Annotated in this window: 110 protein-coding genes, 18 tRNA genes, 2 rRNA genes, 1 other RNA gene and 1 pseudogene; 83 read left to right on the top strand and 49 right to left on the bottom strand. The window is 48.2% G+C overall.

Going from position 1 to position 113,680, the window contains the following annotated elements; all coding sequences use genetic code 11:
- The 3 genes from rrf to nhaD form a co-directional block, all read left to right on the top strand.
- Positions 1-102 (top strand): 5S ribosomal RNA (gene rrf, locus JQX58_RS14210); the annotation flags it as partial.
- Between the two features lie 578 nt (positions 103-680).
- The gene (locus tag JQX58_RS14205; protein ID WP_204147510.1) at positions 681-947 is read left to right on the top strand and encodes a YrhK family protein; all 267 of its coding nucleotides are present in this window, start codon (positions 681-683) and stop codon (positions 945-947) included.
- A gap of 245 nt (positions 948-1,192) precedes the next feature.
- Positions 1,193-2,464: a sodium:proton antiporter NhaD gene (nhaD, locus tag JQX58_RS14200; protein ID WP_204147509.1), complete on the top strand. Its 1,272-nt coding sequence runs from the start codon at positions 1,193-1,195 to the stop codon at positions 2,462-2,464.
- Between the two features lie 63 nt (positions 2,465-2,527).
- Here nhaD and JQX58_RS14195 read toward each other — a convergent pair whose 3' ends face one another.
- The 18 genes and pseudogenes from JQX58_RS14195 to smpB all read right to left on the bottom strand — a co-directional run bounded on the left by JQX58_RS14195 (position 2,528) and on the right by smpB (position 17,353).
- Entirely contained in the window at positions 2,528-2,905 is a 378-nt protein-coding gene (locus tag JQX58_RS14195) for a Na+/H+ antiporter subunit G (protein WP_204147508.1), read from the bottom strand.
- 11 nt (positions 2,906-2,916) lie between these two features.
- Positions 2,917-3,186 carry a K+/H+ antiporter subunit F gene (locus JQX58_RS14190; protein WP_204147507.1) on the bottom strand — a complete coding sequence of 90 codons (270 nt, stop codon included), beginning with the start codon at positions 3,184-3,186 and terminating at the stop codon, positions 2,917-2,919.
- Positions 3,180-3,665 (bottom strand): Na+/H+ antiporter subunit E, encoded by a 486-nt coding sequence (locus JQX58_RS14185; protein ID WP_204147506.1) that lies wholly within the window; start codon positions 3,663-3,665, stop codon positions 3,180-3,182. Before JQX58_RS14185 ends, JQX58_RS14190 begins: the two co-directional genes overlap by 7 nt.
- Positions 3,665-5,191, bottom strand: a complete 1,527-nt coding sequence (locus tag JQX58_RS14180) for a monovalent cation/H+ antiporter subunit D (protein ID WP_204147505.1) — start codon at positions 5,189-5,191, stop codon at positions 3,665-3,667. Before JQX58_RS14180 ends, JQX58_RS14185 begins: the two co-directional genes overlap by 1 nt.
- Positions 5,192-5,557, bottom strand: coding sequence for a Na+/H+ antiporter subunit C (locus JQX58_RS14175; protein WP_204147504.1), 366 nt, complete (start codon positions 5,555-5,557; stop codon positions 5,192-5,194).
- Positions 5,557-8,355: a monovalent cation/H+ antiporter subunit A gene (locus tag JQX58_RS14170; RefSeq protein ID WP_204147503.1), complete on the bottom strand. Its 2,799-nt coding sequence runs from the start codon at positions 8,353-8,355 to the stop codon at positions 5,557-5,559. Before JQX58_RS14170 ends, JQX58_RS14175 begins: the two co-directional genes overlap by 1 nt.
- Before the next feature lie 268 nt (positions 8,356-8,623).
- The gene (locus tag JQX58_RS14165; protein ID WP_239090366.1) at positions 8,624-9,730 is read right to left on the bottom strand and encodes a methyl-accepting chemotaxis protein; all 1,107 of its coding nucleotides are present in this window, start codon (positions 9,728-9,730) and stop codon (positions 8,624-8,626) included.
- 170 nt (positions 9,731-9,900) lie between these two features.
- The gene (locus JQX58_RS14160) at positions 9,901-10,512 is read right to left on the bottom strand and encodes a Yip1 family protein (protein ID WP_204147502.1); all 612 of its coding nucleotides are present in this window, start codon (positions 10,510-10,512) and stop codon (positions 9,901-9,903) included.
- A 413-nt stretch (positions 10,513-10,925) separates the two neighbouring features.
- Positions 10,926-11,213 (bottom strand): hypothetical protein, encoded by a 288-nt coding sequence (locus JQX58_RS14155; protein ID WP_204147501.1) that lies wholly within the window; start codon positions 11,211-11,213, stop codon positions 10,926-10,928.
- Positions 11,214-11,305: 92 nt separating this feature from the next.
- Complete coding sequence (locus tag JQX58_RS14150; RefSeq protein WP_204147500.1) at positions 11,306-13,372, bottom strand: FUSC family protein; 2,067 nt, start codon at positions 13,370-13,372, stop codon at positions 11,306-11,308.
- Positions 13,373-13,379: 7 nt separating this feature from the next.
- Positions 13,380-14,243, bottom strand: a complete 864-nt coding sequence (locus JQX58_RS14145; protein ID WP_204147499.1) for an efflux RND transporter periplasmic adaptor subunit — start codon at positions 14,241-14,243, stop codon at positions 13,380-13,382.
- 7 nt (positions 14,244-14,250) lie between these two features.
- Complete coding sequence (locus tag JQX58_RS14140; RefSeq protein ID WP_204147498.1) at positions 14,251-14,451, bottom strand: DUF1656 domain-containing protein; 201 nt, start codon at positions 14,449-14,451, stop codon at positions 14,251-14,253.
- A 336-nt stretch (positions 14,452-14,787) separates the two neighbouring features.
- The gene (locus JQX58_RS14135) at positions 14,788-15,573 is read right to left on the bottom strand and encodes a DUF2971 domain-containing protein (RefSeq protein ID WP_204147497.1); all 786 of its coding nucleotides are present in this window, start codon (positions 15,571-15,573) and stop codon (positions 14,788-14,790) included.
- A pseudogene (locus JQX58_RS14130) lies at positions 15,570-15,740 on the bottom strand (tyrosine-type recombinase/integrase); the annotation flags it as partial. The pseudogene JQX58_RS14130 and the gene JQX58_RS14135, both read right to left, overlap by 4 nt.
- Positions 15,741-15,751: 11 nt before the next feature.
- Entirely contained in the window at positions 15,752-16,060 is a 309-nt protein-coding gene (locus tag JQX58_RS14125; RefSeq protein WP_204147495.1) for a type II toxin-antitoxin system PemK/MazF family toxin, read from the bottom strand.
- Positions 16,054-16,293, bottom strand: coding sequence for an AbrB/MazE/SpoVT family DNA-binding domain-containing protein (locus JQX58_RS14120; RefSeq protein ID WP_204147494.1), 240 nt, complete (start codon positions 16,291-16,293; stop codon positions 16,054-16,056). The genes JQX58_RS14125 and JQX58_RS14120 overlap by 7 nt, the downstream gene beginning before the upstream one ends.
- A 146-nt stretch (positions 16,294-16,439) precedes the next feature.
- Positions 16,440-16,802: a transfer-messenger RNA gene (gene ssrA, locus JQX58_RS14115) on the bottom strand.
- Between the two features lie 71 nt (positions 16,803-16,873).
- Positions 16,874-17,353, bottom strand: a complete 480-nt coding sequence (gene smpB, locus JQX58_RS14110; RefSeq protein ID WP_204147493.1) for an SsrA-binding protein SmpB — start codon at positions 17,351-17,353, stop codon at positions 16,874-16,876.
- A gap of 164 nt (positions 17,354-17,517) precedes the next feature.
- Between smpB and JQX58_RS14105 the strand changes: the two genes are divergently transcribed.
- The 3 genes from JQX58_RS14105 to JQX58_RS14095 are packed head-to-tail and all read left to right on the top strand — an operon-like array spanning position 17,518 to position 19,589.
- A complete protein-coding gene (locus JQX58_RS14105; protein ID WP_204147492.1) occupies positions 17,518-18,876 on the top strand; it encodes a sodium-dependent transporter in 1,359 nt (452 codons plus the stop codon).
- 1 nt (position 18,877) lies between these two features.
- Positions 18,878-19,306 (top strand): type II toxin-antitoxin system RatA family toxin, encoded by a 429-nt coding sequence (locus tag JQX58_RS14100; protein WP_204147491.1) that lies wholly within the window; start codon positions 18,878-18,880, stop codon positions 19,304-19,306.
- A complete protein-coding gene (locus JQX58_RS14095) occupies positions 19,299-19,589 on the top strand; it encodes an RnfH family protein (RefSeq protein ID WP_204147490.1) in 291 nt (96 codons plus the stop codon). Before JQX58_RS14100 ends, JQX58_RS14095 begins: the two co-directional genes overlap by 8 nt.
- An 8-nt stretch (positions 19,590-19,597) precedes the next feature.
- On the opposite strand, the gene JQX58_RS14090 is transcribed toward JQX58_RS14095, so the two are convergent.
- Positions 19,598-19,915 carry an outer membrane protein assembly factor BamE gene (locus JQX58_RS14090; protein WP_204147489.1) on the bottom strand — a complete coding sequence of 106 codons (318 nt, stop codon included), beginning with the start codon at positions 19,913-19,915 and terminating at the stop codon, positions 19,598-19,600.
- Between the two features lie 70 nt (positions 19,916-19,985).
- Between JQX58_RS14090 and fur the strand changes: the two genes are divergently transcribed.
- Positions 19,986-20,396 (top strand): ferric iron uptake transcriptional regulator, encoded by a 411-nt coding sequence (gene fur, locus JQX58_RS14085; protein ID WP_204147488.1) that lies wholly within the window; start codon positions 19,986-19,988, stop codon positions 20,394-20,396.
- An 18-nt stretch (positions 20,397-20,414) separates the two neighbouring features.
- Here fur and recN read toward each other — a convergent pair whose 3' ends face one another.
- Complete coding sequence (gene recN / locus JQX58_RS14080) at positions 20,415-22,085, bottom strand: DNA repair protein RecN (RefSeq protein ID WP_204147487.1); 1,671 nt, start codon at positions 22,083-22,085, stop codon at positions 20,415-20,417.
- A 205-nt stretch (positions 22,086-22,290) separates the two neighbouring features.
- On the opposite strand from recN, the gene grpE reads away from it, so the two are divergent.
- The 3 genes from grpE to dnaJ all read left to right on the top strand — a co-directional run bounded on the left by grpE (position 22,291) and on the right by dnaJ (position 26,136).
- Positions 22,291-22,857, top strand: coding sequence for a nucleotide exchange factor GrpE (gene grpE, locus JQX58_RS14075; protein ID WP_204147486.1), 567 nt, complete (start codon positions 22,291-22,293; stop codon positions 22,855-22,857).
- A gap of 102 nt (positions 22,858-22,959) precedes the next feature.
- Positions 22,960-24,879, top strand: coding sequence for a molecular chaperone DnaK (gene dnaK, locus JQX58_RS14070; protein WP_204147485.1), 1,920 nt, complete (start codon positions 22,960-22,962; stop codon positions 24,877-24,879).
- 114 nt (positions 24,880-24,993) lie between these two features.
- Complete coding sequence (gene dnaJ, locus JQX58_RS14065) at positions 24,994-26,136, top strand: molecular chaperone DnaJ (RefSeq protein WP_204147484.1); 1,143 nt, start codon at positions 24,994-24,996, stop codon at positions 26,134-26,136.
- Between the two features lie 34 nt (positions 26,137-26,170).
- Here the strand turns inward: dnaJ and JQX58_RS14060 are convergent, their stop codons facing one another.
- The gene (locus tag JQX58_RS14060) at positions 26,171-26,779 is read right to left on the bottom strand and encodes a uridine kinase family protein (protein WP_204147483.1); all 609 of its coding nucleotides are present in this window, start codon (positions 26,777-26,779) and stop codon (positions 26,171-26,173) included.
- Between the two features lie 124 nt (positions 26,780-26,903).
- On the opposite strand from JQX58_RS14060, the gene JQX58_RS14055 reads away from it, so the two are divergent.
- From JQX58_RS14055 to JQX58_RS14035, 5 genes are all read left to right on the top strand, one after another.
- The gene (locus tag JQX58_RS14055; RefSeq protein WP_239090365.1) at positions 26,904-27,476 is read left to right on the top strand and encodes a uridine kinase; all 573 of its coding nucleotides are present in this window, start codon (positions 26,904-26,906) and stop codon (positions 27,474-27,476) included.
- A 6-nt stretch (positions 27,477-27,482) separates the two neighbouring features.
- A complete protein-coding gene (locus tag JQX58_RS14050) occupies positions 27,483-27,815 on the top strand; it encodes a DUF3392 domain-containing protein (RefSeq protein WP_204147482.1) in 333 nt (110 codons plus the stop codon).
- A 264-nt stretch (positions 27,816-28,079) separates the two neighbouring features.
- Positions 28,080-29,450, top strand: coding sequence for a glyceraldehyde-3-phosphate dehydrogenase (locus JQX58_RS14045; RefSeq protein ID WP_204147481.1), 1,371 nt, complete (start codon positions 28,080-28,082; stop codon positions 29,448-29,450).
- Positions 29,451-29,792: 342 nt separating this feature from the next.
- Positions 29,793-30,713: a LysR substrate-binding domain-containing protein gene (locus JQX58_RS14040; protein WP_204147480.1), complete on the top strand. Its 921-nt coding sequence runs from the start codon at positions 29,793-29,795 to the stop codon at positions 30,711-30,713.
- 222 nt (positions 30,714-30,935) lie between these two features.
- The gene (locus tag JQX58_RS14035; RefSeq protein ID WP_204147479.1) at positions 30,936-31,226 is read left to right on the top strand and encodes a hypothetical protein; all 291 of its coding nucleotides are present in this window, start codon (positions 30,936-30,938) and stop codon (positions 31,224-31,226) included.
- Positions 31,227-31,303: 77 nt separating this feature from the next.
- Here JQX58_RS14035 and JQX58_RS14030 read toward each other — a convergent pair whose 3' ends face one another.
- From JQX58_RS14030 to JQX58_RS14020, 3 genes are all read right to left on the bottom strand, one after another.
- Positions 31,304-31,825, bottom strand: coding sequence for a DUF501 domain-containing protein (locus tag JQX58_RS14030; protein ID WP_204147478.1), 522 nt, complete (start codon positions 31,823-31,825; stop codon positions 31,304-31,306).
- Between the two features lie 6 nt (positions 31,826-31,831).
- Positions 31,832-32,242, bottom strand: coding sequence for a PilZ domain-containing protein (locus tag JQX58_RS14025; RefSeq protein WP_204147477.1), 411 nt, complete (start codon positions 32,240-32,242; stop codon positions 31,832-31,834).
- Positions 32,243-32,450: 208 nt separating this feature from the next.
- Positions 32,451-33,863, bottom strand: a complete 1,413-nt coding sequence (locus JQX58_RS14020) for an aminotransferase-like domain-containing protein (RefSeq protein ID WP_204147476.1) — start codon at positions 33,861-33,863, stop codon at positions 32,451-32,453.
- Positions 33,864-34,036: 173 nt separating this feature from the next.
- On the opposite strand from JQX58_RS14020, the gene JQX58_RS14015 reads away from it, so the two are divergent.
- From JQX58_RS14015 to ppnN, 3 genes are all read left to right on the top strand, one after another.
- Positions 34,037-36,013, top strand: coding sequence for a methyl-accepting chemotaxis protein (locus JQX58_RS14015; RefSeq protein ID WP_204147475.1), 1,977 nt, complete (start codon positions 34,037-34,039; stop codon positions 36,011-36,013).
- 62 nt (positions 36,014-36,075) lie between these two features.
- Positions 36,076-36,555, top strand: coding sequence for a peroxiredoxin (locus JQX58_RS14010; protein WP_204147474.1), 480 nt, complete (start codon positions 36,076-36,078; stop codon positions 36,553-36,555).
- Positions 36,556-36,685: 130 nt separating this feature from the next.
- A complete protein-coding gene (gene ppnN / locus JQX58_RS14005; protein ID WP_204147473.1) occupies positions 36,686-38,059 on the top strand; it encodes a nucleotide 5'-monophosphate nucleosidase PpnN in 1,374 nt (457 codons plus the stop codon).
- Positions 38,060-38,122: 63 nt separating this feature from the next.
- Here ppnN and nudC read toward each other — a convergent pair whose 3' ends face one another.
- A complete protein-coding gene (gene nudC, locus JQX58_RS14000; protein ID WP_204147472.1) occupies positions 38,123-38,923 on the bottom strand; it encodes an NAD(+) diphosphatase in 801 nt (266 codons plus the stop codon).
- Between the two features lie 138 nt (positions 38,924-39,061).
- Between nudC and JQX58_RS13995 the strand changes: the two genes are divergently transcribed.
- The 12 genes from JQX58_RS13995 to JQX58_RS13940 all read left to right on the top strand — a co-directional run bounded on the left by JQX58_RS13995 (position 39,062) and on the right by JQX58_RS13940 (position 41,270).
- On the top strand, positions 39,062-40,135 hold the full coding sequence (locus JQX58_RS13995; RefSeq protein ID WP_204147471.1) for a polysaccharide deacetylase family protein: 1,074 nt from the start codon (positions 39,062-39,064) through the stop codon (positions 40,133-40,135).
- Positions 40,136-40,187: 52 nt separating this feature from the next.
- Positions 40,188-40,278, top strand: a tRNA-Ser gene (locus tag JQX58_RS13990).
- 44 nt (positions 40,279-40,322) lie between these two features.
- Positions 40,323-40,398: transfer RNA gene (locus tag JQX58_RS13985), tRNA-Asn, on the top strand.
- 2 nt (positions 40,399-40,400) lie between these two features.
- Positions 40,401-40,477, top strand: a tRNA-Pro gene (locus tag JQX58_RS13980).
- Positions 40,478-40,502: 25 nt separating this feature from the next.
- Positions 40,503-40,578, top strand: a tRNA-His gene (locus JQX58_RS13975).
- Between the two features lie 14 nt (positions 40,579-40,592).
- Positions 40,593-40,668, top strand: a tRNA-Lys gene (locus JQX58_RS13970).
- 39 nt (positions 40,669-40,707) lie between these two features.
- Positions 40,708-40,783, top strand: a tRNA-Asn gene (locus tag JQX58_RS13965).
- 3 nt (positions 40,784-40,786) lie between these two features.
- A tRNA-Pro gene (locus tag JQX58_RS13960) sits at positions 40,787-40,863 on the top strand.
- Positions 40,864-40,892: 29 nt separating this feature from the next.
- Positions 40,893-40,968: transfer RNA gene (locus tag JQX58_RS13955), tRNA-Lys, on the top strand.
- 11 nt (positions 40,969-40,979) lie between these two features.
- Positions 40,980-41,070: transfer RNA gene (locus tag JQX58_RS13950), tRNA-Ser, on the top strand.
- A gap of 29 nt (positions 41,071-41,099) precedes the next feature.
- Positions 41,100-41,175, top strand: a tRNA-Asn gene (locus JQX58_RS13945).
- A 19-nt stretch (positions 41,176-41,194) separates the two neighbouring features.
- Positions 41,195-41,270, top strand: a tRNA-His gene (locus tag JQX58_RS13940).
- A gap of 582 nt (positions 41,271-41,852) precedes the next feature.
- Here JQX58_RS13940 and JQX58_RS13935 read toward each other — a convergent pair.
- From JQX58_RS13935 to JQX58_RS13900, 8 genes are all read right to left on the bottom strand, one after another.
- Positions 41,853-41,936 (bottom strand) — tRNA-Tyr (locus tag JQX58_RS13935).
- A 53-nt stretch (positions 41,937-41,989) separates the two neighbouring features.
- On the bottom strand, positions 41,990-42,943 hold the full coding sequence (locus tag JQX58_RS13930) for a ProQ/FINO family protein (protein ID WP_204147470.1): 954 nt from the start codon (positions 42,941-42,943) through the stop codon (positions 41,990-41,992).
- 3 nt (positions 42,944-42,946) lie between these two features.
- Complete coding sequence (locus JQX58_RS13925) at positions 42,947-43,135, bottom strand: hypothetical protein (protein ID WP_204147469.1); 189 nt, start codon at positions 43,133-43,135, stop codon at positions 42,947-42,949.
- Between the two features lie 11 nt (positions 43,136-43,146).
- Positions 43,147-43,611 (bottom strand): hypothetical protein, encoded by a 465-nt coding sequence (locus JQX58_RS13920; RefSeq protein WP_204147468.1) that lies wholly within the window; start codon positions 43,609-43,611, stop codon positions 43,147-43,149.
- A gap of 7 nt (positions 43,612-43,618) precedes the next feature.
- Positions 43,619-43,843, bottom strand: a complete 225-nt coding sequence (locus tag JQX58_RS13915) for a cell division protein ZapB (protein ID WP_204147467.1) — start codon at positions 43,841-43,843, stop codon at positions 43,619-43,621.
- 47 nt (positions 43,844-43,890) lie between these two features.
- On the bottom strand, positions 43,891-45,087 hold the full coding sequence (locus JQX58_RS13910) for a flagellar assembly protein FlgT (protein ID WP_204147466.1): 1,197 nt from the start codon (positions 45,085-45,087) through the stop codon (positions 43,891-43,893).
- Positions 45,087-45,740 carry an LPP20 family lipoprotein gene (locus JQX58_RS13905; protein ID WP_239090364.1) on the bottom strand — a complete coding sequence of 218 codons (654 nt, stop codon included), beginning with the start codon at positions 45,738-45,740 and terminating at the stop codon, positions 45,087-45,089. The genes JQX58_RS13910 and JQX58_RS13905 overlap by 1 nt, the downstream gene beginning before the upstream one ends.
- Positions 45,741-45,777: 37 nt before the next feature.
- Complete coding sequence (locus JQX58_RS13900; RefSeq protein WP_204147465.1) at positions 45,778-45,975, bottom strand: hypothetical protein; 198 nt, start codon at positions 45,973-45,975, stop codon at positions 45,778-45,780.
- 208 nt (positions 45,976-46,183) lie between these two features.
- Here JQX58_RS13900 and JQX58_RS13895 point away from each other — a divergent pair, with 208 nt between their 5' ends.
- From JQX58_RS13895 to JQX58_RS13855, 9 genes are all read left to right on the top strand, one after another.
- Positions 46,184-47,167: a hypothetical protein gene (locus tag JQX58_RS13895; RefSeq protein WP_204147464.1), complete on the top strand. Its 984-nt coding sequence runs from the start codon at positions 46,184-46,186 to the stop codon at positions 47,165-47,167.
- 68 nt (positions 47,168-47,235) lie between these two features.
- Positions 47,236-47,904, top strand: coding sequence for a dienelactone hydrolase family protein (locus JQX58_RS13890; protein ID WP_204147463.1), 669 nt, complete (start codon positions 47,236-47,238; stop codon positions 47,902-47,904).
- A gap of 10 nt (positions 47,905-47,914) precedes the next feature.
- Positions 47,915-48,730 carry an inositol monophosphatase family protein gene (locus JQX58_RS13885; protein ID WP_204147462.1) on the top strand — a complete coding sequence of 272 codons (816 nt, stop codon included), beginning with the start codon at positions 47,915-47,917 and terminating at the stop codon, positions 48,728-48,730.
- Between the two features lie 300 nt (positions 48,731-49,030).
- A complete protein-coding gene (locus JQX58_RS13880) occupies positions 49,031-49,495 on the top strand; it encodes a DUF2489 domain-containing protein (RefSeq protein WP_204147461.1) in 465 nt (154 codons plus the stop codon).
- Entirely contained in the window at positions 49,492-49,863 is a 372-nt protein-coding gene (locus tag JQX58_RS13875) for a hypothetical protein (RefSeq protein ID WP_204147460.1), read from the top strand. Before JQX58_RS13880 ends, JQX58_RS13875 begins: the two co-directional genes overlap by 4 nt.
- A gap of 19 nt (positions 49,864-49,882) precedes the next feature.
- Complete coding sequence (locus JQX58_RS13870) at positions 49,883-50,710, top strand: mechanosensitive ion channel family protein (protein WP_204147459.1); 828 nt, start codon at positions 49,883-49,885, stop codon at positions 50,708-50,710.
- Between the two features lie 80 nt (positions 50,711-50,790).
- Complete coding sequence (greB, locus tag JQX58_RS13865; RefSeq protein ID WP_204147458.1) at positions 50,791-51,294, top strand: transcription elongation factor GreB; 504 nt, start codon at positions 50,791-50,793, stop codon at positions 51,292-51,294.
- Entirely contained in the window at positions 51,294-52,160 is an 867-nt protein-coding gene (locus JQX58_RS13860; RefSeq protein ID WP_204147457.1) for a DUF72 domain-containing protein, read from the top strand. The genes greB and JQX58_RS13860 overlap by 1 nt, the downstream gene beginning before the upstream one ends.
- Before the next feature lie 17 nt (positions 52,161-52,177).
- Positions 52,178-52,486, top strand: coding sequence for a YqfO family protein (locus tag JQX58_RS13855; protein ID WP_204147456.1), 309 nt, complete (start codon positions 52,178-52,180; stop codon positions 52,484-52,486).
- On the opposite strand, the gene JQX58_RS13850 is transcribed toward JQX58_RS13855, so the two are convergent.
- From JQX58_RS13850 to JQX58_RS13840, 3 genes are all read right to left on the bottom strand, one after another.
- Entirely contained in the window at positions 52,467-53,012 is a 546-nt protein-coding gene (locus JQX58_RS13850; RefSeq protein ID WP_204147455.1) for an NUDIX hydrolase, read from the bottom strand. The two genes, JQX58_RS13855 and JQX58_RS13850, sit on opposite strands and share 20 nt — an antisense overlap.
- Before the next feature lie 12 nt (positions 53,013-53,024).
- Positions 53,025-54,281, bottom strand: a complete 1,257-nt coding sequence (locus JQX58_RS13845) for an HlyC/CorC family transporter (protein ID WP_204147454.1) — start codon at positions 54,279-54,281, stop codon at positions 53,025-53,027.
- Between the two features lie 71 nt (positions 54,282-54,352).
- The gene (locus tag JQX58_RS13840; protein WP_204147453.1) at positions 54,353-55,120 is read right to left on the bottom strand and encodes a cytochrome C assembly family protein; all 768 of its coding nucleotides are present in this window, start codon (positions 55,118-55,120) and stop codon (positions 54,353-54,355) included.
- Positions 55,121-55,247: 127 nt separating this feature from the next.
- Between JQX58_RS13840 and ffh the strand changes: the two genes are divergently transcribed.
- The 10 genes from ffh to JQX58_RS13790 all read left to right on the top strand — a co-directional run bounded on the left by ffh (position 55,248) and on the right by JQX58_RS13790 (position 64,418).
- On the top strand, positions 55,248-56,633 hold the full coding sequence (gene ffh / locus JQX58_RS13835; RefSeq protein ID WP_204147452.1) for a signal recognition particle protein: 1,386 nt from the start codon (positions 55,248-55,250) through the stop codon (positions 56,631-56,633).
- A 151-nt stretch (positions 56,634-56,784) separates the two neighbouring features.
- Entirely contained in the window at positions 56,785-57,033 is a 249-nt protein-coding gene (gene rpsP, locus JQX58_RS13830) for a 30S ribosomal protein S16 (protein WP_204147451.1), read from the top strand.
- 15 nt (positions 57,034-57,048) lie between these two features.
- A complete protein-coding gene (gene rimM, locus JQX58_RS13825) occupies positions 57,049-57,594 on the top strand; it encodes a ribosome maturation factor RimM (RefSeq protein WP_204147450.1) in 546 nt (181 codons plus the stop codon).
- Positions 57,595-57,615: 21 nt separating this feature from the next.
- Positions 57,616-58,368, top strand: coding sequence for a tRNA (guanosine(37)-N1)-methyltransferase TrmD (gene trmD, locus JQX58_RS13820; protein WP_204147449.1), 753 nt, complete (start codon positions 57,616-57,618; stop codon positions 58,366-58,368).
- A 70-nt stretch (positions 58,369-58,438) separates the two neighbouring features.
- Positions 58,439-58,801, top strand: a complete 363-nt coding sequence (rplS, locus tag JQX58_RS13815; protein WP_204147448.1) for a 50S ribosomal protein L19 — start codon at positions 58,439-58,441, stop codon at positions 58,799-58,801.
- A gap of 104 nt (positions 58,802-58,905) precedes the next feature.
- Entirely contained in the window at positions 58,906-59,613 is a 708-nt protein-coding gene (locus JQX58_RS13810; RefSeq protein ID WP_204147447.1) for a thioredoxin fold domain-containing protein, read from the top strand.
- Between the two features lie 150 nt (positions 59,614-59,763).
- A complete protein-coding gene (locus JQX58_RS13805; protein ID WP_204147446.1) occupies positions 59,764-61,059 on the top strand; it encodes a homoserine dehydrogenase in 1,296 nt (431 codons plus the stop codon).
- A gap of 12 nt (positions 61,060-61,071) precedes the next feature.
- Positions 61,072-62,457: a threonine synthase gene (thrC, locus tag JQX58_RS13800; protein ID WP_204147445.1), complete on the top strand. Its 1,386-nt coding sequence runs from the start codon at positions 61,072-61,074 to the stop codon at positions 62,455-62,457.
- A gap of 69 nt (positions 62,458-62,526) precedes the next feature.
- Complete coding sequence (locus JQX58_RS13795) at positions 62,527-63,237, top strand: 16S rRNA (uracil(1498)-N(3))-methyltransferase (RefSeq protein ID WP_204147444.1); 711 nt, start codon at positions 62,527-62,529, stop codon at positions 63,235-63,237.
- Positions 63,238-63,314: 77 nt separating this feature from the next.
- On the top strand, positions 63,315-64,418 hold the full coding sequence (locus JQX58_RS13790; RefSeq protein WP_204147443.1) for a GGDEF domain-containing protein: 1,104 nt from the start codon (positions 63,315-63,317) through the stop codon (positions 64,416-64,418).
- A 78-nt stretch (positions 64,419-64,496) separates the two neighbouring features.
- On the opposite strand, the gene JQX58_RS13785 is transcribed toward JQX58_RS13790, so the two are convergent.
- The gene (locus JQX58_RS13785) at positions 64,497-65,732 is read right to left on the bottom strand and encodes a sugar MFS transporter (RefSeq protein ID WP_204147442.1); all 1,236 of its coding nucleotides are present in this window, start codon (positions 65,730-65,732) and stop codon (positions 64,497-64,499) included.
- 270 nt (positions 65,733-66,002) lie between these two features.
- Here JQX58_RS13785 and recJ point away from each other — a divergent pair, with 270 nt between their 5' ends.
- The 8 genes from recJ (at position 66,003) to JQX58_RS13745 (ending at position 76,011) form a co-directional block, all read left to right on the top strand.
- Positions 66,003-67,733 carry a single-stranded-DNA-specific exonuclease RecJ gene (gene recJ, locus JQX58_RS13780; protein ID WP_204147441.1) on the top strand — a complete coding sequence of 577 codons (1,731 nt, stop codon included), beginning with the start codon at positions 66,003-66,005 and terminating at the stop codon, positions 67,731-67,733.
- A gap of 108 nt (positions 67,734-67,841) precedes the next feature.
- Complete coding sequence (gene folD, locus JQX58_RS13775; RefSeq protein WP_204147440.1) at positions 67,842-68,684, top strand: bifunctional methylenetetrahydrofolate dehydrogenase/methenyltetrahydrofolate cyclohydrolase FolD; 843 nt, start codon at positions 67,842-67,844, stop codon at positions 68,682-68,684.
- A 101-nt stretch (positions 68,685-68,785) separates the two neighbouring features.
- Positions 68,786-69,379 carry a UPF0149 family protein gene (locus tag JQX58_RS13770; RefSeq protein ID WP_204147439.1) on the top strand — a complete coding sequence of 198 codons (594 nt, stop codon included), beginning with the start codon at positions 68,786-68,788 and terminating at the stop codon, positions 69,377-69,379.
- Between the two features lie 41 nt (positions 69,380-69,420).
- Positions 69,421-70,728, top strand: coding sequence for an aminopeptidase P N-terminal domain-containing protein (locus JQX58_RS13765; RefSeq protein ID WP_204147438.1), 1,308 nt, complete (start codon positions 69,421-69,423; stop codon positions 70,726-70,728).
- A 14-nt stretch (positions 70,729-70,742) separates the two neighbouring features.
- On the top strand, positions 70,743-71,939 hold the full coding sequence (locus tag JQX58_RS13760) for a UbiH/UbiF/VisC/COQ6 family ubiquinone biosynthesis hydroxylase (RefSeq protein WP_204147437.1): 1,197 nt from the start codon (positions 70,743-70,745) through the stop codon (positions 71,937-71,939).
- Between the two features lie 258 nt (positions 71,940-72,197).
- The gene (locus tag JQX58_RS13755) at positions 72,198-73,220 is read left to right on the top strand and encodes a Fe(3+) ABC transporter substrate-binding protein (RefSeq protein ID WP_204147513.1); all 1,023 of its coding nucleotides are present in this window, start codon (positions 72,198-72,200) and stop codon (positions 73,218-73,220) included.
- A gap of 28 nt (positions 73,221-73,248) precedes the next feature.
- Positions 73,249-74,910 carry an ABC transporter permease gene (locus JQX58_RS13750; RefSeq protein WP_204147436.1) on the top strand — a complete coding sequence of 554 codons (1,662 nt, stop codon included), beginning with the start codon at positions 73,249-73,251 and terminating at the stop codon, positions 74,908-74,910.
- A gap of 18 nt (positions 74,911-74,928) precedes the next feature.
- Positions 74,929-76,011 carry an ABC transporter ATP-binding protein gene (locus tag JQX58_RS13745; RefSeq protein ID WP_204147435.1) on the top strand — a complete coding sequence of 361 codons (1,083 nt, stop codon included), beginning with the start codon at positions 74,929-74,931 and terminating at the stop codon, positions 76,009-76,011.
- Positions 76,012-76,049: 38 nt separating this feature from the next.
- On the opposite strand, the gene JQX58_RS13740 is transcribed toward JQX58_RS13745, so the two are convergent.
- Positions 76,050-76,916 (bottom strand): HDOD domain-containing protein, encoded by an 867-nt coding sequence (locus JQX58_RS13740; RefSeq protein WP_204147434.1) that lies wholly within the window; start codon positions 76,914-76,916, stop codon positions 76,050-76,052.
- 116 nt (positions 76,917-77,032) lie between these two features.
- Here JQX58_RS13740 and JQX58_RS13735 point away from each other — a divergent pair, with 116 nt between their 5' ends.
- The gene (locus JQX58_RS13735) at positions 77,033-78,229 is read left to right on the top strand and encodes a class I SAM-dependent rRNA methyltransferase (protein WP_204147433.1); all 1,197 of its coding nucleotides are present in this window, start codon (positions 77,033-77,035) and stop codon (positions 78,227-78,229) included.
- A gap of 40 nt (positions 78,230-78,269) precedes the next feature.
- Here the strand turns inward: JQX58_RS13735 and JQX58_RS13730 are convergent, their stop codons facing one another.
- Complete coding sequence (locus JQX58_RS13730) at positions 78,270-78,863, bottom strand: Crp/Fnr family transcriptional regulator (RefSeq protein ID WP_204147432.1); 594 nt, start codon at positions 78,861-78,863, stop codon at positions 78,270-78,272.
- Positions 78,856-79,797, bottom strand: a complete 942-nt coding sequence (locus tag JQX58_RS13725; RefSeq protein WP_204147431.1) for a DMT family transporter — start codon at positions 79,795-79,797, stop codon at positions 78,856-78,858. Before JQX58_RS13725 ends, JQX58_RS13730 begins: the two co-directional genes overlap by 8 nt.
- A gap of 150 nt (positions 79,798-79,947) precedes the next feature.
- Here JQX58_RS13725 and JQX58_RS13720 point away from each other — a divergent pair, with 150 nt between their 5' ends.
- Positions 79,948-80,448 carry a hypothetical protein gene (locus JQX58_RS13720; protein ID WP_204147430.1) on the top strand — a complete coding sequence of 167 codons (501 nt, stop codon included), beginning with the start codon at positions 79,948-79,950 and terminating at the stop codon, positions 80,446-80,448.
- Between the two features lie 60 nt (positions 80,449-80,508).
- Here the strand turns inward: JQX58_RS13720 and JQX58_RS13715 are convergent, their stop codons facing one another.
- On the bottom strand, positions 80,509-81,174 hold the full coding sequence (locus JQX58_RS13715; protein ID WP_204147429.1) for a histidinol-phosphatase: 666 nt from the start codon (positions 81,172-81,174) through the stop codon (positions 80,509-80,511).
- A gap of 135 nt (positions 81,175-81,309) precedes the next feature.
- On the opposite strand from JQX58_RS13715, the gene JQX58_RS13710 reads away from it, so the two are divergent.
- Genes JQX58_RS13710 through lgt form a run of 3 tightly spaced genes read left to right on the top strand, consistent with a single transcriptional unit; the run spans position 81,310 to position 84,949 of the window.
- The gene (locus JQX58_RS13710; protein ID WP_204147428.1) at positions 81,310-81,810 is read left to right on the top strand and encodes an RNA pyrophosphohydrolase; all 501 of its coding nucleotides are present in this window, start codon (positions 81,310-81,312) and stop codon (positions 81,808-81,810) included.
- Positions 81,811-81,839: 29 nt separating this feature from the next.
- Positions 81,840-84,125, top strand: coding sequence for a phosphoenolpyruvate--protein phosphotransferase (ptsP, locus tag JQX58_RS13705; protein WP_204147427.1), 2,286 nt, complete (start codon positions 81,840-81,842; stop codon positions 84,123-84,125).
- A 26-nt stretch (positions 84,126-84,151) separates the two neighbouring features.
- Positions 84,152-84,949 carry a prolipoprotein diacylglyceryl transferase gene (lgt, locus tag JQX58_RS13700; protein ID WP_204147426.1) on the top strand — a complete coding sequence of 266 codons (798 nt, stop codon included), beginning with the start codon at positions 84,152-84,154 and terminating at the stop codon, positions 84,947-84,949.
- 75 nt (positions 84,950-85,024) lie between these two features.
- Here the strand turns inward: lgt and JQX58_RS13695 are convergent, their stop codons facing one another.
- Complete coding sequence (locus JQX58_RS13695) at positions 85,025-85,876, bottom strand: thymidylate synthase (RefSeq protein ID WP_204147425.1); 852 nt, start codon at positions 85,874-85,876, stop codon at positions 85,025-85,027.
- 128 nt (positions 85,877-86,004) lie between these two features.
- Here JQX58_RS13695 and folA point away from each other — a divergent pair, with 128 nt between their 5' ends.
- Positions 86,005-86,505, top strand: coding sequence for a type 3 dihydrofolate reductase (folA, locus tag JQX58_RS13690; protein WP_204147424.1), 501 nt, complete (start codon positions 86,005-86,007; stop codon positions 86,503-86,505).
- 6 nt (positions 86,506-86,511) lie between these two features.
- Positions 86,512-86,931 (top strand): secondary thiamine-phosphate synthase enzyme YjbQ, encoded by a 420-nt coding sequence (locus JQX58_RS13685; protein ID WP_204147423.1) that lies wholly within the window; start codon positions 86,512-86,514, stop codon positions 86,929-86,931.
- Between the two features lie 53 nt (positions 86,932-86,984).
- Here JQX58_RS13685 and JQX58_RS13680 read toward each other — a convergent pair whose 3' ends face one another.
- From JQX58_RS13680 to ilvD, 3 genes are all read right to left on the bottom strand, one after another.
- Positions 86,985-88,208 (bottom strand): sensor domain-containing diguanylate cyclase, encoded by a 1,224-nt coding sequence (locus JQX58_RS13680; protein ID WP_204147422.1) that lies wholly within the window; start codon positions 88,206-88,208, stop codon positions 86,985-86,987.
- A gap of 40 nt (positions 88,209-88,248) precedes the next feature.
- Positions 88,249-89,091: a 23S rRNA (adenine(2030)-N(6))-methyltransferase RlmJ gene (locus JQX58_RS13675; protein WP_204147421.1), complete on the bottom strand. Its 843-nt coding sequence runs from the start codon at positions 89,089-89,091 to the stop codon at positions 88,249-88,251.
- 64 nt (positions 89,092-89,155) lie between these two features.
- Complete coding sequence (ilvD, locus tag JQX58_RS13670; protein ID WP_204147420.1) at positions 89,156-91,000, bottom strand: dihydroxy-acid dehydratase; 1,845 nt, start codon at positions 90,998-91,000, stop codon at positions 89,156-89,158.
- A gap of 157 nt (positions 91,001-91,157) precedes the next feature.
- Between ilvD and JQX58_RS13665 the strand changes: the two genes are divergently transcribed.
- Positions 91,158-92,360, top strand: coding sequence for an EAL and HDOD domain-containing protein (locus JQX58_RS13665; protein ID WP_204147419.1), 1,203 nt, complete (start codon positions 91,158-91,160; stop codon positions 92,358-92,360).
- A 1,528-nt stretch (positions 92,361-93,888) separates the two neighbouring features.
- Here JQX58_RS13665 and fdxA read toward each other — a convergent pair.
- Both fdxA and mutS read right to left on the bottom strand, forming a co-directional pair.
- Positions 93,889-94,212, bottom strand: coding sequence for a ferredoxin FdxA (gene fdxA / locus JQX58_RS13660; RefSeq protein WP_133564916.1), 324 nt, complete (start codon positions 94,210-94,212; stop codon positions 93,889-93,891).
- A 116-nt stretch (positions 94,213-94,328) separates the two neighbouring features.
- On the bottom strand, positions 94,329-96,965 hold the full coding sequence (gene mutS, locus JQX58_RS13655) for a DNA mismatch repair protein MutS (RefSeq protein ID WP_204147418.1): 2,637 nt from the start codon (positions 96,963-96,965) through the stop codon (positions 94,329-94,331).
- Between the two features lie 78 nt (positions 96,966-97,043).
- Between mutS and JQX58_RS13650 the strand changes: the two genes are divergently transcribed.
- The 3 genes from JQX58_RS13650 to JQX58_RS13640 all read left to right on the top strand — a co-directional run bounded on the left by JQX58_RS13650 (position 97,044) and on the right by JQX58_RS13640 (position 100,366).
- The gene (locus JQX58_RS13650) at positions 97,044-97,529 is read left to right on the top strand and encodes a CinA family protein (RefSeq protein ID WP_338040742.1); all 486 of its coding nucleotides are present in this window, start codon (positions 97,044-97,046) and stop codon (positions 97,527-97,529) included.
- A 100-nt stretch (positions 97,530-97,629) separates the two neighbouring features.
- The gene (gene recA / locus JQX58_RS13645) at positions 97,630-98,697 is read left to right on the top strand and encodes a recombinase RecA (RefSeq protein WP_204147417.1); all 1,068 of its coding nucleotides are present in this window, start codon (positions 97,630-97,632) and stop codon (positions 98,695-98,697) included.
- Positions 98,698-98,848: 151 nt separating this feature from the next.
- Positions 98,849-100,366, top strand: coding sequence for a coiled-coil domain-containing protein (locus tag JQX58_RS13640; protein WP_204147416.1), 1,518 nt, complete (start codon positions 98,849-98,851; stop codon positions 100,364-100,366).
- Here JQX58_RS13640 and JQX58_RS13635 read toward each other — a convergent pair.
- Complete coding sequence (locus JQX58_RS13635) at positions 100,363-100,815, bottom strand: regulatory protein RecX (RefSeq protein WP_204147415.1); 453 nt, start codon at positions 100,813-100,815, stop codon at positions 100,363-100,365. The two genes, JQX58_RS13640 and JQX58_RS13635, sit on opposite strands and share 4 nt — an antisense overlap.
- A gap of 174 nt (positions 100,816-100,989) precedes the next feature.
- On the opposite strand from JQX58_RS13635, the gene JQX58_RS13630 reads away from it, so the two are divergent.
- The 11 genes from JQX58_RS13630 (at position 100,990) to JQX58_RS13580 (ending at position 108,644) form a co-directional block, all read left to right on the top strand.
- Positions 100,990-102,249: a D-amino acid dehydrogenase gene (locus tag JQX58_RS13630; RefSeq protein ID WP_204147414.1), complete on the top strand. Its 1,260-nt coding sequence runs from the start codon at positions 100,990-100,992 to the stop codon at positions 102,247-102,249.
- Between the two features lie 9 nt (positions 102,250-102,258).
- Positions 102,259-103,347 carry an alanine racemase gene (gene alr / locus JQX58_RS13625; protein ID WP_204147413.1) on the top strand — a complete coding sequence of 363 codons (1,089 nt, stop codon included), beginning with the start codon at positions 102,259-102,261 and terminating at the stop codon, positions 103,345-103,347.
- A gap of 219 nt (positions 103,348-103,566) precedes the next feature.
- A complete protein-coding gene (alaS, locus tag JQX58_RS13620; protein WP_204147412.1) occupies positions 103,567-106,185 on the top strand; it encodes an alanine--tRNA ligase in 2,619 nt (872 codons plus the stop codon).
- A gap of 51 nt (positions 106,186-106,236) precedes the next feature.
- Positions 106,237-107,478 (top strand): aspartate kinase, encoded by a 1,242-nt coding sequence (locus JQX58_RS13615; RefSeq protein ID WP_204147411.1) that lies wholly within the window; start codon positions 106,237-106,239, stop codon positions 107,476-107,478.
- A gap of 133 nt (positions 107,479-107,611) precedes the next feature.
- Entirely contained in the window at positions 107,612-107,800 is a 189-nt protein-coding gene (gene csrA / locus JQX58_RS13610) for a carbon storage regulator CsrA (protein ID WP_204147410.1), read from the top strand.
- A gap of 62 nt (positions 107,801-107,862) precedes the next feature.
- A tRNA-Ser gene (locus JQX58_RS13605) sits at positions 107,863-107,952 on the top strand.
- A 10-nt stretch (positions 107,953-107,962) separates the two neighbouring features.
- Positions 107,963-108,039: transfer RNA gene (locus JQX58_RS13600), tRNA-Arg, on the top strand.
- A gap of 68 nt (positions 108,040-108,107) precedes the next feature.
- Positions 108,108-108,184: transfer RNA gene (locus JQX58_RS13595), tRNA-Arg, on the top strand.
- 22 nt (positions 108,185-108,206) lie between these two features.
- A tRNA-Arg gene (locus tag JQX58_RS13590) sits at positions 108,207-108,283 on the top strand.
- 185 nt (positions 108,284-108,468) lie between these two features.
- Positions 108,469-108,558, top strand: a tRNA-Ser gene (locus JQX58_RS13585).
- Between the two features lie 9 nt (positions 108,559-108,567).
- A tRNA-Arg gene (locus JQX58_RS13580) sits at positions 108,568-108,644 on the top strand.
- Positions 108,645-108,676: 32 nt separating this feature from the next.
- On the opposite strand, the gene JQX58_RS13575 is transcribed toward JQX58_RS13580, so the two are convergent.
- Positions 108,677-109,585 carry a tRNA dihydrouridine synthase gene (locus tag JQX58_RS13575; protein WP_204147511.1) on the bottom strand — a complete coding sequence of 303 codons (909 nt, stop codon included), beginning with the start codon at positions 109,583-109,585 and terminating at the stop codon, positions 108,677-108,679.
- Between the two features lie 214 nt (positions 109,586-109,799).
- Here JQX58_RS13575 and JQX58_RS13570 point away from each other — a divergent pair, with 214 nt between their 5' ends.
- The 4 genes from JQX58_RS13570 to JQX58_RS13555 form a co-directional block, all read left to right on the top strand.
- A complete protein-coding gene (locus JQX58_RS13570) occupies positions 109,800-110,045 on the top strand; it encodes an OadG family protein (protein ID WP_204147409.1) in 246 nt (81 codons plus the stop codon).
- Between the two features lie 30 nt (positions 110,046-110,075).
- Positions 110,076-111,872, top strand: a complete 1,797-nt coding sequence (gene oadA / locus JQX58_RS13565) for a sodium-extruding oxaloacetate decarboxylase subunit alpha (protein ID WP_204147408.1) — start codon at positions 110,076-110,078, stop codon at positions 111,870-111,872.
- A gap of 17 nt (positions 111,873-111,889) precedes the next feature.
- The gene (locus JQX58_RS13560; RefSeq protein ID WP_204147407.1) at positions 111,890-113,062 is read left to right on the top strand and encodes a sodium ion-translocating decarboxylase subunit beta; all 1,173 of its coding nucleotides are present in this window, start codon (positions 111,890-111,892) and stop codon (positions 113,060-113,062) included.
- 544 nt (positions 113,063-113,606) lie between these two features.
- Positions 113,607-113,680: ribosomal RNA gene (locus JQX58_RS13555) — 16S ribosomal RNA — on the top strand; the annotation flags it as partial.

The raw sequence follows: 113,680 nt of genomic DNA, 5'->3' as shown, positions 1-113,680 counted from the left end.
GAGGCGTTGAACCACCTGATCCCATCCCGAACTCAGAAGTGAAAGGCGCCATCGCCGATGGTAGTGTGGGAGATCCCATGTGAGAGTAGGTCGTCGTCAAGCTTTTAATTAAGAAGCCCTGATCGCTGATGCGGTCAGGGCTTTTTTACGTCTGGCGAAAATAGGCCGCGATACCGTCTATCAGTAAAAGTCGGCGTCATAACGCCTTTTGCGCGCCACATATCGGCACCACGCGCCAATATGAAATGGGCGCTGCAAAAGGGTTATGACGCCTCGATGAAAGTTTCTTTTCTTGTACGAGGGCGTTTCACGCGCGATCGCAAGCAACGCTTGCTGGGCTTAAACAAGGCGGCTAGCGCCGCCAGTCACGGGCAATAGCCCCTTCGTACAGAGTTCTTCCTAAACGAAAGTTTCCTTCTAGCCTTCGGGTCCTGTACGAGGGCGTTCCACGCGCGATCGCAAGCAACGCTTGCTTGGCTTAAACAAGGCGGCTAGCGCCGCCTGTCACGGACAAGACTCCCTTCGTATAAAGCTTCCTGCTCATAATCCCTGCGTTGTTAGGCCTTTGTTGTAGCAATCATGTAATCAGTTTGATTGTTACAACTGGGCGCTGGTGATTTGCCTTAAGTTCGTTAGCCTTAATAGCTGTTTGAAGTAACCGCAATGCGAAGGAGGGCGTGATGGGTTTTAAGGCAACATTAAAGTTAATCGTGAACAAGTATGGGTGGATTCATTTATCGCTGGGACTGATCGGTAACATCATGTTTCTGTGTGGCTCACTGTTGTTTTTACCTATGCTGGAGGAATACAAGGCGGCCCGTATCGCGTTGTTTATTGGAGGCTCGTTTCTCATGTTGATCGGCTCTACAGGACGTTTGCTGGTGGACCTTTGGTCAGTGAAAGTGCCACGCCAACAGCAAAACAATGAGGGCGGTTATCAGCAGTAGTACTGGTACTTACCAAATTGATAAGCTTATGTAGCTTAAGTAAGTGAAATATCTCTCATTTGTAATTAAGCGACTTGAGTTTTAGCATTTGCGCCACTGTGGTGATCATTATTAAACCAGTGAATAGTGTTTATGTAATTAAATTTCAAAAACACTGACTCGGTTGGTATGCCCTCTGTGTAAAGAGGTATAAAATTCTGCTATCAGATTTTTAGCTTTTACATTTACCAATCGAGGGGCTGGTTATGCCAGAAATACTGCAAGTTGTGCTCATAAGTTTAGCGGTGATCGCTTTGCTTGGGGTTGTTTTAGAGGACGTGATTCACGTTAATAAAGCCAAGGTGACGTTGTTCCTGGGAACTTTTTCATGGTTTTTATTGTACGTGTTTCATAGTGGTTCGTCTGAGGAGTCGGAGGCGATTGCGCGCGGCTTTGAAGAAAATGTGGGGGAGATTGCCAGTCTTTGGTTATTCCTCGTGGCTGCGATGACGTTCGTGGCTTACCTCAATAAAAAGGGCATGATAGAAAATGTGATTCATTTGTTTATGCCTAAACATATCACTGAGCGCTCGCTGTTATTTTTGACGGCTATCTTTTGCTTTGTGTTCTCTTCCTTGGCGGACAATATCACTGCCACACTTGTGTCTGTCACGCTGATCTTATCGCTTAACTTATCGACCAAGAAAACCATCCGCTTTGCCACGCTGGTGGTCTTTGCTGTCAACTCTGGCGGTGTTTCTTTAATCACGGGTGATGTCACTACGCTGATGATTTTCTTGGACGGTAAGGTCGATATTTTAGATTTATTGATGTTGTCGCTGCCGTCGTTTATCGCGGTAATGATGTTGGCGGTTCTATTGAGCCGTGGTATGTCTGATACGGTAGACATCAACATCAAGAAAAGTGAAGTACGCACCGTCGATATTCTAATTGCGGTGGCTTTTTTAAGTACCATTATTAGTACTATCGTTGCGAATGTGCTGTTCGGTATTCCGCCGGTGTTAATGTTTTTGATGGGTATGGCGACAATGTTTTTAATCGCGCGCTTCTTCAATGATGATGAAGAGGAAGAGCAGTCCATCATGGAATACATTCGGGTCATCGAGTTTGAAACCTTGCTGTTTTTCTTAGGCATCTTATTACTCGTTGGCATGCTGAAAGAAATTGAGGTGTTGGATTCGATCGTACGTATGTACGAAGTCTTACCACCTTCGATGGCTAACTTCCTAATGGGCGTTTTATCTTCGGTAATCGATAACGTACCGCTGACTGCCGCGCTGTTAAAAGCGGGGATTGTGATGACAGAAGCCGAGTGGCTTGGACTCACTTATGCCGTTGGTGTGGGCGGCTCGTTATTAGTAATTGGCTCGGCGGCCGGTATCGTTGCCATGAGCAAGGTAGAGGGGCTCACATTTGGCTCTTACGCACGTTACAGTGCTGTTTTACTAATTGTCTATGCCATCGGTTATGTCGCATCTGTGGCTCTAGCACAGCTTGTGTTAGGTAGCTCTGTATAGACTGCAGAGATGACCAATAAAAAGGGCGCCGATAAGGCGCCCTTTTTTGTGCAGAACTAATGATTACGCGTCTTCTTCTACCGCATCCGCTGGCTTGCGTTCGCGAGCTTTAGGGATAAGGTCCTGACCTGTCGTGCGAGGCAGGGGAGGATTTTCACGGTGAAGGGCAGACTTGGCTACCATATTAGCCGCTACAGGCGCTGTGATGAGCAAGAACAGTGTGATCAAAAGCTCAGCCACCGATAAAGTGCCTTGGTTGAAAGATTGGTACAGCATCGAAGACAGCAAAATACCAGTAATCCCTAAAGTGGTTGCCTTTGTTGGACCATGCAAACGGGTAAAGATATCCGGTAAGCGCGCCAAGCCAATAGAGCCAATCAGTAGAAATACACCGCCAATGAGCAGGAAGACGCTAATTAATACTTCAATATAAATAGACATACTCGCCACTCCTATTCGATGATGTCGCCACGTAGTAAGTACTTACATAAAGCGGACGTACTGACAAAACCAAGCATGGCGATCAGTAAGGCAGCCTCAAAGTACAAACTTGTGCCCATGTACATGCCATACAGCATGATCAATGCGATCGCATTGATGTACATGGTGTCTAGCGCGAGAATTCGATCGGAGATATGTGGTCCGACCAAGAGTCGCCAAAGGTTCAAAAACAAGGCGATACAAATACAGATGGTGACGAAAAATAACGCCCAGCTTAGCATCCTAAAATCTCCTTAATAGGGCGCTCGTAGCGCTGTTTGATTTCATCGATAAGTTCCTGCTCGCTTTCTAGGTGCAGCGCGTGCACGTAGAGCCATTGCTTATCTTCAGACACCTCAGTGCTCACGGTACCGGGTGTTAGAGACACCGTACTGGCAAGCAGAGTGATGCCAACATCGGTTGATAGGTCAATCGGAATGGCCACAAAGCCAGGACGTAGTTTCTTAGTTGAGCCAAGCACGAGTGCTGCGACCTGGATGTTCGCCACCAAAATATCGTAAATCACCAACAGCAGATAGCGAAACGCTAGCCAAGGTTTTTTCAGCTTAGGTTGCTCGCCGCGCATGCCATTGACCAGCAATGGGATCGAAATCGCGAAAAACGTCGCCAGCACAATCTGTCCAGGGCTTGCCGAGTTATTCAATAACAGCCAAACAACAAACAGTAAGAGGCTATGAAATGGCATAGGGAAAAATGACATTAAAGACCTCCATCAGCCAGTGGGCTGGTTAGTAACGCTTCCACAGACAGCGCTGGATCATGTAAGAAACGAGCCGCCTCGACCGTCATTTCTGAGAATGGGCCAGCAAACATTGCCAGTAATGGTGAGGCTGATAACAGCAAGACAATACCGAGCCATTCACCAAAGTGTATTTTGGGGCTGTCTTCTGTTTGTTTAGTTGATGAATGACGCCAAAACAAAGTCGTACCAGCACGAGATAGAGCAATCAAGGCACCTAGACTGCTCAGCAGAATAACGGGCCACACCCACATTTGCTCAGTTGCTGTTTCGACCGCTTGTAGCACCATCACTTTACCGATAAAGCCTGAGAACGGTGGCATACCGATCACTGCCACAGCCGATACGGCGAAGAATATCCCCAAAAAGATGGGCGTATCCATGCGTTTGGCTACCACAAAGCGATCTTCTGCTTTGCCACGTTGACGACCGATGGCATCCGCTAACAAGAACATGCCACCTGCAACTAACGTACTGTGTACCATGTAGTACAGCGCTGCACTGGTGGCGGCTTCGTTTTGTAACGCCGCACACACCATCAGCGTACCCGCCGATAAGATGACTAAGTTTGCGGTCAGCAGTTTTAAGCTTGGGCTGGCGAGGGCGCCGATCGTACCAATCGTAATCGTCATTAAGGCTAGCGGCCAAAGCCACGCTTGTGCCACATTGGCGAGCTCACCCGCGTCGTCACCAAACACTACCCCGTGAATACGCAGGATGCTGTAAATACCGACCTTAGTCATGACTGCAAAGATGGCAGCCACAGGCGCACTGGCACTGGAGTAAGTCTTTGGTAGCCAGAAGTGCAGTGGCAGCATGGCTGACTTTAGACCAAACACCACTAACAGCATCAAGGCACCGATCTTCGTAATGATGGCAACCGTTTCGTCTAGCTGACCGACTTTTTGCGCCATATCGGCAATATTTAGCGTACCAAGGGTACCGTAAAGGATACCCAAGCCAAACAAGAAGATACTTGAGCCAGCAAGGTTTAAGACTACATAGTGTACCGTTGCTTGCGTCTTTTGCTTACCGCCGCCATGTACCAACAAAGCGTAAGATGCGATCAACAGTACCTCGAAGAATACGAATAGGTTGAATGCATCGCCAGTTAGAAAGGCACCGTTGATACCCATGACTTGGAACATAAACAGTGGGTAAAAGTAACTGCCGGCACGATCATGAGAGCCCGTGGCGTAGCTGAGTGCACCAAAGCCTAGGAAGGTCGTCAGAGCTACCATTACAGTCGACAATGGATCGGCTACCAGCACAATACCAAATGGCGGACGCCAATCGCCCAAAATATATTGGTTGACCCCTTCGTTGTAGACTTGCGCCAACAACATAAATGCCGCGACCACCTGAGCCAACATCGACAACAGAGTGAACACACGCTGGCGTTTTAAAGTGCCAGAAAGAGGTGGTAACAGCAGCAGTGCGCCGGTAAACAACGGTAATAAAATCGGCAGAATCGATAAGTGTTGCATTTAGCGCTGACCTCCAGACTTCTGACGAGCGGACTCTTTGGTTTGTGGAATACGCCCGTCCACATGGTCATTACCCAAATCAGCGCGAGCACGCATCGCCAAAATAACGGCAAATGCTGTCATCGCAAAACCGATTACGATCGCGGTCAAAACCAATGCCTGAGGCAATGGGTCACCGTAGTTTTCTGACTCGCCCAATACCGCCGCTGCATCCAAGCGCAAACGGCCACTGGCAAATAGAAACAAGTTTACTGCATAAGACAGTAGTGTCAGACCAACCACTACTGAGAACGTGCGCCCCCGCAGTGTTAAGAAAATACCGCACGCGGTCATTAGCCCTACACAAAAAGCATAAATACCTTCCATTATGCATCCTCCTCAAATGTCGCGCGCTCACTGGTCGTTAGCTGTCCTAGGTTAGCTAGGATCAACATGGTCGCACCCACAACGGTTAGGTACACGCCCAAGTCAAAGATCATGGCACTGGCCAGCTCAAACTTACCGATTACTGGTAAGGAGAAATAATCAAACCATGAGGTTAAGAATGGATGGCCGAAAGCCCAGCTACCTAAGCCGGTAAGAGCTGCGATGCCAATCCCCGAGCCAATCATGATTTGGTAATCAAGCTTCAAGCGCTCTTTAATCCAATCAACACCGTGTGCCACGTACTGCTGGATAATCGCTACTGAAGTGATCAGGCCAGCGATGAAGCCACCACCTGGCATATTGTGGCCACGCAAGAAGATGTAAGCCGACACCAGCAGTGCCAATGGCAGCAAACTCTGTGACACGACAGACAGCATTAATGGATGTCGATCCTCTGACCAAGCACGACCTTGTTCGTTGCCCGATGGCATGTACAAACGCATACGTGAAATCAGCTTAAAGATACCCAAGGCCGCGATACCGAGTACGGTAATTTCTCCCAAGGTATCAAAACCACGGAAGTCGACCAGAATTACGTTGACCACGTTGGTACCACCGCCACCGGTTTTACTGTTTTCAAGGAAGAAATCCGAAATCGTATCCAGCGGTCGTGTCATCATGGCGTAGATCACCGTACCAACAATACCGCCGATCATGGCCGAGATACCTAAGTCACGAACCACGCGGCGCGGGCTCGATTCTTTAGGGGTTTTTTGTGGCAAGAAGAACAACGCCAACATCAACAAAATGACCGTTACCACTTCTACTGACAATTGCGTCAGAGCCAAGTCAGGTGCTGAGAAGCGTGCAAAAGCTAACGTTACAATCAAACCGACGACCGATAAGGTCAGCAGCGCCACCATTCGACGGCGGTGCCAAATCACTGTACCTAGCGAGCCTAAAGTCAGCAGTACCGCACCGGTAATCGATAGCGCATCCACCGGAATCTCAGGGCGACGACCAGCCGTCGCATCCAAATCCAGCAATGGGTAAGCACTGACCACAATCGTCAGCGACATAACAAAGTAGACGTAGCGCTGCAGCGAGCCGTTTTCAAAGAAATTGATAAAGCTTGCCGATTTAGCAACCAGTTGCTGAATGCCGCGCTCAAAAATGACCTTTGGATCTTTAGCTGGGAACTGCGCTTGGAACTTAAATAAATGACGACGGTTGTAGTACACCATCAAACCACCGACCAACGCGATCGCACTCATCAGTAGTGGTAAGTTAAAGCCATGCCAGATTGCCAGACTGTACTCCGGTACCGGACCGTTTAATGCTGAGAAAGAAGCACTTTGCAACAGATCGCCGACGATGAAGCTTGGGAAGATACCTACGATCAAACATAAGGCCACCAAAATCTCTACTGGTACGCGCATGTAACGCGGCGGCTCATGAGGCGTTTTGGGTAAGTTGATCGGCTCACCGTTGAAAAACACATCGTGAATAAAGCGTAGCGAGTAAGCCACTGACAGCACACCACCAAGCGTAGCCATCACGGGCACCATCCAAGACAAAGAGCCAAGGGAATCTTGATGCAGGGTTTCATTGAAGAACATTTCTTTGGATAAGAAACCGTTCAGTAATGGCACACCGGCCATCGCCATCGACGCCACCATGGCAAGCGTGGCGGTGTAAGGCATGTACTTCCATAAACCGTTTAACTGGCGCATATCGCGTGAGCCGGACTCGTGATCGATAATCCCCGCCGCCATAAACAGTGACGCTTTGAAGGTTGCATGGTTAATAATGTGGAATACCGCTGCGACCAGAGCAAGGTCTGAGCCCATACCGAGCAGCAAGGTGATCAAGCCTAAGTGACTGATGGTTGAGTTTGCCAACAAGCCTTTTAAGTCGTGTTGGAACAGTGCCAAGTAGCCACCCAACAAGAAAGTCGCCAGGCCCGTCATGCTGACGATTAAGAACCACAGATCGGTACCCGCTAACGCAGGGTAAAAGCGCGCCATCAAAAAGATACCGGCTTTTACCATGGTTGCAGAGTGTAAGTACGCACTTACTGGCGTCGGTGCGGCCATAGCATTAGGGAGCCAGAAGTGGAATGGGAACTGTGCTGACTTGGTAAAGGCACCCACTAGCACTAGCACCACGATGATAGGGTAGCTACTGTGCGCTCGGATTAAATCGCCGCTGTCTAAGACCGTCTGCAAGCTGTAGCTGCCAACGACATCGCCCAGCATTAATAAGCCGGCCAACAAGAATAAACCACCGGCACCTGTGATCGTAAGCGCCATACGAGCGCCTTTACGCGCCTCGCTCTTATGACCCCAAAAACTGATCAGCAAGAACGAACTAATACTGGTCAGCTCCCAAAATACCCACAGCTGAATCAAGTTATCTGACATCACCACGCCAAGCATGGCAAACATAAACAGGATCAGATAGGAGTAGAATTTGCCAATGTTGTCTTCTTTTGAGAGATAATAGCGGGCATAGAGAATGACCAGTAAGCCAATGCCTAAGATCAAAAAGCTAAACAATAAGGCCAAGCCGTCTAAGCGAAACGCCAATGACAGGTCGATAGCGGGCACCCAGTCAACGGCTACATTAAACCGTTCTCCGGCGATGACCGCTGGGGCCAAGTCCAGAATTAAGAATAAGGCTAGCGCCGGTAGGGCGGCAGTCAGAAACGCACAGGCCGTGCGGCTATAACGCATACTGCAGAGCGGAACGATGGTTCCAAGCAGCACCAACAGAGGTATGCACAATAGAGTATTCAACGGATGCGCTCCTTCGTAGCATGAACAATCGTCTTGTTAGGGGCGAAAGCACTCAATCCCATAGATCACCTTCCATTCAATATTGTCACCACATCACTCTGTGTGGCAGAAATAAAGTGTATTTAGTTTGTAAGGATAACGTGATAACTCAATATTTTCTTTAAAAATCGCGCTATAAAAAGTAACAAAATTAATGTCTTGAACGACAGACAGCAAAGCGCCGGAGAGAATCCGGCGCATACAGTAGACTTTACAGTCGTTACGAAGTTCAGCGATGTTTAATTTCTTCCATCAAAGCTTCAATCGAAACAACCACTTGTAAGCTGGCGCTTTCCATTTTGTCTAGCTGGCTAAGCATTTGTTGCATCTGTCCTTGTTCTGCCGCTGCTACAGCGGCACGTCCCGCATCATGTACGGCTTTGTGGGGCGCTTCAATCGCACGGAAATTATGCAATGATTGATAGTGTTTATGACCTTGGCCTTCGTAATACCATTTGCCTAAACGGCACTCAGTATGGGCATTCACGACTTCTCGAAAGTCCTGCTGTTCAATCTTGGTATAGACTTGGTTTTTCCACACCGCGTGATCAAGCTTCACTGTATCCAGAAATGATTGGGTAGCCGCCAGCTCGATGACATTTTGCATGCTCTCAGAAGTATTGATAACAGTGCCCACAATACTGTCGATCTGACTTGAAGAAGAAGCCACATCTAAGGCGCTGGTTTGGTTCTTATCGACCATAGATTTGATTTGATGGGTTTGGTCGAGCACCTTACGCACTAGGTCTTCGACCTGTTCACTGGCAGAATGGGTTTTGCTAGCCAAGTTACGTACTTCATCGGCTACCACTGCAAACCCTCGGCCTGCCTCTCCGGCACGCGCCGCTTCGATGGCAGCGTTGAGTGCTAATAAATTGGTTTGATCTGATATTTCTTGGATGCTCGACACCAACTGACTGATCCCGCTTGCCGTTTTATCCAATACGTTGGCGGCCTCCATACTGGAGCTGGCTTCTTCATTGATCAGGGTGGCGCGTTCGTTTAAGCGAGACAGTGCTGAGCGAGTATCGCTGAATAAGGTGTCGACCTGCGCCAAGTTTTGTCGCTCATGAATCAGGGCTTCGGCGCTGTCAGCCAAACCTTGTCTAATAGAGCCAAGCATCTGACCACCTCTAAGCTGGTAGCTGAGTAAATCTGCGCAATGCTCTTGTGACGGCTTGGTCTCTTCTAACTGAGTCTGAGTGGCGTGCAGTTCGGCTTCTAGCGCAGCGATACGCTGCTGATATTGAGCGCGCTCTTGCTCTAATGTTTGCTCAAGTTCAGTAATGCGATTTTTGTGTTGCGTAAAAAACATAAAGTCACTCGCTTCCAGCATGAAGAGGCAATCCATTAATAATATGGATACGGATATCCAGACTAATCGATATTGGAACTCTTGTGTGTACAAAGTTTGTTACAAGCGGTAATCAAACTAAAAAGGGCCAAGCATCTAAAGACGCTTGGCCCGAACCTATGCAATGCTTAGTAACTTAAATAGCCGTACTATTAGCCAAAGAATGCCCACAATGGACTGTGGTCAGAGCCCATGCTCCATAGCAACACAACCACGGCTAGCAAAAACTCCAGCACCAACACCCCAATACCCAAGGTACCTGTCGATAAGATAAAGCCTTCTTTATGACTAATACCTAGGAAGCGTGGCGTGCCTTTATAAAGCAAATAGCCTGAATACACTAAGCCGATACAGACGGCGAGCACACACAACCAGGCAACTGGATAGATAGCAAAAAGGCCACTTAAAAACATCGGTGTGGCAATATAGCCCGCGAAGACGATACTCTCTGAGCGACTAGGGCGGTGTGAATATTGGCGTGACAAAGCGTGAATCGCTGAGCCGACCGCCGCCACTGCGGCTAAGATCAAGGCATAAAACACAATCCCCAGTGCAAAGGCCGTTCCTAGACTGAGTTTTACACCTTCCTCACCATTGAGCGTCCAACCGACTTGAGTGGTACCAATGAAGCTACTCACCACCGGAATCGCGGCGAGGATCAGCACATGGTGGGCATACATATGACTCACCGATTCGTGCTCCTTATTGATCTCACGCCACTCTTTATCTGGATGGTGTAACAGTCCCCAAACATGATTAATCATGGAATCCTCCTCGCTGATTTGCTTATGAGTAGTTCTAATTTTTAAACGTCACAGCATGTGTTGAAACATCGCTAATAACTTTCAGTATAGATGCATACGCGCCACTGAAACGGCTGGATGATAATGATTTGTTCTAGAGAGTATGTTTTTTAGACAGGAGTGTTATATCAAGACGATTTACTGTCAGCACAAGAATATTTTGTGCAAAAGCGTGACAAAAACAGCGTGTAGGGCACTGTTTTAAGAGTAAAAAATTCTAGGAGAAATGTGATCTGACGTGGCTAATTCATTGTTTTGCTGAAAAATATAAACAAAACGGCCAAGGATCTAAGCAAACATCAGACCGAAGGCGCGAATGCCACGCATCATCATTGCGCAGCCACGTCTTATCACGCCACAGTCTAAGAAGTGAATTAGTTATAAGTGAACTGGATTAGCTTTTGATAAATCGTCTCGGAATCTTGATCATCGGCTAAGGCGTGCGAATGCAGGTGATCTTCTACTTGAGCGACTTTGCGCGAGACTTCCCACGCATAGTAATCGTAGACACGCTGAATCATATGCAGCACTTCGTAACCTTCGTCCTTATCCAGCTTGGTACGATCACGGCCGTCACGTTGAGGGCCATCGCCAGCATCGCGAGACCAAGTGTAAGAGTAGAGTGTTGAGTTCAAATCGGATGGCGTTACTTTGTAGGTCATTTCTATCGTCCTTAATAATGAAGTAAAGCGAATGCTTCAAAAACCACATGAGTAATATGGGTATAATGCACCAAAATGCAACAGCATTAAACTTAACTAATGGTGTTAGACGATTGGTTAGCGGCGATCATATTACGTGAGCGATCTAGCGACATCGATAAACGCTCGAAACTGCCGCGAATTAATTCCACTTCTTCGGCACTCAAGCCATCTTTGGGGAGCTGAGTTAAAAAGCGCTCAGCGGCTTGTTCAAACACCGATGTAGTGTGCCCCTCAAAGCTTTTATAGAAGCCCTCTGCTAGGGCTGCTTGTAACTGATCCAGCTCTGCGTCCATTGCACTGCCATAGCGTGTGCGAATCATGCTATGTAAACGTAGCGAGACGTGGCCTAGATTTAGCCCCGTGAGCGCCAAGTCGATGACATTACGGGTACTGGTCATGCCTTTTTCATAGGTTGCTACGCGCAATAGGCGATCGCCCATGCGTGCATTGAACCAAAGATCAGGCTGGCGTCGATGGGGGAGCGCCAATAAATCTTGACGGGTGTTACGTATTAGGCGGCGCATCATCAACTCAAGGCTTGGCCCAGTAATCAGTTTAAACAGCCAGTACAGCACTGTGATACCGACGAAGATCGCCAGTGCATTACTCATGGTCGAATCGATCTGAAAGGCGCGGCTCATATCGGGCCCTGGCATGACAAAGATGGTAAACGGAATGGCGATACCCAAGCCGTAAGGCAAAGTCGGGCGATTGGCAATGCACAGCAAACCAACAAAATACGGTCCTGCCAAAATGAGCACCAGCAGCTCAAAATCGCCGGTACTTTGTGCCAACAGAGGCAATGCATAAAACACGGCCAAGATCACAGCGATGACCACGCCGACTAAAATACGCCGCAGTACCACCGTCAAAATCGGCATTGGCAAGCGCGCCATCATGATCGAGAACACCACTGGTAAAATCATAATCATCAACACGGCGCTGGAGCCGGTGCCGAGCCAAAGTGTCGCCCCGACGACAAACATCACCGCACTGCGAAGCCCGGTTGTGAGTCCCACTAATGGGTCGTGGTGGGGTTTGATGCGTGGTGCATTAAGGCGCGGCTGATGTTCGCTGCTTAAGGCATCGTAACTTTTCAAAATCACCACCAGATCGGCGGTCAACTCTTGGGCGACTTTAAATAAACGTAAGCATAACGGCGACTCATCGTTGGCTTGACTAACGTACTGGCTTTGGCGGCGGCGCAATGCTTGCGCAAGCGCGTGGCTGTCTTGAAAGGTAGTGGCGCTGGCGATGTCACCAAAGCTTTGATACATATCATCGATCATCTCGCCTAAGCGCGTAGAAATCAGCTCAGGGTGTTTGCGTCGCAAGCGACCAAAAATTTGCACCAAGGCCAACAGAGACAAGATTTTATTGGTTAACAGATTCGAAGCACGGCTGCGTCCCGGCCCAAGCGGTCCTTCAAAACGTACCGCGGTAGAATCATCGTTGACCACTGAGAGCGACTCAAGAATGCTATCGATGGCTTGGTGGCGCTCTTCGTGGGAGCCTTTAGGATCGAGTTCAAGGGCTAGATAAGCAAGCGTCTGGTTAATGGTGTCGCGAGCGCTGGTGCGTAATCCTGTGCTGACTTTTACTGGCCAAATTAAAGTACTGACCAATGCGGCACACACCACGCCGACAATGATTTCACTGACACGAGCTTGGGCAATATCAAAGATACTGGCGCTGCTGGCTTGAGCAGGCTGCACCATGACTAACAGCACTACCAAGCTTGCAGTCATACCGGCCATAGCAAAGGCGTAGATCAGATTGACGCGACGCACCAGTGCCGATAAGCCTGAGTTAACGCCTAACCAAAGCGCAAGACAGGCCATCGCTATAATGGGCTCGCCCGAAAAGTTTTCTAGCAAGATTACGCCCACGGTACCGCCGATCAGAGTACCGAGGATTTGATAGATGCCTTTTTCGATCACCAAACCACTTTCGGGGCGGATCTGTAAAAAGATCGCGCCGATCAGCGCCCAATAAGGGCGATCAAGGTTAAAAAACATCGCCACATACAGCGCCAGTGCCATGGCCAAGATGCCTTTGATGGCAAACTGCAGCGCCGCACGGCTTGGGCTAAAAAAACTGTTAAGCAGCGCCTGCATGGGCGGTTTACTCGTCGCTTTCTAAGCGGATTGATACTGTCATGCCAGCGCTTAAATGTACGTCATCAACGGGATCGAGTGTGATATCCACTGGAATGCGCTGTGCCAAACGTACCCAGTTAAACGTTTGTTGTACCTGCGGCAGTAATTGGCTGTTGCCTGTGGTATTGGCATCGGCAATGGCTTTCCCGATACTTGAGACTGTGCCCGTTAGCGTGTGTCCGCCACTCATTAAAGTGATCTTAGCTGCCTGGCCTTCGTGAATGCGTGGCAGTTTGGTTTCTTCAAAATAGCCGGTGACATAGAGCGAGCCTTTTTGTACCAGCGACAATACGGCATTGCCTTGGCTGACATAGTTGCCTTCACGCAGGTTAAGATTAACGATATAGCCATCTTCTGGGGCGCGTACCACCGAGCGTTCTACATCAAGCTCGGCTGCTTGCAGTTCGGCTTGGCTTAACTTTAATGCGGCGCGAGCACGTTGCACCTCAATACGTGCGCTTTCAGTGGTTTCGTCGGACACCAACTGGCCTTGCTGGCTCAATTTTTGGCGACGTTCGTATTGATGTTGGGCTAACTCGAGGGCGTAGCGATTACTCTCTACTTGCGCTTCTAATTGCGCCACCTGGGTACGGGCCCGCGCATCATCAATGGTTAAAATCACCTCGCCTTTACGTACTTCTTCGTTATCACGCACATGAAGCTTAGTGACCCACCCCGATACATCCGGTGCAATGGTGATCACGTGCGCCCGCACACGGCCATCACGGGTCCAAGGAGAATACAAATAATGTTGCCAGACCCAGTAACCTGCCAAAATCGCCAGCAGTACCACCGCCACGGTCAAGCCGATGCGTAAGGAATGTTTCATATCGGTATTAACTCCCAAGCCAAAAAACCACCAGCGCGAGATAGCAGACATACAAGCCCACCTCAAACCACGCCACACGCCAAATCTTTAGATAAAGACCTGTTTTATACAGCGCCAGACGCGTCAGCCAAGACAAGCCAAACGCCAACAGAGCAAACAACACCAACGGGCTAAACAACAAACCACCCAATGCTAACTCTTGAAACATATGGCCACCTCAACCTTTCTTATCGCGTCCACTCAACTGCTCGATCTACGCACAAGCTTACCTCAGTATAAAACAAGAAATAGGACAAAAGGTTACAGATATCAGGGAAGTGGGCGTGAAGGAGGCGAATTGAGGTTGATAGACAGGCACAAAAAAGGCCGCTTATTGCTAAGCAGCCTTTTTTAGACGTCTGGTGAAGATGGGGGATTATAACCCTGTCTAAAAGGCTGGGAAATACAGTAAGTTATTGATTTTTATGGCATTTTAATATTTATGTTTGTACAGTATTTTGTGGTGATTTTAGGTCTATTGTGTGTCGGATGTGTGTCAAATTGTTTACGCGTGAGGGTAGAATGGCTCATAGTCTAATAAAAACTTTTCATCATTAAGAGTTGCTTTTTCTACTAGGGTTTCAGGAGAAGTTTTAAACTTCCAAAGCATTACTTTTCTTGCTAAAGATTTGCTTGATCGATAACCCAAAATGATTCTTTTAATATGTTTTTTCGGAATCTCAATTGAATAGATGGGAAACCCCATATCATCAACTTGATCGTATTGCGCACCTTCAAGGTGAGAGATGACTCTAAACTCTCTTTCGTGAGTCCAAGCGGAATCTTTTCTTATCATTGAGTTAACTATGTACTTCAGCCAAGATTCTTTATGTTCTTTCTGGTCGTATCTATTAGCTGTGTACTTTACAGATATGCCATGTCCAGCATGATGGAAGTATGGTTTCATTGTATTGAAATCTTCAAACTCTATTAAAAATCCGGTGTGGTCTTTTGAGTAATAGGCCCACATGGGGTTTGATTTTTCATTTTTACTAAAGCTGGATATTCCGAATGTATTATTCACTGCCCAGTTGGTATGCTTTTGTTTTTGATAAAATTTAGGTATTTCTTTAATTAGATATAGTTCTTCATCAGTAACTTCGGCGGCATCTTCAGAAATGAAATTATCTAAAACTTCATAGACATCTCTTTCTAGAAAGAAATGAGAATGAGCCGGTTTTCCTTCGAATGGATCATTAAGTAACTCTGGTTGCGAGAGCCTAACGCTGACACCGTTCTTTGTTAAGATGAAGCCTACCGACTCTGGTTGATAATACTTATAGAGACTCATGACTTTCCTTGTATTAATGATGATAGTGGATTTAATCTCGTGGCTTCTTCTAAATAATCTGGCGCTAGGTGTGCATAGCGCATAGTCATTTTTATATCTGTGTGACCGAGTATTTTTTGCAGGGTAAGTATGTTGCCGCCGTTCATTATGAAGTGACTCGCGAAAGTTTATTAACCACTTAAGCCAGCATCTGCAACAGTGTATCGTGCCATTGCTCTAATGGAAGGGTACCAAGCTGTGATTTAAGGCGCTTTTTATCCACAGTACGAATCTGGTCGAGTAAGATGCGACCGGGTTTACCATCTAAGACGATGTCAGGGCGGCAACCAAGCGGTTGGCCTTTTGAGGTGATCGGAGCAACGATCACTCTAGGGAGGGCACGATTCATATCGTCTGGTGAAATGACCAAGCACGGGCGAGTTTTGCGGATCTCGCTGCCCACAGTTGGGTCAAGCTCGACCCAATAGACCTCGCCACGTTTTACCATTCCCAATCCTCTTGTTCGGATTCTAAGTCTGTCATCTCAGCCAGTGGTTCATCGTCTTTATTCGCGTCATAGTTTTCAAACCAGCCTTGACGAGGTTGCTGAGTGGGCTTGAGTACCAAAGCACCATTTTCGATAAACATATCGACGTCGTTATCGATATGTAGCGCTTCGATAATATGTGCGGGAATAATAATGCCCTTTGAGTTGCCTATTTTACGTAGTGTGGTGTGCATAGCGTGTCACCGAGAGTGTAATAACAATGTTATTACTATTGTAGGAGGGTTTGGTGCTGGTTGCAATTTGTACAGATACGCATTTCGATTATTTTTTGCAGGCACAAAAAAGGCCGCTTATTGCTAAGCGGCCTTTTTTAGACGTCTGGTGGAGATGGGGGGATTCGAACCCCCGTCCGCCAGTCCTCTGCCATCGGATCTACATGTTTAGTCCATTCTATTGTTTGACCAACTACCGCCCGAAGGACAGGGTGTAGTCGGCGAGCCTGTTTGATCTTAGATCCTTATCCCCAGGCAGGGCATCGGATAGCATCTTGTAATTTATGATACTGCGGAATCCTGGGCTACAAGCAACCTAGGGGCAGCACACTAGCAGGTTATTAAGCTGCTAGAGCGTAGTTTTCGTCGTTTGCGACTATATAGATGATACATGTGGATTTACGAGATCACGTATCACTCTCGACATGCACCTCAGGTTTTGTAACCGGCGTCGAAACCAAGTCATCCCCGAAGTTGTGGCCATTCTAGCGAATACTTTAACGATTAGCTAGAGAGGCGCTTAGTTTCCACAGTGTGGAAACTAGACTTTTTGCTTCATTAGGCGTTCTTTATCGCGGGCCCAATCGCGTTCTTTTGCGGTGTCACGTTTGTCGTGGTCTTTTTTACCCGTAACCAACGCGACTTCACATTTGATCTTGTTGCCTTTCCAGTAAAGAGCCATGGCCGCACAGGTTTTACCTTTTTGCTCGGTTACCTGAATGATGCGATCAATCTCACGGCGGTGAAGCAGCAGTTTACGCATGCGCACAGGTTCACACACTACGTGTGTCGAGGCACTTAGTAGTGGCGTGATGCGTGCGCCGATCAGGTAGGCTTCGTTCTGGTGGATAATGACGTAACTATCCACAAGCTGCGCTTTGCCTTCGCGTAGACTTTTGACTTCCCAGCCAGATAGCTCTAAACCCGCTTCAAACTTCTGGTCGACGAAGTAATCGTGGCGCGCGCGCTTGTTGAGAGCGATCGTGCCAGAGCTGTTTGATTTTTTCTTTGCTTTACTCATAGATAGAAATTATACGGTCGATAAATTGAAAAGCCCATGCTTTTCTTGAGCTATGCGCTTTAATGTAAGAAAATTTAGAACTTTGAGTATTTAAGTAAATTCGGTGCAGGCTGTTGTTCTGCAAGACTTCAACAATCGCTATACACAACTTGAGAGCTTAATGTATGCCCGAGAGTCGCTGTTTACAAGGCATTTGGTCTAGCCCTTGGATTTTTATTTTTGCCGCGGCGGGGTCCGCTATCGGCTTGGGCAACATCTGGAAGTTCCCTTACATGTTGGGCTCCAATGGTGGCGGTGCATTTTTACTGATCTATTGCTTGTGCTTGGTGGGCGTGGGCTTGCCGATGCTGATGGCCGAAGTGGCGCTGGGGCGCACGGTGCGCTCTAACCCTGTGGATACGGTCAATGATTTGGCCGAGCGCAAAGTGGTTCCAAAATACTGGGTCGCGGTGCCGTATTTGGCGGGTATCACTGGTATTTTGATTCTGACCTTTTACAGTGTTATCGCTGGTTGGGCGTTTGCTTACGCCCAGCGTTCGGTGACGGGCGTGTTAGAGGGTTTGGACAAAATTGAATCTGAAGTGCTGTTTCAGACGTTTCTATCTTCACCGGTAGAGATGATTTTTTGGCACACGCTGTTTATGGCGCTAGTGATTCTAACGGTTGGGCAAGCGGTGACGCGTGGTTTATCGAGTGTGGTGCGTATCTTGTTGCCGGCATTGATTACTATGTTGGTGCTGTTGTCGGTGTATGCATTGGCGACCGGTGAGAGTGGTGCGGCGTTGGGCTTTATTACGCAGCTGCGCTGGGAGGATGTGACCTTTGAGGTGGCGTTGTCGGCCATCGGTCATGCGTTGTTTAGCTTGGGTGTGGGCCTAGGAGCGATGTTTTCCTATGGTGCGTATATGAGCAAGCGTATGTCGATTGCAAAAGCGTGCACGATTGTCGTTGGGTTAGACTTATTGGTCTCCGTGTTGGCCGCTTTGATTATTTTTCCGCTGACTTTCCAGTTTGGTGTGGCGGTGGATTCGGGGCCAAGTTTGCCATTTGTGTCATTGCCGATCATTTTTGGTTTGTTACCGGGTGGTCAGGTGTTTGGCTTGGTGTTTTTTGTCTTGTTGGCCGTGGCGGCGTTGACGTCGGCGATCTCGATGATGGAGCTGTTTGTCTCTTGGATGCATGAGCGCTTTTACATCGGTCGTCTGAAGGCGGCCTTTATTCTAGGCTCGGCAATCTGGTTTATCGGTATTGCCATTGTGCTGTCGTTTAGCCATTGGAATGCCAAGATTTTGTTTGGTCTTAACACCTTTGAATTGCTGGACAATCTGACCTCGTTGATTTTGCTACCGATTGCGGCGATTGCGTTGTCGATTTTGGTGGCGTGGGTGGTGCCTGAGCCCATTCTGAAAAACGAGATGATTGCCAAAAACGTGAACCATTTCCGTTGGTGGTACACTACATTGAAATACGTCAGCATTCCGGCAGCCATTTTGATTACGCTGGCGGGATGGATAGGAGTTTAGTTTGAGCCATATTCAGAAGTTTGCTCACGTAAATTACAGTCAAAAGCAGATGTTTGACTTGGTTAATGACTTTGAGCAATACCCAGAGTTTCTCCCCGGTTGTTTGGGCGCGCGTACGCTTAAGCGCACCGATAATGAAATCGTCGCGACGCTTGATGTGGGCAAAGGCCCAGTGCGTCAGTCGTTTACCACGCGCAATGTTTTGACCGAGCCGTCGCGTGTGGAGATGAAATTGGTCGAAGGTCCGTTTAAACGCCTGCATGGTGTGTGGACGTTCGAGCCTTTGTCCGAAACAACGTGTAAAATAGCGTTAAGCATCGACTTTGAGCTAAGCGGTATGTTGAAATTTGCCTTTGGTGGCGTGTTTGGACAGGTTGCCAATGCGATGGTTGAAGCCTTTAGTGAACGAGCGAAGGTTGTCTATGGATAAAATCCGTGTGGAGGTAGCCTACGCGCTGCCCGAGAAGCAAAAAATTGTTGCCTTAGATGTGGCCGAGGGTTGTACCGCGATGGAAGCTGTACGCATGTCGAATATCGATGCGTTTTTTCCAGAGCTGGATTTGACGGCGCCTAAGTTAGGGATTTTTGGTAAGGCGATCCGCAAGCCAGAAGAGCATGTGCTGCGTGCTGGTGAGCGTGTGGAGATTTACCGTGAGCTGAAGGTTGACCCGAAACAAGCTCGGGCCAACCGTGCGGCTAAAACAGAGAAATAAAGAAAACGTTATCTCTGTTGGATGTTTTGTAAGCGGCCGTTGTCAAACGTCAGCGTCAGGTGCTTAACTTCACTGACGATGCTGTCTTTATTGGTGTAACGACTGGTAAATAGGTAATGCCACAGGTTTGGTTGAACAGTGTTTTGCACCATTGGGGTACCCAGTACATACATGACCTGAGATTCGGTCATCCCAAGTTGGAGTTGTTGTACCTGTTCTGTTTTAATGACGTTACCTTGCACAACGGGCGGTTTATAAGGCTCTGGCAGCAGGCTGCACCCGCTTAAGGTAATAAGTGTGGTCAGTAAGAGAATCGTTTTCTTCATTGGTCTTTTCCTTAATTGGTTAGGTCAATGATAAAGTAATTATTAACGAGATCGAAATAGAGAATGACTCATGAGCAGTGAAAATCAAGAACTAAAGAAAGCGGGCCTTAAAGTAACGCTTCCGCGTGTGAAAATTTTACAAATTCTAGAGAACGCTGGCGATCATCATATGAGTGCGGACGATGTGTACCGTACTTTGTTGGATCAAGGCGAAGATGTGGGTCTGGCGACGGTTTACCGTGTGCTAACGCAATTTGAGAGCGCGGGTCTTGTGGCGCGTCATCACTTTGAGGCGGGCACGGCGGTATTTGAATTGGCCAAAGGTGATCACCACGATCACATGATCTGTCTAGAAACGGGTAAAGTGATTGAGTTTGTTGATGATGTGATTGAGCAGCGTCAGCACGAAATCGCTGAAGCGCATGGTTACGACATCGAAGATCACAACCTGATCATCTACGTACGTCCAAAGAAGAGCTAAAACGCTTCAGTAGCCAGGCTACTGAAGCTGAACATTGCCGAGCATCTCTTGCGCGTGAGCAAGGGTTTGTTCGGTAAGTTCGATCCCTCCTAATAAGCGCGCGATTTCTTGCGTGCGATTTTTCTCTTTAAGTGTTTCCACTTTTGAAATGGTTGCATCGTTCAACACTTCTTTGCTGACGCGGAAATGTTGATGGCCTTGTGCTGCTACTTGCGCTAAGTGAGTGACACAGAAGACTTGGCCTCGATTACCAACCGAGCGCAGCATGCGTCCTACTACTTCGGCGGTGCCGCCACTGATGCCGACATCGACTTCGTCAAATACTAGTGTCGGGATGACTGAGGTATGTGCTGTGACTACTTGAATGCCCAAACTGATACGCGATAGCTCACCGCCTGAGGCCACTTTGCGCAATGGCTGCGCTGGTTGCCCTGGGTTTGAGGCAATCATGTATTCAATCTCTTCATAGCCATGGGCACTGATTTGTTCCAAGGGTTCACAGTGGATGTAGAAGCGAGCATGGGGCATGCCAAGACCATGGATTTGCTCTTCGACACGCTGAGCCAGTTCTTCTTTGGCTTGAGTGCGTTTCTCGGTCAGTAGGGTGGCGCTAGTGGTAAGCTGTTGGTAAGCCTGCTCTTCTTTAAGCTTTAGGGCCTCTAAACTTTCTTCGCCACCGGCTAGACCATCAAGTTCGGCCTCGACTTCTTCGCGTAAGCTAATCAGGCCTTCGGGCAATACTTTGTGTTTGCGGGCTGTATCGTAAATATCGCTTAAACGTTGTTCAACGTCTTGTAGGCGCTCTGGATTTTGTTCCAGCGTGTCTTGGTAGTGGCTTAAGCTGGCCGCCGCTTCTTCGGCTTGGATCAAGGCTTGGTGCATCATCTCAAGCGCGCTTTCAAGCTCTTTAGTGGCAGGGTGAATGTTGCCTGCTTGTTGAATGGCTTGATGTAATAGCGAGCAGACGTTGCCTTCGTCGCTGTCGCGTAAGGTGGCGCTAGCACTGTAGGCCTTATATTGCGCATCAGCGATGTTAGATAAAAACGCTTGTTCGTTTTCTAGCTCTTCCAGTTCACCGGCGCGCAGATCTAGCGTGGCCAGCTCTTCGGCTTGGTAAGATAGCAGCTGAATGCGGGCATCAAGTTCTGCGGAGCGGTTTTGCTTGGCGTGCAGTTCTTCTTTGAGTTTGCGCCAGCCGTTGTACTCTTCGCGTACTTGGCGAGTGAGGTCGGTCAGTTGACCGTATTCGTCGAGCTGTTGGCGCTGGGCGCTGCGTTTCATTAGAGACTGGTGTTCATGCTGACCATGAATGTCGACTAGGAAGCTACCAGCTTCTTTAAGATCGGCCAAAGTGCAAGGGCGACCGTTGATGTAGGCTTTAGAGCGGCCTTCTTTGCTGATGACGCGGCGTAAAATGCACAGGTGATCGTTTTCTAGATCACGCTCTTCGAGCCATTCTTGTACCGCTGGATAAGCGCTGATTTCAAAGGTGGCGCTGATGTCGGCTTTTTTTTCGCCATGGCGCACAACACCGGCATCGGTGCGACCACCCAAACACAGGGACAGGGCATCAACCATGATGGATTTACCGGCACCGGTTTCTCCTGAGATGGCGGTCATGCCGTGCTTGAGTTCAAGTTCGAGGCTTTCGACGATGGCAAAATTTGAAATAGCGATACTGGTTAGCATGACGCGCTCCTGACAAAAAATAAAAGCATGGTTATTTATACAGTACTTTATCTGTGTCTTTATACAGTATTTGTTTGTTTTTTGACAAGTGTAGGCAAAAGAAAATATTTGCGCACATTTTCTGTGGATTAGGGTGTTGAAAGGCTAAAAGGTGTCCCCATATATCGCTCACAGACAGGTTATTTTCTGTTATTTGGAGATAGAAATGAGTGATCAAACGAATAAAGCACAGCAAGAAGTCGAGCAAGAAGAATTGCTAAACGAAGCCGATGCTGCCATCGCCGAGGAAGTCCTTGAAGGTATGGTAGAAGAAGAAACTTCTGACGAATTGGCCAAAGCGCAAGAAGAAGCTGCTCAATACAAAGAAGCCGCTTTACGTGCTCAAGCCGATGCGCAAAACATTCGCCGTCGCGCTGAACTAGACGTAGAGAAAGCTCATAAATTCGCACTAGAGAAGTTTGCTAAATCGATTATTACGGTGGCAGACAACCTAGAGCGCGCGTTGACCTCTACTGAGGCGTCTGAAGAAGACCCAATGCGTGAAGGCGTTGAGCTGACTTACAAAGATCTAGTGGAAACATTGGCTCGCTTTGAAGTGGTGGCTGTTGATCCACAGGGCGAACCATTCAACCCAGAATTACACCAAGCGATGACGATGGTGCCAAATCCAAACATGGAACCAAACACTGTGATGGATGTGGTACAGAAAGGTTACACGCTGAACGGACGTCTACTGCGCCCAGCAATGGTAGTGGTTTCAAGCGCGGCCTAAAAAACTGTCATTTTTTTGACAGTGGGCCCTTGAAATACAAAACGCAGTACCCAAATACAGAATTATCGAAACGAACATACAATTTTTACTGGAGATAAAACCATGGGCAAAATCATTGGTATTGACTTAGGTACAACCAACTCTTGTGTTGCTGTCCTAGACGGTGACAAATCTCGCGTAATTGAAAACGCAGAAGGCGATCGCACCACCCCATCTATCGTGGCATTCACCGAAGATGGTGAGACACTGGTCGGTCAATCAGCGAAACGCCAAGCGGTGACGAACCCAACTAACACGTTGTTTGCGGTTAAACGTTTGATCGGTCGTCGCTTTAAAGATGATGTCGTACAAAAAGACATCTCTATGGTGCCATACAAAATCCTTGAAGCGGACAATGGCGACGCATGGGTAGAAGTGAAAGGCGACAAGAAAGCGCCACCACAAATCTCTGCTGAAGTTCTTAAGAAAATGAAGAAGACAGCGGAAGACTACCTAGGTGAGAAAGTAACTGAAGCGGTTATCACCGTACCGGCTTACTTCAACGACTCACAGCGTCAAGCAACTAAAGACGCAGGTAAAATCGCTGGTCTTGAAGTAAAACGTATCATCAACGAGCCAACGGCTGCGGCACTAGCTTACGGTCTAGACAAAGCAACAGGTGACTCTACAGTTGCGGTATACGACTTGGGTGGTGGTACATTCGATATCTCTATCATCGAAATCGCAGACGTAGATGGCGAGAAGCAATTCGAAGTACTGTCTACTAACGGTGACACCTTCCTAGGTGGTGAAGACTTTGACATGCGCGTTATCGAATTCTTGGCTGCAGAGTTCAAGAAAGAGACTGGCATCGATCTACACAACGATCCACTAGCGCTACAGCGTCTAAAAGAAGCGGGTGAAAAAGCCAAAGTTGAGTTGTCTTCTTCTTCACAGACAGAAGTTAACCTTCCGTACATCACTGCTGACGCGTCGGGTCCTAAACACCTTAACGTTAAACTGACTCGCTCTAAGCTTGAGTCATTGGTAGAAGACCTAGTGGCTAAGTCTCTAGAGCCTTGCCGCCAAGCACTGAAAGATGCAGACGTATCTGCTTCTGACATAGACGAAGTTATCTTGGTAGGTGGTCAGACGCGTATGCCACTAGTACAAGACAAAGTAACTGAATTCTTCGGCAAGTCACCTCGTAAAGATGTGAACCCAGACGAAGCGGTTGCGATCGGTGCTTCTATCCAAGGTGCGGTACTAGCAGGCGACGTAAAAGACGTTCTTCTACTAGACGTAACACCATTGTCTCTAGGTATCGAAACAATGGGTGGTGTGATGACACCGCTGATCGAGAAAAACACGACTATCCCAACTAAGAAGTCGCAAGTATTCTCTACAGCAGAAGACAACCAGAGCGCGGTAACGATCCACGCCCTACAAGGTGAGCGTAAGCAAGCGGCGCAGAACAAGTCACTAGGTCGTTTCGACTTGGCAGACATTCCGCCAGCACCACGTGGTGTGCCACAAATCGAAGTAAGCTTCGACATCGATGCCAACGGTATCTTGAGCGTTTCTGCGAAAGATAAAGCGACTGGCAAAGAGCAATCTATCGTGATCAAAGCCTCTTCTGGCCTAAGCGATGAAGAAGTCGAGCAAATGGTACAAGACGCGGAAGCGAATGCTGAAGAAGACCGTAAGTTTGAAGAGCTTGTACAAGCTCGTAACACTGCGGACGGCATGATCCACGCGACTCGTAAGACACTGACTGATGCCGGTGACAAAGCGACTGAAGAAGAGAAACAAGCAATCGAAACAGCGATTGCCGATCTTGAAGCAGCGCTAGAGTCTAACGACAAAGATCAGATCGAAGAGAAAACTAATGCGTTGACTCAAGCATCTGGCTCATTGGCTCAGAAACTATACGAGCAAGCAGACGCAGGCGCAGCAGAAGGTGCTGAAGACGCGACCGCTGGTCAAAAGCAAGACGACGCAGTTGATGCTGAGTTTGAAGAAGTTAAAGACGACAAGAAATAAGCTAAACACTTAATCAGTCGTCGTCCCTAGGGACCTATGCAAAACACGGGACGCAACCGTGTTTTGCTGTATCTAGGGATTTGAATTCACTCTACATATTCAGGAACACCTGCAATGAGTAAACGTGACTATTATGAGGTGCTTGGGGTAAGCCGAGACGCCGATAAGAAAGAAATCAAAAAAGCTTATCGCTCGCTGGCTAACAAGTATCACCCGGATAAAAATCCGGATGATGCCGAGTCACTGGACAAATTTAAAGAAATCGGTGAAGCCTACGAAGTGCTGTCTGATGAAGACAAGCGTGCTGCGTATGACCGCTTCGGCCACGAAGGTGTCAACGGTCAAGGTGGCGGCTACGGTGGTGGCGGCTTTGGCGGCGGCGCTGGTGGCTTCAGTGACATCTTCGGTGATGTCTTTGGTGACATCTTTGGTGGCGGCGGTGGCGGTGGCCAAAGTCGTACCCGTCGTGGTTCAGATCTGCGTTACACGCTGGAGCTGGATCTTGAGCAAGCGGTTTGGGGGTGCGATGAGAAAATCCGCATTCCAACGGCCGTAGACTGTGAGAAATGTGAGGGCTCAGGTGCCAAACCTGGTACTAAGCCAACTACTTGTCCAACCTGTAATGGTGCTGGCCAAGTACGTATGTCACAAGGTTTCTTCTCAGTACAGCAAACCTGTCCACACTGTCATGGTGCGGGTCAGATTGTGTCTGATCCTTGTGATTCTTGTCATGGTCAAGGCCGCAAGCAAGAGTACAAGACGCTGAATGTTAAGATCCCAGCGGGCGTTGATACAGGTGACCGTATCCGTCTAACAGGTGAAGGTGAAGCCGGTACTTTCGGTGGCCCTGCAGGCGACTTGTTTGTTCAGGTATCGGTGAAACCCCATGCAATCTTTGAGCGTGATGGTTCTAACCTATACTGCGAAGTGCCGATCAGCTTTGCGACCGCAGCACTAGGTGGTGAGATCGATGTGCCGACGCTTGATGGCCGCGTGCGCCTGAAAGTGACGCCAGAATGTCAAACCGGCAAACTGTTCCGCTTGCGTAACAAAGGTGTTAAGCCGGTACGCGGTGGCCCAGTGGGCGACTTGATCTGTAAGGTGATGGTGGAAACACCTGTGAACCTAACCGATCGCCAAAAAGAGTTGCTAGAAGAATTGGCAGAAAGCATGGGAGAAAGCTCGGAGCAGCATTCGCCTAAGCAAAAAAGCTGGTTCGACGGTGTGAAACGATTCTTCGAAGACATTAAAAAGTAATCGTTATAGCGCGCTAAATCAAAAAGGGACCTAATTAGGTCCCTTTTTCTGTTATCAGGTTGTCGATATACTGACGCAGCAGATTCGCTGCATTGGTGAAGCTTTGATTGTTAGGGATGATGAAGTCTGCTTTGTTGCGGATATTGATGGTTTTGAGAGCCGCCTGTCTCACATGACGCATGTAGCGTCCTGTCACCTCATCTACATTGCGACCACGCTCGGCAATGTCTCGTTTTAGACGGCGTACCACGGCAATGTCCATATCGGTATCCACGTACAGTAAATAATCGACTGCATCACGGATTGCTGGGTCTTGGAACATCATGTGACCTTCGACTAATACCACTTTAGTAGGCGCTAGATTACGATAGCCAACACGTTTGTGTTGCGAGTGATCATAAACTGGGATCTCGTTGGGCTGTTGCTGATTTTTACAGTTATGGATAGCCAGTAGGATGCTTTCTAGATCCAGCGACTCGAGGTCATCAAAGTTGTAGACCTCAGGGTCGGTATGACCGCAGCCTTTATAGAAACTATCTTGGCAAATGATGGTCAATTTTTGTTGTAAGCCTTCTGCTAACAGTGAGCATAAGCGGCTTTTGCCGCTACCGGAAATACCGGTAACGCCGATGACAAGCGCCATGGGGGACTACCTCAAGTGAATTTGTATTTGCAATACTGGGTGGAAGAATTAGGCTTTAGTGTACCAGAGAAGCATAAAAACTGCTTCCTGACTTTTTGGTTAATATTTTAAGAAAGAGATAGCAATGTTGCTTTATCGCCACGCTCTAAAAGGGATTTTTTTGAGCTTTTTATTACTCTCGCAAAGCTATGCCAATGAAACTGTGACTGAGGAAGAAACGCCTCCAGCGCCCGTTTATGCCAAAGGGGCGGAGCTTTTTGGTATTACTTTCAATGATTTATCGAAAGCGCAGTTTGAGATGCATTTAAAGAAAATGGGCTTGGAGCCTTATCCTTCTTATCGTGAAGGGGTGGCCAGCTACAGTCTTGGTAAAAATGGCATCTTGGGTATCAAAGAGCTAACGGTACGTTACAACCAGCATCAATATGTGGAGAAGGCAACGCTTTCTGGTGTGGTCGAAAGCCCTGAATTGCGTGCTCAGCTAGGCTCTGTGCTGTTGCATAAATATGGCCAGCCGGATGTTGGCTTTGTGCGTGATGGCTATGGCCGTGCGCGTTGGCAGTTACCAGATAATACGGACATAGAGTTGCGTAACACTACCTTTGACGTGTCTGTGGTATATATAGACCGTGTACCGAAGGCGGTAAGCCCATCTGGGCGTATCGACGTCGAAGCTTTGTTAAAACGCAATCAGTGAGTAACCATGGATTTATTGCTGGAAATCAACCGCTCAGCGGCGGACACGCTGCGCCCGCATCTTAATGAAATCTCCCTTGCCTTTGTGGCCACTTTTTTAGTGATCTTTGGTGATCATGTCAACGGCACGCTCAAGCGTGCGGTGTCTAGCTGGATCTTTATTGCCCGTGTAGCGGCCTTTGTACTCATGTGTACCTTTGGTTATGGTTTGTTGACCCTGTGGGGACAGCCATTGGTGCTGTGGTGCCTAACCCATTTAGATTCTACATGGCGTCCTATTGTGGTGCTGTTTAGCTTTGGTTTATTGGGTGTTTTGGCCGAGCGCAAACGCTATATGTAAAAAAAAATAAAGAAATTTTATACCAGTTTTCGTAGGTAAATTACGTAACTTAATTAGAAAAACGGTCATATTAAGGCGCTATTTTTATGATTGTTGTTATTTAATGACAAGCCTATCAAAGTTACGTTGTTTTCATAAAAAAATGCCCTAAATGCCCGATTTTATTGGTTTTTTGTAGCCTTGTTACAATTTGTTTTTGCTCAATGGTATGGGTAAACTGCGCCCAAATTGATACGAAACGTTTGTTTTTTCGGGGGCAGATCCATGGCAAACACTTGGTTAGAAACGGTTTCAAAAGTTGAGTCAATGATTCCACTTTTGGGTAAGTTAGGTCGTGAGCAATCGGTTAAGGTTCAACTAGCGGGCCAGACATTGATGTCAGACTCCGTCACAGGATTAGTGGCATTATTTGATCAATATCCTGCAGTAGATCTAGCGCGTGTCTATCAAGTGTTGGAGCAGTTGATCGAGCAACAAACCAGCAACGCAACGGTTGAGCTTGAAGAAGCCCTAGCGGATGCAGAGTTTGCTTCGCTTGAAGGTTTGTCGCTAGATGGCTCAACTACGCCAGTTGTATTGTACGGCTTTGGTCGCATCGGTCGTCTATTAGCGCGTCGTATGTGTACCCTAGGCCATACAACGCCAGGCATGCACCTAGCGGCTATCGTCGTGCGTAAAGCATCTGATAAAGATCTTGCTAAGCGTGCCAGCTTGCTTAAGTTTGATTCAGTACACGGTACTTACGAAGGTGTAGTGAAAGCAGATGAGGAAAACTCTCAGCTAATCATTAACGGTCAGCCAGTTAAAGTGATCTACGCTTCTGATCCAAGCACTGTCGACTACAAAGCGCACGGCATCGACAATGCACTATTGGTTGATAACACTGGTCGCTGGCGTGATCACGACGGTCTGAGCGTGCACCTTGACCGTCCTGGTATCGATCGCGTAGTGCTGACTGCACCAGGCAAAGAGATGAAAAACATCGTTTACGGTGTAAACGACAGTGACATCAATGGCAACGACCAAATCCTATCAGCAGCGTCTTGTACCACCAACGCAATCACTCCTATTCTGTCTGTACTAGAAGCCCAGTACGGCATCGAATCAGGTCACGTAGAGACGGTACACGCCTACACTAACGATCAAAACCTAATCGACAACGTACACAAAGGTGATCGTCGCGGTCGTGCGGCTGCGATGAACATGGTGATGACTGAAACGGGGGCGGCGAAAGCGGTTTCTAAAGCGATTCCTTCTCTTGAAGGCAAGCTAAGTGGTAGTGCGATTCGTGTACCTGTGATCAACGTATCGATTGCAGTGCTAAGCTTGAACCTTAAAGCTCAAACTTCAGTAGAAGAAATTAACGCATTGCTACAAAAAGCGTCTGCTAGTGCAGCGCTAGCTGGCCAGATCGGTTTCAGTGCCGAAGCAGATGCGGTGAGCTCAGACTTCATCGGTAGTGAACAAGCAGGTGTGCTGGATTCACTATCTACTAAAGTACGTGGTAACCAAGCGACGTTATACGTTTGGTACGACAACGAATACGGTTACAGCTGTCAGGTTGTGCGCTTAATGGAAAAGCTTGCGCAAATGGCAATGGCTGAGGGAAACGCAGTTGAGTCTGCTGCAGCCTAAGTAGACTTATACACTTAAGCATGTGTGTTAGTTCGGCGGCCCTCGGGTCGCCGTTTTTTTTGCCTTGCGTTTTCTACAGGTAAAAATTATAGGCAAAAAAAAGCGGGCTATAAAAGCCCGCAAGGTAACTAGCAGTTTCGTGTGATGACGGCATCACGCATCACCACATCTAATACATGGCTGTGGGGGCATGTATTAGGAGTACATCAACATACAAACTTGATGTGGATTTTAGGATGCAGTACAGCCCAAAAACATGGCGCCTATTGTAGGGATTGCGCGCGCAGAGACAAACGATATAATTTAAGCTTTTGGATTAGTTAAGCTAATGCAAGGGAGCTTATGATCAAATCCGCGTTACCTTACTTACATACCTTTGTCGTGGCGGCCAAATGGCTGAGTTTTACCAAGGCGGCAGAAGAATTGTTTTTAACCCAAGGGGCGGTCAGTCAGCAGATCCGCCAGCTTGAAGAGCGTTTGGGCTTTGCCTTGTTTATCCGCCATCATCGACGCTTAGAGCTGACTACCATGGGCGCGCGTTTGGCCCTGCACCTGCGCCATGCTTTTGCTGATCTAGACAGCTTGATTGAAGAGCTTCGAGATGAGCGTGATTCCAATATCATTACGTTATCGGTGATGCCGTCGTTTGCCACGCGCTGGCTTATCCCGCGCTTAGGTCGCCTCAAAGAAGCGTTTCCAGCGTTACAGCTGCGTATTCAAGCCAATGAAGGGGAGGTGCGTTTTAGTCGGGATCGCATTGATGCGGCGATTATCCATTCACATTTGCACTCGGGTTCTTCTTTTACGCATCCTTTGTTGCGTGATCATGTTTTTCCTGTCTGCAGCCCAGCGTTTGCAGAGCAAAATCAACTGCAACAACCGCAAGATTTGGCGCGTGTACCGCTGATCAATGATGACTCTGAGTGGCGCTTTTTTAGTCCCTATGCTGAGTGGGAAGCATGGTTAGCGCTAGCTAAGGTAAAGGGAGCACGTCCGAGCCGTGCAATGAGTTTTAACCGCGGCGATTTGGCGGTGCAAGCGGCACTGTCTGGGCAGGGCGTTGCGCTAGGTCGTACGCCACTGGTGATGGAAGATATTCGTGAAGGGCGTTTACTTAAACCTTTCAGTGAAGTCTACGATAATGGCCACTCATATCTCTTTAGTTGCCCGCGCGAGCATAAAGATCGTGAGGCGATACAGCAGTTACTGAAGTGGCTGATCCATGAATGTTACGAGTATTCGCCTGAAGATGCTGTTTTTTAAATACTAGGGCATGCATTGGTAATTAATTTTACTAATAGCCCATGTAGATCAAAAAATAGCTGGAATTAGGCTGATATCATAAAGTATGTTAATCAAAGTAGGCCGAAAGATTGTTTGTGTTTAACAAACTGGTTACGTATTGAAACGCTCCTTAGCTTGTTAACAGGTCGCTTTCTGGCTAACTTATGGAAATAGTACGGTTGTTTGTTGAGGGAAAGGTTGATGGCGAAAGAATACACAGAAGTGCATCAAGATGACTTTATGAAGTTTGGCGGAGAGCGTCCTAGCTATCTGGATATTGAAGACGAGCTGATGAGTCTTGGTGGTCATGGTGTCGCCGGTAGTGCGTTCAAAAAAGAAGCGTTGAAGCTGGCGGGCTGGACAGGGGGCGCATTGACGACCTACGCACAGCGCCCAGTGGTAGCAGCGGATGCGTTTAATAAAATTCGCAAAGGTTTGCCACAGGTGTCATCTGCGGATGAGCTGAGAGATTTTCTAAAAGGCAGTATTTAACTGCTAAGAATGTAAAAAAGCCCGCTTAAGCAGCGGGCTTTTTTGTGTCTGGCTGTTAGCTTTCTGTAGAGCAAAGCTTATTTCGCTTCGGCATCGGCAATGGCACGGATGCCGTATTCTTCGTCAAGAATTTTACCAATGACATTGTTGCCAGCTAAGTGGTGGCCGTACTGCATGTGCAAGCAGCGAATTTGGTCCCAGTTTTTGATGCCACCAATGCCCAATGTTTCAAACAGATGGGTAAAGCCTTTGGCTTCAATGATCTGCTTGTGTTCATCGCTCATCGCGGCCCAGCGGCGCTCGACATAATCTTGATGTGATTGGTGGTAGGCGGCACGCAATTCTGGATCGTCTTTGATGCGTTGCTCTAATTCTTTCACGACGCCTTGGCTCTCAATCCGAGCAAGGGCTTTATCAATCGCGCTACTTGAAAGCCAGTAAAGGGTTGGAAAAGGCTGGTCAAACACCCAAGTTTCCATTTCGAGAACTTGTGGCACGCCTTGAGGTGAGTAGTGAGCAACACTACGGATACCGCTTGGAGTGCGGCCTAGCTGCTGAGTAATAATGTCGATATCAGCTTGCGACAGGGAATTGGTCATGTGGTATTAAAGTGTGAATGCAGGGAAGCTAGCGGCAAATTGTTGAATCCATTCGGCTGCAGCTTCGTTGTAGTTTAAGCGTCGGCCCTGATGTTTGGCCTGGCGTCGATAGTGTTCTATTTGGGACAATTGTTCGATCATACGCACACAGTAGCAATCTTCTTCCACCGGAAATTCGATCGCAATGCGGTATTCATCTCGTTCTTTGTCACACCAAGCAATCCGACCCGTGACACAAAAGTGTGGGTCAATTTCTTCGAGTGTGATGCGTACAGACGTGCCCGCCAGATAAGGGTCGGTCGCTAGGTAGGTAATGCCTACAAAGCCAAGCCGTTCTGTACCAACAGTCGGAAAAGACTGATCTTCGACAATTTTAATGTCTAAAGGTAAGTCTTTAGGATGCGCAACAAATTCCATCGCAACAAGCCAGTTTCGTTCAGTTAATCAGTATATCGGCCGGACAGCCAGATGGTTTAAAAAGAAAGCGAATTGTACGCTTTTTACTCTGGCTGTACAGACGAAATTTAGGATAAATTCCCATCTCTACATAACTTTTAACTATTACCTATTACTACTTTAGCGTTTACCGCTGTATGCAGCCGATGTCTTTAAGGCTATGCATATTTCAGTCCAACATTTCATAACAGAGCTGCCCCAGTTGCTTAATTGCCTGTTCAGTTGCTGCACTCCAAGGTGTTGAACAGTTGATTCGCAATGTGTGATTAGGCTGTGTCGATGGACTTAATGCGCATCCAGGTAAGACATTAATAGCCCATTCTAAAGCGCGGTTAAAAAACTCTAATGCATTGATATTACAAGGCAAAGTAATCCAAATAAGATAGCCGCCCTGAGGACTTGATAGCTCCGTTGTACTCGGGAAATAGCGTCTGATGGCGGCGCTAAACTGTGCCAAGTTGTCGGCGTAAAACGCCCGAGTTTTACGTAGGTGCCGCTCATAAGAATCGTTGGCTAAAAAATTAGCAATGGCATGTTGCGGTAAGGCGGCAACGGCAAAAGAGTGAGCATAAGCGTAGGCTTGGATTGCCGCTATTTGGTCAGCGGGGGATATGACCCAGCCGACGCGAAACGCGGGGGCGATGGTTTTTGAAAACGAACTGCAGTAACTGACACAGCCAGCAGTATCTAATGCTTTTAATGCTGGCAGGCGAGTGTGTGCCGGATGGCCAAGTTCACCAAACACATCATCTTCAATAACTTGAAAGCTTTGCTGCTGGGCTAGGGCCAGTAGGCGTTGGCGCTGTGCCAATGGCATGCTGGCCCCTGTCGGGTTTTGATGCTCTGGTGTGACCACACAAGCTTTGATGTCATGTTGCTGGCAAAGAGTTGCCAAAGCGTCTAAGTCCAAGCCCTGCGACGTGCAGGGTAATTCGAATGCCGTCAGGTTTAGTGCCTGTACTATGTGCTGCAGGCCGTCATAGGTGGGACTTTCAATGACAACTTTATCACCTGCCTGAGTGACAGCCTGTAAGGCTAATAAAATAGCATTTTGGCAACCATGGGTGATGAAGATGTCATCCGGTGTGAGCTGACAGCCTGTGGCCAGCATGCGAATAGCGATCTGGCGGCGCAGCGCAGGCAAACCCTGGTCATAAAAATGATGACTGCAAGCTTCTGGTTCAAGGCGCATCACGCGGCCTACCGCACGTTGCAGTTGGCGCGTCGGTAAGCATTGGCTATGGGGTGTAGCGCCGGCAAGCTGGAGTAGCTCCGGGTTGTTGGTGGCGCTAGCCATTGTTTGCATCCATGCGGGTTGTTGCTGGCTAGTGATATCTGCCGATACTGTTTTGGCATCTGGGGTGGGCGGTAGCGCTTGAACGAAATAGCCTTTTTGCGGTTGTGCTTTGAGCACCCCACGATCTTCGAGTAAGCGATACGCTTGCAGCACTGTGGCCATGCTGACATCCATCATGCTACTGGCTTTGCGTACAGATGGAATTTTGCTCCCTACCTTAAACAATCCCTCTTGGATTTGTGATTCCACCTGCTCAGCGATTTTGTAATAGAGCGTTTGATCCATTGATCTGGCATGGCCTTAACGTTTGCGGTTGGACAATTTACCAGATTGCGGCGGCGAACTTAAGCGGGTTTCCAAGAAGCTTGCACCCTGTGCAAATAACAGGCAAAGTTATATTAAAAGGGCGTTTAATAAAAACAGGCTAAGTGAATAAGCAAGAGTCTGCAGGAGGGATGATGTCATTATCGGTGGTCAAACGCGTGTTGTTGGGTTTTGGCGTATTGCTGGTGCTGCTGTTTATCGTGGCAGCATCGGGTGTGGGCGGTTTAAACACCGTGCAAGAGCGCATCGAAGTGGTGACAGGGAAGATTGCTGCCATTTCCGATGGCAGTAATGCCTTAAGCGCGGAGTTGGCTAAGACCAGTAGCGCCGTGTTGCAATATTTGGTGGCTTCCTCTGATGAGGCTTTAAACAGCGCGCAAGAGCAGTATCAAACGGGTCAGCAAAACGTACAGCAGCAAAGCGCACGCTTAATAGAAAGCGTGGCACAATACCCCGATGTGTCAGCGTCGGTAAAGACGATCGACCAGCAGGCACTAACCTTTTTTGATGTGGCTGATCGTGCCATTGCTGATCACAATCGTATGATTGCACTACAGCGTACATTGGCTGATTTAAAGCTCGATCTAAAAGACGAACTAAGCTTTTTAATAGAGGATTTGGAGTCGCTTGAGAGCTTTCCTGACACTCAAGAGCAAGCCTTTGCGGCAGGGCTAGCAAAAACTCAAATGGAGAGTTTGTCACTGTTGGTAGGGGATTATTTTGACTCGGCGTCGATCTCAGCCCTAGAGGACATTCGCGATGAGATGAGCAAAGCGTTCGGCCCGATTGATAAGGTGAGCGAGCGTTTGGGCGATGACGGATTGGCCGCCAATATTGCTCGTGTCAGACAGTGGGTTGAGGCGGACGATGGTGTCGTAGCGCAATATCTTGAGCTTAATCAGATAGAAGTGGATTCTGAACGTGCTGCCACAGCATTGTTGGCGGGGCTTGAGGCAATGCAGGCGGAGCAAGCGCAGCTACTTAGCCGTGTGAATGAGCTGCGTGAACAGGCCAAACAACGAGCCCTCGATGCCTCGAGCCAGGCCAAAGGCATTTCTTATCTGGTGGTGGCGATCTCTGTGGTGATCGCATTATTGATCGCTTATTGGGTCAGTATCAGTATTCGCCGTCCTTTGGCTAAAATTCTGACAATTTTAGACTTGATTGCTCAAGGTGATTTGACCCAGCGTCTACAAGTCACCAGCAATGATGAGTTTGGAAAACTGTCCCATTGGGTCAACACCTTGGTAGAAAAGCTGAATGGCGTGATAAAAGATATTGATGACGCTTCGAACAAGGTGGTGTCTTCGGCAGATACTGTGTATGCCTCATCCGGTCACACACAAAGTATGATGCAAGAGCAAAGCGATAAAACCATGGCGGTGGCCACGTCTATGAACGAGATGTCGACAACCGTACGTGAAGTCGCGCAACATGCCGAAGTGACGCTCGAGAAGGTGCGCCAAGTCGATGAAAATGCCGAGCACAGCTTGCAGCGCATGACCAATAGCATCCATCAAGTGGAGGCGCTCGTAGCGCAACTAGATGACTCGGCGCAGGTGGTGCAGCAAGTTAATCAGTACTCGCAAAACATCGGTAACATCCTTGAGGTGATTCAGGAAATCGCCGAGCAAACCAACCTATTGGCGCTTAACGCGGCGATCGAGGCGGCACGTGCAGGAGAGCAAGGGCGCGGCTTTGCGGTCGTGGCGGATGAAGTGCGCACCTTAGCCAATCGCACCCACACCTCTACTGAAGAAATTCAAAAAGTCATTACTGAGCTTCAAGGCGGTGTGCAGAAGACGGTGCAAACCATGGAAGCAAGTCGCCAAAGTGCTCACGACAGTATGGAAGAAGCACAAAGTGTAGGGCAGGTGTTAGAAGGTCTGCGCGAGTTTATGAGCGAAATCCGTGATCTTAGCATGCAAATTGCTACCTCTGCCGAACAGCAATCCCATGTCTCGCAAGATATCAATCAAAGCGTGCATGATATTTCCGATAGCTCAAGGCAAGCGGCGCAAGATGCGCTGGATGGCCAGCGTAATTGCCAGCATATGAATGAATTAGCCCAGCATCAACGCAGCCTCGTCGGGCAGTTTAAAACGGCGTAGTGGTAAAGCTTGCAGTGTCTATGGCAAGCTAGGAGGAGACCTTAGATTTAGGAGAATGCGCTATGGCGATACAAATGGACGATATGCTGCCTTATGGCACGCTCCATGTTATGTCAGAAGATGGCCCTCAAGCCGTTGATGTGACGAAGCTTTTTGCAGATAAAACGATCTTGATGTTTGCTGTGCCAGGGGCGTTTACACCGACGTGTAGTGCGAGTCATTTGCCAGGTTATGTGGTGCATTACGATGCTTTTAAAGAGAAGGGCATTGATGAAATAGTCTGTCTTTCAGTAAATGACGTGTTTGTGATGCATGCGTGGGGGCAGGCACACAATGCAGAACGTTTGATTATGGCAGCGGATGGCTTGGCAGAATTTACTCAAGCATTGGGTCTTGAGCAGGAAGTGGCCAAACTCAATATGGGCATACGTAGTCGCCGTTATGCCATGTTGGTCGTCAATGGCGTGATCCAACAATTGTGGTTGGAGGCGCCAGGGGAATTTGAGGTCAGTGGCGCTGAATACGTACTGAGCCAATTATAGAAAAGCCGCTATTGCGGCTTTTTTACGTTTTGTGTCATGTTGTAGTCACGTGTTTAATTTAGCTTGCTTTTTAAATTAGTCGGATCAATATAGATATAAGACAAGCACATAGACAATAAGGAGGGCGATCATGATGTATGAAGATCGCGTTGATGCGCTGGTATCCCCAAAGGGCGCATTAGAAATGTTATCACAGGAAGAAATTGCGCGAATGTCAGAAGACACGGGCGACTTACATGAATTGTTTCGTCGCTGTGCGCTCGCCATCATGAACTGTGGCAGTGATTCAGATGATCCTGCCGAAATCATGTCTATTTTTAAAGACTTTGAAATTCGTATTATCCAGCAAGAGCGTGGCGTTAAGCTAGAACTGACCAATGCGCCAGGCAGTGCGTTTGTGGATGGCAAGATGATCAGCAGTATTCGCGAAATGCTGTTTAGTGTTTTGCGCGATATTATCTTTACCTACCATGAATACAACGTGGCACGTGGCTTGAATGACGCGCCATCCGATAAAATCACCAACGTGGTATTTGAACTGTTGCGTAACGCGAATGTGTTCCGCCGTATTCAATCGCCTGACATGGTGGTGTGTTGGGGTGGTCACTCCATTGCCCGTCATGAATATGATTACACTAAGCATGTGGGTCACGAGCTGGGCTTACGTGAGCTGAATATCTGTACGGGTTGTGGCCCTGGAGCCATGAAAGGGCCGATGAAAGGGGCGGCGATTGCCCACGCCAAGCAGCGCATTCAAAATGGTGTCTACCTTGGTCTGACTGAGCCTGGCATCATTGCCGCCGAGTCACCAAACCCGATTGTGAACCAGCTGGTGATCATGCCAGATATTGAGAAGCGTCTAGAGGCGTTTGTGCGCACAGGTCACGGCATTGTCGTGTTCCCTGGTGGCGCTGGCACGGCAGAAGAAATTCTCTATATCTTGGGTATTTTGCTGCACCCTGAAAACGAGGGTATGCCGTTTCCATTAGTGTTTACTGGACCAAAAGAAAGCGCGCCGTATTTTGAGCAGATTCACGAATTTATTGGTGCGGTATTGGGCGAAAAAGCGCAATCGAAATATCGAATCATTATCGATGATGGTGTGGAAGTAGCGCGTGTGATGAAGGCTGGGATGGAAGAGGTGCGTCAGTACCGTAAAGCCCATCATGATGCTTTCTACTATAATTGGAAGCTGTTCATTCCTGATGAGTTTCAGCGTACTTTTGAGCCAACCCACGAAAATGTACGCAGCTTAAACCTGCACTTCGATCAAGAGACTCATTTATTAGCGGCGGATTTGCGTCGCGCTTTCTCTTGTATCGTGGCTGGTAATGTGAAGCCGCAAGGCGTAGCCAGTATTCGTGAGCGTGGTCCGTTTGAGATTCATGGCGATCGTTCGCTGATGAAGCGTCTTGATGAGTTGCTTGAAGCCTTTGTGAAGCAGCAACGCATGAAGTTGCCAGGTACTGAATACGTACCTTGTTATAAAGTCATCACTGACTGAGTCTGATATAGGATCAAAAAGCCCAGCTTAGGCTGGGCTTTTTTGTGGGTGAGCATCTTAGCATCACGCTTCTTGAGCGATTTTCTCAGCGTGGCTCAAGATCAGCTGACCAGAAATACTGGTCGGATTAGGAATATTAGGTAGGTCGTTGTAATCCCACCAGCCAGCCTCGGCGATCTCATCAGGCGCAGGGAATAGCTCGCCAGAGCGATATTCAGCGTAAAAGCCCACCATCAGTTGATGTGGAAACGACCATGGCTGACTGCCTATATATTGGATGTTGTGAATCTCAATGCCCACTTCTTCCATGACTTCACGCTGCACTGCTTGTTCGAGTGTTTCGCCTGCTTCAACAAACCCCGCGATATTGCTATAGCGACCTTCTTCCATGACAAATGAGCGCGCCAGTAGCAGTTGGTTGCCTTTGCGCACCGACACAATGATGCAAGGCGAGATGCGTGGATAATGGCGTAAGTTACAGTTACCACATAACTTAGCATGCTCTTTATGATGCTTGGTTGTCAGCGGATGACCGCAACGCCCGCAAAACTGATGATCTGCATCCCAAGTGGCTAATTGATGGGCGCGACTTAGTAGGCCGTAATAGTAGTCATCTAACTCAAACAGCATGTCACGTAGGCCTTGCTCTTGAAAGCCTTTGGGCGTGTGGGGAAAACGACAGACGAAAATATCGTTGCCTTCAAACTGACCACAAAAGACGCTGTGCATGTCAGCACTGGGGTGAAAGTCTGCCAAGGTGAACAAGAAGTTACCTTGGTGAGTGAGGATCTTTTGTTTGGCCAGCAAAATATAGCGCGCTTCGGCGTGCGGTGTAGGGTGGGTGCTTGTGCCTATTTCAACCATGAGAAACTCGTTTCATTCTATGAATGCTCTAAGCTACTCTGAGTGCGGGCTTGGTGCAACCGCTACACCGCGGGCGCTATCTGTCGGGGCGGGATTGACGTACAATCTGAATAAATTTTATGCGATGAAGGGTGAAGTATGTCTTCTTTTAAACAGATTTCGTGGCTATGTGTGGCGCTGGGCGTGTCGGGTACGACGGTGGCGCAGGACTATCTACCGATTTTGCAATATCACCATGTGGATGCCAATACGCCGCGCTCAACCTCCGTGTCACCGGAAGAGTTTCGCCAGCATATGGATTACCTTAAAGAAGCTAACTTTGAGGTGGTCGATTTAGCGCAAGCATTAAAGGACATAAAAGCCGGTGTGGCGCTGCCTGAGAAAGCGGTTGCTATTACGTTTGATGATGCTTATCGCAACATTTATAGCAACGGCTTTGACGTGTTAAAAGCGCATGACTTTCCTTTTACTGTTTTTATTAATACTGGACCGGTCGAGCAAGGGCACAGTAGCTTTTTAACGTGGGCGCAAATGCAGGAAATGCAGCAATCTGGTGCGGTGTTTGCCAATCATACTGTGAGCCATCCTTATATGTTGCGCCTCTTAGAAGGAGAAACATTAGAGCAATGGCAAGCACGTATGGAAAAGGAAGTGTCTAGTGTCGAGACACTGCTTAATGAGAAGCTCGGCCAATCACCGAACATGCTGGCCTATCCTTATGGTGAATCCAATGAGCTGTTGCGTGAGCGTATGGCAGAGCAGGGCATGATTGCCTTTGGGCAGCAATCGGGCGTAGTGAGCAAGGATTCTGATTTTACTAATTTGCCGCGTTTCCCTGCTGCAGGTAACTACGCCAAACTCTCGACCTTAAAAGTGAAGCTCAATGCGCAACCGATGCCGTTAGCATCCTTTAGCGATGGTGGTGATTTTGCTTCGGGTGAGCCTGTATCGATGACGCTGAACTTTAAAGAAGGCAATTATCGTTTAAAAGACTTGGCTTGTTATGTGTCAGGGCAGGGCAAGGCAACGCTGGATTGGCCTGAAGTGAATGTCGTTGAGGTGCATGCTGAGCAGGCCTTTCCGGTTGGTCGAGGCCGTATTAACTGCACCATGCCGGATGTGACTGGGCAGCAGTACTATTGGTTCTCCAACGTCTGGATTACCCCTGGCGATGATCAGCGCTATGTGACGGAAAAAATTAAAAAAAATTAAAAAAAGTGTTGCACTGAAATTTAGAATCCGTAATATACACCTCGCTCGCAACGGAGGGGTGGCAGAGCGGTTGAATGCACCGGTCTTGAAAACCGGCGAAGGTTAATAGCCTTCCGAGAGTTCGAATCTCTCCTCCTCCGCCATTTCCTATTTGGATCTGGTCTGAAGCGAGTTAAAAATTAGTAATTCCCTGATAGCTCAGTTGGTAGAGCAAATGACTGTTAATCATTGGGTCACTGGTTCGAGTCCAGTTCAGGGAGCCATTCGGAGTATAGCGCAGTCTGGTAGCGCGCCTGCTTTGGGAGCAGGATGTCGGGGGTTCGAATCCCTCTACTCCGACCACTAATTTTAAAATCTAATGGTAATGGTGGGCGTAGCTCAGTTGGTAGAGCTATGGATTGTGATTCCATCGGTCGTGGGTTCGAGCCCCATCGTCCACCCCATTACCGCATAACTTGGGTCGTTAGCTCAGTTGGTAGAGCAGTTGACTTTTAATCAATTGGTCACTGGTTCGAATCCAGTACGACCCACCAAGTTATGATACAGAAATTTTATTTCTGTTTTTTGACTATTCCCTGATAGCTCAGTTGGTAGAGCAAATGACTGTTAATCATTGGGTCACTGGTTCGAGTCCAGTTCAGGGAGCCATTTCGGAGTATAGCGCAGTCTGGTAGCGCGCCTGCTTTGGGAGCAGGATGTCGGGGGTTCGAATCCCTCTACTCCGACCAGTCAAATTAGGGTAAAAATTCAAATGTGCGGGTCGTTAGCTCAGTTGGTAGAGCAGTTGACTTTTAATCAATTGGTCACTGGTTCGAATCCAGTACGACCCACCACTTTGATATACGGAGGGGTGGCAGAGCGGTTGAATGCACCGGTCTTGAAAACCGGCGAAGGTTAATAGCCTTCCGAGAGTTCGAATCTCTCCTCCTCCGCCATTTACCTGCCCTTGTGCGGGTTTTGCTGTTCCCTGATAGCTCAGTTGGTAGAGCAAATGACTGTTAATCATTGGGTCACTGGTTCGAGTCCAGTTCAGGGAGCCAATGTTACTAATACTATATGGTGGGCGTAGCTCAGTTGGTAGAGCTATGGATTGTGATTCCATCGGTCGTGGGTTCGAGCCCCATCGTCCACCCCATTAGTATCTCTTCTCTTAGTTTCTCTCTTTTCCTGTTTTATCTTTCTTTATTTAATTTCCTTTGCTTTTTCGTGCAAATCTCTTTGATCCTATCTAACGCTCTAACGCTCTAACGCTCTAACGCTCTAACGCTCTAACGCTCTAACGCTCTAACGCTCTAACGCTCTAACGCTCTAACGCTCTAACGCTCTAACGCTCTAACGCTCTAACGCTCTAACGCTCTAACGCTCTAACGCTCTAACGCTCTAACGCTTGCCTGGAATGGCTTTAATGTGGCTTTAAAAAGTGTTGTGGCCTTGTTGGTTTGAGGGAGCTTTTGTGGTGTGAGTGGGGCTGAGATAAGTTGTGTGAGTGATTTATTGCTGGGTAGTGGTTGTCTGTGCAGATGGTTTATGGCGCTTGTCAGAAAGCTTTAGGCTGACGTTTGTATGTGGGCTGTATTCGGTTTGTGGTGGTGTGTTTGTTGTAGTTGCAAGAGATTAAGAGGCAGAGTAGAAGATACAGTAGTGACTGTAAATTGCGTGCATTAATAATAGGTTTGGAAAATAGTTATTCCGGACGGAATAAAGAAGAAAAGAAAAATGGTGGAGGGAGGTGGATTCGAACCACCGAAACTTTCGTGGCAGATTTACAATCTGCTCCCTTTGGCCACTCGGGAACCCCTCCACAGCAGCGAGGCATATATTACTTATAGCCCCGCCCCTTGTAAACCCTTTTTTCTATTTTTTATTAAGAAGTTGCGATAATTTTGCCTGCATGCGCTCTTCTTGGCTCATGTTCTCAAATTGCGCGTCTTCTTTTGGCTGTGCTTTTGGTTTGTTGTTAGGGCGATTGCCTGATTTAGGCTTGCCTTTGCCTTGTGCGCCACCTTGTGGACGAGCTTGTTTAGGTTTGCTCTTAGGTGCAGGCTTTTTCGTCTCAGCTGGCTTTTGAGTATTTGGTAGTGCTGGCTCGTCGCTTACTGGGTTACCTTCAAGGTCGATACGCGGTTGACCAGACTGTAAGCATTTTTTGTAGCGATCTGAGCGCACGTAGGCAGCCATAGCGCGCTTTTGTTTGCTGGCGTTGAATTCTTCATCCAATACCATGTCTTTGTCGATGCCAACTTTAAGAGGACGTGGGTTGTTCCAGTCAAACGCTTTCGGGTAGCGCTCTTCTAGTAGACGAATCAGACGACGGTTGTTCTTCTGATTCTTTTGACGACGTTTCTCCTCGGCACTGAGTGCTGGTTTCTCAGGAGTGTCGCTTGTTGGTGCGCTAGCTTGAGTTTGCTCAACGTCAGTCGCAGCAGCGGTCTCTTGGTGTTCAGCGGTAGAGGTTGGGTTTTGTTCAGTAGTCATAGGAGATTCTTTCGTTTTTTCGTTATCTTCAGTTGGCTGAGGGTCTACTTCATGATGAAGAAGGTCAAAGTTCAGTTGTTGCTCTAAATCGTCATGCGCTTGTGTGTTTGCTGGCGGTGACAATAAATCTAAAGAGTCTTCAATATACAATTGCAATTGCTCTTCAGTGGAATGCTTCGACATGGATGACAGTAAATCCAATGTAGCATCACTTGGGGAACTAGATGGGGATGCTTGCGTGCTTTTTAAACGCTCTATCTCTTGATGAGCGTCTTTTAATTGCTGCATCAAGCGATCCACTTGTTCCTCAAGAGCTTGTATTAGGCGATCCATAGGTTAGTTTCCTGCTACAGTCGGCGTAATTGGGATGCGTGGAGTGTTGGTGCGGCCAACCATTTCATTTAGCTGCTCAGTGGTGGGTAAGACGATGTCTACCGGAGCAGAAGCCTGACCTAAGCGATACATGCTAAATAAAGCAACGGTAACGACGCAAAGGACTGTGCTGGTGACTAATATTGAAAACACTTTCATGACGCTTAAAAAGTCAGTCCAACGCCAAGTGAGGTGTGATCATCGATGCCTAGATCATTGCTATTGTAAGTGCGAACAAATACGTCTAAGCGGGCTTGGTCGGTAATGCCAAAGCGTAGGCCAACTTCTGGATAAAAAGCGGCGTGATCCCAAAAATCTACCCCGGCACCCAAGTAACCCCAAACCGGCACTTGGTTATTAAGTAGAGGTTGTGTGCTATAGAAGCGGGCGCCGACGTTGACGGCGGTTTCTACGCTGTCGCGATCAGCAAAAGCCAAGCCACCGTATAGCGCTAGACTTCTTGGAAAGCTGTACTCCATGTTGGCGCGAACAATGCCTGAGGTACTGTCGACGCTGTCGCTTGGCTCACTGAAAATGTTTTCGTAGGAGACGAGAGGCGAAAATTGTCCAGCGGCCACTGCGCTGGTCGCTCCTGCTAGAAGAAGTGCCGCTGTAACAAATTTTTTCATGAGAGCTCTACTGATCCAGTTGGTTTAGCTTATTCAGCATGTCATTTAGGCTGTTTTCCCAGTTCGCTTGTTGCTCACTGCTCTGGCTTAGCTTGTTATTTAGCTCGTCACGCTCTTCAGATAGCTCGTAGTTTTGCATTTCAAGCTCTTGGATGCGTTGACGCAATGTCGCGATTTCTTCGACAGCAGCAGTGATGCGTTGCTCAAGGTGGTGTAATAATTCGTTGTTCATAAAAACTCTAATCCTAGCTCGATGCGTGGTGCCCTGATTTTATGTATTTACCAGGCAATCACAACATCTTGTTGTTGTACGTTTAAAATTCGCGCTTCCACCGCGAGTTCGCCAATAGCGAAGTTAGGCTGAACTTGCGTAATAGTAACATTGATATTGGCATTGTTGAGCTGTGTTTGCGCATTTTGTAATTGATCAAATATCTCATAGCGACGATACACTTGGAACTGGTCGCCTTTTTTCAGGCCTGAGGTTGCGCCTGCGTTAATATAAATCTTTGTGCCCTCGGTACGGAAGATGTTGGCGACAAAAGGTTGGCAGTTTAGGTCTTCGCTGGCATCTAGGGCCATGGATCTTAGTGTTTGTGCGACGACTTTACCGTAATGGGTTGACCAAAAGCGTGGGCTGCCAAAGCCAACTTTGCGCGTCTCATTAATGTCCCAATTGCCAACTTCACGATAATTGTGCTGAAAAATCAGGGCACCGCTAAAGCCATCGTACATATATAGGTCAATGTCAAAAATACGCTGGCCATCTTCTTTGTTGGCCCAACCAATAAGGGAATTGAGCGGTGTTTTTTGATCCGGGTGCTGCTCGTAGACTTCGCTAATATCGCGTATTACACCACTGACCACGTACTGTACGCCAAGCTCTTCGCCAATGCGGGCAACGTCAGTTAGGGAACCATCGTTGTTAGTCGAAGTGGGGGCGTTGATGAGGTCAGGGTAGATGCGCAGGTTGGTTGACGTCAGCGCACGCAGGTAGCCTTGGCGATTGATTTCAGCGGCAAAGCTTTTAGGTAGTTCACGGCCAATGTTGTCCAGTCCGCCAAGGCGTGCTTGTTGTACTTTTTGCAGGGCGAAACCTGTGACGCCGACGGATTTGATGTATGGGTTGAGCGTGCCATTATCGCACATGCTCTCAGGCGTAATATTGGTGCGGATGGTGACAGCCAGTAAATCATCGTGGATGATGCGCTCATTGATCAGTTTGACATTGTTGGCGCGCCCTGCGGACTGCATCGACATTTTGGAGTCAACGCTGGTATTGCTGAGTAGGTCGTTGGAGCGCACTCGAGCGCTGGCTTGTAAGGTGGCTTGTTTGATAGCTTGCTGGGTGGCGCGATAACGAGCATCGTCGATGTCGTTATCATAAATCACCGCTTCACCTTGGGCCTCGATGACTTGGCTGAGCGCGACGCTGCTCAGCACAAGTAGTGCACTAGAGAGAAGAATTTTTAGCATTACTGCACGCTATAGAATGAAGACGGACGTTCCGGTTTTGGCACGCTCGCGCTGGTGCTGTAATTGTTGTTCATTAAGCAATTTGGATCAGAGCGCATCGCTGCGACAGAGCTAACACACTGGCGGAAGTTTTCTTTCAGCGCTAACTCAACCACGGTTTCAAAGGTGCCATCGGCTAGTTCTCGTTGCGAAACGACTTTGGCGCCCACTAGGTAGGCATCAACATAGGCACGAATCTCATCATGCTGTGCGACCATGTTACTGACCGAGTTGTTACTGCTGATATCGATACCGTACACACGCTCAGCAAGGTTACGGTAAGCATCCAGCTTAGAACCACGCATCGTCATCAGACGACGCTGCGCTGGACTAAAAGAGCTATTGGTCATCGGTGCCGAGTAACCTGTGGTGCGCACCACAATCGGCTCACGAGGCATAACGTCAATCACTTCCGTTTCACGCGTCACTTTACGTTGTTGCGCTTGTGGCTGGGCCTGCATCATGGGGGCGGCTGACTGTACGATGATGTCAGGATTTTGACCGGCACTGCATGGCGCACTCGTGCGGCAGTTAGAGCCATAGTGGCTAGTCGTACAAGCACTGACAAGTAATGCTGCGCCAGTAATAGTAAGCAGTTTGAGGGAAAGGTTCATGGGAACTCCTGTTGCTAATACTTTCGTGAATTACCTGTTAGTGGACGCGGTAAATAACGGTTTTTTCAGTGGTTTCGATCGGCTCAGCGGCTTGTGCAGGTGCCGGTGAGTACATTGGCTGATAAGGAATAATGACGCGACTGTTAGGTTCATGTTGATAGAAGTGATTATAGGTACAACCTGATAGAGCCACTGAAACAACACCGAGCAACGCAAAAATCCATTTATTATTCATAGCAAATAAGCCTTAAACGTCAGTAATAATCAGCGTAACGGCAGGTTGCGCTAATTCTTAAATATATTTGCACAAACTTACATCAGTTCACAGAACGGATTCAAGCGCAGGGAGCAGGCTTTGCGTACAAATTGCCTGTAAAGGTCGGAGCTGGTGATTAAAAACACAGCGTCTATACTTAGCCTTGTCCGATTGGAGGTAGCGAATTATGAATATCACAGAATTACGCTTGCTTAGCCAAGCCCATAATCTGCCTGCCTCATTAGCCGAGCGTTTGCGTTTTGACGTCGAGCAAACTCTGAAAGGATTGTACGCTGATGAGTCATTGGCGGACCGACTAGACGACCTTTATTTGCCGTTTGCCCGCTGGGTCAGCCAGTACTCTAGACCCAAGCATCAGCCTTTGGTGCTGGGGATGGGCGGGCCGCAAGGGTGCGGGAAAACTACCTTTTGTGCAGTTGTTAGCCATATCTTGGCCAAGGGGTTTGATCTAAATGCCGTGGTGGTCAGTTTGGATGATTTGTATTTAACGCAAAAAGACCGCCTGGCTTATGCCGAAACTGCCCACCCACTGTTTGCTACGCGTGGCGTTCCTGGTACCCATGATACGCAATTAGCACTGACCATATTTGATCGCTTAAAACACCTGCAAGAAGGTGAGGTCATGTACGTGCCTAAGTTTGATAAATCCTTGGACGACCGTAAGCCGGTGCATCGCTGGCAGGAGGTTGCAGGCCCTGTTGATGTGATCTTTTTCGAAGGTTGGTGTGTTGGTGCATCGCCTATGTCTGAAGAGAGTCTGAACGAGCCAATAAACCGCCTAGAGGCGGATAAAGATGCCGATGCGAGCTGGCGACATGCGGTGAATGAGCAATTGCAGCAAGATTATAAACGCTTATTTGAGTTGATTGATGTGCAGATGTGGATGCAGCCGCCTAGCTTTGATGTGGTGTACGATTGGCGCAACAAGCAGGAGCGTGTACTTGAGGCGCATTTGCATGATATCCATGGCGGTGTGTTAGACACGTTAGACATTAAAGTGATGTCGCCCGAAGCGCTGAAAGGCTTTATGCAATACTACGAGCGGATTACGCGCCATATGATTTGCTCTATGGCCCAAAGTGCTGACGTACACTTTATGCTCGATGAGCATCAAACGGTGATTAAGACGAAATTACCTAGGGCGCACTAATGCCTTAGCGGATGTGCTTTATGATAGGCTATCGTGTATTCGATGGCCTATTTTTTTGGAGAGTATCCGTGAGTGAAGCATTGCAATATTTAACCGTAGACACTGGCGACAGCCCTGAAGTCGCTGTGATTTGGCTGCATGGGCTAGGAGCAGATTGCCATGATTTTGAAGGGTTGGTGCCACAGCTTAATCTTGGCGGTAAAGCGGTGCGCTTTATTCTTCCTAATGCGCCGATGCGTCCAGTGACGATTAATGGCGGTATGCCGATGCGTGCTTGGTACGATATTTTGGAAATGACCCTTGAGCGTAAAGTCGATATGGCTAATATCGAGGAGTCTGCTGAGCAAATCGAGCAGATTATCGAAGACTTGGCGGCACAGGGAATTTCTTCTGATAACGTCATTATGGCCGGTTTTTCTCAAGGTGGCGTGATTGCCTATCAAGTAGCGCTGCGTGGTAATTACAAGCTGGCTGGCGTGATGGCGCTATCCACTTACTTGGCCGACGCGAGCGCATTGCCTGAAGCGGCGACGCACAGCAATGGCGCCGCGCCATTTTTGATTCACCATGGCAACCAAGACAACGTCGTGTCGCCTATCTTGGGCGGTCGTGCCAATGAGCAGCTACAGGCACGGGGTTTTACCACGCAATACCAGGTTTACGATATGCCGCATGCGGTTTGCCCAGAGCAAGTACAGGATATTGCTGCTTGGCTAACCCAACGGTTTGCATCATAGGAGCCAGATCATGGATGAAGTAACGGTTGATGAGTGGCTAAGCTACGCTAAAAGCTGGGCCAAGCACGCTGGGGCTATTATGGTGGAAGCCCGTGAGCAAGCGGACTTTTCTGCCGAATATAAAGATCATCATGAGTTGGTCACCTCGACCGATGTGGCTATTGATGAGTATTTGTGCCGACAAATTCGCTATACCTTTCCTGATCACTTGATACTGTCGGAAGAATCATCACCTGATTTGGCACTGGCGCACGACAGTGATGTGCCGGTGTGGGTGATTGATCCGATTGATGGGACCATTAACTATGCGCAAGGGCTGTTGCATGTGGCGGTGTCGATTGCGGTGTTTTATCGTGGTGAGCGTTGGGTTGGCGTGGTGCATGCACCGTTTTTGGCGGCAACCTACGCCGCTGCCAAAGGCCAAGGGGCTTGGCTTAACGATGAGGTGATTCAGGTACGTCAGCGTGATGCGCTGCGCAACGCGATTATCGCCACTGGCTTTCCGTACCAAAAAGACGCATTGCCGGAATTAATGGGTTATCTGTCATCGGTGCTAAGCCATTGCCAAGATATCCGCCGTAACGGCTCGGCGGCGTTAGACCTGTGCGCGGTTGCCTGCGGACAAATGGATGGTTACTACGAAAGTGTTAAACCTTGGGATATGGCCGCTGGCGCGTTGATTGCGCAAGAGGCGGGCGCGCGAGTGGGGCACTTTGCTGATACGTCTGGACAATGGCCATTAGCCATCGATGGTGAGCACCTATTAGTCGCCTCGCCTGACTTATATCAGCCTTTGTTTGAGGTCTTAACCTTGTCTAAAAATTAGCCTGACATGTGTCAGCACTGTCTATCCGCTTCTCTTCTACCTTGGTGTTGTTTATCTGATTGAGGAGTGGCTATGATGTTTATGGACGATGTTGTGATTGCGGGACTGTTGGTGATTGCAGTAACAACTGCGATCATGGTGTGGTTTGGCGTGTTGGCGTATCGTCACATTACACGCGACAAAAAATGAAAATCTTGGGCATTGCGCCTCTAGCAGTGCCCATTTGCCTTTCTTTTGCTGATCGATTGATCATCCCTGTGTAGAATAAGTTCTAATCTTCCATTAAAAGATAGGGGACTTATGTCTATTGATTCTTTTGTTATTGCCCTTCTTGTTTCAGCTGTTGTGATCGTCGTGTCATTGATTGCAATTACCAAACAGTTGAAGCAAAACCGTGCGCGAGCCGAGCGTATCCAAGCTGGCGAAGATCGTTTGCAAGAAGAGCGCGCGAAGCGCATTGAAAGTATTCGTATATTGATGAAAGCGGTTGAGGAAGACGAGAAGCTGACGTGGACCGAAGCGGCCATTCGGGTCAAAAACTTGCTCGACCAACTGGGTATTGATCTGTCTGAGCACGAACATGTTAGTGCGATCTATGTGGTAGAAGAGAATACCCAGCACATCCCAACCCATGATCAATGGAACAATTTGCCACTGAAGGCGCGCCGTAAATATCGTGATGAAATGGAAGCCTTGGAAGCGCAACATATTGAGCAGCTGCGCCAAGCGAAGCAGACGTTACTTGCGTATTCGTTTGAACAATGATCGTAGAGGCCTTGCTGGCGTTTCTAATCAGCTTTGTGCTGTTTGCAGTGATTGTCGTGTTTTTTATCAAGCATCAGCAACGTGTGCCGTATTATCAAATGGACGCAGAGGCTTGTGTACGTATTTTGCGTCAGGCTGTAGAGCAAGAGCTCTTAGAGCGTGAGTGGCATATTTTTATCGGCATGCAAGTGCGCTACGATAATGAAATTGAAACGCTGCGTGGGCAGTGTATTGCGATAGACGAACTGCATGCGATGAATACTCGTGTAAGCCAAGGTATGGTTTATGTCGTATTCTCGCAGGCGGGTTTAGAAAAATTGGCTGAACTTTTAGATGAGTGGCAGCACAAGGTAGATTACCTAGCTTAAAATCGAGAGGAAGTAGAGCATGAATGAATTAGAGCAATGGATGGATGAAGGGAGTCAGTGGCTACCTTGGTTAACTGAAAAGAGTGTGTCGATCATTGTCGGCATTCTGATTTTCTTTATTGGTAAGTTTATCGCGAGAAAAGTCGCGGATTGGCTGGAAGCGCGCATGCTTAAGTCAAAAGTAGACAGTGCTGTAGCAGGCTTTGCTTCGAGCATTTTGTACGCGCTGTTGTTTGCCGGTGTGGTGTTGATGGCGCTGGGGCAAATTGGCGTTGAAACGACGTCCTTTATCGCCATTTTAGGTGCCGCCGGTCTTGCCGTTGGTTTGGCACTACAAGGTTCTTTGTCGAACTTCGCGTCAGGTGTTTTGATTATCTTGCTGCGCCCTTTCAAAACGGGCGACTTTGTTGAAGTGGCGGGTCAAATGGGTACGGTTAATCGTATTGAGCTGTTTCATACGTACTTAAGAACCTTGGATAACCGCAGTGTGATTCTACCGAACTCATCGGTGATGGACGACACTATTATCAACTACTCAGCCCAAGCGACGCGTCGTTTGGATTTAACCGTAGGCATTAGCTACGATTCCGATATTCGCCAAGCGCGTGAGCTGATGAAAGGCATTTTAGAGAACGACGAGCGTGTGTTACCGGATCCTGCGTTTGTGATTTTTGTCTCTGAATTAGCAGACAGCTCGGTTAACTTTAGTGTGCGTGTATGGGTTAACTCTGGCGATTTGCTGCAGTTTAAGTCTGACTTGCTAGAAAAAATTAAGTACACCTTTGATGAGAACGGTGTTGGTATTCCATACCCACAAATGGATGTACATTTGTCTAAAGACAGCTAAGATTACCGCTTAGCAAGCAAGGCGCTTCGGTTTCCCAAGCGCCTTTTTTTTGTTTAAACCGTGTGTGAAAGTGAATCAGTATGAGTCGATATCGTCCCCCTGGCGCGCCCAAAGCGGCTTACATCACCAAAGAAGGTGCTGACAAACTGTTGGCCGAGCTTAAATACCTCTGGAAAGAGAAGCGTCCTGCGGTGACGCAAAGTGTTAGCGATGCGGCTAAGCTTGGTGACCGCTCAGAGAACGCAGAGTACATCTACGGCAAGAAGCAACTGCGTGAAATCGACCGTCGTGTGCGTTATCTCGAAAAACGCTTAGATCAGTGCACCGTGGTAGATCGCCTACCGATCGACCGTAGCACGGTATTTTTTGGCGCTTGGGTAACCCTTGAAGATGACGACGGTCAGCAAGAGCGCTTTCGCATTGTCGGCCCGGATGAAATTGACCACCACGAGCACTACATCAGCATGGATTCACCGGTGGCTAAGGCGCTACTCAAACGCCGCGAAGGTGATGAGGTCACGCTACGCCGTGCAGGCGGTGAGCGTACATTCTTTATCGAAGCGATTGAGTATGTAGAGCCCTGATGTCTAAGATTCGCTTTGGTATGGCGCAGTGGCAGCATCCTGCTTGGGTGGATTACCTCTACCCTCGCTCTGAGGCGACAGGCTTGCGCTTGGGGCATTACGCTAAGTTTTTTAGCAGCGTTGAGGTTGGCAGCACCTTTTATACAGATGTGGCGCCGGAGCAAATTGAGCGCTGGGCAGTGCAAGTGCCGGACAGCTTTCGCTTTTGCTTCAAAGTGCCCCGTGCGGTGGCGCATCAATTTAATGAGCTAAGTGAAGCAGAATGCTTACAGGCTTGGCGTGCTTTCCAATCGCTACTTAAACCCATTGAGTCGTTGCTGGGGCCTACCATGTTGCAGTTTCCGGCGACCGTAGAGCCGCGGCATTTGCCGCTTATTGCGAAGCTTTGTGAAAGCTGGAGCCTGTCGTCTGCTTTGGGTGTTGAAGTGCGCAATGTGGGCTTTTTTGATAAAGGTGATCAAGAAGCGGCGTTGTTAAGATTATTGGCAGATACTCAATGCAACAAGGTGGTAATGGACTCGCGGCCGGTGTTTTCGACACAAGCATATTGTGAAAGTTTGGTCGATGCGCAGCAGAAAAAGCCTCGGGTACCGTGTCATGCAATCGCCACCGCAGAGCATCCGGTGGTGCGCTTTATTGGCCACCCAGAATTAGAGCGCAATCATGTTTGGCTGGATCAGTGGGGTCATAAGTTAAGTCAGTGGCTGCAGGAAGGGCGTGAGCCAACGGTATTTGTGCATTCCTCCGATAATATTGCCGCGCCGACGCTGGCCAGTTGGTTGGATCAAAAATTACAGCAAGCGCTGCCAGATTATGTGGCGCAGGTACAACTACCTGTGCAGCATGAGCAAATGGGGCTTCTGTAGAGTAAGAGAGATCAATTATGTATTCGTTAGTATTTTATGTGCCTGAGACGCATCTAGAGGAAGTGAAAGAGGCGGTGTTCGCTGCTGGTGCTGGACGCATTGGTGACTATGAAGCGTGTTGTTGGCAGGTCAAAGGTCTGGGACAATTTCGCCCGTCAGCGGACGCGAACCCTTTTATTGGTGAGTCGGGCAAACTTGAGTCGGTAGCGGAATACCGTGTGGAAATGGTGCTGTTGGCAGAGCTTAAAGAAGTGGTGGTGCAGGCTTTGCAGCAAAGCCACCCCTACGAAGAGGTGGCCTATCATCTTATTGCGGTTGAGAGTTAACGATAATGCTGTCTTCGTGGAAACCGTAATGGCCAGCTTTGTGGTCCGCGATAAAGTATTCTAAAGTTTTGGTGACGCTGCTGAAGGCGATTTCATCCCATGGAATTTCGTCTAACGCAAACAGTGCGACTTCTGAGCTTTCTGAGGTCGGGTGAAAATCCGCTTGCGCCAGCTCAGCAAGGAAGTACAAGTGTACTTGATTGACGTGAGGGATGCTGATCATAGAGAAAGGTTGCTTAGCAATAACCTCTGAACCGCTTTCTTCTAGCGTCTCACGCAGTGCGCCTTGTAAGGTAGTCTCGGCATTTTCCATAAAGCCAGCAGGTAGTGTCCAATAGCCAAAGCGCGGTTCTATATTACGACGACAGAGTAAGATTTTGCCTTCATACATAGGGATGGTGCCAGTAATCATGCGCGGATTATCGTAGTCGATAAAGGCGCAGTTAGGGCAAACAGCACGCTCGCGATTGTCACCTTCAGGGATTTCCATATTTACTTGGTGACCGCATTTTGGACAGAATCTCATGACAACTCCTCGTTAGCGTTTGTGCTCTAAGCGGGCGTATTTGACAACCTTGTCTTCGATTTCTTGGATCTCGATCATGTAGTTGTCGACCCATAAGCTGATAGGGTGCTCTGGGATGAATTCCAGTGTTTCAATGATCAAGCCATTTAACGTTTTCGGGCCGTCAGTCGGTAAATGCCAGCTCAGAGTTTTGTTAATGTCGCGAATATGAGTCGAGCCTTCGATGCGGAATGAACCATCATCAAGTAGGGCGATCTCTTCTTCTTCGTCTTCTTGTGGCGGCGTAAACTCGCCCACAATTTCTTCTAAGATGTCTTCCAGTGCCGCAATACCTTGCACATCACCATATTCATCGACCACGATCCCCATTTGTTGGTGATCTTTCTGGAAGTTTAATAACACGGTATTGATCGACGTGCTTTCTGGAATGAAGTAAGGCTCCAGCGTTGCTTTTAATAAAGCCGCTTTAGATGGATTGGGCTCACGCAAAAACTGCGCTGCATGGCGCGCGTGTAGGATGCCGATGACTTTGTTGATCTCGCCATTATAAACCGGCATACGGGTATGACGGGTTTCACAGATTTGCGCGATGATTTCTTCGATCGAGTCTTCGATATCGATACCGATGACTTCGTTACGTGGCACCATGATGTCTTCGACGGAGACGTTTTCAAGGTCGAGGATCGATAGCAACATCTCTTGGTGGGCGGGTGGAATCAAACCACTGGCTTCGTTCACTACGGTGCGCAACTCTTCTGAGCCAAGTTTGTCATGGTTGCCATGGATTTGTTTGATGCCAAGTAAGCGCATCAAACCATTGGACATGGTGTTGACGATCACGACTAGAGGGTAAAGTGCTTTTAACAGTACGGTCAGTACCCAAGAGGCTGGGAACGCGATCTTTTCTGGGTGGATCGTCGCCATGGTTTTTGGAGTAACCTCGGCAAAGATCAGGATGATTAAGGTCAATGCGCCCGTCGCGATGGCGACACCGGCGTCGCCCCAGATGCGCACAGCAATAATAGTGGCGATCGCCGAAGCAAGGATATTAACGAAGTTGTTACCAATCAAGATAACGCCGATCAGACGATCTGGACGTTCAAGCAATTTGCTCGCTTTTTTGGCGGATTTATGTCCACTTTTGACCAAATGCTTGAGACGATATTTGTTCATCGACAGCATGCTGGTTTCTGAGCTTGAGAAGAAAGCAGATAAAATGATTAAGAAAAACAGTATTCCAGAGAGAATACTTAAGGGAACTTCGTTCAAGAAAAAAATGCCTCAGTTATTAGATCTGATCGGATTATTAGGGGTTGTGCATCGAGTGTCAAATGCCACGCTTATTTATTCAGTATTTCCATGGCGATCTGTGAGCCAAAATAGCCAATCATAAGCAGAATAAAGCCACTCAGGGTCAACTTAACCGCCAGCTGACCGCGCCAGCCAACAAAGTGTCGACCAGCTAGCAAGCCTGCAAACACAAACCAAGATGCGATGGTAAATGCGGTTTTGTGCACTAAGTGTTGCGCAAACATGTCTTCAATAAAATAGAAGCCAGTGGCAATAGTGATGCTCAGTAAGACAAACGCCGCCCAAATAAATTCAAACATTAAGCGCTCTAATGTTTGTAGTGGTGGCACGCGCAGCAGTTGTTTGAGGCGATGATGTTTGAGTTGGTACTCTTGAATCGCCAATAAAATGCCAACCCCGCAGGCGGCTGTAAACAAGCTGTAAGCGACTGAAGCGATTAAGATATGCATCGAGGTGCCTAAAGAGGCACTGTGCAACTGTTGCAAATGCCAAGGTTCGACCGCATTAAGAGCAATAATCAGCGCCGCCATCGGATAGGCGACACTTAATAGTAGCGAAAGGTCCTTATCGCGGTTGCTAAACCAAAGCAAAAGGTTGCCGATCAGTGCGATCAGCAGCCCAATAGTGAGGAAGTCAAAGCCGTCTTTGCTGCCGAGCAATTGGATCAAGGCCATGGTGTGCACAACAATCGCTATGGCTCCGAGCGTTTGCGCGGCACGAAATTTCGGGCGCAGGTAATAGGTTGCGCCGGCGACGAGTGCTAAAATGCATGCTAGCCAAAGAGATAGTTGAGTCATGTATAAGCCGATCCACTGGTTAAAACTATAGGGTGACGATCAAATCTTCGTTATAATAAATTCAATTTCACCTTGGATAAACTGAATAAAGCGGTTTTTTCCATCTAAAGCAAATTTTGAGGGCAACATGTTTGACAATTTATCAGAACGTTTAACGTCATCCTTAGATCGCGTCCGTGGTCGTGCCAAACTCACCGAAGACAATATTAAAGATGTGCTACGTGAAGTGCGCATGGCGCTTTTGGAAGCCGATGTTGCGTTGCCCGTTGTCAAAGACTTTATTAACTCTGTCAAAGAGCGTGCGGTGGGGACAGAAGTAACACGCAGTCTAAGTCCTGGACAAGTGTTCCTTAAGATCGTTAAGCAAGAGCTTGAGTCCGTGATGGGCCAAGAGAATGACGAGCTAAACCTACGTGCGACACCGCCAGCGATCATCCTGTTAGCAGGCTTGCAAGGTGCGGGTAAAACCACTTCGGCAGGTAAACTCGCGAAGTACTTAAAAGAGCGCCAGAAAAAATCTGTGGCAGTGGTCAGTGCCGACGTTTATCGTCCAGCGGCGATTAAACAGTTAGAAACGCTGGCCAATGATATCGGTGTCGATTTTGTACCAAGCGATACCTCACAAAAGCCGATCGATATCGCTAACGGTGCGATCGAGTACGCGAAGAAATCCCACAAAGATGTCTTGATTGTCGATACCGCGGGTCGTTTGGCCATCGATGAAGACATGATGACTGAGATTAAAGCTCTACATGGTGCGATTAATCCGGTTGAGACCTTATTCGTAGTCGATGCTATGACAGGTCAGGATGCTGCCAATACGGCGAAAGCGTTTGGTGATGTGCTGCCGTTAACGGGTGTAATCTTAACCAAGACCGACGGTGATGCTCGTGGTGGTGCGGCGCTTTCAGTTCGTCACATTACTGGTAAGCCGATCAAGTTCTTAGGTGTTGGTGAAAAGAGTGAGGCACTGGAGCCATTTTACCCAGACCGCTTAGCGTCACGTATCTTGGGCATGGGAGACATGTTGTCGCTGATCGAGCAAGCCGAACAAAAGATCGATAAAGACAAAGCCGAAAAACTTGCCGGCAAGATGAAGAAAGGCAAGAGCTTTGACTTGGAAGACTTCCGCGAGCAGCTGCAGCAAATGAAAAACATGGGCGGCATGACGTCCATGTTGGACAAACTGCCGGGCATGGGGCAGCTGGGTGATATCCAAGATAAAGTGAACGACAAAATGTTCGTGCAAATGGAAGCCTTGATTAACTCTATGACGCCAGCCGAGCGTCGTAACCCAGATGTCATCAATGGCTCGCGTAAAAAGCGTATTTCCGCCGGTGCGGGTTTGCAGGTCCAAGATCTTAACCGTTTGCTGAAGCAACATAAGCAAATGCAGAAGATGATGAAGAAGTTCAGCTCTAAAGGCGGCATGAAGAAAATGATGCGCGGAATGAGCGGGATGATGCCAGGCGGTGGCGGTATGCCGGGTGGCGGAAACTTCCCAAAATTCTAAATCTTCGGATTTAGCGAAAAAATGTTTAAAGGGCGATCAATTCGCCCTTTTGTTTTGGTGTCGAATCGACTAGAATATGCCGCCTTCTTGTAGTAGGTCTCATAAAGAGCCTAACAAGGGGTGTTTCGTTAAGCAATAAGGAACCAATCATATGGTAACTATTCGTCTTTCTCGTGGTGGCTCTAAAAAGCGCCCATTTTATCACCTAAGTGTGGCAGACAGCCGTCGTGCCCGTGATAGCCGTTTCATCGAGCGCGTAGGTTTCTTTAACCCAGTTGCTCGTGGTCAAGAAGAACGTCTACGTGTTGACCTAGACCGTGTTAATCACTGGGTAGGCCAAGGCGCTCAGCTTTCTGACCGTGTTGCTCAGCTTGTTAAAGAAGCTGGCAAAAACGCTTAATACTGAGGTAATGCTATGTCTACATTAAAGCAGGCGAAAGCTCCCGAGCAGGCGCTTGTGGTGGGACGCATTACATCAGTTTATGGTGTTAAAGGGTGGGTTAAGTTGTATTCCCATACCGAGCCAATGACTGGAATCTTTGATTACAAGCATTGGTGGCTGAAAACTCCTAGTGGGTGGAAAGTCGTAGAACTAAGCCAAGGTCGCACCCAAGGGCGCGGGCTGGTTGCAGCAATTAAAGGGTATCACGACCGTGATCAGGTTAAAGAAATCTGTGGGTTTGATATCTATGTTGATGCAAAAGATCTTCCTGAGCTTGAGGACGGTGAATTTTACTGGAGTCAGCTAGAAGGTCTAAAGGTTATTACCAAAGAGGGTGTTCTTCTAGGTAAGGTTTCACAGCTAATGGAAACAGGTGCTAATGATGTGCTTGTGGTTAAAGGTTGTGAAGGTAGTTACGATCGCGAAGAGCGTCTGATTCCTTACGCACCTGATCAGTTTATTCTAGACATTGATCTAGAAAAGCAAGAGATGGTCGTGGACTGGGATCCGGACTTTTAAGATCATAACGAGGCCTAAATTGTGCGAATCGGTGTAGTCACGCTGTTTCCAGAGATGTTTCAAGCCATCACCCAGCATGGTGTGACGGGCAGAGCGGTCAAATCTGGAACCATAGAGATTGATTTTTTCAATCCACGTAGCTTCACACATGATCGCCACAATACGGTTGATGATCGTCCTTACGGTGGTGGCCCAGGGATGCTGATGAAAGTTCAGCCCCTAAAAGATGCGATTGAGAGTGCCAAACAATGGGTGCCCAACGCAAAAGTTATTTATCTATCCCCTCAGGGGCGCACGCTAACGCAGGAAGGCGTGCAGCAGCTTGCTAAACAAGCAGAATTTATTCTGGTAGCAGGCCGTTATGAAGGCGTTGATGAGCGTTTGATTCAATCTCAGGTTGATGAAGAATGGTCCATTGGCGACTTTGTCCTAAGTGGTGGTGAGTTGCCAGCTATGGTGTTGATGGACTCTGTCTTTCGCATGGTGCCTGGTGTGCTTGGTAAGCAAGCCTCGGCTGATGAAGATTCGTTTGCTGATGGATTACTTGATTGCCCACATTATACTCGCCCCGAGGTACTTGAAGGTGAACCTGTACCACCTGTACTACTTAGTGGCAACCATGAGGCGATACGGCGCTGGCGCTTAAAGCAAAAGCTCGGAAGAACTTGGCAACGCCGGCCTGACCTTCTGCAAGACCTTGAGTTGGACAAGGAACAGCAGAAGTTGTTAAAAGAGTTTATTCGTGAGACTGAAGTTTCAACCTCGGCAGAGTAAGAATCGCGAGCTTATCAGAACGTTAAACCTTCGCGCTGATAAGAAACCATTATCATTAGGAGTCACATCCATGAGCAACAAAACTACGCTGATTCAACAGCTAGAAGCAGAACAAATGACAAAAGAGATCCCAGCCTTCGGTCCTGGTGATACTGTTGTTGTTCAAGTAAAAGTTAAAGAAGGTACTCGTGAGCGTCTACAGGCTTACGAAGGTGTTGTCATTGCAAAACGCAACCGTGGCCTAAACTCTGCTTTCACAGTACGTAAAATCTCTAGCGGCATCGGTGTGGAACGTGCGTTCCAAACTTACAGCCCACTAGTTGATAGCATCGAAGTGAAACGTCGCGGTGACGTGCGTCAAGCTAAGATCTACTTCCTACGCGAGCGTTCAGGTAAATCTGCACGTATCAAAGAGAAATTGGCTAAGCGCTAATCTCTCTCGTAGTGATAAAGAAAGGCGACCTCGGTCGCCTTTTTTTATGGAACTTCATCAGGGTATGATGGCCTAATAAGCAGAATGATGATGCAGAGGTAAGCATGGAAAAGTTTATAAAAGGTATGTCGCTGAGCGCGTTGGCAGCAATTGGTATGACTCAGGCGCAAGCCGGTGAGCAAGAGGTGCGTGACGCCATGGCCAGTGCTCTGCCGCAGTACACGATTGATCAAATCGACGCGCATGAAGGCAGTGGTCTGTATACGGTGACACTGGAAAATGGTCCAGTCGTGCATGTGACTCAAGATGGCGGCTACTTTGTTGCTGGTGATTTGTATCGTATCGATGGGCAGCAATTGGTCAATGAAACTGAGCAGAAAAAACTGGCCCAGTTAGAAAACATCCCTGAATCTGAGATGGTGGTGTTTAAGGCGAAGAACGAAAAAGCGCACATGACCGTGTTTACCGACATTTCGTGTGGCTACTGTCGCATGCTACACAAAGAGGTGGATGAGCTTAACGATAAAGGCATTACGGTGCGCTATCTTGCTTACCCGCGTGCGGGTGTGGGTTCAGATGCTTACAACGAAATGGTCAATATCTGGTGCTCGGACGATCCTAAAAAGTGGCTGACAGCGGCGAAACAAGGTAAATCGGTACCGGATAATAAGTGTACTAATCCTGTGGCCAGTCAATACCGCTTAGGCAATAGCGTAGGGGTGCGTGGTACGCCAAGCATTATTTTGGATAACGGTAAGTTTATTCCTGGTTATCTTCCTGCAGCGGAATTAGCAAAAGAGCTAAACCTATAGCAAATTCTCGTAATATTCTCCTAAACATGAGCTTAGTTCAGGCTTTTCTTCGTTGGGTTTAGGGGCGACTGACGGTATAATCAATGCTAGACAAATGCTATGCATCATTAATAGCAATAAAATTAAAACCGTCAGTTGTGGGGTATCGTTTTGAAACCGGTAAAAGTCGGAATTTGTGGTCTTGGAACAGTAGGTTCCGGTACGTTTAACATCCTGCGTCATAACGCAGAAGAAATTACACGACGTGTTGGACGTAGTATTGTGGTTGAACAAATTGGCGCGCGCCAAGTTAACCCTACCTGTGACACCACTGACATTGATATGACGAGCGATATTTTTGATGTCGCTAACAATCCTGAGATCGACATTGTGATCGAGTTGATCGGTGGCACCACCGTGGCTCGTGAGCTGGTCCTGACTGCTGTCGAAAATGGCAAGCATGTGGTAACCGCCAACAAAGCCTTGATCGCCGAACACGGCAACGAAATCTTTGCCAAAGCTCAAGAAAAGGGCGTTATGGTTGCCTTTGAAGCCGCAGTAGCTGGTGGCATTCCGATCATCAAAACCCTACGTGAAGGCTTGTCTTCGAACAAGATCGAGTGGCTAGCAGGTATCATCAATGGTACTGGCAACTTCATCATGACCGAAATGAGTGAGAAGGGCCGTGCGTTTGCGGACGTGCTAAAAGAAGCACAAGAGCTTGGTTATGCTGAAGCCGATCCTACATTTGATGTCGAAGGCATCGACGCGGCGCATAAACTGACGATTTTGGCGTCCATTGCCTACGGTATCCCGCTGCAGTTTGAAAAGACTTACACCGAAGGCATTAGCCGCATCACGGCACAAGATGTCGCGTTTGCACGCGAGCTAGGCTATTCAATCAAGCACTTAGGCATTGCTCGTCGCACGAAAGCGGGCGTTGAACTGCGTGTGCATCCAACTTTGATTTCTCAAAAAGCCTTGCTTGCTAACGTTAACGGCGTGATGAACGCAGTAATGGTGAAAGGCGATGCAGTTGGCCCAACGCTGACTTACGGCGCTGGCGCTGGTGCGATGCCAACCGGCTCTTCTGTAGTAGCGGACATCATTGATGTTGCACGCACGCTGACGGCTGATCCAACCAATCGTGTACCACACTTGGCATTCCAGCCAGAGCAACTGTCAGACCTAGATGTCTTGGCCATGGAAGATGTCGAATGTGGTTTCTTCTTAAACATGATGGTGCAAGATCGTGCTGGCGTGCTGGCCAATATCACACAAATTCTTTCTAACAATGGCATCAGCATTGAGTCTGTGATTCAGCGCGAGGGCAGTGATTTAGTGCCATTGGTGGTAATGACGCACGATGTCAAAGAACGCAATATGAATGCTGCGATTGCAGCCATTGAAGCTTTGCCAGATGTGGCCGGCACGGTGCAGCGCATCCGTGTTGAAAATCTGGCGTAAGAGGATTAGGTAATGAAATACATTTCGACTCGTGGCCAAGCGCCAGCATTGGGTTTCGGTGATGTACTGCTGGCCGGTTTGGCAAGCGATGGTGGTCTTTACGTACCAGAAAAGCTACCAACGTACTCCACTGAAGAGATCGCCTCTTGGGCGTCGTTAAGCTACCAAGAGCTGGCTTTCAAAGTGATGTGGCCGTTTGTAGAAGAAGACATTCCAGAGGCAGAATTTAAGCGCATGATCGATGAAGCCTACGCGGGCTTCAATCATTCTGCGGTTGCGCCAATGGTACAGACCGACAACAACGAGTGGGTGCTGGAACTGTTCCGTGGCCCGACGCTAGCGTTTAAAGACTTCGCTCTGCAGTTGCTAGGCCGCTTGATGGATTACGTCCTAGGTCAGCGCAATGAGAAGTTGGTGATTATGGGGGCGACCTCAGGTGATACAGGCTCTGCGGCGATCGAAGGTTGCCGCCACTCTGAGCACCTAAACATTTTTATCCTGCACCCACATCAACGTGTATCTGAAGTGCAGCGTCGCCAGATGACCACAGTGATTGATGACAATGTGTTTAACATTGCTGTCAAAGGTAACTTTGATGACTGTCAGGGGATGGTGAAAGCAAGCTTCGCTGATCAAGATTTCTTGAAAGGTGCCAAGCTAGGCGCAGTAAACTCGATCAACTGGGCGCGCATCATGGCGCAGATCGTTTACTATTTCTCTTCTGCATTGGCAGTCGGTGGCCCTCACCGCAAAGTGTCTTTCTCTGTACCAACGGGTAACTTTGGTGACATCTTTGCTGGTTATTTGGCCAAGCAAATGGGCTTGCCGATTGACCAATTGGTGGTCGCGACCAACCAAAACGATATCCTACACCGCACCATTGCGACCAACGATATGAGCCGTCAGGCGCTTAACGTGACGCTTTCGCCAAGTATGGACATCATGGTTTCAAGTAACTTTGAGCGTCTACTGTTTGATGCCCACGGTCGTGACAGCGCTGAGCTTGCTGACCTAATGGCACGTTTCAACAACGGTGACGTGACGCTGAACGATCAAGCTTGGTCATTTGTAAAAGACAATTTTGACAGCTACAAAGTCGATGACGCGCGTACCTGTGAAGTGATTTCTGAAGTCTTCAACTCGACTCAGTACTTGCTTGACCCACATACGGCGATTGGCCTTGAAGCGGCACGTAAATGCTGGAAAGATAAGTCAGTACCAATGATCACATTGGCAACGGCGCACCCAGTGAAGTTCCCTGAAGCGGTTGAAAAAGCTAACTGTGCTACGCCAAGTTTGCCTGAGCACATGAAGGACTTGTTTGAGCGCGAAGAAGCTTATGAAGTATTGCCGAACGATCTGCTAACGGTGCAGTCGTACGTGGCGGATCACATCTAAGTGATTGCTAACGAGCTGGCGTTGCCGGCTCGTTATTTCTCTCCCTTTTGCTACCCCAAGTCGTGGACTATGAATCTTATCCTTCTCGTGCCAGAACAGCGTCTTGCTGAGGATCGTTATCAGCTTAGTGAGCGTCAATTTGAACACATCACTCAAGTGTTAAAAAAGACCGATGGCGAGCACTTACGTGTTGGTGTGCTTAATCAAAAGATCGGCGCGGCACGTTTTGACGAACCTGCGCGTCAGGTTGTGTTAGAAACCTTAGATCAGGCACCACCCAGTGCTTTGCCTATGACACTCGTGATGGCATTGCCGCGTCCTAATATGCTCAAGCGTACCTTGATGAATGCGACAGCAATGGGCGTGAAATCCATCCATTTGCTCAATTCCGCTAAGGTAGAGAAGAGTTACTGGCAAAGCCCAGTGCTACAGCCAGAGTCGTTACATGGCTTCTTATTAGAAGGCTTAGAGCAAGCGCGTGATACGCAGCTGCCAGTCTTGCATATGCATAAGCGCTTTCGACCTTTTGTGGAAGATATTTTGCCAAACTTATTAAAAAATAATCTAGGTTTGCTGGCGCATCCGTATAACGCTGCGGCGTGCCCTGTGGATCTAGATGAAAGCTGTGTGTTAGCGATCGGACCAGAAGGTGGCTGGAACGAGTTTGAAGTGGAAAAATGGCTCTCTGCCGGTATGCAAGCGGTTCACCTAGGTGAGCGTATCCTAAAAGTTGAAACAGCTATTCCTGTGCTTCTATCACGCTTGTACCCAGCAAAATAATAAAACTTTACTGTTCAATAGTTTATTATTTGAGCTATTGTGATGGTGAACGACTGAAACTGCGGTGTGAGTAAAGAATGACAAATTCGGGTGATAACCCAACTAAAGTGGCTTGGTATATCAAAGTCCAGCAGTGGCTAAATAAAACGCTCAATGCTGGCGCAGGAGATCACTCCTTTACCAATGCATCACGTCGCGCTTTTATCATCAATCTTTTTTGTTTGGTCGGGGTTTTGTTTACCGCTCCACTGAGCATTGTCTCCTTGGTGCAGGGCTATTGGTTGGTCGGCTCAGTGCTGCTGACCATCGCGGTGATTTATATTATCAATCACCTGTATCTTCGTGCGACGCACAACTATTTGTTTTCTGCCAACGTCATTTTGTATCCCTTGTATGCTTTGATGCTTTATCTCGTTTACAGTGGTGGCGTCAACGGCACGGGACATGTGTGGATCTACTGTATTCCGCCTGTGTCATTGTTTTTGCATGGGCTGCGCCGTGGTCTGATTGAGGTGGGGGCATTTTTAGCCGCTTTGGTGGTTATTCTATTTTTGATCCCATCACCCTTTGATGAGTTAGGGTATCACCCTGATTTGAAATCACGCATTGTCTATTCATTTATCTTGGTGGGTTTTTTATCGACCATCTATGAGTACATTTCTTCACGCTTTAATCAGTCATTACAAGAGCTTTCACACCAGCTTGAAGTGGCCGCGACGACGGATCCTTTGACTCAGCTACTTAATCGTCGTGGCCTCGAGCAGCAGCTAGCCGAGACGGATTGGATGTCGCCCTCTATCGTCTTGCTCGATATCGATTTCTTTAAACGCATTAATGATCAATATGGTCATGACTATGGTGACGAATACCTTGTTGAAGTGTCACAGGCGTTGAAAGCTAAGCTGGCCAATGAGTCGTGTATTTTATCGCGCTGGGGTGGGGAAGAGTTTTTGATCGTGATGAAACAGCAGGATTCACTAAAAGCGCTCACCAATCAACTGCGTGAAGAGCTGGCACAAGTCGTTTTGAATACCCGAGAAGGGGATGAAATCAGTACGACTGTGAGCATGGGGGTATCGCGCATGAAGGCTGGAGAGAGTATGTCAAAAGCTTTGAATCGCGCCGATAAAGCGTTATACGAAGCGAAGAACAGTGGTCGTAACAAGGTGGTTTTGGCGTAGCAGACAGTGTGTGTAGCGAGCATAAAAAAAGCCCAGTGCAGGTCTCTGTACTGGGCTTTTTGCTATCTTGGCTAAGGATTACTTAGCGCGTACTTTTGAGCCAATCAGACCAAAGTAAGCAATGTATAGATAACACAGTACTGGCAGAGCAAAGGAAATCTGTAGGCCAATTGTATCGGCTAGACCACCTTGTACTACAGGCACAATCGCGCCACCGACAATCGCAAGACACAAAAGACCTGAGCCACGGCTTGTGTTTACCCCTAGGCCTTTTAGCGCCAAGCTGAAAATAGTTGGGAACATGATGGAGTTGCATAGACCTACTAGCAAGATCGACCACATGGCCAGCGCGCCTTCGCTGGTGATAGATAGTGCAATCAGAGCTGCCGCTGCAATGCTGTTAAACGCCAGCAGCTTGCCTGCAGCAATTTTCTGCATCAGTACGGCACCTGCAAAACGACCAACCATCGCACCGCCCCAGTAGTAAGCAATGTAATGCGCGGCTTCGGATTCAGGCATATTAGCTATATGCTCAAGGCCAAAGTAGTTTACAAGGAAGCTACCAATCGACACTTCAGCACCCACATACATAAAGATTGCCACGGCACCCAAGATCAGGTGACGGTATTCCATCAAGCTGCTTTGCGCATTACCGATGGCACTTTCGTCTTCTTCAAGGTTCGGTGTCGGTAGTGAAATACGGGTGAAGATCAGCGCTAGGGCAATCAATGTCACCGCTAGACCAAAGTAAGGTGTAATCACACTTTCAGCTTCAGCGGCATCCGTAGCAAATTCAGCGGTAGCGGAGAAGATCAAAATACTGCCGATAATCGGTGCTACTGTGGTACCCAAGGAGTTAAACGCTTGGGTCATGGTTAAACGACTTGATGCAGTATCCGCTGGTCCCATAACGGTGACTAGTGGGTTGGCAGCCACTTGAAGAATGGTCACACCAGAGGCTAAGACAAACAGAGCGCTCAAGAAGATCCAGTAAGTTTGTGCTTTAGCAGCGGCGATAAATAGCAAACAACCGGCTGCGGCAATCATTAGGCCAATCCCTAGACCACGTTGGAAGCCCACTTTTTTGACTAGGTTGCCCGCTGGGACAGACACTAGAAAATACGCACCAAAGAAACAAAATTGAATCAACATGGCTTGCGTATAGTTAAGCGAGAAAACGGATTTCAAGTGAGGGATTAATATGTCGTTAAGCGACGTAATAAAGCCCCACATAAAGAACAGTGACGTAAGTGCAACTAAGGCAAAACGTTGACCAGAAGAGCTCTGACCAGACGCTGGGTTCTGACTACTCATAAAACCGACCTTTTTAATATTTATGAAATGGGATAGCTACAAGATAGGGCGGCGATAATAACCGAGTAGGCTAGAAAACAGACGAAAAAGCGGGCGATAAAGCACGAAAATCCATTTATTGTGCATAATGCAAATGTTTATGTAACGCTACCTTGCGTAGCCTTTCTTACCTTAAAGAGAGGCGATTTTTTAGCACTTGTCGGTGGCACAGCACAGTGCTACTGCACTTTTATGATACAGTGCTGGGCTGATTCAGAATTAGAGTGTTGCATGCGTATTATCAATCGATCTTTATCCGCTTCATTAGAGCATCAATTTCCAAGTACTTTTCCGACGACCCTTGCACGAATATATGCGGCTCGTGGCGTGACTGGCCCAGAGGAATTGGCTTATAAACTGGCGAGCTTGGAACACCCTAAGCAATTTTTTGATATCCATAATGCGGCTTGTTTGTTGGCGGATGCCATAGAGCAGGGCCAGCGGATTCTGATTGTCGGTGACTTTGATGCCGATGGCGCTACGTCGACTACTCTAGGGTTGCTGGCGTTACGTGCTATGGGAGCGATTGACCCACAATATATCGTGCCCAATCGTTTTGAATATGGTTATGGTCTGACACCTGAGATCGTCGAATTGTCGCTAGAAGTCGAGCCTGATGTCTTGGTCACGGTCGATAATGGCATCGCCAGTTTAGAGGGCGTCGCTGCGGCCAAAGCCGCTGGCATGAAGGTGATTGTTACTGACCACCATTTGCCGGGCGATGAACTACCGCAAGCCGACGCCATCATTAATCCCAATCATCCTGAGTGTGGCTTTCCAAGTAAAGCCTTGGCCGGTGTTGGTGTGATCTTTTATGTGATGTCGGCCTTACGCGCAGAGTTAACCCGTCGGGATTGGTTTGAACGCGAGCATTTGCCGACGCCTAATATGGCTGATTACTTGGATCTAGTGGCGCTAGGCACTGTTGCTGATGTGGTGCCACTGGACCGTAACAATCGTATTTTGGTGCAGCAGGGATTACATCGCATTCAAGCAGGTAAAGCCCGCCCAGGGATTCTGGTTTTACTCGAGTTAGGCGGGCGCGATCGCGCCCGTATCAAGGCAACCGATCTAGGCTTTGTGGTCGGCCCGCGCTTAAATGCTGCCGGGCGTCTGGATGATATGTCCATCGGCATTGAGTGTTTGCTAAGCGAGCAGCCAATGCTGGCGCGCTCCTATGCCGAGCAATTGGATCTTTTGAACCGTGAGCGCAAATCCATTGAAGCGGACATGAAGCAGCAAGCGGAAAAAACACTAATCGAGCTCGATGACGCCGAAGATTGGCCTAATGGCATGTGTTTTTATCAAGCCGATTGGCACCAAGGGGTGATTGGTATTTTGGCGTCACGCATGAAAGAAAAATGCCATCGCCCAGTGATAGCCTTCGCGAAAGCCGACGCTGATACGATTAAAGGCTCAGCCCGCTCGATCCCGGGTGTACACATTCGAGACGCGTTGGACTTGTTAGCCAAACGCCATCCACATTTGCTGAGCAAGTTTGGTGGTCACGCCATGGCCGCCGGTATGTCGATCAAAGAAGCAGATTACCAAGCGTTTGCTAAAGCTTTTAATGACATCATTACGGAGTGGGTGACGCCAGAGCAGCTAGAAGCGAGCGTCTACACCGATGGTGAGCTGGCGCCAGAGGATTTTAGCTTAGAGTTTGCTGAGCAGTTGCGCTTGGCAGGCCCTTGGGGACAGGCCTTTCCTGAGCCTTGTTTTGATGGCGAGTTTGAGGTGTTACAGCAGCGTATCGTTGGGCAAAAACATCTTAAAATGACGCTAAAAGAGCCAAAATCCGGTTTGCTGGTCGATGCGATCCATTTCTTTGTCGATTTAAACCAGTGGCCAAATGCGGCACAATGGGCGCGCTTAATTTATAAATTAGACGTTAACGAGTTTCGAGGACAGCGCAATTTGCAGCTTTTGGTAGATCATATCGAGCCTATTGCAAGGAATTGAAAGAATAAATAGCGGCTATTTGCATAGATAGGGGCGGCATTCTGCTGATTATAGGATATAATCTGCGTCCCTCACTTAAACACCGAATATTTTTGCAGGAGTTCATTCATGGCTGCACTGGTTCTTGACGGCAAACAATGCGCGAAAGAGACCGAAGAGCGTTTGGCAAAACAAGTTGCTGAACTCAAAGACCGTACCGGCGGTACCCCAATCTTGGCAACAATTCTAGTAGGCGCAGATCCAGCTTCTGCAACCTACGTGAAAATGAAAGGAAACGCTTGTCGCCGTGTAGGTATGGACTCTCTTGCGATTGAATTGCCTGAAACCACCACCACCGAAGAGCTGTTAGCAAAAATTGATGAGCTCAATAACAATGCGGATGTGCACGGTATCTTGCTGCAGCATCCTGTGCCTGAGCAAATCAACGAGCGTGCCTGCTTTGATGCCATTGCAGCCCACAAAGATGTAGACGGTGTAACCTGCCTAGGCTTCGGTCGTATGGCAATGAAAGAGCCTGCATACGGTGCAGCAACCCCTGCTGGCGTCATGCGTTTGCTGGAAGCTTATGACATCGAGCTTGAAGGCAAACATGCGGTAGTGGTTGGTCGTAGCCCAATTTTGGGTAAACCTATGGCGATGATGATGCTTAATGCCAACGCAACTGTGACCATGTGTCACTCACGTACGCAGAACTTGGCAGACATCGTTAAGCAAGCCGATATCATTGTCGGTGCGGTAGGTAAGCCAGAGCTAATCAAAGCAGACTGGATCAAAGATGGCGCCATCGTTGTTGACGCTGGCTACCACCCAGGCGGCATCGGTGATATTGAGCTAGCGCCTTTATACGAGCGCGCATCTGCCATTACACCTGTGCCTGGTGGTGTGGGTCCGATGACTATCAATACGCTTATTTTGCAAACCCTAGAGTCTGGCCTGAAACAACTCGGCTAAACTTGAATTTGCTGCATATGATCCTCATATAAAAGATCATAAAAGCCGTGCCCATGGGTGCGGCTTTGTTTTTTTAATCTCAAGAAAAAGGCAGGCTTGCTATGTCCACAGAAATGTTACTTGATGCACTGGATTTTGACTTAATCGCCGACGTATTTGTCACCGAATCAATCTCTATGTCGCCTGCTGAGCTACACGGTCAATTATGCGGCTACCTAGCTTCGGGCGTGGCGTTGCCATTGGAAGACTGGCTGACAATGGTCGCTGAGACGTGTGATATTGAAGGCTGGAAAGAAGACGCTAGTCGTGCGGCGATCGTTGAGCTGTATCAGGCGACGCAAACGCTGTTCCAAAATGGCGAATACGCCCTAAAACCTTGTATGAGTGATGACGATGCGCCTCTTAATGAGCGCGGTAAAACGCTCGCGCAATGGGCGCACGGCTTCTTGGCAGGTTATGGTTTATCCGGTCGTAAAGAAAAACTGTCGGATGAAACCAAGCAAGTATTACAGGACTTTGCCAACATCTCTGCGATGCAGTCTGAAATGGACGATCTAGAAGAAAACAACGACAACGAAACCGATCTAATGGAGTTGATCGAGTATGTGCGTTTGTCAGCGATGATGTTGTATTCTGAGCATCATGGCGTTAATCCAGAGCAAGACGATAACAGCACTGCGACGCTTTTCCATTAATCTATCAACGTTATTACGTGTGACTTCAGAGGACATTTGATATGACTTTATCGCCTGATATTTACCGCGCTCGTCGCCAGCGTTTAATGCAGCAATTGGGCGGCGATACTGTGGCTGTGGTTCGCGCAGGTGAGCTGTGCACACGTAATAATGACTGTGACTACGAGTTTCGCCCAAACTCCAGCTTCTTTTATTTGACGGGTTTTAATGAGCCTAGCGCTGTGCTGTTTATGTTACCTGATGGTGCCAGTCACCTAGCCGTGCTGCCTAAAGATCCTGAGCGTGAGCAGTGGGATGGCTTTCGTCATGGTATGACCGGAGCGATGCAAGACTTTGCTATGGATGGCGCGGTGGAGCTTGATGAGCTGGATGATTTGGCGCTAGAGCTTCTCGATGGCAAGCAGCAGGTCGCACTCTTGTTTGATGACGCACTGTTACGTGATCAGGTTCTAAACTGGCGTGATGAATTGGCAGCCAAAGCGCGCCAAGGGGCACAAGCTCCTGTTACCTTGTTGGATATGACCGATGCGGTGCATGAAATGCGCTTGATCAAAGACAGTGCAGAAATTGAACTCATGGAGCGTGCTGCACAAATCAGTGTCCAAGCGCACACCCAAGCCATGCAAAGTGTCGCCCCAGGTATGATGGAATATCAGCTGGAAGCGGAGCTTAATTACGTCTTTATGAAGCAGGGCGCGCGCGTACCTGCCTATAACAACATTGTTGCTTCGGGCAGTAATGCGTGTGTGTTGCACTACATTAAAAACGACGAACAAATCGAAGACGGCGACTTGATCCTAATTGACGCAGGTTGCGAGCTGGGTTGCTACGCCTCAGACATTACTCGCACGTTTCCAGCTAATGGCAAATTCAGTGAACCGCAGGCTCAGCTGTACCAATTAGTGCTCGATGCTTATCACGCAGGCTTAAAGCTTATGACTGTCGGCCAACCTTACGAAGCGTTTCATAATGCGGCCGTAGAAGTATTGACCCAAGGTTTGGTTGAGCTTGGATTGCTACAAGGTTCTGTTGCGGAGCTGATAGAGAGCAAGGCCTACCGCGCCTTTTACATGCACAATACTGGCCATTGGTTAGGATTAGACGTACACGACTGTGGACGCTATAAAGTCGATGGTGCGTCGCGTCCTTTACAAGAGGGTATGGTGGTGACGCTGGAGCCAGGACTGTACATCAACCCTGATGATGAAAGTGTCGATCCCAAATGGCGTGGTATTGGTATTCGCATCGAAGACGATATACTCATCCAAGCACAAGGCCCATACGTACTGACGCATGGTTTAGCAAAAGAAATTGACGAAATTGAAGCCTTAATGGCAGCAAACGCATAGAAGTAGAGGTGGCTATGGCGCGCGAATACGATGTGATCATTGTAGGTGCTGGAATGGTGGGAGCGTTAACCGCTGTGCTGACCGCACAAAAGGGTTTAACGGTTGCATTAATTGATAAGCATTCAGGGCGTTATCCATTGTCGACGCCACCTGCGTACGATGCGCGTGTCAGTGCTATCTCGGCCCTGTCTCAGCAATTGCTAGAGCAGGCGGGTGCTTGGCAGCGTATCGCTCAAGAGCGTTTGGCACCCTATCAGCGTATGGCGGTGTGGGACGGTCTTGGGGATGGTTATGTGGATTTCGACAGTCGTTATCAACAGCCGCCTTACTTAGGTCAGCTTGTGGAAAACGCGGTGTTGTGCGATGCCTTGATGAAAAGCGTGCATGATACCCGTGGCATTGATTTGTACTTTGACGATAGCGTCCAAGCGCAGCGACAGGTAGAGCGGGGAGTCGAAATCGACCTAAGCTCGGATCGCCAACTTTTAGGGGCGGTATTGATTGCCGCCGATGGCGCCAACTCAAAACTGCGTCATGACAATGGTTTTGATACGGTCGAGTGGGATTATGGGCATCACGCTATTGTCACTACAGTCGAAATCGATCGCAGCCACCAAGACACAGCTTGGCAAGCTTTTGGTGAAGAAGGCATTTTGGCCTTTTTGCCGCTGCCTAGTGTGGATGGCCGCCATTTTGTCTCGATTGTTTGGTCGGTAGCGCCAAGTGATGCGGAGCAACTCGTGGCGCTTGAAGAAGCGGCGTTTTGTCGTCGTCTGACCTACGCTATGAACGGTGCATTTGAAGCATTATCACTCACGGTACCACGCCAAGCCATTCCACTGCGCCAGCGTCATGCTAAGCAATACGTTCAAGAGGGTATTGCTCTCATTGGTGATGCCGCGCATACGATCCATCCATTGGCAGGCCAAGGCGCCAATCTTGGCTTTGCCGATGTCAGCGCTTTAGTTCCCATCTTGGTGAAAGCTCATCAACGCGGCGAAGCGCTAGGTGACCTTAAGACCTTACGCCGTTATCAACGGGCGCGCATGCTCGACAACATCGCGATGTCAGCATCCATGGAAGCGTTCAAGCGCACCTTCAGTACTCAGCAACCAGCGATCGTACAGCTGCGCAATATTGGTCTAAAACTGTGTCATCAGTCTTCTATGATCAAGCGTCAATTGGTGGCCCACGCCGCGGGACTGCGCTAGAGATAGCGACTTTAGCTCTATTAAGATAAGTAAAAAGAGAACTTCGGTTCTCTTTTTTTGTCTGTAACAGGCTCAAGTGCCGTTTTTTCGCTGATACACGACAGCGGTATTGGAAAAGCTATGTAAACACAAACTGTTTTCATTTATAGTGAGATTTATAAGCTTTTTTATCCACTGCACTTCAATATTCAACACGCAGCTAAGGTGTCAATAATGACCAATAAAAAGACCAACCCTTCTTTTGTACCTTCCGCTTTTATGAAGGCGACTCTAGCAACGCTTGTGACTGGTAGCATGGCGGCACCAATGCTGGCTAGCGCCGCAGGCGAAGTGAATGTTTACTCGGCGCGCAAAGAAGCCTTGATCGCACCCGCTTTAGAAGCATTTTCAGAAAAGCACGATGTCACGGTTAACCTAGTGACTGGTAGCGCTGATGCTTTATTACGTCGTTTGCAAGTAGAAGGCAGTGCCAGCCCTGCAGATGTATTTATTACGGTCGACGCCGGTCGTTTATACCGTGCTAAAGACGCTGGTGTACTACAGCCTTTTGAAACCCCTGTACTAGACGATGTTGTGCCAGATCACCTGCACGATCGTGATGGTTACTGGTACGGTCTATCGCAGCGCGCACGCGTGATTTTCTACAATCCTGAAACCGTTGATGCAGACGAATTATCGACTTACGAAGATCTAGCCGATCCAAAATGGAAAGGACGTATCTGTGCACGCTCTTCGTCTAATATCTATAACCAGTCGTTGGTCGCTTCTATGATCGAAGCTGATGGTAAAGAAGCCACGCAAGAATGGTTAAATGGCTTTGTGGCGAACTTCGCACGCCCACCATTTGGTGGCGATACCGATCAGCTTAAAGCTGTGGCAGCGGGCGTATGTGATGTGACACTTGCCAATACATACTACTTTGGACGTCTAGGGCAGAGCGACAACGCACAAGATCGTGAAGTGTACGAAGCGCTAGAGCTGTTTTGGCCCAACCAAGCAGAAGATGATCGTGGTGCCCACGTCAATGTTAGTGGCATTGGTTTGACTCAGTCAGCGACGAATGTTGACAATGCTAAGCTGTTGGTCGAATACTTAACGAACCACGAAAGCCAAGAGTGGTACGCTAAAGTCAATAACGAATACCCAGTGGTAGAAGGCGTTGCACCACCCGCAAGCCTACAGCCATTTGGCGAGTTTAAAGCCGATTCTATGTCATTGAGCGTACTTGGTGACAACAACCGTATGGCGGTTGAGATGATGGATACGGCCGGCTGGAAATAAGCTAACGAATCGCGAGACCACATGTGACATGTCAATTCTGACGAGCACTCATCCCACTTCGTCTTCACGAAGTGGGATTTCTTTATTAAAGCTTGCCGCACTGGGTGTGGCAATTTTGCTGGCGATCCCGGTATTTATCATCGTGGTGAATATCTTTTTGGGCGGCAGTGATGTCTGGCAACACCTTTATGACACCTTGTTGTTTGATTATGTATCCAACTCCTTACTGTTGATGGTTGGGGTGACATTGGGCACCTTGGTGATGGGGGTGCCAGCGGCTTGGCTGACCAGTGCTTGTGACTTTCCAGGGCGTTCGGTGTTTTCTTGGGCATTGTTGTTACCGTTAGCGATGCCTGCTTACATTATTGCTTACACCTACACTGGCTTGTTTGATTTCGCCGGCCCCGTGCAAACGTTTATTCGTGATGTCACAGGCTTAGGCTATGGCGAATACTGGTTCTTTGAGATGCGCTCTTTAGGTGGCGCCTTTGTGATGCTGGCGTTAGTGCTGTATCCCTATGTTTATCTTATGAGCCGTGCGGCGTTTCTTGAGCAATCCGCTAACACCTTAGAGGTGTGCCGTACCTTGGGCTATTCGGCGCCGCAAGCATTTTTTCGTTTAGCGCTGCCGATGGCGCGCCCAGCGATTGTGGCGGGCGTCACCTTGGCGATGATGGAGACCTTGGCTGACTATGGCACGGTGCAGTACTTCGGCGTAACAACCTTTACCACCGGTATCATGCGTACCTTCTATGGTTTTGGTGATCTGGCAGCTGCGTCTCAGCTGGCGGGTATATTGCTGTTGTTTGTGGCAGTGCTGATTTTTGCCGAGCGCTATTCGCGGCGTAAGATTCAATATCATGCTTCAGGCCTACGCAAGGCCAGTCAGCGTAAGATACAGTTAAAGGGTGTGTCGGCGGTCTTGGCGTTCTTGGCGTGTCTACTGCCAATCGTGGGCGGCTTTGTACTCCCGGCAGCAGTGTTGCTGTATTGGGCAGTATTTGAAGCGCAATCTGTTGGTTGGGATTTTGTGTCCTTATCTTGGAATTCGTTTTACTTGGCGGCTTTAGCGGCCTTGATTACGGTCGCGTTAGCGTTGGTATTGGCTTACGCGGCGCGCTTGCATAAGCAGAAAAGCGTGCAAACTGCTGTGGTGACTGCAGGGCTTGGTTATGCCTTACCAGGGACAATTATTGCGATTGGCGTGATTGTGCCTTTGGCTTGGCTTGATCATCGTATCATCGATGGCGTACAACATCTGACCGGTGACCGAGTAGGGCTGGTGCTGTCTGGCACGATCGTGGCACTTTTGTTCGCCTACACGGTTCGCTTTATGGCGGTCTCGTTGGGCTCGATTCAAAGCGGCTTAGGCAAAGTGAAGCCGAGTATGGATATGGCAGGACGATCATTAGGTTGTACGCCCGCGCAGGTGTTGCGTCGTATTCATGTTCCGTTATTAAGAAGCTCAGTGCTGACGGCGTTACTGATTGTGTTTGTGGATGTGCTTAAAGAACTGCCAGCAACATTGATCTTACGTCCTTTTAATTTCAATACCTTGGCGGTGCGCGCGTTTGAATTGGCATCAGACGAGCGATTGGTCGATGCGGCGCCAGCATCCTTAATGATCGTGGCGGTGGGGCTGATTCCGGTGATTCTGTTGAGTCGCTCGATTTCCTCAGCCAATCACTAGAGTTCGTGGAGTGTTACAATGACAGCAATGCCACCTAATAAAATGTTAAAAGAACTGAAGCTAGAAAATGCCGCGGTAGGCTACCAAGGTGAGCCTGTGGTGAAAGACGCGAACTTTCGTATCGTTGAAGGCCAGATCGGTTGTTTACTAGGGCCAAGTGGCTGTGGCAAATCGACTCTGCTACGCGCCATCGCTGGCTTTGAGCCCCTCATGGCCGGCAGTATTTGTTTGGACAACGAGGTGTTGTCATCGCCAGATGAGCTAGTCAGCCCAGAAAAACGCAGCATCGGTATGGTGTTTCAAGACATTGCCTTGTTTCCGCATCTGACGATCGGCGCCAATATTGCTTTTGGTTTAAAGGGCTGGTCAAAAGCGGACACTGAAGCGCGCATCGATTACTTACTGGATTTAGTTGGCTTGTCTGGCTACAAAGAGCGCTATCCGCACTCTTTATCTGGCGGTCAACAGCAGCGCGTAGCGCTGGCCCGTGCGATTGCGCCAAAGCCAAAATTGTTACTGATGGATGAGCCTTTTTCCGGTTTAGACGCGAAACTGCGCGAAGAGCTAGTACCAGATATCCGTGCGATTTTATTGCATGAGAAGGTCAGCGCGATCTTAGTCACGCATGATCAGGCGGAAGCCTTTGCCATGGCCGATCAGGTGGCCATTATGGAATCTGGGCAAATCTTGCAGGTGGGCACGCCTTATGAAATTTACCATGAGCCAGTGTCGCGCTTTGTCGCCATGTTTATTGGGCAAGGTGACTTTTTGCCAGCGGTAGTCTGTGGCTCAAACTGCGTGCACTCTGATCTTGGCGAAATCCAAGGCGAGTTGGATCATGGTTTTGCGTCGGGCGAAAAGGTCGACTTATTGGTGCGCCCAGATGATATTTTGCATGATGACGACAGCGAGTTTAAGGGCTTGATTGTCAGTAAGTGGTTTCGTGGGTCGTACTTTTTGTATCGTGTGAAACTGAGCTCGGGCAAGGTGATCTACTGTTTTGCTTCCTCGCACCATAATCACTCCATCGGTCAAGAGATTGGCTTGAGTGTGCATTTGGATCACTTGGTGATGTTCCCAACTGAGGCTAAAGCCGCTTAGAGATTAACTATGTAAGAGCGCATGGCGCTCTTACATAGTTAAACCATGCCGATGCCTTGCTCACGGCAGACGTCGATAATGCCTTCAAAATCGTATTCGGTCAGCTCTAAATGCTCTAACGCATAATGACCAATATCCATCCACTCGTAATCTTCTGCTGCTTTGCCTAGATGCTTATAGGTACCGCTAATGTGCTCAGCCATTTTTAAGATAGATAAAAAAGTCAGATGTTTACTGTCACCCGCAATACGGTTGGTGTAAAGCTTATGAGCTCGATGCTGATGGGCAATCACATGACAGCAAGTTTTTGGCAGTGCCCAACTTTTGGCAAGGTAGTACCCCACCACTGAGTGGTTGGTTTTAAAAGTGCGGTTTTCAAGATCGGTCAGCTCAAAATTCGACGACTGATAACCTGACTCTAATACCTGCTTGTAGCCCTCAAAACGGCTCATCATCAATGGAATGCCTGCGTTATGGAATAGGCCAAGAGCGTAACATTCGTCGCCGTACTTAAAGCCAATCTGATTGGCGATACTGGCGCACACGGCCGCCACATCCATGGCGTTGTCCCAGAAATGATGCAGTGACTCAATGGCGCCATCAGACAATTCGCTCTTCACCGCTAACCCATTAACGATGTTGGCAATGGCGTTAATCCCTAGCATCATGACTGCTTGTTGAATCGATGAGATTTTACGCGGTAGGCCAAAGTAAGCCGAGTTAACAAACTTCAGTACGGCCGCCGATAAGCCTACATCTTGAGCAATGATATCAGCAATACGGCTCATATCTGGCTCTGGCATGGCTTGTTCCATATGCAAATCGACCATCACTTGTGGCTGTGGTGGGATCGTAATGCCTTGTAGCACACGTTGGATTTGTTCATCGTTAAGTCCAGTCGACATATGCGCGTTTTAACCCTTGCGTAATGTATGAAAAGTCAGCGAATTCGAGTGTTGCCATAGAAATCACTCAGTGAACATTTATAATAGCGTTTTTAAATGTAACCTTGGTGATAAGTTTGAGTGTAATTCGGTTAAAAGGGCAAGCAGATAGACGACTTCGTGCGGGCCATCAGTGGATTTATAGCAATGAAGTGAACACCGATGCCACGCCGTTGAAGCAATTCAATGCGGGGGATCAAGTGGTGGTCGAAACAGCGCAAGGCAAGCCTTTAGGTGTAGCGACGATCAACCCTAACACACTGATTTGTGGACGCTTAATCAGCCGTAGTGCAGACACTGTACTGAACAAATCGACCTTGGTACATCGCTTAAAAATCGCGTTATCACTACGTGAAATGAGCTATCCAGAGCCGTATTACCGCCTTGTTTTTGGTGACTCGGATGGCTTATCTGGCTTGGTTGTCGACCGTTTTGCCGATATCTTGGTGGTACAGATTTCGACCGCAGGTATCGAGCGCATCAAAGAAGAAGTCATTGAGGCACTCCAAGAAGTGGTGAAGCCGAGTGCGATCTTGATGAAAAACGATGGCAAAATGCGCAACATCGAAGGTCTGGATACTTATGTCGAAGAAGTCTTTGGGCATGTGCCAGAAGTGGTCTACCTAAAAGAAAACGATGTTTTGTTCCAAGCGCCAGTTTGGGATGGTCAGAAAACCGGTTGGTTCTACGATCACCGTGAAAACCGCAAGACCATGCAGCAGTTCTGCTCGGGTAAGAAAGTCCTAGACGTATTCTCATATGTCGGTGGTTGGGGCGTACAAGCCGCCGCAGCGGGTGCGACGGATGTGACCTTTATTGATGCCTCAGAAGCGGCGCTGGATCATGTGGATGCTAACTTGGCGCTGAACCAATACGAAGGTGAAGCCAACCTGATGCAGGGCGATGCCTTTGAAGCCATGCAATCTCTGATCGAAGAGAAGCAGCGCTTTGATGTTGTGGTCATGGATCCCCCTGCGTTTATCGCCCGCCGTAAAGACATTAAAGCCGGTGAAGGGGCCTACCATCGCGCCAACCAGCTAGCCATGCGTCTGGTTGCCAAAGGCGGTATCTTGGTATCAGGCTCTTGCTCGATGCACCTAGAAACGGGCCGTTTGCATGACATCGTGCGCAGCAACAGCCGTCAGCTAGAGCGCTTCTCACAGCTGATTTATCGCGGTACGCAAGCGCCGGATCACCCAGTGCACCCAGCGATTCCTGAGACGGAATACCTTAAAGCACTGTTCTATCGCGTGCACAATAATATGGGTCTTTAAGATCTTAACAAAACGCAGCCTAGGCTGCGTTTTTTATGGCTCAGCAGGCATTGTTTTTTAATTGGGCGCGAATACGACTCAAGGCAATGGGAGTAATGCCAATATAAGACGCAATATGTTGTTGCGGCAGTACGTCCTTCAGCTCTGAGAAGTCACGACAAAAGTCCAAATAGCGCTGCGTAGCGGAGTGCTTCACCATGGCGTATTCTTTTTGCTCCTTGGCAATAAAAATACTTTCTAAGAACTTGGCATAGGCTTGCGTAAAGGCTAAGTCTTGGCTCATCTGTTGATAAAAGCTCTGCCACGGAAATGAAATCGCCACACTAGGGCAGACCGCTTCGATATTAAAGAGCGCGGGTTGAACAAGACCTAGAGCGCGAGTAGAACCCACCAACTTAGGCGCCTTGGCAATGGTCTGTGTGTATTCCTTGCCGTTTTGTGAAACGCTGTAATAGCGTACTAAACCACTGCATAAAAAGAACATGTTGCTACATGGTTCGCCCTGTTGCAGTAAACAATCGCCCTTATTTAACGTATGGACTTTGAACTCTGTATTGCACGGACGCCAATCAATTCCCGCTTGATATTGATCGAAGAAGCGCATTAATTGTCGAGTTAAATATTGCTTATCCATCACACGGTTCCGACGTTTTGTTAGGTTGGCTGTCGATCATAAATAGGGCCAATAGCACCATACCGCAGCCGATCATAAAACCATAGGAATATAGCAAGATATCTTGGCCTTGGCTGGCCTGATACAGGGCAACCCAAATAGGTATGGTATAGCTGAAAGCCAATAAACGTGAAGCCCCACCAAAGCGAATCACTAGCTGCTGCAATACAAAGGTCAGCAAGGTGGTAAACAAGGTTAAGTAGAGTAACAAGAGCCAAAACTCTGAGCTTTGCCAAGCAACGCTACCTAAATCCCCCCATATCAGAGTGATCGGAATCAACCAGAGACTACCAAAAAACATAATACGATAAGCGCCTGTAAAAGCGGCTACCGTTTTGCTCCAGTGTTGCACGCTAATAATATGCAGCGCCAATAAGCCACAGGCAAAGAAGTAAATGCCATCACCAACGTGCCATGAGAGTGTTCCTTCACGGGTAAAGACTAGTACGCTGATAGCGCCAGCGGAGCCAACCATATAGCCTAACCAATGTTTATAGGAGGTACGTTGACCAAAGCTGAGCATGAGTATCGCTCCTAGGAGTGGTACTAGCGTGTACATGACAGAAGTGTTTAGCGACGAGGTCGTCTTAAGTGCACTGAATAGCCCAATAAAAAAACCGACCAAGGCGCCACTGATGAGCAAATATTTCATCGTTAACGAACGGCTACTGAGCACAGCACCAAGCGAATCCTCTGGGCGTTTGGGCAGCCAAAAATATATGGGGGTCATCAGTACCAATGCCATGATAAAACGTAGCCCCGTGGTAGCGAATGGAGAAGCATAAGACGTGACATAAGCGGAGACCACAAACGATGAAGCCATCAGCCATGCCCAGAGTAGGGCAGCCGTAATAGATTGCACGATGGGATTCTTAAAATAATCAGCGAACGTCATGAAGAGCTTCCTAAGCGAAGAAATGAGCGAAACCTTGTGTGTACTTGACGTTACTGTAAGCTGGTCTTAAGAGTGAGTAATTAACCTAGGTTTAGTAGGTTCAATTATTCTGTTCAGCGTTCACCGTATTAACAAGGAATGGAGCTAATAATGACAAGAACACTAATTGCTTTGGCTTTAACTGCAGTACTGCCGCTGGTTGGTTGTGCCACACAAACAGTGGAACCACCTTTGACAACAGGTGAGACTATTTCGCTGGCGGGTATCAAAGATCAGCACGGCAATGGTTTTGATCACCAGAACACGATGCAAACGCTGCTTTTTGTTGAAGGCATGGGCGCTAAAGATATTGTGCGTGACAGTCTGCAAACGATCAACACAGCTTGTATGCAGTCAGGGGAGTTAGTTTATTTGGCTGATATCAGTGGCATGCCAAGCTTGATCTCTAATTTGGTGGCGATTCCATCGATGCAGGAGCAGCCATATCCTATTTGGTTAGATCGAGACGGTACGGTCAGTCAGCAAATACCGACTCAAGCGGGGCAGGTGACTTTACTCAGTGTAGATCAAGGCCGTATTGAGCAAGTGGATTATTATGGCAGCGTTGCCGAGCTGTCTGAGCCTCTGAAACAGGCTTGCGGCACTGACTAAGCGCCGATAAAGCATAAATAGAAACGCAGCCTCAAGGCTGCGTTTCTATTAAAGAGAGGCTTACATCGAATTGCCACGTAGGGAGATGTGTGGCCAGCCGCGCTCTTTGGCGATGTCGGTCAAAATTGGGTCGGCATCAACTGCAATCGGATGATCAACCAACTCTAATAGCGGTAAGTCATTACGTGAGTCGCTGTAGAAGTAACTGCCTTCCATAGAGTGGCCGGTTTCTTCTAGCCATTGGTTAAGACGTGTCACTTTGCCGCCTTGGAAGCTTGGCACACCGACAATCTTGCCGGTGTATTCGTCGTTGATCACTTCTGGCACCGGGGCAATGATATGGTCCATCCCCAGTTCTTCGGAGATAGGGCCTGTGACAAACTGGTTGGTGGCAGTGATCAATAATAAGAAGTGGCCTTGATCCTTGTGGAATTTCAATAGTTTATGAGCTTCTTCCTGCATCATCGGACGCACTTTGGTCGCCATAAATTCAGCGTGCAAGCTGTCACGCTCAGCTTTGCTGAATTGGGTGAGTGGCTTTAGGCTAAATGCTAAGTACTCATGGATGTCGAGGGTGCCTGCTTGATATTGCTCAAAGAACTTATCATTCGCTTCTTTGTAGACATTAACGTCTACTAACCCTTTCTCAACTAGAAATTGTCCCCAGTTGTAGTCGCTGTCACCGCTTAATAGCGTGCCATCTAAGTCAAAAATCGCCAGTGTCACTGCATCACCTTTTAATTGTTTACTGCCCTCCCAGTATAGCGGCGCGCCTGACAAATAACAGCCCAGTCAATTGTGCAAAACAAGGAATTATGGAACAATGATCTTTATTAGATTTAAGTTATAAGGTGAAGGCTCGTGATTGATGCAGACGGATATAGACCGAATGTAGGCATCATTTTGATGAACGAGCGAGGCCAGCTACTTTGGGCAAGACGCGTAGGTCAAAATGCGTGGCAGTTCCCCCAAGGCGGCATAAAAGCGGATGAAACACCAGAACAAGCGCTTTACCGTGAGCTAAAAGAGGAGGTGGGCTTAGAGCCACACCAAGTTGAAATAGTCGGTAGGACAAGAGGTTGGTTGCGTTATCGCCTGCCCAAGCGCATGTTGCGTCATAACAGCAAACCCCTTTGTATCGGACAGAAACAGAAATGGTTTTTGCTATCCATTCGCTGCGCGGACGCCTGCGTATGTGTAGACGGCAGTGATTGTCCGGAATTCGATGGGTGGCGCTGGGTGAGTTATTGGTATCCGCTGGGACAAGTGGTCGCGTTCAAAAAGGATGTCTATCGACGTGCGTTAAAAGAATTAGTGCCCAATGCACACCGATGGCTTAATCGCAGGAATAAGCAAGCTTAGGCTTCCGCCTGCTGGATAGAAGAGGAATCATGCTAAGTTTATTGAGACGAATTACTCAAGAAGTGACTGGCGCACAGTCACTTCAGGCTGCACTGGACATCATTGTTCGCCGTGTGCGACGGGCGATGCGTTCAGAAGTCTGCTCAATTTACCTAGTGGATCCTAATAGCCAAGATTATATCTTAATGGCGACGCGCGGCTTGAATGCCGATGCCGCAGGTAAGCTAAGTTTAAAAGCAGACGAAGGTCTGGTGAGCTTAGTGGGGCGTCGTGCAGAGCCAGTTAACCTTGAAGATGCGCATACCCACCCATCGTTCCACTACCTAAGTGGTACCGGTGAAGAGCGTTACAAGTCTTTCTTAGGTGTGCCGATTATCCACCATCGCCAAGTACTGGGTGTATTGGTGGTACAGCACGAAGATCGTCGTCGATTCGACGAAGGCGAAGAAGCCTTTTTAATTACCCTCTCGGCCCAGTTAGCGGGTGTTATTGCCCATGCTGAAGCGACTGGGGCAATGGAGTCGTTAACGCCTGATGCGCCGTCTCCTGGTGCCGACTTGCGTTATAAAGGCATTCCAGGCAGTGCTGGGGTCGCGATCGGTAAATCTCAGGTGGTGTTCCCGCCAGCAGATCTTGATGCGATTCCTGATCGTGTGCCACAAAGTGTTGACGATGAAGTGGATAACTTCTACCAAGCCCTGGATGCGGTGCGCAAAGATATTCGCAAGGTCAGCTCACGCCTTAGTAAGCACATCAGTAATGATGAAAAAGCCTTATTTGATGTGTACCTCAAAATCCTAGATGACAATTCATTAGCCGCTGAAATCGTTAACCGTATTAAAGACGGTAACTGGGCGCCTGGTGCATTGCGCCAAGTTGTGAAGCTGCATATCTCCTTTTTTGAGAAGATGGACGATCCGTACCTACGTGAGCGGGCCAGTGATATTCGTGACTTAGGGCGTCGTATTTTAGCCCACTTACAAGAGAAGAATCCTGCCGCGAGCGAAGAAATCGTCGATCCAGTGATTTTGGTGAGTGAAGAGCTGACCGCTTCGATGTTGGGTGAATTCCCGCTCGACAAGGTCAAAGGCTTAGTGTCAGTGATGGGCTCTAGCAGCTCTCATGTGGCGATCTTGGCGCGTGCGATGGGCATCCCAACAGTGATGGGCGCGGTCGATTTACCTTACGCCAAGCTCGATAAGATCGATATGATTGTCGATGGTTACTCAGGGCAAATCTACACTCATCCTTCTGAGGCTATTACCGAAAGCTACCAGCAAATCGTGGATGAAGAGCGTGAACTCGAAAGCGAGTACGAAGCGCTTAAAGATTTACCTTGCGAAACCTTAGATGGTCAACGTATCGGTCTTTACGTCAACACAGGCTTATTAGCCGATATTAATCGTTCGCTTGATCGTGGCGCTGAAGGGGTGGGCTTATACCGCACCGAAGTGCCATTTATGATCCGTGACCGCTTCCCAACTGAAGCCGATCAAGAGCAGATTTATCGCCAGCAATTAGAAGGCTTTGCGCCAGCGCCAGTGACTATTCGTACACTGGACATCGGCGGTGATAAAGCGCTGCCATACTTCCCTATTAAAGAAGAAAACCCTTTCCTTGGCTGGCGTGGTATCCGTGTGACCCTCGATCACTTGGAAATTTTCATGGCGCAGATTCGTGCCATGATCAAAGCTAGCTCTGGTTTGCACAACCTAAAAATCATGCTGCCGATGATTTCTAATATTGCCGAAGTCGAAGAAGCGTTGGCGCTGATTCGCCGTGCCTATGCGGAAGTCAAAGAAGAGGGATACGATGTCATCATGCCCAAAGTAGGGGTCATGATTGAAGTGCCAAGTGCAGTCTATCAAGCCAAAGAGTTAGCAGGCATGGTGGATTTTATGTCAGTGGGGAGTAACGATTTGACGCAGTACTTACTCGCAGTTGATCGTAACAACTCCCGCGTAGCTGGCCTCTATCATAACTTCCATCCCGCGGTATTGCGTGCGTTAGCCGACATTGTTGAGCGTACTCGAGGGGAGGGCGTTAAGCTAAGTGTTTGTGGTGAAATGGCCGGTGACCCTATCGGCGCTATCTTGATCATGGCAATGGGCTATGACACCTTATCCATGAGCTCGACCAGTTTGCCGAAAGTGAAAGCTGTATTACGTAAGCTAACCATGCAGCAGGCGCAAGACATGCTTGCTCAAGTTATGCCGTTGGCGCATTCGGATGCGGTTAAGCAAACAATGATGAAACTCGTGCGTGAAGCCGGTGTCGAACGCTTGATTCGCCCTTCTAAGACGGCTGATCTCTAACCTACTTAACTCACATAAGATCGCATATGATTGCCTACCCAAATATTGACCCGGTTGCGGTGTCCCTTGGTCCCATCGCCATACATTGGTATGGCTTAATGTACTTAATTGGTTTTGTCTCAGCGTACTATTTAGGTGTCTATAGAGCGCGCCGCTCAAATGGCCTATGGACGCCTGAGCAAGTCAGCGACATGATTTTTTATGGCGCTATCGGTGTCATTCTGGGCGGTCGTATTGGCTACATACTGTTTTATCAATTCCCCGCGTTTGCCGATAACCCTATGGTGTTGCTACGCATATGGGAGGGCGGCATGTCGTTCCATGGTGGCCTGATCGGTGTCATCGTGGCGATGGCGTTATTCGCTCGTAAAACGCAAAAACACATGATGGATATCCTCGATTTTGGCGCGCCATTTGTGCCGATTGGGCTAGGGCTCGGTCGCTTGGGTAACTTTATCGGTGGTGAGCTTTGGGGTCGAGCCACGGATGTGCCTTGGGCCATGATTTTCCCTGGTGATCCACTGCAGCTGGCGCGTCATCCTTCGCAACTGTATCAGTTTGCCCTAGAAGGGGTGGCTTTGTTTACCATCTTATGGTTCTTCTCTAGTAAGCCTAAGCCGCGCTACTGCGTGTCGGGTATGTTTCTGTTGTTTTACGGCATCTTTCGCATCTTGGTGGAATTTGTACGCGAGCCGGATCCGCAGCTGGGTTACATTGCTTTTGGCTGGCTTACCCAAGGTCAGCTACTGTCATTACCGATGGTCTTGGGTGGCATCGCGCTACTGCTGATTGGTTTTAAGTTGCAGCGCTATCCGCAAAAGTAAGGGCTGTAGAGTTAAAAAGCCGCTGTCTGGTATCAGACAGCGGCTTTTTTGTGACTCAAGCTCAGCGAGCTTGGCTTACACCGAAAAGGGGTAAGCGATGGGCGCGTGATACTCATACCCTTCTAATTCGAAGTCGTCTAAGGTGACCCAGGTTTCAAGGTCTTTTAGGGTTTTGATGTCAGGGTTAATTTTAAATGTCGGCACTGCCAAAGGCTCACGTTTAAGCTGCACATCGCGCATCAGTTCGAGTTGATCTTCATAGATGTGCGCATTAACGATTTTATGGAACGCTTTACCAGGCTTCTTACCAGTGATTTGTGCCATGATCGCCAATAAAAAATACACCTGCACCATGTTGAAGTTCAGCCCTAAAGGCACATCACAGCTGCGCTGGGTACTGTTAAGGTACAAGGTGTCGCCTAGCAAGGAGAAGTGATGGCTGTACATGCATGGGCGCAGGCAAGCTAGGTCCAATGCGCCTGGGTGGTAAAAGGTAAAAATCTCACCACGGTTATCAATACCAGCGCTTAGGTCATCGACAATGTTTTGTAGCTGATCTACTTTACCGCCGTCAGGCTTAGGGAAGTTACGACCGATGGCGCCATAGCAAAGTCCCATGTCGTCCTCACCTTTGCGGTGAGGGTTGGCGAGCCATGCTGGGTTTTCATTGGCATTGGCATCCCAGGTTTTGGTGCCTAGGGCACGAAAATCAGCGGCGTTATCGTAGCCGCGCAGATAACCGATGATCTCGGCGATAGCAGATTTCCAGTAGCTTTTGCGTGTTGTGACTAGAGGGAATTCACCGGCACCGACGTCGTAAGTGAGGTCCGCATTGATCACGGTTAAACAGCGCTTGCCGGTACGTTCGTTGGCAACCCATTCGCCTTCATCGATAATGCGGCGGCAAAGGTCTAAATATTGTTTCATGTAATTGAGCCCTTTGTTGGGGTAAAATGGCGGCAATTATAGCAGATCTTGTACTAAAGCCGAGGCTGAACTTAAAAACAAAGCTGAGTGGCGACCTAGATCGAGAATGAATATACACGGGAGCAACTATGCTATCTCTGATTGTGGCAATGTCGACCAACCGAGTGATCGGTATTAACAATGCATTACCTTGGCACCTGCCAAACGATCTTAAGTACTTCAAGCAAGTAACTATGGGTAAGCCGATTATTATGGGGCGTAACACCTTTGAATCCATCGGTCGCCCTTTACCTGGGCGTCGTAATATCGTCATCACGCGTAACCCTGATTACCAAGCAGAAGGCATTGATGTGGTATCGTCCCTAGAGGCAGCGATTCAACTAGGTGAAGACATCTGCTTGATCGATGGTCATGAAGAAGTGATGGTGATCGGTGGTGCGCAAATTTACGAACTGACCTTGCCACAAGCGGATCGTTTGTATATCACTCATGTGGACGCTGAAGTGGAAGGCGATGCATTCTTCCCTGAAGTGGATTGGCAGCAGTACCGTAAAGCCGGCGAAGAAGCGTTCGCAGCCGAAGGTCCAAACCCTTACGACTACCGTTTCAGCGTGTACGAAAAGGTCTAACCTAGTATGTGGCTACAAAAAGAAATTCGCCTCTCACCGCGTAAGCGTGGCTTTCATTTGATTACTGATGAAATTGAGCAGCAGTTATCTGAATTACGCCGCTTGGATGTGGGCTTGCTGCATGTGTTTATTAAGCATTCATCCGCGTCATTGACCATCAATGAAAATGCCGATCCAACGGTGCGGGTGGATTTTGAAAGCTACTTTAACCATGCGGTGCCAGAAGATGAGCCGTACTACCAGCATATTTATGAGGGCAGTGATGATATGCCCGCGCATCTTAAGAGCAGTATTTTGGGCTCGAGCGTGACTATTCCCGTGACCAATGGCGAACTCAACTTAGGCATCTGGCAGGGTGTCTACCTGTGTGAGCATCGCAATCGTGCGGGATCGCGTACGCTGGTGTTAACACTGCAAGGCGAATAACGTAAAAAGGCGCTCACTGAGCGCCTTTTTTAATGGGGGTTAGTAGGGAGTTGCTAGTCCATTAAGGATACCGCAACGCCTTGTGAGCGACCTTTTTCGACTGCTGAGTTAGCGCTTTGTGCCAGCTCTTCAATGGTTTCGCCATCCTCTGGGAACGTCGCTAGACCGACACATAGGTTACGGTAACTGGCGTCACTAAATTCTAGGACTTTTTGCTCTTCCTCGGTCGGCTTGATGATGCCTTGAATTAACTTCTCAGCATCTTTTAGGCTGGTGTTAGGTAAAAGAAGTAGTAACTTGTCATGGGCAACACGGGCCAAAATGTCCGATTCGCGAATCTTTTTGTAGATAAAGCGCGCCGAGGTATGAATCGCAGTATTGCGTTTTTCAAGTGGCATATCTGCTAACAGACCACGACAGTCGAGGTCGATTTTGGCCATGGTGAGCGGCGTATATTGGCGACGTGCTAAGCCAAGCTGTTTAGTGAAGTGCGTCAGTGCGGCGCCACGATTCAATAATCCAGTCAGTTCATCAAACGTGGCTTGCGAGCGCAGGTGCTCTTCCAACGCTTTTTGATGGCTGATGTCTTCGACAAAGCCAATGATTTTTTGCACGGAGCCATCGGCGCTTTGGCTATAAGTACGGCCACGCTCACGCACCCAGATGTATTCATCGTTGGCGCGGCGTAGGCGGTAGTCACATTCGTAATAGCGCTGTTTGTGCTCAACGTGCTCTTCAACGGTGCGCGATAGTTTGTGCAGATCGTCTGGGTGAACACGTTCGTGCCAGGCTACGGTGCTGTGCGGCGTATTTTCTAATGAGCAGCCCAGCAGTGTGGTGATCGATGGTGAGCACGATACGGTATCGTCTTCCACGTCCCACATCCAAATACCCGCAGAAGATTCGGTCAGAGCAAACTTCAATAAGGTGTTCTCAGCCACAGAGAAGTCTAGGTGCTCGGTGTGTGAGATATAGCCTAACACGTGCTCATCGTCGAGGATGGTCAGCGACACTTCGGCGGCGATGGTACGATCACCCACGTGCATCTTGGCGCTCACTTGTTCTAATAAGCCACGTTCCACTTGAGCGACGACTTCGGCCAAAATAGAGTTTTGGTCATTGATCAAATCTTGCCAAGTCTCTTGACGTGCGGCCCCGACATTTAAATAGAGGCTTTCTAGGCGCTCGTTTGCCGCCACGATTTCGCCAGAGGGGATATGCGCGATAAACGCTGGGGTTGGCATATGGTGAAATGCGGTGGTAAACGGGACAGACATGTCAGACTCCTTGGTCAAGTCGTTACAGCTCGCTTGAGCGTTATTCTGGGGTGATCCAACGTAATTGGAAATGGGCATCGCGATCTTCGGCAAGAGCATCACGCAAGTAAGGCAAAAAGGTCTCTGCTTCACTAGCAAGTGTCCAAGGCGGATTGACAATGATCATACCACTGCCAGCCATGCCGCGTTTGGTTTCGGTGCCGCGGATGTTTAATTCCAATAACAGCGTGTTTCTAATTTTGGTCGCTTCGACCGCGTTAAGCAAATCGTCTGCTTGGCGACGATTGAGCACTGGGTACCAAATCGCATAGGTGCCTTGAGCAAAGCGCTTGTGACCGTCTTCGAGTGCTTTTACTACTTTTTGGTAGTCGTTCTTCACTTCGTAAGGTGGATCCATTAACACGAAACCACGCTTTTGTGGCGGTGGCAGCATGGCTTTGACTGCGGCGAAACCATCATCTTTTACCACATTCGCTTTACGTTTTTTGGGGAAAAGTGCAGCAAGAAGCGGGTAATCGTTAGGATGCAGTTCGCACAGGTGCAATTTGTCTTTTTGGCGCGTGTAATGATCCACCACCATTGGGCTGCCTGGGTAGAAGCTTAAGCCGCCATCAGGGTTGAGCTCACGCACGATGTCGACAAACTGCTCTAGCGGCTCAGGTAGGTCTTGGCGTGCCAATAAGCGGCTGATGCCGGTATCAAACTCTTGATTCAGCTGTGCTTGGTCCGAGCCAAGTTCATACAGGCCGATGCCGGCGTGAGTATCAAGATAAAAGAAGGGCGCTTCTTTTTTGGTCAAATGACGGCAGATTTGGCTGACGACTAAATGTTTTAGAATGTCGGCGTGGTTGCCAGCATGGTAAATATGGCGATAACTGAGCATATAAAAGTATCCGGTTAATCAAAAAAGCCGCTTCAAAGAAGCGGCTTTGGCATGAATGATAAGCTTAGTCGAGCTTATCTAAATCACGTACCGCGCCTTTGTCGGCACTGGTGGCAAAGTGAGCGTACACTTTAAGTGCAGGTGATACTTTACGTGGACGTTCTTTAACAGGTTTCCACGCATCCGTACCTTTGGCTTCCATCGCAGCGCGACGCGCATCAAGTTCTTCTACTGAGATCATGACGTCGATCGTACGATTCGGGATGTCGATACGAATCGGATCACCGTTTTGTACTAGACCAATAGCACCACCGGCAGCGGCTTCTGGTGATACGTGACCAATTGATAGGCCAGACGTACCGCCAGAGAAACGGCCGTCAGTCAGTAGGGCACAGGCTTTGCCTAGGCCTTTAGACTTGATGTAAGACGTTGGGTATAGCATTTCCTGCATACCTGGGCCGCCTTTAGGACCTTCGTAACGTACGATCACAACGTCACCCGCTTCGACTTTGTCGTCAAGGATGTTCTTCACAGCCTCGTCTTGTGACTCTGTCACGTGCGCTTTACCTTCGAACACTAGAATCGACTCGTCGACACCCGCGCTTTTCACAACACAGCCGTCTTGTGCGATGTTGCCGTACAGCACGGCCAAACCACCTTCTAAAGAGAAGGCGTTTTCTAGTGAACGGATACAGCCTTGCTCACGGTCGCCATCAAGAGTTGGCCAACGGCAATCTTGGCTAAAGGCAACTTGTGTTGGTACGCCGCCAGGGCCTGCTTTGTAGAATTCAACGACTTCAGGTGTAGGAGATTCCATGATATCCCAAGTCTTCAGACCTTCTAACATCGTCGTAGAGTGGACGGTGTGAACTTGGTTGTGCAGGATGCCAGCGCGGTTTAGTTCACCCAGTAGACCGAAGATACCACCGGCACGGTGTACGTCTTCGATGTGGTATTTCTGCGTGTTCGGCGCCACTTTACACAGCTGTGGTACTTTACGAGATAGACGGTCGATGTCTTTCATAGTGAAGTCCACGCCTGCTTCACGAGCTAGAGCTAGCAAGTGCAGGATAGTGTTGGTCGAACCGCCCATGGCGATGTCTAGCGTCATGGCGTTTTCAAACGCTTCAAAGGTAGCGATTGAACGTGGCAGCCATTTCTCTTCGTCTTTTTCGTAGTAGTTCTTAGCGATTTCTACGATGCGTTGACCTGCTTCTAGGAACAGACGCTTACGATCAGCGTGTGTCGCGACGACAGTACCGTTACCAGGTAGGCTTAGGCCCAGAGCTTCGGTCAAACAGTTCATAGAGTTGGCTGTGAACATGCCTGAGCATGAACCACAGGTCGGACAAGCCGAACGTTCGATCTCTTCAACTACTTCGTCAGACACGCTGTCATCAGCGGCGATGACCATAGCGTCAACAAGGTCAAGTTTGTGCTCAGAAAGCTTGGTTTTACCCGCTTCCATTGGGCCACCTGAGACGAAGATAACTGGGATGTTAAGACGCATAGCCGCCATCAACATTCCCGGTGTGATTTTGTCACAGTTAGAGATACAAACAAGCGCGTCCGCACAGTGTGCGTTGACCATGTATTCTACCGAATCGGCAATTAGATCACGTGATGGCAAGCTGTACAGCATGCCGTCGTGGCCCATAGCAATACCATCGTCTACAGCGATAGTGTTGAACTCTTTTGCTACACCGCCAGATGCTTCGATTTCACGACAGACGAGCTGACCAAGATCTTTTAGGTGGACGTGACCTGGTACGAACTGAGTGAACGAGTTCGCAACCGCGATAATCGGTTTATGAAAGTCATCATCTTTCATGCCTGTCGCACGCCAAAGGGCGCGAGCTCCGGCCATATTACGGCCGCCGGTAGATGTTTTGGAGCGGTATTCTGGCATTTGTATCCCCACAAATTATTTTGCTTTCTTTATAGACTCATGTTACCAAGATTATTGCTATCGCCCAAAGACAAATTTGGCAATATACTGTCAATCCTTAGGAACCAGTTGTTCTATAGCAGCTCACTTAGTTATAACGATAAGGGTTTCCATACCTATGATGTATCACAACGTTGCCTTAGCCCGCCAACCGATTGTTGACAGTAAGTTGTCTACCTTTGGTTATGAACTCTTGTATCGTCGCGATATCCAGTCCGCTGGCGCGGATGTATACGATCAAGTGGGGGCAACGGCCCATGTTATTACTACGAGTCTTTTGGATCTTGGGCTGCACAACATAGTGGGCACTGGTAAAGCCTTTGTGAATTTCCCTAGAGCCTACTTAATTAATCCAAGCGGTGTCCCTTTGCCAAAAGAGCATACCGTCATTGAGGTGCTCGAGAACTCTGGTTTTGATGCGATTTTGTTAGCTGCACTACGTCGTTGGCGCAACGCTGGGTTTAAGTTGGCCTTAGACGATTTTGTATTCGAGCCAAAGTTGACGCCTTTTGTAGAAGTGGCGGATTACGTCAAACTCGATATCAAAGATCTCGGCAAAGAAGCGTTTCATCAGCAAGTAGAGCTGCTTAAGCCTTACAATGTAAAAATCATTGCTGAAAAAGTTGAGACGTGGGAAGAGTACCATTTTGCCAAACTGTTAGAGGTAGACTTCTTCCAAGGCTATTTCTTTGAAAAGCCTGAGTCTATTTCGAAAAAATCCTCGCGTGCCAATCAGCTTACCTTACTGCAGTTGATGGCGGGCCTGATGAAAGCGGATGAAATGACCATCCCTGAGCTGGAAAGCATTGTCAGTCAAGATATCGGCCTCGTGCATAAACTGCTCAAGTATTTGAACTCTCCGCTAATGGGATTAGTGGCGTCAGTTGACTCGCTTCGTTTGGCGATCATGTTGATCGGCTTAGAGCAGCTCAAATCCATCACTAATTTACTTTTGATGTCAGAGATGACTGCGGATCGAGAGGTGTTGCAGGCCCAAGTTCTATTGCGTGCTAAGCATGCGGAATTATTTGCCAAGGCTCGCCAATACGCGAATGAAGATCGCTACTTCTTAGCGGGTATGTTGTCTTTGATCGATGTATGTGTAGGTGTCAACTTGGACGACATCTTAGCAGAGTTGCCACTACCGCTTGAGTTCACCAATGCCATCATCGAACGCACTGGTCGGGTCGGCTACACCCTAGATTTGATCGAAGCCTATGAGAAAAACCGCCCGATTAAGTCAGAGGAGGATGCGGCATTATTAGCGCAAACCTACACCGAAGCCATCGCTTGGGTGGAGAGCTTCCGCTCATCTTTCTAGTTTTTGTAGGAAAGCCCTTACATGACTTGTCAGGGTTTTCTCTAATTTCCTGTCGAATACCCCACGAAGCGCTTCAATCTAACTTTAACTCTATGTTTTAACTAGAAATATGTCTTTTTTATGACAATGTTGGGCAATTTCCCATCAGAGGAAGTCTCGCGTATATTGAATTCATCCAATCGCAACTCAAAGGATTGAGGGCAAGATATAAAGCAAAGCAGGATGCTTTGTCAGCGGCATAGGACGTTGCAGGATGCACATAGAGTGTCGCTGATATCAAACCTCCAGGATGGAGGCGCAGCCAAGGTCGGGCGGATACCATGCAAGTTTTGTTAAAGGATGAGCAAAATTTCATGGCGCTTTTAAGGGACTAAAAGCATGAAAAGAGGTTATCGGCAACGATAACCTCTTTTTTTATGCGCTCAATAGGCCGGTGGCTCAATTAAAAAGGGTCTTTTTGTAAGGGATTTCCTACATGGGTGTAGGGGATTTCGGTAATGCTAGTGGAATAACCGGAAAATAGCGCTAGGAAAGTTCCAAGTTATTGTATTATATGGATTTTTTCTGTTTTGAGTGCCTTGAATAAAAGTTTCCAAAAGCGTTTTGTTAGGGTACATTACAGTTATTCAAAAGGAGCTCACGGATTGAGTAGCACTGGAGTGTGCAGCAAAGCGAAGGATGCTTTGTAGAATTAGGAAAAGGGCAAAGGCTGCCTGAGCAGGATCGCTCAATAAAGGATAGACAGACTTAAAGATTAAGTCATTGTGCCAAGGTTCGGCGCGTTATGGATAACACAAAGGGATCAGGATTCACGGATAGAAGGCTTCTGACGGATTAGAGGCAAATAAACGGGCAGCTTAGGCTGCCCTTTTCTTTTTCTGGCTTTCTGCTTTTCTTTTTCTACCGTTAGTTTTCTAACTCCGCTCCGTTCGTACTTTTTGCGATCTTAATTGTCTTTGTAAGGCTTTCCTGACGCTAGCGTAAGATGTTTCTGCGTTTTTCAAGGAATAGTAGAAAAATCTACTATAACTTTTTCTAAAGTGCTGATTTTTAAGCATTTTATGATTTTTTCTTACTGATTTGACCGTTTGCATCTTATCTTTAGTTAGGTAAATTATAGCCATTCGAAAGGAGCTCACGGAAAGAGATGCACAGGAGTGCGGCAAGGCTAGGAGTCTTGAGGAAATTAGGAAAAGGGTAAGGGTTGCCCCATAGATGGATTTTGCTTTAGGGAATCGATCTTAGGATGAGGTCTGGATGCCAAGGTAGGGCAGGTTAGGGACAGACGCAGACGGATAGCACTTAGGGAATTGAGCGCTTTTAACGGATTAAAAAGCAAAGATGGGCAGCCTCGGCTGCCCTTTTCTGTTTCTAGACAAGTAAACGCTGATCCCATAATTAAAGCTATAATTGATAATTGTTTCCATTCTCTTTTTTGTCGGTTATACTGGCCCAGTTGCAGTAACTTTTTTAGCGCATAAAAAAAAGCAGCCGAGGCTGCTTTTTAGACATCACTGTAGAGTTATGCTTAGCGCTCTAGGTGCTCAAGCTTATCTTCTACGCCATCCCATTCTGCGGCATCTGGAAGAGCATCTTTTTGTTCAGTGATGTTTGGCCAAATAAGCGAAAGCTCTTGGTTAAGCTCAACAAACACTTCTTGACCGTCTGGCAATTCGTCTTCTGAGAAGATGGCTCCAGCAGGACATTCTGGCTCACATAGCGCACAGTCGATACATTCGTCTGGGTTGATGGCTAGAAAGTTAGGGCCTTCGTAAAAGCAATCTACAGGGCAGACTTCCACACAGTCTGTGTATTTGCAACGGATACAATTGTCAGTGACGATAAAAGCCATTTCGACTTCTCCTAGAAACAGTTTGGAATTTTGCCAGTATTTTAGAGGCATAGGCTATTTAGCGGCAAGGGACAAATGCCCCTTACCCTAAATTTATCTGATATTAGCTTATGCGACTACAGCTCCTGCTTGAGCTTATACAGTAGGTTTAATGCTTCAATGGGTGAAGTATGATCTAAGTCTAGGCTCGCAATCGCTTCTTTTAACTGCTTGCCTTCATCTACGGCAAAAAGATCCGCCTGCTGTGGCACCACTTGGCTAGGCGCTGCTTGCCTAGATTTTGTGACAGGCTCTTTAACCGTGTGCTGAGTCGCCTCTTGGGGTTCGTTGCCGACACTGTGAGTTTCTAATTCTTGAAGCTTATGGCGTGCATCAGTGATAACGCTACGCGGCACGCCGGCAAGTTGGGCGACTTGCAAGCCGTAAGATTGGCTGGCTGGGCCCTCGTGTACTTGGTGCATAAAGACAATCTCATCTTCATACTCAGTAGCCGTCAGGTGTACGTTGGCAGCATTCGGTAGCTGCTCTGCCAAGGTGGTTAATTCAAAGTAGTGCGTGGCGAACAGCACATAGCTACCAAGTTGGTTAGCGAGATACTCAACTGCCGACCATGCCAGCGATAAGCCATCAAAGGTACTGGTGCCGCGTCCCACTTCGTCCATTAATACTAAGCTGTCTTGGGTGGCGTTATTTAGAATGTTCGCTGTTTCCGTCATCTCCACCATAAAAGTAGAGCGCCCGCCGGCCAAATCATCAGAAGAACCCATGCGGGTAAAGATACGATCAACCACCGAAATTGATGCGGATTCTGCTGGTACGAAACTACCCGTGTGAGCCAGTAAGGTGATGATGGCAATCTGACGCATATAGGTCGATTTACCGCCCATGTTAGGACCAGTGATCATCAGCAGGCTACGCTCTTTGTTAAGCGTCAGATCATTAGGGATGAACGGATCGCTAATGACTGATTCCACCACTGGGTGACGACCGGCTTGAATGTTAATACCACCGTTGGTGTGTACCTCAGGGCGACAGAAGCCAAGGCGATTGGCGCGCTCAGCAAGACACTGTAAAACGTCCAGTTGGGCAACCGCTTGGCTACCTGTCTGCAATGGGCCTAAGACATCGTTTAGCTTGTCCAATAACTGCTCGTAAAGCTGTTTTTCGCGCGCTAGCGCTTTGGATTTGGCGCTTAATGCTTTGTCTTCGAACTCTTTAAGTTCAGGGGTGATAAAACGCTCGGCATTTTTTAGAGTTTGACGACGAATGTACTCAGCAGGAGCAAGGTCCGAATGTAGACGACTGATCTCAATATAATAGCCGTGTACTCGGTTGTAACCTACTTTCAAGGAGCTGATGCCAGTGCGTTCTTTTTCACGACGCTCAACTTCCGCCAAATAATCAGTGGCATTGGTAGACAGTGAGACCAGTTCGTCTAGCTCTTCGTCGTAGCCATCGGCGATGACACCGCCGTCGCGCACCACCGCTGGTGGGTTTTCCACCAATGCGCGTTGTAATTCTTCGGTCAGCTCCGGTAGTTCGACGAGGCGTTCTTGCAGTTGTGTTAGTCGCTCGCTGGTGCTCATGCTGCTTAGAATTTCGCGGATGTTAGGCATGGCTTCAAGTGCGAGTCGTAAGCGCACTAAGTCACGCGGGCGTGCTGAGCGCAGCGCGACACGGGATAGAATACGCTCTAAGTCGCCGACGGCCTTAATTGGGGCGTGTAAGGCCTCGAAGTTGAAGCTATCGATCAAGGTGGTTAACGCATCTTGGCGCTGGTGAATCTCGTTTAGGTCACGGATAGGAGTATGTAACCAACGCTTCAGTAAACGTGAGCCCATCGGTGTGGCGCAGCTGTCGATGACCGACATTAACGTATTGGTAGCGGTGCCGTTGAGATTCTGGTCGATTTCTAGGTTACGGCGTGTGGCGCCGTCAATCAGTACCGAGTGATCGCGTTGCTCAACGCTGATCGCTTGAATATGGGGTAACGCCGAGCGCTGAGTATCCTTCGCGTATTGCAACAGCGCGCCAGCAGAAGCGATGGCTGCGGTTAACGCTTCACAGCCAAAGCCTGATAAATCTTTGGTGTTAAATTGCTGGATTAGCTGGCGATAGCTCGACTCGAAGTCGAAGTGCCAAGGGCCAAGCTCGCTGACGCCACGCTCTAAAGTAATGGCGTCACGTGCCGGGAAGTCCTCCGATACTAAAATTTCTTTCGGTGTTAAACGCTGCAGCTCGCTGGCTAGCGCTTCATAACCATCGACTTCAAACACACAAAAGCGACCGCTGGCCATATCCAGGTAAGAGAAACCAAACACATCTAAGCCCTTGCGTTGCACGTGGGCGACCGATAGCAGCAGGTTTTCACGCTTTTCCTCTAAGAAAGCTTCATCACTGATGGTGCCGGGTGTCACAATACGTGCCACTTGGCGTTCAACGGGACCTTTGCTGGTCGCAGGGTCACCGGTTTGTTCGGCAATGACGACGGATTCCCCCATGCGAACTAGGCGTGCGATGTAGTTCTCCGCAGCATGGAAGGGGATGCCAGCCATCGGGATGGGTTTGCCGCCCGAGTGTCCGCGTGCCGTCAGTGTGATGTCGAGTAATTCTGCGGCGCGTTTGGCATCGTCATAAAACAACTCATAAAAGTCACCCATGCGATAAAACAGCATCTGATTGGGGTGCTGTGACTTGAGGCCAAAATATTGGCGCATCATCGGAGTGTGGTTGTCTTTCTCGAGTTGACTCATGCGAATGCTCACGTTGTGTGGATGAAACAGGGCGGATATTCTAAGCGATAATGTATTGAGATTTAAGGGAGCAGAAGCGTGCAGGAGAAATTCCTTAACGAACTGGTGAAAGACGTTGCTGAGCGATTGACGCAACAACAAAAGATGCTGATCACTGCGGAGTCTTGTACGGGCGGTTTGATTGGCTCTTACTGTACTAAGATGGCCGGCAGTTCAGCTTGGTTTTATGGCGGCATCATGGGCTACGCCAACGAAGCTAAGCGCGATATTTTGCGGGTCTCAGAAACGACGCTGAATACCGAAGGCGCTGTCAGTGCGGCTACAGTAAAGCAAATGTGCGCGGGTGCACTGGCATTAGGTGGCGATGTGGCTGTGGCGGTCAGCGGCGTAGCGGGCCCTGGCGGTGGCAGTGTGATGAAGCCAGTTGGTTGTGTCTACATTGCTTGGCAGCAGCGTGGTGGTGCGGCAGTGGTGGAACGATGCCAGTTTGATGGCACTCGCCGCGCGATACGTTTAGCGACTGTGGCGCGAGCGTTAGAAGGCGTCTTAGAGCTTACGAAATAAAAAATCTGTGTTTTTATACAGTATTTTCTTGAGAGGCTGAATAAAACGCGTTACATTATCCGCAGATTACAGTTTGGACAATTATCAGTAGGACATAGATATGGCATCTACAGCAGACAACAAGAAAAAAGCGCTCGACGCTGCGCTTTCTCAAATCGAGCGTCAGTTTGGTAAAGGCGCCATCATGAAGATGGGCGAAGGCGCAAAGCTAGACATTGAGACAGTTTCAACAGGTTCTCTAGGTTTGGATATTGCGCTGGGTGCAGGTGGTCTGCCGTACGGCCGTATTTGTGAAATCTACGGACCAGAGTCTTCTGGTAAAACGACTTTGACGCTAAGTGTGATCGCCGAAGCACAAAAGCAAGGTAAGACTTGTGCCTTCATTGATGCGGAGCACGCACTAGATCCTTCGTACGCAGAAAAACTGGGCGTTAACATTGGCGAATTGTTGGTATCTCAACCAGATACGGGTGAGCAAGCGCTAGAAATCTGTGACATGTTGGTACGTTCAAACAGTGTCGATGTGGTGATTGTTGACTCGGTAGCAGCCTTGGTACCTAAATCAGAAATCGAAGGTGAAATGGGGGATTCGTCAGTCGGTGTACAGGCGCGTCTTCTATCACAAGCGATGCGTAAACTGACCGGTTCTATCAAGCATGCTAACTGTCTAGTGGTCTTCATCAACCAGATTCGTATGAAGATTGGTGTGATGTTTGGCTCACCTGAAACCACAACTGGTGGTAACGCGCTGAAATTCTACAGCTCAGTACGTTTGGATATCCGTCGTATCGGCTCAGTGAAGCAGGGCGATGAGGTTATTGGTAACGAGACCCGAGTGAAAGTGGTGAAGAACAAAGTTGCGCCACCATTTAAACAAGCGGAATTCCAAATCATGTACGGTGCTGGTATTTACCGTATGGGCGAAATCATCGACCTTGGTGTGAAGCAAGGCTTCATCGATAAGTCGGGTGCTTGGTACGCTTACGGCGGTAACAAGATCGGTCAAGGTAAAGCCAATGCGGCGCAATACCTAGCGGATAACCCTGAGATCGCGACTGAAGTGGAAACCAAAATTCGCGAAACCTTATTGGCAAAAGCGAAGCCAGCGGCGGAAGACGCTAGCAAAGAAGCGGCTGAAGCGCCTGAAAAAGAAGAGTTGGATTTCTAAGTCGCAGCGTATTGCTAGTCAAGTAACGCTAAAAAGCAGCCATTGGCTGCTTTTTTACGTTTAGGCGTGTTAAAAAGCGTAATGGGCTATGGTGTCTTAATTTTTGAACAACTATTCTTAAATTTAAATAACAGAAAGATAAGGAATGCTGATGACGCTTTTTACCATGCTACTGATTGCAACAGGTGTGTCCTTAGTGATGCTGCTGGCCAGTACGTGGTGGTATATGCGTGCACGCCGTCAGCATCCGGCGCCTGCTGCTGAGCAAGCAACGTCTACTGAGCCTGCCTTAGTGCAAGACACTGCTGTGCATGAGTCATCACCGCAGCAACTGTGGCTTGAGCTGTTGGATCAACAAGCTGAGCTTTGTGAAGAACTCATCAGTGAGCAGCAAGCTTTAGGTGAAGATGATCTTGCTTTACGTTGTTGGCAAGCTTTTTTAGCAGTTGAGCGGGCGTTGTTAGAGGCCAATGAGCGTGATGTGGCGCCTTATCTTGAACACTTTGATTTTGTCCTCGAGCGTCTAAAGCAGGCTCAGGAAATCGATGCCTTGCTCAAGCAATTGTCGGTCAGTAACAGTTTGTTGAAAGAGCTAAATAAAGTTGTCCAAAAAACCGATGAAACCGTTTTTAAACAGATGAACATCACAGCAAATCTCAACCTTAAGCTTGATTCGTTGCAGGCTAAGCTGCAAGAGGAGCCTGCTCTGGATACGGCCTTATCTGAGATTCGTGTTGAATTGGCGACTATGTATGAGTTTGCTGAGCGTTTGCGTGAGAGCATCAAGACGAACAATGTTGCCCAAGATGATGGCTACCTGGGCCTGTTAGAAGACTTTTTGGGAAGTGCGCCAAACGATAGTTTCTTGGCGCCGATGAAGACAGAGCTGGACGAAAAAGTAGAAGAACTACAGCATCTGGCACAATATCGCAGCCAGGTAATAGAGGAGCTAAAAACGCGTCTTAAAGAGCAACGCGGCTCAGAAGATGGTCATCAGGATTTTCTTGCTGAGTACGATGTGGCGTTTGCTCGTATGGAGAAGAATCTACTTGAGAGCAATAAAGTCATTAAAGCCTTAGAGCACAAGTTGGAAAGTCTGCAAACGATCAAATATAACCTCAATGTAGACGTGCGTAAGCGTGAAGAAGAGCTTAAGAAAAAAGACCAAGCGCTCAAAATCTCCAGTGCTTCACAAAATGCTCAAGACGCCTTGGCACGCGAGCAAAATTCGGTCGATGCTTTAGCTGACTTGATGGATGCGGCGCCTTTAGATCAAGATTTAGCGGAGTTTGAAGAGGCGCAGTCTGGTAAATTGGCCAAGTTGCAGCAGCTAATTAATGAGTCTGAACTTTACGTGAATGTGCTGGAGCAGGATTTAGATAAAGAAAAGAGCGAGCATGAGCAATTGCTCAGCCGCTTAAATCAAGAGTCTCAAGGCGATGAATTGTCTCCGCATGAGCAGGAGGAAATGGAAAATTTGCGCGAAGTGAACCGTGAGTTGGAAAATGAAAAGCGCAGTCTGCAGGAGCAAATCGCCAACGCCAGTGAAAATAATCGTGATGTGGTGCAGCTACAGCAACGCATTGCCGAGCTGGATGCAAAAATTGAAACGGTTCAGACTAACTACGTTAATATGGAAGAGCGCTACTTAAACTCATTGATGTCTTAATCTTCGAGTGGGTCGAATTCGATCGCGTAGCGCACTTCATCAAAATTGAAACCACGATAGACCAAGTAACGGGTCTGTTTGCCTTTGGCTTTAAAATCTTTTTCTACGTTCTCACCAAACTTTCGCTGTTTGAGTTCGAGTGCCAGTTCAAACCAATCTACTTCTAATTGATCCAGCGCTATGCGCGCCATTTCGTCACTGATGCCTTTTTGTCGCAGTTCGTTTTGAATGCGCTGACGGCCTAATGGTTTTGATGCTTTGCTGCGGGCAAATGATTCGGCAAAGCGCTGATCGCTTAGATAGTTGTATTCTTCTAGTCGCGTAATAGTGGCTGCGATTTGCTCGGCGTCAAAGCCTTTGCGCGTCAGTTTTTGCGTCATTTCTTTGACGGAATGCTCTCGGGCGCCCAAAAGCCAGAGCGCATAATTGAAACTATCTTGCTGGGTCATAAAGCCTGTCTTGATTGCGTGTTGAGCGAGCAAAATAGCATGAAATTGCAGGAATAGAAAAATTTGAAAATTTATATTTTTGTTTTCACTTATTCTGTTTAATTGATTATTAATAGTGAGAAAAACTGCAAATCTTTTGTGATAATAGTGGATAGTTCTTTTGTGGAGTTGTTTATGAGAGTTTCTATCTTAGGTGCTGGCGTTATTGGTTTGACGTCAGCTTATTATTTGGCCAAGCAAGGCGTGTCGGTTACTGTGATTGATCGCCAGCCTGGGGTTGCACTAGAAGCTAGTTTTGCCAATGCAGGGCAAGTCTCACCAGGTTACTCTGCGCCATGGGCTGCGCCGGGTGTGCCGCTGAAGGCGGTGAAATGGTTGTTTCAAAAGTATGCCCCGCTAAAAATAAGCCCTGAGCTAGAGGGCAAGAAAATTGCTTGGCTATCGAAGATGTTAGCTAACTGCACACAAAAGGCGTACAACACCAATAAATCGCGCATGATGGCGTTGGCAGAGTACAGTCGTGATTGTTTTATCGATCTGCGCCAAGAGCTAGGCATTCGTTACGATGATGGCCAAGGCGGCACTATGCAGCTGTTTCGCAGTGATGAGCAGGTAGCAGGGGCGATCAAAGATATTAAAGTCTTAGAAGCACTAGGTGTGCCTCATGAAGTGCTGACACCAGAGCAGATTCTACTGACAGAGCCAGGTTTGGCGCCGACGATTCATAAGTTCAAGGGCGCGTTGCGCTTAACGGGCGATGAGACCGGCGATTGCTTGATGTTTTGTGAGGCGTTGAAAAAAGAGTGTGATGCGCTAGGTGTCGAGTTTAAATTCAACACTAGCATTGACCGCTTGGTAGTAGAGCACAATAAAGTAACCGCAGTAGAAACGTTAGAAGCAGGGCGCATCGATTGTGACCAGCTACTGGTTTGTTTAGGTAGTTACTCTAAAGAAATGCTTAAAGCAGTTGGCTTGGATGTGCCTATTTATCCGGTTAAAGGCTACTCTTTGACCGTGCCGATTAGCAACCCTCAGTGTGCGCCAACCTCGACCATTATGGATGAGACCTACAAAGTTGCTGTGACGCGCTTAGGCGATCGCATCCGTGCCGCGGGAACCGCGGAGCTTGCCGGTTATAATTTTGATCTACCGAAGGCGCGTACAGATACCATTGCTCATGTGGTGGGCGATGTCTTTCCACAAGGGGCTGATTTGACGCTAGCGGAGTATTGGACAGGTCTGCGCCCTATGACGCCAGATGGTACGCCAATCATTGGGGCGACATCGATTCAAGGGCTTTATCTTAATACGGGCCATGGCACATTGGGTTGGACGATGAGTTGCGGTTCAGCAGCCGTTATTGCTGATATACTACTGGGTAAGCAGACGGCGATTGATACGTCTGATTTAGCTATAAAACGTTACGCACACTAAGGGGCATAGATGTCAAGGCCACTTACAGCGACCGTCGATTTAGAGGCGATCCTGTCAAATTATCGTTATGCAAAGCAGTTACATCCTACGTGTAATGCGTTTGCTGTTGTAAAAAGTAATGCTTATGGGCATGGTGCCGTGCGTGTTGCGCAGCATTTGGAAGGTGATGTCGACGCCTTTGCCGTGGCGACTATTGAGGAAGCATTGGAGTTACGTGAGGCGGATATCGAATCGCCTATCATGTTGCTTGAAGGTATTTTTGAGCCGCAAGAGTGGGCGCTATGCGTTGAGCATGGTTTGTGGAGCGCCCTCGAAAACCGCATGCAGCTTGACAGTTTGTTAGCCCAAGAGGGCTTTATCGAAAAAGTATTTCTTAAGCTGGATTCTGGCATGCACCGTTTAGGTGTCACCAAAGAGCAAGCGCCTGAATACGTTAAGGCATTGCGCGAGTCTGGCAAAGTAGGTGAAGTGATTCTAATGACGCATTTTGCCTGTGCCGACGATCTGGCTGATTTAACCACTATGAAGCAGTTAGGGTATTTTGAACAAACTCGCCAGTTGATCGGTGAGATTGGTTCGAGTGTTGCTAATTCGGCCGCCATTATGAAATGGAGTGTGCCGGAAGGTGGCTGGATTCGCCCTGGCATTATGCTGTATGGCATTTCGCCGTTTGCGCAATTAAGTGGTGCTGAGCTGGGCTTAAAGCCTGCGATGCAGCTGACATCGAAGGTAATTTCGGTGCGCCAAGTTGAGGCGGGCGATCACGTAGGCTATGGCTATACCTATACAGCACCTGAAGCACATACGTTGGCGACCATTGCGGTAGGGTACGGCGATGGTTATCCCCGTGCGGCAGAATCAGGTACGCCGATGTTGATCAATGGTCGTCCTGCTGAGCTTGCAGGGCGTGTCTCTATGGATATGATCACTGCTAAGCTAAGTCACTCAGATGCGGCGATTGCCTTGGGTGATGAAGTTGTTCTATGGGGCGAGGGGGTACCGGTGGAGCGTGTCGCTACTTGGTCAGACACCATTGGCTATGAGCTAGTAACACGTATGACGGCTCGCCCACATTTAGTCTACCGTGATGCAGACTAGTCACTTACCTTTCTGATCCTCACACTCATTGTTTGCCTGCGGTGCAAACAATGAGTGATTTCCTCATATTGCGTGGCAAAATCTTTCTTTAGGTTTTGATCAAAGCTACACTTTGCGTGTACTATTTTCTCCTTTTATTGTGCCGACAAGTCTTTGTGGTAAGGCTTTTCGCCTCATTCAATTCGCCAGATATTTATAGAGATAGAGTCTCATCCGATTATGAAGAGTTCTGAGTTACGCCAGTCATTTTTGTCTTTCTTTGAAAGCAAGCAGCATCAGATCGTCGAATCCAGTTCCTTGGTACCAAGCAACGATCCGACTTTGTTATTTACCAACGCCGGTATGGTGCAATTTAAAGATGTGTTCCTTGGTGCCGAGCAGCGCCCTTACACACGAGCGACAACCTCACAGCGTTGTGTGCGCGCCGGTGGTAAGCACAATGACCTAGAAAACGTAGGTTACACTGCGCGTCACCATACCTTCTTTGAAATGTTGGGTAACTTCAGCTTTGGCGATTACTTCAAACAAGACGCGATTGCGTTTGCTTGGGAGTTTTTGACCGGTGTCTTAGGTCTGCCGAAAGAAAAACTGTTGGTCACTGTTTACGCTGAAGACGACGAAGCTTACGGCATTTGGAAAGATCAGATTGGTGTGCCAGAAGATAAAATCGTACGCATCGGTGACAACAAAGGCGCTCGTTACGCGTCAGATAACTTCTGGGCGATGGGTGATACTGGACCGTGTGGCCCTTGTACTGAAGTATTTTACGATCACGGCGAACACATCTGGGGTGGGCCTCCAGGCTCTCCAGAAGAAGATGGCGATCGCTTCATCGAGATTTGGAACGTTGTATTTATGCAGTACAACCGTTCTGCTAACGGTGAAATGGCGAACTTGCCGAAGCCATCGGTCGATACTGGTATGGGGCTTGAGCGTATTGCAGCGATTCTGCAGGGCGTGCACTCAAACTACGAAATCGACTTGTTCCAGAACCTAATCAAAGCAGCCGCTGACGTCGTTGGAACAGACGATTTGTCGTCGCAGTCTCTACGCGTTATCGCTGACCACATCCGTTCGTGTTCTTTCATGATCGTAGATGGTGTGGTGCCAGCTAACGAAGGTCGTGGTTATGTATTGCGCCGTATCATTCGTCGCGCCGTGCGTCACGGTAACAAACTGGGTCAAAAGCAACCGTTCTTCCATAAGCTAGTGGAAGCGTTAGATGCTGAAATGGGCACTGCTTACCCAGAACTGACGAAACTTAAAGATCGCGTTGCGTCGATTCTACTTAAAGAAGAAGAGCAGTTCGCTAAAACTCTGGATCAAGGTATGAAAATCCTAGACGAAGCGATCGCTAATCTAGGTGATAGCAAAATCATTCCAGGTGAAACCATCTTTAAGCTTTATGATACCTATGGCTTCCCTGCTGATTTGACTAACGATGTGGCGCGCGAAGCTGAGCTTGAGATCGACGAAGAAGGTTTTGAAAAAGCTATGGAAGAGCAGCGTGCTCGTGCGCGTTCTGCTAGCAACTTCAGTATGGATATGTCGGGCTCGGTCAGCGTTGACGGCAAAACTGAATTTACTGGTTACACCTACCTTGAAGGCCAAAGTCCAGTTGAGCAAATCTTAGTCGACGGCGAATCAGTTGATGCCCTGCAAGAAGGCCAAACTGGTTTAGTCGTTTTACAAGAGACGCCTTTCTACGGCGAATCTGGTGGTCAAGTCGGTGACCAAGGTTGGTTCCGTGGCCCAGCAGCAGTCAAAGTAAGCAACACCACTAAACAAGGCAAAGTGCATTTGCACCATGTTGAAGTGCGCGAAGGTACGCTTAAAGTGGGCGATGTTGTGACGACTGAGGTGGATCGTTCATTGCGTAATGCAACGGCCCTTAATCACTCTGCCACACACTTACTGCATGAAGCATTGCGTCGTGTTGTTGGTGATCACGTGCTACAAAAAGGCTCATTGGTGAACCCTGAGCGTTTGCGTTTTGACTTCTCTCACTTTGAAGGTCTGACTGCAGCAGAGCTTGAGCAAGTTGAAGATATGGTGAACGAGCAGATTCGTTTGAACCATGAAACCGTTACCGAGGTAATGGATATCGAAGCGGCGAAAGCGAAAGGTGCGCACGCGCTGTTTGGTGAAAAATACGAAGCACAAGTGCGTGTATTGACGATGGGGTCTGAGTACTCAATCGAACTTTGTGGTGGTACGCACGTTAAGCGCACGGGTGACATCGGTCTATTTAAGATTGTTCAAGAAAGCGGTATTGCCGCAGGCGTTCGTCGTATCGAAGCGCTGACCGGTAAAGCTGCGATCGATGCAACGCGTCAAACTGATGCATCACTGGCGCAAATTGCGGGGTTGTTTAAAGCCAGCAAAGAAAACGCGCTTGATAAAGTTGTTGCTTTAAATGATCAAGCTCGCGCTTTGCAAAAAGAGATCGAGCAATTGAAGTCTAAGCTAGCGGCGCAAGCGGGTGCGGATTTAGCGTCACAGGCGGTGGATATCAATGGTGGTAAGCTGTTGGTGACACAAGTAGAGATCGAAGATCCAAAAGGTCTGCGTGATCTTCTAGATGAACTTAAGAGTAAGCTTGAGTCTGCAGTTATCTTGTTGGCGGCGGTTAATGACGGCAAGGTAAGTTTGATTGCTGGTGTTACCAAAGAGCTGACAGCTAAAGTCAAAGCGGGCGATCTAATCAAGATGGCAGCGCCTTATGTGGATGGTCGCGGTGGTGGCCGTCCTGATATGGCGCAGGCAGGTGGTAGCAAACCTGAAGGTGTCGCAGAAGTGCTGGCGCTGGTACCTGACTGGGTCAACGAACGAGTTTAGTTTTGATGCGCCCCTTTTAAGGGGCGCTTTTTATTTGGGGAATGTGTAACGATGGCATTGTTAGTTCAAAAGTACGGTGGCACCTCAGTCGGCTCAGTTGAGCGTATCGAAGCAGTCGCGGATCGCGTGCTGAAGCACAAGCAACAAGGTGATGATATTGTTGTGGTGGTCTCAGCGATGAGTGGTGAGACGAACCGTCTAATCGAATTGGCTAAAAGTGTACAGGCAACGCCTGATGCACGAGAGATGGATGTGTTGCTGTCTACAGGTGAGCAAGTCACGATCGCGTTGTTAAGTATGGCGCTAATGAAACGCGGTCTGTTGGCTAAGTCTTATACGGGCAGTCAGGTGCGTATCACGACGGACAATGCTCACGGCAAGGCGCGTATTCAAGATATCGACACTGAAGCCATGAAGTCTGATTTGGCGGAAGGGAATGTCTTAGTGGTTGCTGGCTTCCAAGGGGCCGATGAACTTGGCAATATTACCACGCTTGGTCGCGGTGGTTCGGATACCACAGGCGTGGCCCTAGCGGCAGCTTTAAAAGCTGATGAGTGTCAGATCTACACAGACGTTGATGGCGTATATACAACTGACCCTAGAGTGGTTGATAGTGCTCGTCGACTGGAAAAGATAACCTTTGAAGAAATGCTTGAAATGGCGAGCTTAGGCTCAAAGGTGTTGCAAATTCGCGCCGTTGAATTTGCCGGAAAATATCAAGTGCCATTGCGTGTGCTATCAAGTTTTACAGAAGGCGAGGGCACACTAATTACGACTGACGGAGAGCAAAGTATGGAGCAGCCAGCTGTTTCGGGTATCGCATTTAATCGCGATGAAGCCAAGCTAACGATTAAGGGTGTACCAGATGTACCTGGTATGGCGTCAAAAATCCTAGGTTCGATCAGTGATGCGAATGTCGAAGTGGATATGATCGTACAAAACGTATCGATTGATGGCACCACAGACTTCACTTTTACGGTGCATCGCAATGACTTTGAAAAGGCCAGCAAAGAGTTGCACGCTGTAGCAGCTGACCTTGGTGCCAAAGAAGTCTTGCAAGATGACAAAATTGCCAAGGTTTCCATTGTTGGCGTTGGTATGCGCTCTCATGCTGGTGTGGCGAGCTCAATGTTCAAGGCGCTTGCACAAGAATCAATAAATATACAACTTATCTCCACATCCGAGATCAAGGTATCTGTCATAATTGATGAGAAATACATGGAATTGGCCGTACGTGCCTTACACTCTGCATTCAAACTTAACGAGCCGGATGCAGGTGTTAGCGAAGCGTAACACTTTTATACAAGTTCTATGCCTAGTTAGCTAGATTCGAGATAAGAGAGCGGCTACAATTCACTTGTCAGGAAATCCCTACAAAAGTGTCAGGGATTTCCTATTCTCACAAGGAAATTTAAGGAGAAGTGTAATGCTTATTTTAACTCGTCGTGTTGGTGAAACATTAATGGTTGGTGACGAAGTCTCTGTGACAGTCCTAGGCGTTAAAGGTAACCAAGTCCGCATCGGTATCAATGCGCCTAAGGATGTATCTGTTCACCGTGAAGAGATCTACCTACGTATTCAAAAAGAACAAGACGGCCAAGATTCAGAAAATTAATTTTTTTTGAAAAAAGCCTTTACATAACAAATAGGGGCTCTATAATACGCCGCACTTGTTACGGAGAGTTGGCCGAGTGGCCGAAGGCGCTCCCCTGCTAAGGGAGTATGGGGTGAAACTCATCGAGGGTTCGAATCCCTCACTCTCCGCCATTTTAAATGTGCATCCGTAGCTCAGCTGGATAGAGTACTCGGCTACGAACCGAGCGGTCGGAGGTTCGAATCCTCCCGGATGCGCCATTTAACAAATCACAAGTACAATTAACTAAAACTATCCTTTTAGTTAATCATAAGAAATTTAGATTTACGCATCCGTAGCTCAGCTGGATAGAGTACTCGGCTACGAACCGAGCGGTCGGAGGTTCGAATCCTCCCGGATGCGCCATCTAAACATTTCAAGTAGTTACGCATCCGTAGCTCAGCTGGATAGAGTACTCGGCTACGAACCGAGCGGTCGGAGGTTCGAATCCTCCCGGATGCGCCATTACTTCTTTGCTTCCCTCAGCAATCTTTCCCAATATCTTTATCGCTTTATTCCCCCGTTTTTTATTTCGACTGATTCGTTAGTATTGCGTCGAGTGATTGTTTTAATTCAGTTTTTTTTGAACTCATAAATGTAAATGGGTTGCGTTGATCGCATTAAACCATCATAATACGCCCCACATCGACGGAGAGTTGGCCGAGTGGCCGAAGGCGCTCCCCTGCTAAGGGAGTATGGGGTGAAACTCATCGAGGGTTCGAATCCCTCACTCTCCGCCATTTTGATAGGCATCCGTAGCTCAGCTGGATAGAGTACTCGGCTACGAACCGAGCGGTCGGAGGTTCGAATCCTCCCGGATGCGCCATCAATTCCCTTCCTCCTTACTTTTTATTCCCTTTATTTTATTGTTGTCAGAAGCTGCTTCAGCTCACCTATTGTCTGTGTGCTGCGAATGGCTTTTAGGTTGTCTGCGATAATTGGCCACTGGCGACGCAAGTGCGCGCTCCACTGTTTAATACGACCTAGGGTGGCGAAATCATCATAATGCTCGCTGAGTGTTTCCATATAGCTCGTCATTACGTCAAACAGCTCATCATAAGAGCCTTGCTCTCCACCTTTTAACTCACGAAATATGAATGGATTAGCCAAACTACCGCGGCCGATCATAAAATGCTGGCAACCAGTGATATCACGACACCGATCTAAGCTGTCTAGATCATAAATATCGCCATTGGCGATGATTTCCATCGATGAGCATTGTTGCGCCATGCGGATTTTCTCCCAACGAGCTGGCGGCCCATAGCCATCCTTTTTGGTTCTACCGTGAATCGTTAACTTTGCGGCGCCTGCTTGCTCTATGGCCATCAAGTTGTCCATAAATAATGCTTCATCCTGATAACCAAGTCGCATTTTGGCAGATAAAAGGATGTTATCGGGTAGGGCCTTTCTGACACTTTCGACTATATTAAAAAGCGCTGTCGGTTCTTGTAGTAGAAAAGAGCCGCCACCGTGACCGTTGACGCGTTTGGCTGGACAACCAAAGTTTAAGTCGATATGTGTTGCGCCAGCCGCCACTGCATTTTGTGCAGTAGCGGCCATAGTGGTCGGGTTGGAGCCAAGTAGTTGCACGTGTACTGGGTGTCCAGAGGAAGTAAGGGCATCGTGAGCCAGTTCTGGGACCAATCGTTTAAGTGCCAATGGTGAGGCATTTTGGGATGTCACACGTACAAACTCAGAGACTAAATAATCCATGCCGCCGATCTTGGAAAGTAGCGCTCGCATTGTATGATCCATGACACCTTCCATGGGGGCAACGGCGAGTATAGTGGTAGCAGTGCTAGGTGTATCTGATTGGTTTTTAAGTGAAGTCACGGGATCAACTGTTCTGCAAAAAAAATATGAAACTGTTATGGTTTGTGATACAAATAATCACATATTACGGACCTATTGTGCATAGTTATATGCGTTTGCGCCCTTGTAATCTTGCGTCTGAATTATTCAGATTTTTATGGAAAGTGCTATGAATAACTTAATAAACGACGGCTTAGGCTTGATGCTGTTGGGGATGGGATTTGTCTTCTTGTTCCTATGTATTTTGATCGTGGCTACGACTTTCATGTCAAAGTTAGTGGCTCGTTATTTTCCTGAAGCTGCCCCTGTGATTAAAAAGACTGTCTCGACGCCAACGCCAATAGGTGCTCAGGGGACAGATCCAAAAGTAGCCGCTGCCATCACTGCGGCGATTCACCAACATCGTAATCGTTAATTTTAATCAAGAAGATTAAGAGGTCACACCATGTCAAACAATAAACAACCTCTTGGCATCACGGATGTCGTATTAAGAGACGCTCATCAATCTTTGTTCGCGACGCGCATGCGTATTGACGACATGCTGCCAATTGCCGAGAAGTTAGACCAGATTGGTTTTTGGTCATTAGAGTCATGGGGTGGTGCAACGTTTGATTCATGTATCCGTTTTATCGGTGAGGATCCATGGGATCGTATTCGTGAGCTGAAAAAAGCGATGCCAAACACACCACAACAAATGTTGTTGCGTGGTCAGAATCTTCTTGGTTACCGCCACTACGCCGACGATGTTGTGACGAAGTTTGTTGAGCGTGCTGCTAAAAACGGTGTGGACGTATTCCGTATCTTTGATGCGATGAACGATCCGCGTAATCTCGAAACAGCAATCAAAGCCGTTAAAGGTGAAGGTAAGCACGCTCAAGGCACGATCTCGTATACTAAGAGCCGTGTGCATACGCTACAAAACTGGATCGATTACGCCAAAGCGCTTGAAGATATGGGTGCGGACTCGATCGCTATCAAAGATATGTCGGGTATTTTGACGCCTTACGATGCGTTCGAGTTAGTCGGCAAGTTAAAAGAGCAAACCCAATTAGAAGTGCAATTGCATGCGCATGCTACGTCTGGTTTGTCAGACATGACGATTTTAAAAGCCGTTGAAGCGGGTGTGGATCGTGTCGATACTGCGATTTCTTCGATGTCGATGACTTATGGCCACTCGGCAACAGAATCTATCGTTGCCGCGTTGCAAGGTACCGAGCGTGATACGGGTCTTGATCTTGCTAAACTAGAAGAAGTGGCATCTTACTTCCGTGGTGTACGTAAGAAATACGCTAAATTTGAGGGCTCTTTGCGTGGTACCGATTCACGTATTTTGATCGCACAGGTGCCTGGTGGCATGTTAACGAACATGGAAAACCAACTGCGCGAGCAAGGCGCATCCGATAAATTCGATGATGTGTTAGAAGAAATTCCGCGCGTGCGCGAAGATCTGGGTATGATCCCGCTGGTAACGCCAACGTCTCAAATCGTAGGTACGCAAGCGGTATTGAACGTTCTAACGGGCGAGCGTTACAAGTCTATTTCGAAAGAAACCGCCGGTGTACTGAAAGGCGAATACGGTGCTGCGCCAGCTGAGTTTAATAAAGACTTACAAGCACGTGTATTAAATGGTGCTGAAGCCATTACTTGTCGCCCAGCTGATCTACTTGAGCCGGAGATGGATAAGCTATCGGCTGAGTTGAAACAGTTGGCTAGCGAAAAAGATATTCAGTTGGCTGCTAACGAAATCGATGACGTTCTAACCTACGCGCTATTCCCTCAAATTGGCCTTAAATTCCTACAGAATCGTGGTGATGCATCGGCATTTGAGCCAGCGCCTACTTTAGAAGAGGCGAGCGCTGCACCAGCACCGGCAAAAGCTGCTTCAACAGAAGGCCCAGCTGTATACACTGTTAATGTGTCTGGGCAGAACTTTGTAGTGCAAGTCAGTGAAGGTGGCGATGTCAGCGATATCCAGCCAGCGGCGACAAGTGCTGCATCAGCGCCTCAAGCCGCTCCTGCGCCAGCGACAAGTGGTGAAGATGTGCCTGCGCCACTAGCGGGTAATATCTTTAAGGTTCTAGTGTCTCCTGGTCAGCAAGTTGATGAAGGTGAAACCTTGATGATTATGGAAGCGATGAAGATGGAAACTGAAATCTCAGCGCCAAAAGCTGGTACCGTCGCAGCAGTACATGTCAAAGAAGGTGATGCCGTGCAAGTCGGTCAGCCTTTGTTAGCGATGTAAGGATAGGTAGTTAGAACATGGAACAAAAATTACTGAACCTTTACCACGATACAGGCTTATACCAACTTGAGTTGGGGCAGGCGGCAATGATCGTGGTTGGCTTACTGTTGGTTTTCTTGGCAATCAAGAAAGGCTTTGAGCCATTGCTTCTGTTACCGATCGGTATTGGTGCAATCTTAGTGAACATTCCTGGAGCTGGCTTCATGGCCGCTCCAGTGTATGACGCGACAGGGCATATGGTTTCACCGGGTGGTTTGCAGTACTACATTTACCATGGTGGTATCGAGACGGGACTGTTTCCGTTAATCATCTTTATGGGTGTTGGTGCTATGACGGACTTCGGTCCGATGTTGGCTAACCCTAAGACACTATTATTAGGTGCTGCCGCACAGTTCGGTATTTTTGCTACGGTGATCGGTGCAGTGCTGTTGGGTGCATTTGGTATTATGGACTTCACGCTCGCCGATGCGGCAGCGATTGGTATCATCGGTGGTGCCGATGGTCCGACGGCTATTTTCGTTGCTAGTCGTCTAGCGCCTGAGCTATTAGGGGCTATTGCGGTAGCAGCTTATTCTTACATGGCGTTGGTGCCACTGATTCAGCCACCTATTATGCGTGCTCTAACGAGTGTTGAAGAGCGTTCTATTAAAATGGAGCAGCTGCGCCCAGTATCTAAAACGGAAAAAATCATCTTCCCGATCGTGGTAACGATTTTGGTGGCGATGTTCTTACCTTCAGCAGCGCCGCTGCTAGGTATGTTCTGTTTTGGTAACCTGATGCGTGAATGTGGTGTAGTTGATCGTCTAAGTGATACGGCACAAAATGCACTGATCAATATTGTAACTATCTTTTTAGGCTTGGGTGTTGGCTCGAAATTAAGTGCCGAAGCGTTTTTGAATATCGAAACGCTGGGTATTCTGTCGTTAGGCTTGATCGCTTTCTCTATCGGTACGGCAACGGGCGTACTAATGGCGAAAATGATGAATAAATTCTCATCGACCGCGATTAACCCATTAATTGGTGCTGCAGGTGTCTCTGCTGTACCAATGGCTGCACGTGTAGCGAACAAGGTTGGCCTGGAAGCAAACAAGCAAAACTTCTTGTTAATGCATGCAATGGGTCCAAACGTAGCGGGTGTAATCGGCTCTGCTGTAGCGGCAGGTGTGATGCTAAGTTACGTAGGCGGCTAATCTGTTTAGTGTTTAAGTGTATAAAAGCCCGCTGCTTATAAATAAGCAGCGGGCTTTTTCGTTTTTAGGCTTATACCGTGGCGTTGTGTCCCCCACCCAACTCATTTTCTGCTCCACGCGCAGGCGCGAATAGTCGCTCGAAAATTGTTGGGAGGGTGACTTACGCCAGAAAACTCATAGAGATGGTTAAATAATAAACGTCAAAAGCTTGTTATTGATCAATAAATGATCGGTTTGGCGGGTTGAGGCGCTTTAATGGCGTTTTTTTAAAATTAATTCAAAAAGTGCTTGCGTCAAAAATTCTGATGCGTATTATACGCACCCACTGACACGGACAACGCTTCACAGCAACGAAGCGGACAACGAGTCAGGCGCTCTTTAAAATAGATAATCAGATAATTTGTGTGGGCGCTCGCTGGAGACTTCTCAAAAACTTTGAAGTCTTAAGCAAGTGACCATGTCAATTCGCTTTACGTTCTTTAATCTTCGGGTTGAAGAATATAGTTAAAGTCAGACGTGATTCACGAGTTTGAGCAAACTTTTTAAACTGAAGAGTTTGATCATGGCTCAGATTGAACGCTGGCGGCAGGCTTAACACATGCAAGTCGAGCGGTAACA

Source organism: Marinomonas ostreistagni (assembly GCF_016888445.1).
GTDB classification, from domain to species: Bacteria; Pseudomonadota; Gammaproteobacteria; order Pseudomonadales; family Marinomonadaceae; genus Marinomonas; species Marinomonas ostreistagni.
The sequence above is the reverse complement of the archived record's forward strand: the minus strand, read 5'-3'. Positions and strand labels throughout refer to the sequence as shown.

Excerpts from the sequence above, each read along its gene's own strand:
- JQX58_RS14205 (WP_204147510.1), top strand. The coding sequence starts at position 681 with ATGGGTTTTAAGGCAACATTAAAGTTAATCGTGAACAAGTATGGGTGG.
- nhaD (WP_204147509.1), top strand. The coding sequence starts at position 1,193 with ATGCCAGAAATACTGCAAGTTGTGCTCATAAGTTTAGCGGTGATCGCT.
- JQX58_RS14195 (WP_204147508.1), bottom strand. The coding sequence starts at position 2,905 with ATGTCTATTTATATTGAAGTATTAATTAGCGTCTTCCTGCTCATTGGC.
- JQX58_RS14190 (WP_204147507.1), bottom strand. The coding sequence starts at position 3,186 with ATGCTAAGCTGGGCGTTATTTTTCGTCACCATCTGTATTTGTATCGCC.
- JQX58_RS14185 (WP_204147506.1), bottom strand. The coding sequence starts at position 3,665 with ATGTCATTTTTCCCTATGCCATTTCATAGCCTCTTACTGTTTGTTGTT.
- JQX58_RS14180 (WP_204147505.1), bottom strand. The coding sequence starts at position 5,191 with ATGCAACACTTATCGATTCTGCCGATTTTATTACCGTTGTTTACCGGC.
- JQX58_RS14175 (WP_204147504.1), bottom strand. The coding sequence starts at position 5,557 with ATGGAAGGTATTTATGCTTTTTGTGTAGGGCTAATGACCGCGTGCGGT.
- JQX58_RS14165 (WP_239090366.1), bottom strand. The coding sequence starts at position 9,730 with ATGCTGGAAGCGAGTGACTTTATGTTTTTTACGCAACACAAAAATCGC.
- JQX58_RS14160 (WP_204147502.1), bottom strand. The coding sequence starts at position 10,512 with ATGATTAATCATGTTTGGGGACTGTTACACCATCCAGATAAAGAGTGG.
- JQX58_RS14155 (WP_204147501.1), bottom strand. The coding sequence starts at position 11,213 with ATGACCTACAAAGTAACGCCATCCGATTTGAACTCAACACTCTACTCT.
- JQX58_RS14150 (WP_204147500.1), bottom strand. The coding sequence starts at position 13,372 with ATGCAGGCGCTGCTTAACAGTTTTTTTAGCCCAAGCCGTGCGGCGCTG.
- JQX58_RS14145 (WP_204147499.1), bottom strand. The coding sequence starts at position 14,243 with ATGAAACATTCCTTACGCATCGGCTTGACCGTGGCGGTGGTACTGCTG.
- JQX58_RS14140 (WP_204147498.1), bottom strand. The coding sequence starts at position 14,451 with ATGTTTCAAGAGTTAGCATTGGGTGGTTTGTTGTTTAGCCCGTTGGTG.
- JQX58_RS14135 (WP_204147497.1), bottom strand. The coding sequence starts at position 15,573 with ATGAGTCTCTATAAGTATTATCAACCAGAGTCGGTAGGCTTCATCTTA.
- JQX58_RS14125 (WP_204147495.1), bottom strand. The coding sequence starts at position 16,060 with ATGGTAAAACGTGGCGAGGTCTATTGGGTCGAGCTTGACCCAACTGTG.
- JQX58_RS14120 (WP_204147494.1), bottom strand. The coding sequence starts at position 16,293 with ATGCACACCACACTACGTAAAATAGGCAACTCAAAGGGCATTATTATT.
- smpB (WP_204147493.1), bottom strand. The coding sequence starts at position 17,353 with ATGAGTAAAGCAAAGAAAAAATCAAACAGCTCTGGCACGATCGCTCTC.
- JQX58_RS14105 (WP_204147492.1), top strand. The coding sequence starts at position 17,518 with ATGCCCGAGAGTCGCTGTTTACAAGGCATTTGGTCTAGCCCTTGGATT.
- JQX58_RS14095 (WP_204147490.1), top strand. The coding sequence starts at position 19,299 with ATGGATAAAATCCGTGTGGAGGTAGCCTACGCGCTGCCCGAGAAGCAA.
- JQX58_RS14090 (WP_204147489.1), bottom strand. The coding sequence starts at position 19,915 with ATGAAGAAAACGATTCTCTTACTGACCACACTTATTACCTTAAGCGGG.
- fur (WP_204147488.1), top strand. The coding sequence starts at position 19,986 with ATGAGCAGTGAAAATCAAGAACTAAAGAAAGCGGGCCTTAAAGTAACG.
- recN (WP_204147487.1), bottom strand. The coding sequence starts at position 22,085 with ATGCTAACCAGTATCGCTATTTCAAATTTTGCCATCGTCGAAAGCCTC.
- grpE (WP_204147486.1), top strand. The coding sequence starts at position 22,291 with ATGAGTGATCAAACGAATAAAGCACAGCAAGAAGTCGAGCAAGAAGAA.
- dnaK (WP_204147485.1), top strand. The coding sequence starts at position 22,960 with ATGGGCAAAATCATTGGTATTGACTTAGGTACAACCAACTCTTGTGTT.
- dnaJ (WP_204147484.1), top strand. The coding sequence starts at position 24,994 with ATGAGTAAACGTGACTATTATGAGGTGCTTGGGGTAAGCCGAGACGCC.
- JQX58_RS14060 (WP_204147483.1), bottom strand. The coding sequence starts at position 26,779 with ATGGCGCTTGTCATCGGCGTTACCGGTATTTCCGGTAGCGGCAAAAGC.
- JQX58_RS14055 (WP_239090365.1), top strand. The coding sequence starts at position 26,904 with ATGTTGCTTTATCGCCACGCTCTAAAAGGGATTTTTTTGAGCTTTTTA.
- JQX58_RS14050 (WP_204147482.1), top strand. The coding sequence starts at position 27,483 with ATGGATTTATTGCTGGAAATCAACCGCTCAGCGGCGGACACGCTGCGC.
- JQX58_RS14045 (WP_204147481.1), top strand. The coding sequence starts at position 28,080 with ATGGCAAACACTTGGTTAGAAACGGTTTCAAAAGTTGAGTCAATGATT.
- JQX58_RS14040 (WP_204147480.1), top strand. The coding sequence starts at position 29,793 with ATGATCAAATCCGCGTTACCTTACTTACATACCTTTGTCGTGGCGGCC.
- JQX58_RS14035 (WP_204147479.1), top strand. The coding sequence starts at position 30,936 with ATGGCGAAAGAATACACAGAAGTGCATCAAGATGACTTTATGAAGTTT.
- JQX58_RS14030 (WP_204147478.1), bottom strand. The coding sequence starts at position 31,825 with ATGACCAATTCCCTGTCGCAAGCTGATATCGACATTATTACTCAGCAG.
- JQX58_RS14025 (WP_204147477.1), bottom strand. The coding sequence starts at position 32,242 with ATGGAATTTGTTGCGCATCCTAAAGACTTACCTTTAGACATTAAAATT.
- JQX58_RS14020 (WP_204147476.1), bottom strand. The coding sequence starts at position 33,863 with ATGGATCAAACGCTCTATTACAAAATCGCTGAGCAGGTGGAATCACAA.
- JQX58_RS14015 (WP_204147475.1), top strand. The coding sequence starts at position 34,037 with ATGTCATTATCGGTGGTCAAACGCGTGTTGTTGGGTTTTGGCGTATTG.
- JQX58_RS14010 (WP_204147474.1), top strand. The coding sequence starts at position 36,076 with ATGGCGATACAAATGGACGATATGCTGCCTTATGGCACGCTCCATGTT.
- ppnN (WP_204147473.1), top strand. The coding sequence starts at position 36,686 with ATGATGTATGAAGATCGCGTTGATGCGCTGGTATCCCCAAAGGGCGCA.
- nudC (WP_204147472.1), bottom strand. The coding sequence starts at position 38,923 with ATGGTTGAAATAGGCACAAGCACCCACCCTACACCGCACGCCGAAGCG.
- JQX58_RS13995 (WP_204147471.1), top strand. The coding sequence starts at position 39,062 with ATGTCTTCTTTTAAACAGATTTCGTGGCTATGTGTGGCGCTGGGCGTG.
- JQX58_RS13930 (WP_204147470.1), bottom strand. The coding sequence starts at position 42,943 with ATGGATCGCCTAATACAAGCTCTTGAGGAACAAGTGGATCGCTTGATG.
- JQX58_RS13920 (WP_204147468.1), bottom strand. The coding sequence starts at position 43,611 with ATGAAAAAATTTGTTACAGCGGCACTTCTTCTAGCAGGAGCGACCAGC.
- JQX58_RS13915 (WP_204147467.1), bottom strand. The coding sequence starts at position 43,843 with ATGAACAACGAATTATTACACCACCTTGAGCAACGCATCACTGCTGCT.
- JQX58_RS13910 (WP_204147466.1), bottom strand. The coding sequence starts at position 45,087 with ATGCTAAAAATTCTTCTCTCTAGTGCACTACTTGTGCTGAGCAGCGTC.
- JQX58_RS13905 (WP_239090364.1), bottom strand. The coding sequence starts at position 45,740 with ATGAACCTTTCCCTCAAACTGCTTACTATTACTGGCGCAGCATTACTT.
- JQX58_RS13900 (WP_204147465.1), bottom strand. The coding sequence starts at position 45,975 with ATGAATAATAAATGGATTTTTGCGTTGCTCGGTGTTGTTTCAGTGGCT.
- JQX58_RS13895 (WP_204147464.1), top strand. The coding sequence starts at position 46,184 with ATGAATATCACAGAATTACGCTTGCTTAGCCAAGCCCATAATCTGCCT.
- JQX58_RS13885 (WP_204147462.1), top strand. The coding sequence starts at position 47,915 with ATGGATGAAGTAACGGTTGATGAGTGGCTAAGCTACGCTAAAAGCTGG.
- JQX58_RS13880 (WP_204147461.1), top strand. The coding sequence starts at position 49,031 with ATGTCTATTGATTCTTTTGTTATTGCCCTTCTTGTTTCAGCTGTTGTG.
- JQX58_RS13875 (WP_204147460.1), top strand. The coding sequence starts at position 49,492 with ATGATCGTAGAGGCCTTGCTGGCGTTTCTAATCAGCTTTGTGCTGTTT.
- JQX58_RS13870 (WP_204147459.1), top strand. The coding sequence starts at position 49,883 with ATGAATGAATTAGAGCAATGGATGGATGAAGGGAGTCAGTGGCTACCT.
- greB (WP_204147458.1), top strand. The coding sequence starts at position 50,791 with ATGAGTCGATATCGTCCCCCTGGCGCGCCCAAAGCGGCTTACATCACC.
- JQX58_RS13860 (WP_204147457.1), top strand. The coding sequence starts at position 51,294 with ATGTCTAAGATTCGCTTTGGTATGGCGCAGTGGCAGCATCCTGCTTGG.
- JQX58_RS13855 (WP_204147456.1), top strand. The coding sequence starts at position 52,178 with ATGTATTCGTTAGTATTTTATGTGCCTGAGACGCATCTAGAGGAAGTG.
- JQX58_RS13850 (WP_204147455.1), bottom strand. The coding sequence starts at position 53,012 with ATGAGATTCTGTCCAAAATGCGGTCACCAAGTAAATATGGAAATCCCT.
- JQX58_RS13840 (WP_204147453.1), bottom strand. The coding sequence starts at position 55,120 with ATGACTCAACTATCTCTTTGGCTAGCATGCATTTTAGCACTCGTCGCC.
- ffh (WP_204147452.1), top strand. The coding sequence starts at position 55,248 with ATGTTTGACAATTTATCAGAACGTTTAACGTCATCCTTAGATCGCGTC.
- rpsP (WP_204147451.1), top strand. The coding sequence starts at position 56,785 with ATGGTAACTATTCGTCTTTCTCGTGGTGGCTCTAAAAAGCGCCCATTT.
- rimM (WP_204147450.1), top strand. The coding sequence starts at position 57,049 with ATGTCTACATTAAAGCAGGCGAAAGCTCCCGAGCAGGCGCTTGTGGTG.
- rplS (WP_204147448.1), top strand. The coding sequence starts at position 58,439 with ATGAGCAACAAAACTACGCTGATTCAACAGCTAGAAGCAGAACAAATG.
- JQX58_RS13810 (WP_204147447.1), top strand. The coding sequence starts at position 58,906 with ATGGAAAAGTTTATAAAAGGTATGTCGCTGAGCGCGTTGGCAGCAATT.
- thrC (WP_204147445.1), top strand. The coding sequence starts at position 61,072 with ATGAAATACATTTCGACTCGTGGCCAAGCGCCAGCATTGGGTTTCGGT.
- JQX58_RS13795 (WP_204147444.1), top strand. The coding sequence starts at position 62,527 with ATGAATCTTATCCTTCTCGTGCCAGAACAGCGTCTTGCTGAGGATCGT.
- JQX58_RS13790 (WP_204147443.1), top strand. The coding sequence starts at position 63,315 with ATGACAAATTCGGGTGATAACCCAACTAAAGTGGCTTGGTATATCAAA.
- JQX58_RS13785 (WP_204147442.1), bottom strand. The coding sequence starts at position 65,732 with ATGAGTAGTCAGAACCCAGCGTCTGGTCAGAGCTCTTCTGGTCAACGT.
- recJ (WP_204147441.1), top strand. The coding sequence starts at position 66,003 with ATGCGTATTATCAATCGATCTTTATCCGCTTCATTAGAGCATCAATTT.
- folD (WP_204147440.1), top strand. The coding sequence starts at position 67,842 with ATGGCTGCACTGGTTCTTGACGGCAAACAATGCGCGAAAGAGACCGAA.
- JQX58_RS13770 (WP_204147439.1), top strand. The coding sequence starts at position 68,786 with ATGTCCACAGAAATGTTACTTGATGCACTGGATTTTGACTTAATCGCC.
- JQX58_RS13765 (WP_204147438.1), top strand. The coding sequence starts at position 69,421 with ATGACTTTATCGCCTGATATTTACCGCGCTCGTCGCCAGCGTTTAATG.
- JQX58_RS13760 (WP_204147437.1), top strand. The coding sequence starts at position 70,743 with ATGGCGCGCGAATACGATGTGATCATTGTAGGTGCTGGAATGGTGGGA.
- JQX58_RS13755 (WP_204147513.1), top strand. The coding sequence starts at position 72,198 with ATGAAGGCGACTCTAGCAACGCTTGTGACTGGTAGCATGGCGGCACCA.
- JQX58_RS13750 (WP_204147436.1), top strand. The coding sequence starts at position 73,249 with ATGTCAATTCTGACGAGCACTCATCCCACTTCGTCTTCACGAAGTGGG.
- JQX58_RS13745 (WP_204147435.1), top strand. The coding sequence starts at position 74,929 with ATGACAGCAATGCCACCTAATAAAATGTTAAAAGAACTGAAGCTAGAA.
- JQX58_RS13740 (WP_204147434.1), bottom strand. The coding sequence starts at position 76,916 with ATGTCGACTGGACTTAACGATGAACAAATCCAACGTGTGCTACAAGGC.
- JQX58_RS13730 (WP_204147432.1), bottom strand. The coding sequence starts at position 78,863 with ATGGATAAGCAATATTTAACTCGACAATTAATGCGCTTCTTCGATCAA.
- JQX58_RS13725 (WP_204147431.1), bottom strand. The coding sequence starts at position 79,797 with ATGACGTTCGCTGATTATTTTAAGAATCCCATCGTGCAATCTATTACG.
- JQX58_RS13720 (WP_204147430.1), top strand. The coding sequence starts at position 79,948 with ATGACAAGAACACTAATTGCTTTGGCTTTAACTGCAGTACTGCCGCTG.
- ptsP (WP_204147427.1), top strand. The coding sequence starts at position 81,840 with ATGCTAAGTTTATTGAGACGAATTACTCAAGAAGTGACTGGCGCACAG.
- lgt (WP_204147426.1), top strand. The coding sequence starts at position 84,152 with ATGATTGCCTACCCAAATATTGACCCGGTTGCGGTGTCCCTTGGTCCC.
- JQX58_RS13695 (WP_204147425.1), bottom strand. The coding sequence starts at position 85,876 with ATGAAACAATATTTAGACCTTTGCCGCCGCATTATCGATGAAGGCGAA.
- folA (WP_204147424.1), top strand. The coding sequence starts at position 86,005 with ATGCTATCTCTGATTGTGGCAATGTCGACCAACCGAGTGATCGGTATT.
- JQX58_RS13685 (WP_204147423.1), top strand. The coding sequence starts at position 86,512 with ATGTGGCTACAAAAAGAAATTCGCCTCTCACCGCGTAAGCGTGGCTTT.
- JQX58_RS13680 (WP_204147422.1), bottom strand. The coding sequence starts at position 88,208 with ATGTCTGTCCCGTTTACCACCGCATTTCACCATATGCCAACCCCAGCG.
- JQX58_RS13675 (WP_204147421.1), bottom strand. The coding sequence starts at position 89,091 with ATGCTCAGTTATCGCCATATTTACCATGCTGGCAACCACGCCGACATT.
- ilvD (WP_204147420.1), bottom strand. The coding sequence starts at position 91,000 with ATGCCAGAATACCGCTCCAAAACATCTACCGGCGGCCGTAATATGGCC.
- JQX58_RS13665 (WP_204147419.1), top strand. The coding sequence starts at position 91,158 with ATGATGTATCACAACGTTGCCTTAGCCCGCCAACCGATTGTTGACAGT.
- fdxA (WP_133564916.1), bottom strand. The coding sequence starts at position 94,212 with ATGGCTTTTATCGTCACTGACAATTGTATCCGTTGCAAATACACAGAC.
- mutS (WP_204147418.1), bottom strand. The coding sequence starts at position 96,965 with ATGAGTCAACTCGAGAAAGACAACCACACTCCGATGATGCGCCAATAT.
- recA (WP_204147417.1), top strand. The coding sequence starts at position 97,630 with ATGGCATCTACAGCAGACAACAAGAAAAAAGCGCTCGACGCTGCGCTT.
- JQX58_RS13640 (WP_204147416.1), top strand. The coding sequence starts at position 98,849 with ATGACGCTTTTTACCATGCTACTGATTGCAACAGGTGTGTCCTTAGTG.
- JQX58_RS13635 (WP_204147415.1), bottom strand. The coding sequence starts at position 100,815 with ATGACCCAGCAAGATAGTTTCAATTATGCGCTCTGGCTTTTGGGCGCC.
- JQX58_RS13630 (WP_204147414.1), top strand. The coding sequence starts at position 100,990 with ATGAGAGTTTCTATCTTAGGTGCTGGCGTTATTGGTTTGACGTCAGCT.
- alr (WP_204147413.1), top strand. The coding sequence starts at position 102,259 with ATGTCAAGGCCACTTACAGCGACCGTCGATTTAGAGGCGATCCTGTCA.
- alaS (WP_204147412.1), top strand. The coding sequence starts at position 103,567 with ATGAAGAGTTCTGAGTTACGCCAGTCATTTTTGTCTTTCTTTGAAAGC.
- JQX58_RS13615 (WP_204147411.1), top strand. The coding sequence starts at position 106,237 with ATGGCATTGTTAGTTCAAAAGTACGGTGGCACCTCAGTCGGCTCAGTT.
- csrA (WP_204147410.1), top strand. The coding sequence starts at position 107,612 with ATGCTTATTTTAACTCGTCGTGTTGGTGAAACATTAATGGTTGGTGAC.
- JQX58_RS13575 (WP_204147511.1), bottom strand. The coding sequence starts at position 109,585 with ATGGAAGGTGTCATGGATCATACAATGCGAGCGCTACTTTCCAAGATC.
- JQX58_RS13570 (WP_204147409.1), top strand. The coding sequence starts at position 109,800 with ATGAATAACTTAATAAACGACGGCTTAGGCTTGATGCTGTTGGGGATG.
- oadA (WP_204147408.1), top strand. The coding sequence starts at position 110,076 with ATGTCAAACAATAAACAACCTCTTGGCATCACGGATGTCGTATTAAGA.
- JQX58_RS13560 (WP_204147407.1), top strand. The coding sequence starts at position 111,890 with ATGGAACAAAAATTACTGAACCTTTACCACGATACAGGCTTATACCAA.